The sequence below is a fragment of the Seohaeicola zhoushanensis genome, from assembly GCF_014656415.1.
GTDB lineage: Bacteria > Pseudomonadota > Alphaproteobacteria > Rhodobacterales > Rhodobacteraceae > Seohaeicola_A > Seohaeicola_A zhoushanensis.
Map to the genome: position 1 here is coordinate 56355 of NZ_BNCJ01000011.1, position 96985 is coordinate 153339.

General features: G+C 66.0%; 84 protein-coding genes and 1 pseudogene (1 of these 85 running past the window's edge). 41 read left to right on the top strand and 44 right to left on the bottom strand.

Features of this window, described 5'->3' with window-relative positions:
- Together alaS and recA are read right to left on the bottom strand one after the other, a co-directional pair.
- Positions 1–792, bottom strand: the 5' end (the start) of a protein-coding gene (gene alaS / locus IE266_RS17135) for an alanine--tRNA ligase (protein WP_189681337.1). 1881 nt of this gene lie to the left of the window's left edge; only the first 792 of its 2673 coding nucleotides appear in the window; the start codon lies at positions 790–792; its stop codon lies off the left edge, out of view.
- A gap of 142 nt (positions 793–934) precedes the next feature.
- Positions 935–1962, bottom strand: a pseudogene (gene recA / locus IE266_RS17140) (recombinase RecA).
- A gap of 190 nt (positions 1963–2152) precedes the next feature.
- Here recA and IE266_RS17145 point away from each other — a divergent pair.
- Positions 2153–2746: a sulfotransferase family 2 domain-containing protein gene (locus tag IE266_RS17145; RefSeq protein ID WP_189681338.1), complete on the top strand. Its 594-nt coding sequence runs from the start codon at positions 2153–2155 to the stop codon at positions 2744–2746.
- A gap of 3 nt (positions 2747–2749) precedes the next feature.
- Here IE266_RS17145 and IE266_RS17150 read toward each other — a convergent pair whose 3' ends face one another.
- The 3 genes from IE266_RS17150 to guaB form a co-directional block, all read right to left on the bottom strand.
- On the bottom strand, positions 2750–4972 hold the full coding sequence (locus IE266_RS17150) for a hybrid sensor histidine kinase/response regulator (protein WP_189681417.1): 2223 nt from the start codon (positions 4970–4972) through the stop codon (positions 2750–2752).
- A gap of 172 nt (positions 4973–5144) precedes the next feature.
- Positions 5145–6320: an RsmB/NOP family class I SAM-dependent RNA methyltransferase gene (locus tag IE266_RS17155; protein WP_189681339.1), complete on the bottom strand. Its 1176-nt coding sequence runs from the start codon at positions 6318–6320 to the stop codon at positions 5145–5147.
- Between the two features lie 4 nt (positions 6321–6324).
- Entirely contained in the window at positions 6325–7773 is a 1449-nt protein-coding gene (gene guaB / locus IE266_RS17160) for an IMP dehydrogenase (RefSeq protein ID WP_189681340.1), read from the bottom strand.
- A 140-nt stretch (positions 7774–7913) separates the two neighbouring features.
- Between guaB and IE266_RS17165 the strand changes: the two genes are divergently transcribed.
- Genes IE266_RS17165 through IE266_RS17180 form a run of 4 tightly spaced genes read left to right on the top strand, consistent with a single transcriptional unit; the run spans position 7914 to position 12012 of the window.
- Positions 7914–8609 (top strand): DNA alkylation repair protein, encoded by a 696-nt coding sequence (locus IE266_RS17165; RefSeq protein ID WP_189681341.1) that lies wholly within the window; start codon positions 7914–7916, stop codon positions 8607–8609.
- A 52-nt stretch (positions 8610–8661) separates the two neighbouring features.
- The gene (gene moaA, locus IE266_RS17170; RefSeq protein ID WP_189681342.1) at positions 8662–9669 is read left to right on the top strand and encodes a GTP 3',8-cyclase MoaA; all 1008 of its coding nucleotides are present in this window, start codon (positions 8662–8664) and stop codon (positions 9667–9669) included.
- Positions 9669–10979, top strand: coding sequence for a 3-deoxy-D-manno-octulosonic acid transferase (locus IE266_RS17175; RefSeq protein WP_189681343.1), 1311 nt, complete (start codon positions 9669–9671; stop codon positions 10977–10979). Before moaA ends, IE266_RS17175 begins: the two co-directional genes overlap by 1 nt.
- Positions 10972–12012: a glycosyltransferase family 4 protein gene (locus tag IE266_RS17180; protein ID WP_189681344.1), complete on the top strand. Its 1041-nt coding sequence runs from the start codon at positions 10972–10974 to the stop codon at positions 12010–12012. Before IE266_RS17175 ends, IE266_RS17180 begins: the two co-directional genes overlap by 8 nt.
- Before the next feature lie 55 nt (positions 12013–12067).
- On the opposite strand, the gene IE266_RS17185 is transcribed toward IE266_RS17180, so the two are convergent.
- The 5 genes from IE266_RS17185 to IE266_RS17205 all read right to left on the bottom strand — a co-directional run bounded on the left by IE266_RS17185 (position 12068) and on the right by IE266_RS17205 (position 18752).
- A complete protein-coding gene (locus IE266_RS17185; protein ID WP_189681345.1) occupies positions 12068–13231 on the bottom strand; it encodes a M20 aminoacylase family protein in 1164 nt (387 codons plus the stop codon).
- A 107-nt stretch (positions 13232–13338) separates the two neighbouring features.
- Positions 13339–14505, bottom strand: a complete 1167-nt coding sequence (locus tag IE266_RS17190; protein ID WP_189681346.1) for a M20 aminoacylase family protein — start codon at positions 14503–14505, stop codon at positions 13339–13341.
- 57 nt (positions 14506–14562) lie between these two features.
- A complete protein-coding gene (locus IE266_RS17195; protein ID WP_189681347.1) occupies positions 14563–15729 on the bottom strand; it encodes a M20 aminoacylase family protein in 1167 nt (388 codons plus the stop codon).
- A 4-nt stretch (positions 15730–15733) separates the two neighbouring features.
- Positions 15734–16900, bottom strand: a complete 1167-nt coding sequence (gene argE / locus IE266_RS17200; RefSeq protein ID WP_189681348.1) for an acetylornithine deacetylase — start codon at positions 16898–16900, stop codon at positions 15734–15736.
- A gap of 31 nt (positions 16901–16931) precedes the next feature.
- On the bottom strand, positions 16932–18752 hold the full coding sequence (locus tag IE266_RS17205) for an ABC transporter ATP-binding protein (protein ID WP_189681349.1): 1821 nt from the start codon (positions 18750–18752) through the stop codon (positions 16932–16934).
- A gap of 261 nt (positions 18753–19013) precedes the next feature.
- Here IE266_RS17205 and IE266_RS17210 point away from each other — a divergent pair, with 261 nt between their 5' ends.
- The 4 genes from IE266_RS17210 (at position 19014) to IE266_RS17225 (ending at position 24145) form a co-directional block, all read left to right on the top strand.
- Complete coding sequence (locus IE266_RS17210) at positions 19014–20720, top strand: peptide ABC transporter substrate-binding protein (RefSeq protein WP_189681350.1); 1707 nt, start codon at positions 19014–19016, stop codon at positions 20718–20720.
- A 91-nt stretch (positions 20721–20811) separates the two neighbouring features.
- The gene (locus IE266_RS17215) at positions 20812–21819 is read left to right on the top strand and encodes an ABC transporter permease (RefSeq protein ID WP_189681351.1); all 1008 of its coding nucleotides are present in this window, start codon (positions 20812–20814) and stop codon (positions 21817–21819) included.
- On the top strand, positions 21812–22810 hold the full coding sequence (locus IE266_RS17220; RefSeq protein ID WP_189681352.1) for an ABC transporter permease: 999 nt from the start codon (positions 21812–21814) through the stop codon (positions 22808–22810). The genes IE266_RS17215 and IE266_RS17220 overlap by 8 nt, the downstream gene beginning before the upstream one ends.
- Positions 22811–23071: 261 nt before the next feature.
- On the top strand, positions 23072–24145 hold the full coding sequence (locus IE266_RS17225; protein WP_189681353.1) for a YeeE/YedE family protein: 1074 nt from the start codon (positions 23072–23074) through the stop codon (positions 24143–24145).
- Here the strand turns inward: IE266_RS17225 and IE266_RS17230 are convergent.
- From IE266_RS17230 to IE266_RS17240, 3 genes are all read right to left on the bottom strand, one after another.
- Positions 24081–25361 carry a DUF3422 family protein gene (locus IE266_RS17230; protein ID WP_189681354.1) on the bottom strand — a complete coding sequence of 427 codons (1281 nt, stop codon included), beginning with the start codon at positions 25359–25361 and terminating at the stop codon, positions 24081–24083. The genes IE266_RS17225 and IE266_RS17230 overlap by 65 nt on opposite strands.
- A gap of 108 nt (positions 25362–25469) precedes the next feature.
- A complete protein-coding gene (locus IE266_RS17235; RefSeq protein WP_189681355.1) occupies positions 25470–27542 on the bottom strand; it encodes a response regulator in 2073 nt (690 codons plus the stop codon).
- 272 nt (positions 27543–27814) lie between these two features.
- Positions 27815–28408: a TetR/AcrR family transcriptional regulator gene (locus IE266_RS17240; protein WP_189681356.1), complete on the bottom strand. Its 594-nt coding sequence runs from the start codon at positions 28406–28408 to the stop codon at positions 27815–27817.
- 90 nt (positions 28409–28498) lie between these two features.
- Between IE266_RS17240 and IE266_RS17245 the strand changes: the two genes are divergently transcribed.
- Entirely contained in the window at positions 28499–28960 is a 462-nt protein-coding gene (locus IE266_RS17245; RefSeq protein WP_189681357.1) for a (2Fe-2S)-binding protein, read from the top strand.
- Between the two features lie 4 nt (positions 28961–28964).
- Positions 28965–31205, top strand: a complete 2241-nt coding sequence (locus IE266_RS17250; RefSeq protein WP_189681358.1) for a xanthine dehydrogenase family protein molybdopterin-binding subunit — start codon at positions 28965–28967, stop codon at positions 31203–31205.
- A 112-nt stretch (positions 31206–31317) separates the two neighbouring features.
- On the opposite strand, the gene IE266_RS17255 is transcribed toward IE266_RS17250, so the two are convergent.
- From IE266_RS17255 to IE266_RS17275, 5 genes are all read right to left on the bottom strand, one after another.
- Positions 31318–31848 carry a flavodoxin domain-containing protein gene (locus IE266_RS17255; protein WP_189681359.1) on the bottom strand — a complete coding sequence of 177 codons (531 nt, stop codon included), beginning with the start codon at positions 31846–31848 and terminating at the stop codon, positions 31318–31320.
- A gap of 62 nt (positions 31849–31910) precedes the next feature.
- Positions 31911–32690, bottom strand: coding sequence for a gamma-glutamyl-gamma-aminobutyrate hydrolase family protein (locus IE266_RS17260; protein ID WP_189681360.1), 780 nt, complete (start codon positions 32688–32690; stop codon positions 31911–31913).
- 115 nt (positions 32691–32805) lie between these two features.
- On the bottom strand, positions 32806–33231 hold the full coding sequence (locus IE266_RS17265; protein WP_189681361.1) for a GlcG/HbpS family heme-binding protein: 426 nt from the start codon (positions 33229–33231) through the stop codon (positions 32806–32808).
- Between the two features lie 29 nt (positions 33232–33260).
- Positions 33261–35396, bottom strand: coding sequence for a malate synthase G (locus tag IE266_RS17270; RefSeq protein ID WP_189681362.1), 2136 nt, complete (start codon positions 35394–35396; stop codon positions 33261–33263).
- A gap of 135 nt (positions 35397–35531) precedes the next feature.
- Positions 35532–35717 (bottom strand): hypothetical protein, encoded by a 186-nt coding sequence (locus tag IE266_RS17275; RefSeq protein WP_189681363.1) that lies wholly within the window; start codon positions 35715–35717, stop codon positions 35532–35534.
- Positions 35718–35825: 108 nt separating this feature from the next.
- Between IE266_RS17275 and pepN the strand changes: the two genes are divergently transcribed.
- The 5 genes from pepN (at position 35826) to IE266_RS17300 (ending at position 41885) form a co-directional block, all read left to right on the top strand.
- Positions 35826–38378, top strand: coding sequence for an aminopeptidase N (gene pepN, locus IE266_RS17280; RefSeq protein WP_189681364.1), 2553 nt, complete (start codon positions 35826–35828; stop codon positions 38376–38378).
- Between the two features lies 1 nt (position 38379).
- Positions 38380–39117, top strand: coding sequence for an SDR family oxidoreductase (locus IE266_RS17285; RefSeq protein WP_189681365.1), 738 nt, complete (start codon positions 38380–38382; stop codon positions 39115–39117).
- Positions 39114–39542 carry a hypothetical protein gene (locus IE266_RS17290; RefSeq protein WP_229864229.1) on the top strand — a complete coding sequence of 143 codons (429 nt, stop codon included), beginning with the start codon at positions 39114–39116 and terminating at the stop codon, positions 39540–39542. The genes IE266_RS17285 and IE266_RS17290 overlap by 4 nt, the downstream gene beginning before the upstream one ends.
- Positions 39543–39635: 93 nt before the next feature.
- Entirely contained in the window at positions 39636–40355 is a 720-nt protein-coding gene (locus IE266_RS17295; RefSeq protein ID WP_189681366.1) for a hydratase, read from the top strand.
- A 138-nt stretch (positions 40356–40493) separates the two neighbouring features.
- Positions 40494–41885: an amidase gene (locus IE266_RS17300; RefSeq protein WP_189681367.1), complete on the top strand. Its 1392-nt coding sequence runs from the start codon at positions 40494–40496 to the stop codon at positions 41883–41885.
- A 3-nt stretch (positions 41886–41888) separates the two neighbouring features.
- On the opposite strand, the gene IE266_RS17305 is transcribed toward IE266_RS17300, so the two are convergent.
- The 16 genes from IE266_RS17305 to IE266_RS17380 all read right to left on the bottom strand — a co-directional run bounded on the left by IE266_RS17305 (position 41889) and on the right by IE266_RS17380 (position 61126).
- Complete coding sequence (locus IE266_RS17305; RefSeq protein WP_189681368.1) at positions 41889–42356, bottom strand: RidA family protein; 468 nt, start codon at positions 42354–42356, stop codon at positions 41889–41891.
- Positions 42353–43537: an amidase gene (locus tag IE266_RS17310; protein ID WP_189681369.1), complete on the bottom strand. Its 1185-nt coding sequence runs from the start codon at positions 43535–43537 to the stop codon at positions 42353–42355. The genes IE266_RS17305 and IE266_RS17310 overlap by 4 nt, the downstream gene beginning before the upstream one ends.
- 4 nt (positions 43538–43541) lie before the next feature.
- Positions 43542–44522: an ABC transporter ATP-binding protein gene (locus IE266_RS17315; protein WP_189681370.1), complete on the bottom strand. Its 981-nt coding sequence runs from the start codon at positions 44520–44522 to the stop codon at positions 43542–43544.
- A gap of 30 nt (positions 44523–44552) precedes the next feature.
- Complete coding sequence (locus IE266_RS17320) at positions 44553–45608, bottom strand: ABC transporter ATP-binding protein (RefSeq protein ID WP_189681371.1); 1056 nt, start codon at positions 45606–45608, stop codon at positions 44553–44555.
- A complete protein-coding gene (locus IE266_RS17325) occupies positions 45595–46482 on the bottom strand; it encodes an ABC transporter permease (RefSeq protein ID WP_229864231.1) in 888 nt (295 codons plus the stop codon). Before IE266_RS17325 ends, IE266_RS17320 begins: the two co-directional genes overlap by 14 nt.
- A gap of 2 nt (positions 46483–46484) precedes the next feature.
- Positions 46485–47438 (bottom strand): ABC transporter permease, encoded by a 954-nt coding sequence (locus tag IE266_RS17330; RefSeq protein WP_189681373.1) that lies wholly within the window; start codon positions 47436–47438, stop codon positions 46485–46487.
- Positions 47439–47493: 55 nt separating this feature from the next.
- Entirely contained in the window at positions 47494–49095 is a 1602-nt protein-coding gene (locus IE266_RS17335) for an ABC transporter substrate-binding protein (RefSeq protein ID WP_189681374.1), read from the bottom strand.
- A gap of 240 nt (positions 49096–49335) precedes the next feature.
- Entirely contained in the window at positions 49336–49977 is a 642-nt protein-coding gene (locus IE266_RS17340) for an aspartate/glutamate racemase family protein (RefSeq protein WP_229864233.1), read from the bottom strand.
- A 99-nt stretch (positions 49978–50076) separates the two neighbouring features.
- The gene (locus IE266_RS17345) at positions 50077–51834 is read right to left on the bottom strand and encodes an AMP-binding protein (RefSeq protein WP_189681375.1); all 1758 of its coding nucleotides are present in this window, start codon (positions 51832–51834) and stop codon (positions 50077–50079) included.
- Between the two features lie 13 nt (positions 51835–51847).
- On the bottom strand, positions 51848–54283 hold the full coding sequence (locus tag IE266_RS17350; RefSeq protein WP_189681376.1) for an amidase: 2436 nt from the start codon (positions 54281–54283) through the stop codon (positions 51848–51850).
- A 1-nt stretch (position 54284) separates the two neighbouring features.
- A complete protein-coding gene (locus IE266_RS17355) occupies positions 54285–55001 on the bottom strand; it encodes an ABC transporter ATP-binding protein (protein WP_189681377.1) in 717 nt (238 codons plus the stop codon).
- The gene (locus IE266_RS17360) at positions 54994–56031 is read right to left on the bottom strand and encodes a branched-chain amino acid ABC transporter permease (RefSeq protein WP_189681378.1); all 1038 of its coding nucleotides are present in this window, start codon (positions 56029–56031) and stop codon (positions 54994–54996) included. Before IE266_RS17360 ends, IE266_RS17355 begins: the two co-directional genes overlap by 8 nt.
- Positions 56031–56897, bottom strand: coding sequence for an ABC transporter permease subunit (locus tag IE266_RS17365; RefSeq protein WP_189681379.1), 867 nt, complete (start codon positions 56895–56897; stop codon positions 56031–56033). Before IE266_RS17365 ends, IE266_RS17360 begins: the two co-directional genes overlap by 1 nt.
- Before the next feature lie 91 nt (positions 56898–56988).
- Positions 56989–58212 carry an urea ABC transporter substrate-binding protein gene (locus tag IE266_RS17370; protein WP_189681380.1) on the bottom strand — a complete coding sequence of 408 codons (1224 nt, stop codon included), beginning with the start codon at positions 58210–58212 and terminating at the stop codon, positions 56989–56991.
- A gap of 55 nt (positions 58213–58267) precedes the next feature.
- Positions 58268–59872 (bottom strand): flotillin family protein, encoded by a 1605-nt coding sequence (locus tag IE266_RS17375; RefSeq protein WP_189681381.1) that lies wholly within the window; start codon positions 59870–59872, stop codon positions 58268–58270.
- A gap of 111 nt (positions 59873–59983) precedes the next feature.
- Positions 59984–61126 (bottom strand): substrate-binding domain-containing protein, encoded by a 1143-nt coding sequence (locus IE266_RS17380; RefSeq protein ID WP_189681382.1) that lies wholly within the window; start codon positions 61124–61126, stop codon positions 59984–59986.
- Between the two features lie 101 nt (positions 61127–61227).
- On the opposite strand from IE266_RS17380, the gene IE266_RS17385 reads away from it, so the two are divergent.
- On the top strand, positions 61228–61650 hold the full coding sequence (locus IE266_RS17385) for a MarR family winged helix-turn-helix transcriptional regulator (protein WP_189681383.1): 423 nt from the start codon (positions 61228–61230) through the stop codon (positions 61648–61650).
- 17 nt (positions 61651–61667) lie between these two features.
- On the opposite strand, the gene IE266_RS17390 is transcribed toward IE266_RS17385, so the two are convergent.
- Together IE266_RS17390 and IE266_RS17395 are read right to left on the bottom strand one after the other, a co-directional pair.
- Complete coding sequence (locus IE266_RS17390; RefSeq protein WP_189681384.1) at positions 61668–63404, bottom strand: adenylate/guanylate cyclase domain-containing protein; 1737 nt, start codon at positions 63402–63404, stop codon at positions 61668–61670.
- A 124-nt stretch (positions 63405–63528) separates the two neighbouring features.
- A complete protein-coding gene (locus tag IE266_RS17395) occupies positions 63529–64137 on the bottom strand; it encodes a TetR/AcrR family transcriptional regulator (protein WP_189681385.1) in 609 nt (202 codons plus the stop codon).
- A gap of 282 nt (positions 64138–64419) precedes the next feature.
- Between IE266_RS17395 and IE266_RS17400 the strand changes: the two genes are divergently transcribed.
- The 14 genes from IE266_RS17400 to IE266_RS17465 are packed head-to-tail and all read left to right on the top strand — an operon-like array spanning position 64420 to position 79857.
- Positions 64420–65109 carry a TetR/AcrR family transcriptional regulator gene (locus IE266_RS17400; protein WP_189681386.1) on the top strand — a complete coding sequence of 230 codons (690 nt, stop codon included), beginning with the start codon at positions 64420–64422 and terminating at the stop codon, positions 65107–65109.
- Positions 65099–66262 (top strand): acyl-CoA dehydrogenase family protein, encoded by a 1164-nt coding sequence (locus IE266_RS17405; protein ID WP_189681387.1) that lies wholly within the window; start codon positions 65099–65101, stop codon positions 66260–66262. Before IE266_RS17400 ends, IE266_RS17405 begins: the two co-directional genes overlap by 11 nt.
- A 40-nt stretch (positions 66263–66302) precedes the next feature.
- Positions 66303–67100: an ABC transporter ATP-binding protein gene (locus tag IE266_RS17410; protein WP_189681388.1), complete on the top strand. Its 798-nt coding sequence runs from the start codon at positions 66303–66305 to the stop codon at positions 67098–67100.
- Positions 67097–69037 carry an AMP-dependent synthetase/ligase gene (locus IE266_RS17415; RefSeq protein ID WP_189681389.1) on the top strand — a complete coding sequence of 647 codons (1941 nt, stop codon included), beginning with the start codon at positions 67097–67099 and terminating at the stop codon, positions 69035–69037. The genes IE266_RS17410 and IE266_RS17415 overlap by 4 nt, the downstream gene beginning before the upstream one ends.
- Positions 69034–69933, top strand: a complete 900-nt coding sequence (locus IE266_RS17420) for a branched-chain amino acid ABC transporter permease (RefSeq protein ID WP_189681390.1) — start codon at positions 69034–69036, stop codon at positions 69931–69933. Before IE266_RS17415 ends, IE266_RS17420 begins: the two co-directional genes overlap by 4 nt.
- A 3-nt stretch (positions 69934–69936) precedes the next feature.
- Positions 69937–70989: a branched-chain amino acid ABC transporter permease gene (locus tag IE266_RS17425; protein WP_189681391.1), complete on the top strand. Its 1053-nt coding sequence runs from the start codon at positions 69937–69939 to the stop codon at positions 70987–70989.
- Positions 70990–71038: 49 nt separating this feature from the next.
- Entirely contained in the window at positions 71039–72232 is a 1194-nt protein-coding gene (locus tag IE266_RS17430) for an ABC transporter substrate-binding protein (RefSeq protein ID WP_189681392.1), read from the top strand.
- Between the two features lie 7 nt (positions 72233–72239).
- Complete coding sequence (locus IE266_RS17435) at positions 72240–73034, top strand: ABC transporter ATP-binding protein (protein WP_189681393.1); 795 nt, start codon at positions 72240–72242, stop codon at positions 73032–73034.
- Between the two features lie 46 nt (positions 73035–73080).
- Positions 73081–74679 carry an acyl-CoA carboxylase subunit beta gene (locus tag IE266_RS17440; RefSeq protein WP_189681394.1) on the top strand — a complete coding sequence of 533 codons (1599 nt, stop codon included), beginning with the start codon at positions 73081–73083 and terminating at the stop codon, positions 74677–74679.
- A 4-nt stretch (positions 74680–74683) separates the two neighbouring features.
- Positions 74684–76630, top strand: coding sequence for an ATP-binding protein (locus IE266_RS17445; RefSeq protein WP_189681395.1), 1947 nt, complete (start codon positions 74684–74686; stop codon positions 76628–76630).
- Complete coding sequence (locus IE266_RS17450) at positions 76630–77088, top strand: MaoC family dehydratase (RefSeq protein WP_189681396.1); 459 nt, start codon at positions 76630–76632, stop codon at positions 77086–77088. The genes IE266_RS17445 and IE266_RS17450 overlap by 1 nt, the downstream gene beginning before the upstream one ends.
- Entirely contained in the window at positions 77081–77830 is a 750-nt protein-coding gene (locus IE266_RS17455) for an SDR family NAD(P)-dependent oxidoreductase (RefSeq protein WP_189681397.1), read from the top strand. The genes IE266_RS17450 and IE266_RS17455 overlap by 8 nt, the downstream gene beginning before the upstream one ends.
- Positions 77831–77842: 12 nt before the next feature.
- The gene (locus IE266_RS17460; protein WP_229864235.1) at positions 77843–79018 is read left to right on the top strand and encodes an acyl-CoA dehydrogenase family protein; all 1176 of its coding nucleotides are present in this window, start codon (positions 77843–77845) and stop codon (positions 79016–79018) included.
- Between the two features lie 2 nt (positions 79019–79020).
- Positions 79021–79857, top strand: a complete 837-nt coding sequence (locus tag IE266_RS17465; RefSeq protein ID WP_189681398.1) for an HpcH/HpaI aldolase/citrate lyase family protein — start codon at positions 79021–79023, stop codon at positions 79855–79857.
- A 16-nt stretch (positions 79858–79873) separates the two neighbouring features.
- Here IE266_RS17465 and IE266_RS17470 read toward each other — a convergent pair whose 3' ends face one another.
- The 6 genes from IE266_RS17470 to IE266_RS17495 all read right to left on the bottom strand — a co-directional run bounded on the left by IE266_RS17470 (position 79874) and on the right by IE266_RS17495 (position 87907).
- Complete coding sequence (locus IE266_RS17470) at positions 79874–80923, bottom strand: ABC transporter ATP-binding protein (protein ID WP_189681399.1); 1050 nt, start codon at positions 80921–80923, stop codon at positions 79874–79876.
- A complete protein-coding gene (ugpE, locus tag IE266_RS17475) occupies positions 80924–81772 on the bottom strand; it encodes a sn-glycerol-3-phosphate ABC transporter permease UgpE (protein WP_189681400.1) in 849 nt (282 codons plus the stop codon).
- A gap of 9 nt (positions 81773–81781) precedes the next feature.
- Positions 81782–82666, bottom strand: coding sequence for a sn-glycerol-3-phosphate ABC transporter permease UgpA (ugpA, locus tag IE266_RS17480; RefSeq protein ID WP_189681401.1), 885 nt, complete (start codon positions 82664–82666; stop codon positions 81782–81784).
- Positions 82667–82730: 64 nt separating this feature from the next.
- A complete protein-coding gene (gene ugpB / locus IE266_RS17485; protein WP_189681402.1) occupies positions 82731–84050 on the bottom strand; it encodes a sn-glycerol-3-phosphate ABC transporter substrate-binding protein UgpB in 1320 nt (439 codons plus the stop codon).
- A 199-nt stretch (positions 84051–84249) separates the two neighbouring features.
- Entirely contained in the window at positions 84250–85851 is a 1602-nt protein-coding gene (locus IE266_RS17490; RefSeq protein ID WP_189681403.1) for an oleate hydratase, read from the bottom strand.
- Between the two features lie 172 nt (positions 85852–86023).
- Positions 86024–87907 carry a heavy metal translocating P-type ATPase gene (locus IE266_RS17495; RefSeq protein WP_189681404.1) on the bottom strand — a complete coding sequence of 628 codons (1884 nt, stop codon included), beginning with the start codon at positions 87905–87907 and terminating at the stop codon, positions 86024–86026.
- 520 nt (positions 87908–88427) lie between these two features.
- Here IE266_RS17495 and atpD point away from each other — a divergent pair.
- Genes atpD through IE266_RS17540 form a run of 9 tightly spaced genes read left to right on the top strand, consistent with a single transcriptional unit; the run spans position 88428 to position 94784 of the window.
- Entirely contained in the window at positions 88428–89831 is a 1404-nt protein-coding gene (gene atpD, locus IE266_RS17500) for a F0F1 ATP synthase subunit beta (protein WP_189681405.1), read from the top strand.
- A complete protein-coding gene (locus IE266_RS17505) occupies positions 89828–90274 on the top strand; it encodes a F0F1 ATP synthase subunit epsilon (protein WP_189681406.1) in 447 nt (148 codons plus the stop codon). The genes atpD and IE266_RS17505 overlap by 4 nt, the downstream gene beginning before the upstream one ends.
- Positions 90271–90540: an AtpZ/AtpI family protein gene (locus IE266_RS17510; RefSeq protein ID WP_189681407.1), complete on the top strand. Its 270-nt coding sequence runs from the start codon at positions 90271–90273 to the stop codon at positions 90538–90540. Before IE266_RS17505 ends, IE266_RS17510 begins: the two co-directional genes overlap by 4 nt.
- Positions 90537–90803, top strand: a complete 267-nt coding sequence (locus tag IE266_RS17515; RefSeq protein ID WP_229864236.1) for an N-ATPase subunit AtpR — start codon at positions 90537–90539, stop codon at positions 90801–90803. Before IE266_RS17510 ends, IE266_RS17515 begins: the two co-directional genes overlap by 4 nt.
- Positions 90800–91513, top strand: a complete 714-nt coding sequence (locus tag IE266_RS17520; RefSeq protein WP_189681408.1) for a F0F1 ATP synthase subunit A — start codon at positions 90800–90802, stop codon at positions 91511–91513. The genes IE266_RS17515 and IE266_RS17520 overlap by 4 nt, the downstream gene beginning before the upstream one ends.
- A complete protein-coding gene (locus IE266_RS17525) occupies positions 91510–91758 on the top strand; it encodes a F0F1 ATP synthase subunit C (RefSeq protein ID WP_189681409.1) in 249 nt (82 codons plus the stop codon). Before IE266_RS17520 ends, IE266_RS17525 begins: the two co-directional genes overlap by 4 nt.
- The gene (locus tag IE266_RS17530) at positions 91755–92483 is read left to right on the top strand and encodes a F0F1 ATP synthase subunit B family protein (protein ID WP_189681410.1); all 729 of its coding nucleotides are present in this window, start codon (positions 91755–91757) and stop codon (positions 92481–92483) included. The genes IE266_RS17525 and IE266_RS17530 overlap by 4 nt, the downstream gene beginning before the upstream one ends.
- Positions 92464–93966, top strand: a complete 1503-nt coding sequence (locus IE266_RS17535; protein WP_189681411.1) for a F0F1 ATP synthase subunit alpha — start codon at positions 92464–92466, stop codon at positions 93964–93966. Before IE266_RS17530 ends, IE266_RS17535 begins: the two co-directional genes overlap by 20 nt.
- Positions 93963–94784, top strand: coding sequence for a F0F1 ATP synthase subunit gamma (locus IE266_RS17540; protein WP_189681412.1), 822 nt, complete (start codon positions 93963–93965; stop codon positions 94782–94784). The genes IE266_RS17535 and IE266_RS17540 overlap by 4 nt, the downstream gene beginning before the upstream one ends.
- Positions 94785–95142: 358 nt before the next feature.
- Here the strand turns inward: IE266_RS17540 and IE266_RS17545 are convergent, their stop codons facing one another.
- Positions 95143–96003 carry an ImmA/IrrE family metallo-endopeptidase gene (locus IE266_RS17545; protein ID WP_189681413.1) on the bottom strand — a complete coding sequence of 287 codons (861 nt, stop codon included), beginning with the start codon at positions 96001–96003 and terminating at the stop codon, positions 95143–95145.
- Between the two features lie 4 nt (positions 96004–96007).
- On the bottom strand, positions 96008–96337 hold the full coding sequence (locus IE266_RS17550) for a helix-turn-helix domain-containing protein (protein WP_189681414.1): 330 nt from the start codon (positions 96335–96337) through the stop codon (positions 96008–96010).
- Between the two features lie 138 nt (positions 96338–96475).
- Here IE266_RS17550 and IE266_RS17555 point away from each other — a divergent pair, with 138 nt between their 5' ends.
- The gene (locus tag IE266_RS17555; RefSeq protein WP_229864238.1) at positions 96476–96931 is read left to right on the top strand and encodes a ParB/Srx family N-terminal domain-containing protein; all 456 of its coding nucleotides are present in this window, start codon (positions 96476–96478) and stop codon (positions 96929–96931) included.
- The last annotated feature ends 54 nt before the right edge of the window (positions 96932–96985 follow it).

A 96985-nucleotide genomic window follows, 5' to 3' on the forward strand; every position in this document is an offset into this window, starting at 1 on the left:
GGGGTCGCTGCTGGTGGCATGGGCGCTGGCCTCGATCAGGCTGCGGATGAGGTCGGTAGAATAGTTGTCATTGGTGCCCTGCAGCAGCGCCGCTACCCGCTCGATCCCCATGCCGGTGTCGATGCTCTGCGCAGCGAGCTCCCGGCGCGAGCCGTCCTCGAACTGTTCGTATTGCATGAACACGAGGTTCCAGATTTCGACAAAACGGTCGCCGTCTTCTTCCGGCGACCCCGGAGGGCCTCCCCAGTACTTGTCGCCGTGGTCGAAGAAGATCTCGGTGCATGGGCCGCAGGGGCCTGTGGGGCCCATCATCCAGAAGTTGTCATTGGTGGCGATGCGGATGATCCGGCTCTCGGGCACGCCGACTTTTTTCCAGATCTCGGCCGCCTCGTCATCGGTATGGTATACGGTGACATAGAGGCGGTTCTTGTCGATCCCGAAATCCTTGGTGATCAGTTCCCAGGCGAAGGGGATCGCGTCGGTCTTGAAATAGTCGCCGAACGAGAAGTTCCCGAGCATCTCGAAGAAGGTATGGTGGCGCGCGGTATAGCCGACGTTGTCGAGGTCGTTGTGCTTGCCGCCGGCGCGCACGCATTTCTGCGCGGTGGTCGCGCGCTTGTAGTCGCGCGTCTCCACACCGGTGAAGAGGTTCTTGAACTGCACCATCCCGGAGTTGGTGAACATCAGCGTCGGGTCGTTGCGCGGCACCAGCGGGCTGCTGGCCACGACCCGGTGGCCCTGACGTTCGAAATAGCCAAGGAAGGTGGACCGGATGTCGTTCAGGGAGATCATTGTGTTCGGGCTCTGGTTTGCGGGTTGGTGTGGTTTATCCCCCTGCCCCCGCCCTGTCCACAGGCTGACGCGCCGCGCGCCCCAAAACGCAACAAGGCAGGCGCGGTGCCTGCCTTGTCCTGTGGGATCAGTGGCGGGGCGATTAGCCCTCCATCACATCGTCGTCTTCACCGTCGGGGCCGCCGGTCATGTCGAAGTCGAGCCCGTGGCTGGCGCGGATCTTGTCCTCGATGGCCGAGGCGATGACCGGGTTGTCGCGCAGGAACTGCTTGGCGTTCTCGCGGCCCTGGCCGATGCGCTCGTCCCCGTATGAGAACCAGGCGCCCGACTTGTTCACCACGCCGGCCAGCACGCCCAGGTCTAGAAGTTCGCCGGTCTTCGAGATGCCTTCACCATACATGATGTCGAATTCCACCTGCTTGAACGGCGGGGCGACCTTGTTCTTGACCACCTTCACGCGGGTGGCGTTGCCGACGATTTCGTCGCGGTCCTTCACCGAACCGATACGACGGATGTCGAGGCGGACCGAGGAATAGAACTTGAGCGCGTTGCCGCCGGTCGTCGTCTCGGGCGAGCCATGCATTGCGACTTGCTGATCGAGCCGGTCAGCTTGCGCATGGCCTTGCTCATCAGGCGGGCCTGCACGCCGACGCTCGAATCGGCCATGTCGCCCTCGAGTTCGGACTTCGGCGTCAGCGCCGCGACCGAATCGACGATGACCATGTTGACCGCGCCGGAGCGCACCAGCGTATCGGTGATCTCGAGCGCCTGTTCCCCGGTATCGGGCTGGCTGATCAGCAGCTCGTCGATATCGACGCCCAGCTTGCGGGCGTACTGCGGGTCGAGCGCGTGCTCGGCGTCGACGAAGGCGCAGACGCCGCCCTTCTTCTGCTGTTCGGCGATGCAGTGAAGCGTCAGCGTGGTCTTGCCCGAGCTTTCCGGGCCATAGATCTCGATGATGCGACCCATCGGCAGGCCGCCGATGCCGAGCGCGATGTCGAGGCCCAGCGAACCGGTCGAGCTGGCCTCGATCTCGGTGATCGCGCCGGCTGACCCGAGCTTCATGATCGAGCCCTTGCCGAACTGGCGTTCGATCTGCGCCAGCGCGCTATCAAGGGCCTTTTGCTTGTCGGAGTTCTTCCGGTTGTCCATCGAGAGTAGATCCGCCATGTCCTGTTCCCTATCTTATTGTCACACCCTGCGCGGGGCGGCAATCGCTGCTTTGTTCGCCTCTTGTTCCAGTTAGGACCAAAAGGAGAACATTTCAATCTAAATCTTCCCACCGCCAGTTTTTCCGGTCAGGGTTAAGGAGTGGTTTACGTAGACCACTCTGGTCCGAATTATTCGCCTGGGAGCGCAGATGCTGGTTTTCCATGCCGAAAGGCTGGTGTTTCTCTCGGTGCCCAAGACCGGTACGACAGCCTATGAATCCGCGCTACGTGACCGCGCCGACATGGTTGTTTCCAACCCGCCGGACCTCAAGCACGCCTCCAACTATCGCTATCACCGCTTCTTTCGTCCGATCTTCGACAAGGTCTGCGGTGTCGACATGGAAACCATGGCGGTGGTGCGCGAACCCATAAGCTGGCTTGGCAGCTGGTATCGCTACCGGCGCCGGCCCGCCATGTCCGGGCATCCCAATGGCACCCATGACCTGAGTTTCGACGACTTCGTCGAAGCCTGGATGAGCGGCGACAGGCCGGGCTTCGCCGATGTCGGCAGCCAGACCAAGTTCCTCGAACCGCATCCCAAGGGCGCGCGGGTCACGCATCTGTTCCGCTACGAGGCGCCCGCGCGGCTCGACGCGTTTCTAGAAGCGCGGCTTGGCCGGCGTCCGGTGACCGCGCGCGAGAATGTCTCGCCTGCAATGGATCTCGTACTGTCGCCGAAGGTGGAAGACCGCCTGCGGCGGAAATGCGCGGCGGAATTCGAACTCTACGAGTCGATTCCCTGAGGCTCAGTGCAGCTGCTGGTGCACGGTCTCGGTCAGCTGGTTCAGCGAGAATGGCTTGGACAGGAAAACCGAGTTGGGCACTGACACCAAGCCGCCGTCGAAGGCGCCCTCGGCATAGCCCGAGACGAAGACGACCCGGACATTCGGCCGCGCTTTCAAAGCCTCACGCACCCAGCTCGGGCCATCCATACCCGGCATCACCACGTCGGTGACGAAGATGTCGACCGCCAGTTCCGGGTCTTCGAGGGTGCGCAACGCTTCCTCTGCCGATTCTGCCTCGAGCACGGTATAGCCGCGCAGGCGCAGCGCCCGGCTGGCAAAGGCCCTCACGGGTGCCTCGTCCTCGACAAGCAGCACCACGCCGACGCCGTGTTTCGGTTGGGCTGGGCGTTTTGGCGGCGCGGCGGTCGGCACCGGCTGCACCTCGCACCGATGAGCTGGGAAATACATGGTGAACGACGCCCCCTCGCCCAGCACGCTGTCGACGAAGATATACCCGCCGGTCTGCTTGACGATGCCATAGGCCGTGGAAAGCCCCAGCCCGGTACCCTCTCCCGTGCGCTTGGTGGTGTAGAAGGGTTCGAAGACCTTGGACAGCTTGTCCGGAGCGATCCCGGTGCCCCCGTCGATCACCCGCACACAGACATATTCACCGGGTGGAACCGTGGCCCTGTCTCGCTGCAGGGGGTGCGCCAGGGTGGCAATCTCGGTCTCGATCCGGATCTCGCCGCCCTCCGGCATCGCGTCACGGGCATTGACGACGAGGTTCATCAGCACCTGTTCCAGTTGTCGTTTGTCCGCGCGGATCGGGCTGAGCACCGGGTCATGGCGCAGCGTCAGCGTGACCCTTTCACCCACCAGCCGGTTCAGCAGGTGGGTCAGGTCAGCCAGCGTGTCGCGCAAGTCGATGACCTCGGGGCGCAGTGTCTGCTTGCGCGAGAAGGCCAGCAACTGGCTGACCAGCGCGGCAGCGCGATTGGCATTCTGGTTGACCTGCACCAAGTCGCCATAGTCCGGGTCGCCCTGGTCGTGCCGCAGCAACAACAGGTCGCAATGCCCTGAAATCGCGGTGAGAAGGTTATTGAAGTCATGCGCCACGCCGCCGGCGAGTTGGCCGATGGCCTGCATCTTCTGGCTTTGAACGAACTGCGCCTCGAGCGTCTTGAGTTCGGTTGCATCGCTCAGCACAGCAATCAGCCTCGTCTCGCCGCGTTCCGTAACCCGGCTAAGCGTGACCTGAACGAAGATTTCCTTGTCGGTCCGGCTGAGCCGCAGGAACTCGGAATTGTTCGCTTGGCCGCCCGCAATCGTCGCTTCGAGCCAATCGGCAATCGGACGGCCAAGCCCCTCCATCACCGCTTCCATCTTCGTTTCCGGCCCGATCTCAGCTCCGATCAACGCCATAGCGAGAGTGTTGGCAGCAAGGATGCGACCCGATGGCGCGATCTTGAGCATCGGCACCGGGATCGTTTCGAACACGCTCGCATGGTCGGGGGCCGCTTCGCGCAGGATCGGCAGCAAGCATAGCACGCGACGTCCCGGTCCTGTCTCGCCCTCGCTGACGATCACCTCCTTCAAGCCATCAGCCGTGCGGATGCGGTTGATCGCACCGGGCATCACCGGCAACGAGTCGAATAGTGCTTCGAGCGAATTGATCGGACCGCCGGCCAGCCTGCGCGCGGCCTCGTTCGTCAAATGCACGCGACCCGAGCGATCCAGGGTCAGCATCGGCACCGGCAGGGTCTCGGCGTTGCGGTTGGCGTTGTCTGGATCGGCGAAATCCTCGATCCGCCAGAGGAAACCGCCTGCCAGCGCCTGAACCGAAATACGCAAATGCCCTATCCGATGGATGACTTCTTCACGCAGCGCGCCTTCGCGCCGGGCACGAGCCTGCAACCGGTAGATCATCGAAGCGGGATTGGCAAAAAGGCCGCGCAGCGTGCCGGTGAGGCTGTCGCAGCCGCTGTCGGAAAAGCGCCGCTCCGCGGCGGCGTTGCGCCACAGGATGGCCCCCTCGCCATCGGCTACAAGGCTTGGCCTCGCATCCCGCCCGATGATGTTGTCCAACAGATCAGCCGTCTTGCGGCGTCCGTATCGCATGGCAGCTTGTCGCAATGCGACGGCGGCGGCGACTAGCGCGAACGTCAGTCCAAGGACCATACCGGCGTTGGGGAGCGGATCGGGCGGCCGCAGCAGCAAGGTGACGCCAAGGATGCTTCCCGCCATCAGGACCAGCACTAGCACCCGTGCCGATGGCGGAACGGGCTGGCTGATATCCAATGGCCGGTCCGGACGCAGGGACACTCGGGCAAGGCTCCGTGATGGATTCGCTCTCCTGAAGGTTCACGCCAAATTCGTTAATCTTTCGTTAACCCCCGCGAATGCGCGTAAAGGGATTTCACGCCGTGGTGGCCCAGGCCAGATGCGCCGCGAAGAAGCCGTCGGTTCCGCCGGTCAGCGACCAACGCTTCTGGAACACCGGCGAAAGAGTTGAATTGCGCGCCGCAAATCTTTGGATTTGCTCTTCATTCTCATCCTGCAGCACCGAACACGTCGCATAGGCGAGCAAGCCTCCGGGCGCCAACAGGGCAACCGCCTCATCGAGAATCGCGGCCTGCGTGACAAGCAAGCCGGTCAGTTGCGCCTCGGTCAGGCGCCATTTTCCATCCGGTGCGCGCCGCCACGAGCCGCTGCCCGAACAGGGGACGTCGCAGAGGATCAGGTCGAACTGTCCCGCCCGTTTCAGCGCCTTGGTGTCCAGCAACTTGATCCGAGCGCCAGCCCGCTCTGCCCGTGCCGGCAGATCGTTCAGCCGTTGTGGCGCGGCGTCATGGGCGAAAAGGTCGAACCGCCCGCGCGCGGCGATGGCAAGCGTCTTGCCCCCGCCGCCGGCGCAATAGTCGAGCACGCGCATCCCGTCCTTCAGCGGCAAAGTCTCGACCACTGCCTGCGAGGCGGCATCCTGCAGTTCGACAAGTCCGTCGCGATAGGCGGCGGCATTGCGCAGCTTGCGCGCCCCCTCGGTCACTTCCAGCGCGGTCGCCGCGGCGGGATGCGGTTGCGCGGCGATACCCTCCCTGGCCAGCGCGGCAATCGCGCCCGATGGATCGGTTCGGGCGATGTTCACGCGCAAATGCACCGGGGCGCGGTGTTTCAGGGCCTCGGCCGCCGCCAGGGCCTCGTCGCCAAGGCTGGCCTCGAAACGCGGCCAGAGCCAGTCCGGAATGTCGGCAGCCTCGGCCCCCAGCACGGGCTCCCGCCCGCCCGAGCGCTCTTCGGCCGACATCACCTCCGGCGCGTAACCGCCTCCGGTAAAAAGGTTTTCCGGGTTCTCCCCGTTGCGGCGCAGAAGGCCGAGCATGATGCCGCGCCCGGTCTCGCCGCCGCCAATCGCCGCCAGAGAACGTCGCGCCCGAAGGCCGTCGAAGACATGATCGCGCACCACCGCCCGGTCGCCCGAACCGGCAAAGCGGCTGGCCCGCCCCCAAGCGGTCAGCACCTGTTCGGCGGGTGCGCCGGCAAGGATCCGGTCAAGGCATTCGATGGCCGCCTGCACCCGCGCTGCGGGGGTCATGCGCTTACATCGCCCGGTAGTTCGGGCTTTCGCGGGTGATCGTCACGTCGTGGACGTGGCTTTCGCTGAGTCCGGCGCCGGTGATCTTCACGAACTGGCAGTTCTTGCGCATCTCGTCGATGGTGGCGCAGCCGGTATAGCCCATCGCCGCCCGCAGGCCGCCGACGAGCTGGTGGATCACCGCCGATGCCGCGCCCTTGTAGGGCACCTGGCCTTCGATCCCCTCGGGCACCAGCTTGTCGGAAGCCGCGTCCTTCTGGAAGTAGCGATCGGCCGAACCCCGCGCCATCGCGCCGAGGCTCCCCATGCCGCGGTAGCTCTTGAAGCTGCGGCCCTGATAGAGAATGACCTCGCCCGGCGACTCGTCGGTCCCGGCGATCATCGAGCCAACCATGGCGCAGGAGGCCCCTGCCGCAATCGCCTTGGCGAAGTCGCCCGAGAACTTGATGCCGCCGTCGGCGATCACCGGCACATCGCCAGCTGCGGCAGCGCAATCCATGATCGCGGTCAGCTGTGGCACACCGACGCCTGCGACGATACGGGTGGTGCAGATCGAACCGGGGCCGATCCCGACCTTGATCGCATCCGCGCCCGCGTCGATCAGCGCTCGCGTCGCCGCGCCCGTAGCGACGTTGCCGGCCACCACCTGCACCTCGTTCGAAAGTTTCTTGGCCCGCTCCACTGCCTTGGCAACGCCTTCGGAGTGGCCATGCGCGGTGTCGATGACGATCATGTCGACGCCCGCATCCACCAGCGCCTCGGCCCGCTCGAAGCCCGCGTCACCCACGGTCGAGGCCGCGGCGACCCGCAGGCGGCCCAGCGCGTCCTTGCAGGCGGTCGGGTTCAGCACCGCCTGTTCGGTGTCCTTCAGAGTGAGCAGGCCGGTCAGCTTGCCGTTCTTGTCGGTGACCAGCAGCTTCTCGATCCGGCGCGCCTTCATCAGGCTGATCGCCTCGTCACGGTCCGCCGGCTCGACCAGCACGGCGAGTTTGTCGCTGGTCATCATCACCCGGACCGGGGTGCGGTCGTCACTGGCGAAGCGCATGTCGCGGTTGGTCACGATGCCAACAACGCGGCCAGTCTCGTCCACCACCGGGAAGCCGGTGACGTTGTAGCGTTCCTGCAGGGCCTTGGCATCGGCCAGCGTCTGGTCGGCCCGCAGGGTGATCGGGTTGTAGACGATGCCGGATTCGAAGCGCTTCACCCGGCGGATCTCTTCCGCCTGCTTCAGGATGTCGAGGTTGCGGTGCACCACGCCGATCCCGCCGGCCTGGGCCATTGCGATGGCCATGCGCGCCTCGGTCACGGTATCCATCGCACTGGAAAGCAAGGGAATGTTCATCGCGATCGACCGCGTCACGCGGGTGCGCGTGTCAGCCGTCGAGGGCAGCACCGAACTTGCCGCCGGCACCAGTAGAACGTCATCAAAGGTGAGCGCCTCACGAATCTGCATCGCCGAATCCTCAAGCAGTGTCCCGTTGGCGGCCACCCTATCGCACGGTTTGTCGACGGGGGAAAGGGGGGCACAATATCTGGCTGCGTTCCGCAAGATCCGCTCTTCACCCCGGCTGCAAGAACGGGCAGATTGGGGCAATGTCCGAACTTTCAGATGACCCCGTCGGCGCCTGCCTGTCGCGCCTGAATGCCCTCGCCGATCCCGAGCGGGCGGCGCAGGCGCTAGTTTATCACAAGGTGCCACGCGCCTATCTCGGCATCGCCGTGCCGGTCTTGACCGAGTTGGCCAAGGACCTGCGCGCACAGACCGACCTTGAAGGCCGGATCGCCCTGGCCGATGGCCTGTGGCAAAGCGACATCCACGAGGCACGCATCCTTGCGGCCAAGCTGCTGACCCAGGCCCGCATCCGGCCCGACGAGGCAGTGTGGCGGCTGATCGTTTCCTGGGTGCCCACCTTCGACGCCTGGGCCATCGCCGATCACGCCTGCGACGCGGGCGAGCGGCGACTGCTGGCCGACCCCTCACGCCTCGATGAGGTCGAGGAATGGACTCGCTCCGAGCATATGTGGACCCGCCGCGCCGCGCTGGTCATCACCCTGCCCTGGACCAAGCAGAACCATCCGTCGGAGGCCGATTTGGCCGTCCGCGACCGCGTGCTGGGCTGGGCCGCCAGATATGTCGACGACCGTGACTGGTTCATCCAGAAGGCCATCGCCTGGTGGCTGCGCGACCTGGGCAAGCACGCCCCGGCCCGCGCCCGGGCCTTCCTCGACGAATACGGTGCGCGCCTGAAGCCCTTCGCCCGCAAGGAGGCCGGACGGCTGCTCGGCTGATCCGGTGCATGGCCCCTTGCCGCCTTCCCCCGCGAGGCTTAGGTTCTGCACCATGAACGCACCGCTCATCGACCCCTTTGCCCGCGCGATCACCTACCTGCGCGTCTCGGTCACCGACCGCTGCGACTTCCGCTGCGTCTATTGCATGTCCGAAAACATGACCTTCCTGCCCAAGAAGGAACTGCTGACGCTGGAAGAGCTCGACCGCATGTGCTCGACCTTTGTGCGGCTGGGCGTCGAGAAATTGCGCATCACCGGGGGCGAGCCGCTGGTGCGCAAGGGCATCATGACCTTCTTCCGCTCGATGACGCGGCACCTTGAGTCCGGCGCACTCAGAGAGCTGACGGTCACCACCAACGGGTCGCAGCTCGAGAAATACGCGGCCGAGTTGCGCGATGCGGGGGTGCGGCGGATCAACGTCTCGCTAGATACGCTGGACGAGAAGAAATTTGCCGACATCACCCGCTGGGGCCGCCTGCCCCAGGTGCTGCGCGGGATCGACGCGGCACAGGCGGCGGGGCTGAGGATCAAGATCAACGCTGTCGCGCTCAAGGGGTTCAACGAAGAGGAACTGCCGCGCATCACCGCGTGGTGCGCTGAGCGCGACATGGACCTGACCTGGATCGAGGTCATGCCGATGGGCGACATCGGCAACGAGAACCGGCTCGGGCAGTTCTGGTCCTTGAGTGACGTTCGCGCGGCCTATGCGCAGAATTACACCGTCACCGATCTGGCCGAGCGCACCGGCGGGCCGGCGCGCTATGTGCGGCTGGAAGAGACCGGTCAGAAGATCGGCTTCATCACGCCGCTCTCGCACAACTTCTGCGAAAGCTGCAACCGGGTGCGGCTGACCTGCACCGGCGAGCTTTACATGTGCCTCGGGCAGGAAGACATGGCCGACCTGCGCGCCCCGCTGCGCGCGCATCCCGACAGCGATGCGCCGCTCGAGGACGCCATCCGCGCCGCCATTTCGCACAAGCCGAAGGGCCACGACTTCGACTATTCGCGCCAGCGGCTCGACGGGCAGATGTCGCGTCACATGAGCCACACGGGCGGTTGATGTCGCCCCCACGCGCCGCGGAGCCGCTGTCGCTGACGGCCTATCGCTGGCTGACCTCCGCCCTGCTGCCCTTCTTCCTGCGCTCGGTCACGCGAAAGCTGCGCGAAGCGCAGGTGCCCGAGGCCCGGCTTGGCGAGAAGGACGGCCGCCCAAGCCTGCCACGCCCCAGCGCGCCGCTGGTCTGGCTCCATGCCGCCAGCGTCGGAGAAAGCCTGTTGGTGCTGACGTTGATAGGCAAGCTGGCCGAGCGTCTGCCCGGCCACGAATTCCTCATCACATCCGGCACCGCCACCTCGGCCGCGATGCTGGCAAAACGGATGCCGCCGCGCTGCCGCCACCAGTTCGCGCCGCTCGACGCACCCGGCCCGGTGCGGCGCTTTCTCGACCATTGGAGGCCGGTTGCCGGGATCTTCGTCGAAAGCGAACTCTGGCCGCTACTGCTGACCGAGGCCGACAAGCGCGGCATCCCCATGGCCCTCATGAACGCAAGGCTTTCGGAACGGTCGGTCAAGGGCTGGTCCCGCTTCCCCGCCGCCTCGGCCCGCGTGCTGGCCCCGTTCCGGATGATGGTGGCGCAGAACGCACAGGCGGCAGAGAACCTTCTAACGATGGGCGGCGATCCCGAGCGGGTCTCGACCGGAGGCAACCTGAAGTCGACCTCCGCTCCCCTGCCCGTCGACCAGGCGGTGCTGGCGCGTCTGAACCAGAGCCTGGGCGGGCGTCCGGTCTGGGCGGCCAGTTCCACCCATCCCGGCGAAGAGGAGATCGTGCTGGAAGCGCATCGCGCGCTTCTGGCCAAGCGCCCCGACCTCTGCATGATCCTGGTGCCCCGCCACCCGGAGCGTGGCGATGAGGTCGAGAACCTCGTCAAGAGTGCCGGAATGGCACAGGCCAGACGCAGCAAGGACGAATGGCCGGACGCCGCGCAAGTCTATCTCGCCGACACGCTGGGCGAGACCGGCACCTGGTATGCCGCCGCCCCCATCGTCTTTCTCGGCGGCTCGCTCAAGCCCATGATCGGCGGGCACAACCCCTTCGAGCCGGCGCAGGCTGGCGCGGCGGTGCTGACCGGGCCACATGTGGCGAACTTCTCGGAAACCTTCGCCCCGCTGCGCGCCGCGGGCGGGGCGCTGGAAGTCAGCGACGCACAGGCGCTCGCACAGGCCATCTCGCGTTGGCTGGGCGATCCCGACCGGCTGGCGCAGGCGCGCAGCGCCGCCCGCCATTTCGCAGCCGAACGCGGTGCCTCGCTCGACGGGCTGGCCGACCAGCTTTGCAGGGCGCTGGATCTTGGGGAAACGGATGCCTGACCTCTTCGTCACCAACCTCAACCCGAATTTCACCGGCGTCTCGGCCACCGCGGCAAACGTCATCCGCCAGCAAGTGGCCCGCCATGACCTCAAGCTGGTCGGCTACCCCCTGCCCGGCTGCCCCGCGCCGATCTCGCTCGCCGAGGCGCGCCGCCTGTCGGGCACCACCCCGCCGGGCCGGCCCTTCGCCATCTGGCATGTGCGCCGCAACCCCGAGATGCGCGCCGGCATCTGGGCGCGCGACGTGTTGAAGCTGCCGATCCGGCTGGTCTTCACCTCGGCCGCCCAGCGCCGGCACTCGGCCTTTCCGCGCTGGCTGATCTCGCGGATGGACGCGGTGATCGCCACCACCGAGGCGGCGGCAAGCTTTGTGCCGCATGTGCGCGCCGTGGTGCCGCACGGGGTCGATACCGACCTGTTCCGCCCCGCCCCCGACCGCGCCGCCGCCTGGGCCGCGCTGGGATACGGCGGCACCATGGGCATCGCCACCGTCGGCCGGGTGCGCCCCGAGAAGGGCACCGACCTTTTCGTCGAGGCGATGCTGCGGCTGCTGCCCGAGATGCCGCGGGTGACCGCCCTAGTCGTCGGGCGCGCGGGCCGCGAGCATCAGAAGTTCGACCTCACGCTCAAGGACCGGGTGCAGCGGGCCGGGATGGCCGACCGCATCCGCTTCATCGGAGAGATCCCGCCCGAGCGGCTGGCCGCGCTGATGCCGGCCCTGTCGCTGGTGATGCAGCTGCCCCGTTACGAGGGCTACGGCATGGCCCCGCTCGAAGGCATGGCCTGCGCCACGCCCTTCGTGGCCTCTGACGCCGGTTATTACACCGCCTTCTCGGCGCAGGGACGCACCGGCACGGTAGTTCCGCAGGAAGCCGCGACCGCCGCTGCCGAAGCGGCCCGAGCACTGCTGTCCGACCCCGCCCGATATGCGGCCGCCGCAGATGCCGCGCGCGAAGTGGCCGAGGCACAGTTCAGCGCCCGCGCCGAGGCCGAGGGGATCGGCGCGGTCTACGACATGCTCTGGTCCCGCTAGGGGACGGCGGGCGCGGCGACCTGCGCGCAGGCGCGCGCAGGAGCGCCGGACGGCGTCAGGCCGCCGGCATCCGCCGTTCGACGATCTCGGCCCACCAGGAGCAACCGGCCGGAATCGCCTCGTCGTTGAAGTTGTACATCGGGTGGTGCACCATCGCAGTATCGCCATTGCCGACCAGGATATAGGCGCCGGGGCGTTCTTCGAGCATGAAGGCGAAATCCTCGCCGCCCATCACCAGCGGGGCCTCCTCGCAGCCGCCCGAAACCGCGCGCGCCACTTCGGCGGCGAACTCGGTCTGCTCTTCGTGGTTCACCATGACGGGGTAGCCGCGGTTGTATTTCACCTCGACCGAGCCGCCGAAGGTCGCCGCGATACCGGTGCAGATCTCCTTGATCCGCCGCTCGGACAGGTCGCGCATCTCCTTGCTCATGGTGCGGACCGTGCCCTTGATCTGCACCTTCTGCGGAATCACGTTGAAGGCCTTTGAAGAGGTCTCGAACGAGGTCACCGAAACCACGACCTTGTCGATCGGGTCGGCGTTGCGGCTGGCGATGGTCTGCAGCGCCAGCACGGCTTGCGCCGCCATTACCGTGGTGTCGATCGTCTCATGCGGCTTGGCCGCATGGCCGCCCTTGCCCTCGAAGCTGATGTCGAACTGGTCGGTCGCCGCAAAGAAGGCGCCCGGCCGGATCGAGAAGCTGCCCACCGGCTTGCCTGGCCAGTTGTGCATCCCATAGACCTCCTGGATGCCCCAACGGTCCATCATGCCGTCGTCGCACATCTCCTTGCCGCCGCCGCCGCCTTCCTCGGCGGGCTGGAAGATCACCACCACCGTGCCGTCGAAATTGCGCGTCTCGGCCAGGTATTTCGCTGCGCCGAGCAGCATTGCCGTGTGTCCGTCGTGGCCGCAGGCGTGCATGGCGTTTGCGGTCTTGCTGGCATAGGCCACGCCGGTCTGTTCATGGATCGGCAGCGCGTCCATGTCGGCGCGCAGGCCGATGACCTTGCCCGAGGCGTTGCTCTTGCCCCGGATCACGCCGACGACGCCGGTCCGTCCGATGCCGGTCACAACCTCGTCGCAGCCGAAGTCCTTCAGCTTCTCCGCCACCAGCGCCGAGGTGCGGTGGGTCTCGAACAGGATTTCGGGATGGGCGTGGATGTCCTGGCGCCACTCGGCGATTTCGCTCTGCATTTCAGCGATACGGTTCTTGACGGGCATGATCGGTCCTTTCGGTTAAGTCTTGCCGCGCATACTCTGCCCGAATCCGGCGTTGTCAACGGCGCCGCGCGTGCGGAACGCAAGGGAAGCCCGAAGCTGCCGACGGATCAGGCGAAGGGCAGGCGCTGTTCGGCCAGCGTCGCGAACCAGCTGCTGCCCGCCGGGATCGCCTCGTCGTTGAACTCGTAGGCGGGGTTGTGGAGGTCGGCGCTGGGGCCGTTGCCGATCAGCATGTAGCAGCCGGGGCGCACGGCCAGCATGTCGGCGAAGTCCTCCGCGGCCATGTCGGGGCGGATCGTCGTATTTACCTCGCCGGCCACTAGCTCGGCCGCCCGGATCGCATGGGCGGTGTTCTCCGGCGCGTTCAGCACCGGGCCGACGCTGCGGGTATAGGTCACCTCGGCACTGGCGCCATAGGCGGCGGCGGTGGAAGCGGCGAGCGTCTCGATCCTCTCCACCAGGAGCGACTGCAGCGCGGGGTCGAAGAACCGCGTCGTGCCGCGCAGCACGATCCGGTCAGGGATCACGTTATAGGCGGTCGACTCCGACTCGAGCCCGCAAATCGACAGCACCGCCGTCTTCAGCGGATCTACATTGCGCGCCACCACCGATTGAAGCGCCATAACCACGGCGCAGGCGGCCAGCGTCGTGTCCACCGCCAGCGCTGGGCGGGCGCCATGACCGCCGACACCGCGCACGGTGATCTCGAATCCGTCGGCCGCGGCCAGCAGCGGACCGTCCTTCACGGCGAAGGACCCGACTGGCAGCCCTGGCCAGTTGTGCATCCCGTAAACCTCCTGGATGCCCCAACGCTCCATCACCCCGTCGGCGATCATCGCCTTCGCACCGCCACCTCCCTCTTCGGCGGGCTGGAACAGAAGCACCACGGTGCCGTCGAAGTTGCGCGTCTCGGCCAGGTATTGTGCCGCGCCCAGCAGCATTGTCGTATGACCGTCATGGCCGCAGGCATGCATCCGTCCGGGAATGGTCGAGACATGGTCCACCCCGCTGCGCTCGATCAGCGGCAGGGCGTCCATGTCGGCGCGAAAGCCGATAGCGCGGTTGCTTGTCGTAGTCCTGCCCCGGATCACGCCGACAACGCCGGTCCCTGCGATGCCTTCGACCACCTCGTCACATCCCCATTCTCGCAGCCGTTCTGCAACCAGCGCGGCGGTGCGATGCTCGGCGAAACGCAGCTCGGGGTGGGCGTGGATATCCCGACGGATGGCGGTCAGCGCAGGCAGTCGGTCGGCGATGCTGTTCTTGACGGGCATGGTGTGGCGCCTTGGCTATGACCTCTATGGAGTCCCCACTGGCTGCACAGCCGAGGGCTATGCGGCCGGCATCTTCCGTTCCACCACTTCGGCAAACCACGAACAGCCCACCGGGATGATCTCGTCGTTGAAGTTGTATTTCGGGTGATGGACCATAGCCCCCTCGCCATTGCCGAGGAAGATATAGGCGCCGGGGCGCTCTTCCAGCATGAAGGAGAAGTCCTCGCCCGCCATGATCGGCGGCGTGTTGCGTTCGACCTTGCCGGTGACGACCTCGGCCACTTCGGCGGCGAAATCGGTATTGGCCTCGGCATTCACAGTGATCGGATAGCCGCGCTGATAGTTGATCTGCGCGGTGGCGCCATAGGCCTGGACGGTGGCGGTGACGATGGCCTTGAGACGCTCCTCGGCCAGGTCGCGGACCTTGGCATCCAGCGCCCGCACCGTTCCGCGCAGCAGCACCGTCTGCGGGATCACGTTGTGGGATTCATTGTCCGAGCGGAAGGTGCAGACCGAGACCACCACCTGCTCGAGCGGATCGACATTGCGCGAGGCGATCGACTGCAGCGCGATCAGGCAGTGCGCGGCCACGAGGTTGGTGTCGATGGCCTGGTGCGGCGCGGCGGCGTGGCCGCCCTTGCCGGTGATGACGATGTCGAACTGGTCGGCCGAGGCCATCATGGCTCCGGGGCGGATGTGGAATTCGCCCGCTGCCTGCTCGGGCATGTTGTGCATCCCGTAGACCTCCTGGATGCCCCAACGCTCCATCATGCCCTCCTCGCACATCACCCGGCCGCCGCCGCCGCCCTCTTCGGCGGGCTGGAAGATCAGCACGACCTTGCCGTCGAAGTTGCGCGTCTCGGCCAGGTATTTCGCCGCCCCCAACAGCATGGCCGTGTGCCCATCATGGCCGCAGGCATGCATCTTGCCGGGATGGGTCGAGGCATAGGGCAGCCCCGTCTGCTCCTCGATCGGCAGCGCGTCCATGTCGGCGCGCAGGCCGATGACCCGGCCCGAGGTATTGGTCCTGCCCTCGATCACCGCGACGATGCCGGTCTGCGCGATACCGGTGGTGATGGCGGTAATGCCGATCTCGCGCAGGCGCTCCTCGACATAGGCCGAGGTCTTGGTCAGGTCGAACTGCAGTTCGGGGATGGTATGAAGGTGCCGGCGCCAGCCAGTGATTTCCTCGTGCATCTCGGCAAGGCGGTTCTTGATCGGCATCGGGTCATCCTTCCTGCAATCGTGTCACCAGCCGGTCGGCAAAGGCGCAGCCGGCGTTGAACTGGGCGACGGTTATGAATTCGTTGGGTTGATGCGCCTGGGCAATGTCGCCGGGGCCGCAGACCACGGCGGAATACCCAGCCGCCTGGAACTGCCCGGCCTCGGTGCCGTAGCTGACCACATGGGTCGCATTGTCGCCGGTGATCGAGCGGACCAGTTCCTCGGCCACACCTTCCTTCTCGGGGCGCAGGCCGGGCACGGCAAACCGGGCATCGACGTCGATCCGCGCCTCGGGGCGGATCTTCTGCATCTCGGCCTCGACCTCGGCGATCCTGCGGCGCACCCGCATGCCCCATTCGCCGATATCGGCATCCGGCACGGCGCGGAAGCCGATGTCGAACCGGCAGTGCTTGGCGGTGATGTTGGCGGCGGTGCCGCCTTCGATCAGCCCACAATGCAGCGTGGTCCAGGGCGGCACGAAGGCCGAGGCGATCAGCGACGGCTCGCGCGCCTGCTCCTCGGCATTCACCTCGTTGGCCCACTGGATGATCTTCGCAGCCTCCATGATGGCGTTGACCCCGGTGTGCATGATCGAGGAATGGACCTCGAAGCCCCAGACATCGACCCAGAACCCCTGCCCGCCCTTGTGACCGGTCACGGCCTGCATCATCGAGGGCTCGCCCACGATCACCGCGGCGCCCTTGGGCAGCACCGGCTGCATAGCCTCGATCATAGGCGGCGCGCCGGTGCAACCGACCTCCTCGTCGAAGGAGAGCGCCAGCTGCATCGGTCGCTTGACCCCGCGCTTGTGCGCCTCGACCAGCGCCCAGATGGCAATGGCGTCAAAGCCCTTCATGTCGCAGGTGCCGCGCCCGAAATACTTGCCGTCGCGTTCGACCACACTGAACGGATCGCTTTCCCAGGGCTGGCCGTCGACCGGCACCACGTCGGTATGGCCCGAGAGCACGATCGCCCCCTCCTCCCACGGGCCGACATGCGCAAAGAGCGCGGCCTTGGGCTCGTCCGGCTTGTAGTAACGATGCGCCGGAATGCCGTGCGAGTTGAGGTAGTCCTCGACCCAGTCGACCAGCGGCAGATTTGTCTCCCGGCTGACCGTCGGGAAAGAGACCAGCTTTTCCATAATCTCGCGCGCCGAGAGTGTTACCGTCATCTTGTGTTCTTTCTCTTCGCGCTCTCGGGCCTCAGTAGCCGCTGTCTGTCGTCAGCACCAAATGCCCCGGTTCGATCTCGCGGTAGACCGAAGGCGCCGGTTCATAGCCGACCGGATGGATCGGCGAGGGGATCGGCTTGAAGTTCAGGTCCTTCTCGGACTTGCGCCTGGCCGGGTCGGCGATCGGGACTGCCTTCATCAGCGCCTTGGTATAGGGGTGCTGCGGGTTCTCGAAGACACCGGCGCGCGGGCCGATCTCGACGATGCGGCCCAGGTACATCACGCCGACATAATGGCTGACGCGTTCCACCACCGCCATGTCGTGGCTGATGAAGAGGTAGGACAGGCCCATCTCGGCCTGCAACTCCATCATCAGGTTCAACACCTGCGCCTGCACCGAGACGTCCAGCGCCGAGACCGCCTCGTCCGAGACGATGAGCTTCGGTTCGAGCGCCAATGCGCGGGCGATGGCGACGCGCTGGCGCTGACCGCCCGAGAGCTCGTGCGGATAACGGCGCAGGAAGCTGCGCGGAAGTTCCACCCGGTCGAAGAGGTTGGCCACACGGTCGGAAATCTCGGAACCCGAGGCAATATCGTAGTTCCGCAGCGGCTCGGCCACCTGGTCCATCAGCTGCATCTGCGGATTGAGCGAGGCAAAAGGATCCTGGAAGATCATCTGCATGTCGCGCCGCGCCTCGCGCAGCTGGTTGGTATCGAGCGCCATGACGTCGACGCCGTCGAGGTCGATCTTGCCGCCCATCGGTTCGACCAGCCGCAGGATCGAGCGGCCCGCGCTGGACTTGCCACAGCCGGACTCGCCCACGAGGCTCAGGGTCTGCCCCTTGTTGATGGTGAAGGAGACATCTTCGACCGCGTGGACGTTGGCGACGGTACGGCGGAAGAAGCCGCCGCGCACAGGAAAGCGGGTGGTGAGGTTGGAGACGGTCAGCAGGCGCTGATCGGTTCCGGGGATCGGCGCGATGCGCTGGTTCTCGGCCCCCAGCAGGCGCATCGGCTCGGGCGCCGCCTTGCCGCGCATCTCGCCCAGCTTCGGCACCGCCGCCAGAAGCGCCTTGGTGTAATCGTGCTGCGGGTTGTTGAAGATCTGCTCGACCGGGCCTTCCTCGACCTTGTTGCCGCGGAACATGACGACGACCCGGTCGGCCATCTGCGCCACCACGGCCATGTCATGGGTGATGAACATCACCGCCGTGCCGGTCTCGCGCTTGAGCCGGTCCATCAGGGCGAGGATCTCGGCCTGGATGGTCACGTCGAGCGCCGTGGTCGGCTCGTCCGCGATCAGCAGGCGCGGCCGGCAGGCCATCGCCATGGCGATCACCACGCGCTGGCGCATTCCGCCTGACAGTTCGTGCGGGTACTGTTTCAGCCGGCGCTCGGGTTCTGGAATCCGCACCTCGCGCAGCAGTTCCAGCGCCTGCTTCTCGGCGGCCGCGGCCGTCATGCCCCGATGAACCCGCAGCCCTTCGGTCAGCTGTCGGCCCACCGTGAACACCGGGTTCAGCGCGGTCATCGGCTCCTGGAAGATCATCCCGATCTCGTTGCCGCGCACCTTGCGCATCTGGTCCTGCGTCGCCTTGGCCAGGTCGATTTCGCCGCCCTTCTCGCGGTTGAACAGCAGCTGGCCTTTGGCGATCTCGCCGCCGCCGAACTCGATCAGGCGCATCAGCGAGAGCGAGGAGACCGATTTCCCAGATCCCGATTCTCCGACGATGCAGACTGTTTCGCCCGGTTTCACGGTGAAAGAGACGTTCTCCACGCCTGCAACGGTTCCTCCACGGGTCTGGAATTCGACCCGGAGTTCGCGAATATCGACAATTGGCTGATCGAGCACCGTCACCCCCTGCGCTGACAGATCAACGCTAAGGCGGCGGCCGCGCGACTGTCAAACCCCATCCCGGTTTCCCCAAGGCAAGGCTTGCAATTTTCTCAAACTCTGCTTCGATAAGCCCGTATCCGTCACACGGGGGACGTAGTGGGCGGGATCTCGGTGCGCCTTCACTTGCGGCGCAACACCTTCCCCGTGGCGTCAGGACACCAAGCCGCTGCAATGCGGATGAAACGTGGCATGTATGTGTCCAACAAGGAGTGTACCATGAAAATCAAGACCTTACTGCTAGGAGCAGTTGCCTGCGCGGCACTGGCCCCGGCAGCTTTCGCCGAGCGCGGAAAGGATGGCAACGTCAGCATCATCTACTGGCAGGCCCCCTCGATCCTGAACCCGTTCCTCTCGGGCGGCACCAAGGACATCGAAGCGTCGAGCCTGGTTCTGGAACCGCTGGCACGTTATGACGACAAGGGCGAGATGGTGCCCTTCCTGGCCGAAGAAGTTCCGACCATCGCCAATGGCGGTGTGAGCGAAGACCTCACTACCATCACCTGGAAGATCAAGCCGGGTCTGCTCTGGTCGGATGGTACGCCTGTCACCTCGGCCGACGTCAAGTTTACCGCCGAATACTGTATGCACCCCGAAGGCGGCTGCGCGCAGCTCTCCTTCTTCGATGGCGTTCAAACGATCGACACGCCGGATGACCTGACCGTCAAGGTCACCTTCAACCAGCCCAAGCCGAACCCCTATGGCCCCTTCGTCGGTGGCCAGTCGCCGATCATCCAGAAGGCGCAGTTCGAGAACTGCCTCGGCTCGAAGGCTCCGGAATGCACCCAGCAGAACTTCAACCCGGTCGGCACCGGCCCCTTCAAGGTGGTCGAGTTCAAGCCGAACGACGTGATCACGCTGGAAGCCAACACCAACTATCGTGACCCTGACAAGCCGGCCTTCGCGACCGTGACCTTCAAGGGCGGCGGGGATGCCACCGGTGCCGCGCGCGCCGTCTTCGAGACCGGCGAATTCGACTACGCCTGGAACCTCCAGCTGGCGCCCGACGTGATCGCCAAGATGGAAGCTGGCGGCAAGGGCAAGGCCATCACGGGCTTTGGCCCGCTGGTCGAGCGTATCGAGGTCAACCTGACCGACCCGTCGCCGTCGCTGGACGCCGACACCCGGTCGACCCGCAAGGCACCGCACCCCTTCCTGAGCGACATCCGCGTGCGGCAGGCGCTGTCCATGGCCATCGACCGCGAACTGCTGGTCGAAGTGGGCTATGGCCAGGCCGGCAAGCCGACCTGCGACCTGGTTCCGGTTCCGGACAACTACGCGGCCAAGAACGATTTCTGCTTCAAGCAGGACATCGAGGGCGCCAACAAGCTGCTTGACGAGGCCGGCTGGGTGAAAGGCGCCGACGGCGTCCGCGCCAAGGACGGCGTGCGCCTGTCGATCCTCTACCAGACCTCGACCAACGCCGTCCGCCAGGACTTCCAGGCACTGATCAAGGACTGGTGGACCGAGATCGGCGTCGAAACCGAGCTGCGCAACGTCTCGGCTTCGGTCTTCTTCGGGGGCGACCCGGGCTCGCCGGACACCTTCCAGAAGTTCTATGCCGACGTGGAGATGTATGCGAACACCTTCAACGGCACGGATCCGCAGCAATACCTGGCGGCCTACCGCTGCGGCCAGGAGCCGAAGCCGGAAAGCCAATGGCAGGGCGAGAACATCAACCGCTTCTGCGATCCGGCATATGACGCCCTGATCGACGAACTGGCCCGCACCGGCGACATCGCCAAGCGCGGCGAGATCGCGATCAAGATGAACAACATGCTGACCAAGGACAGCCACACGATCATCGGCCTCGTGCACCGCGGCCGCGTGTCCGGCCAGTCCAACACGCTGGGCGGCCACGTCCTGAACGTTTGGGACAGCGAGCTGTGGGACGCCGCGAACTGGTTCCGCAAGCAGGGCTCGTGACCGTCTGACATCTGCCCGCCCCGGTCGATTGCCGGGGCGGGCATTCCTGTCAGGCCAATAACAAGAAGCCCCAGCTGCAAAGGCGCCGCCCATGCTGACCTTCACGATAAGGCGTCTGGTGCTATCCGTACCGACGCTCCTGTTCATCAGTCTCGTGATCTTCCTGCTCCTGGAGCTCGCCCCTGGCGACCCGATGGCGCAGGTCCCGCTCACAGTTCCCCCCGACGTCAAGGAAAAGATGCGCCAAGCCCTGGGCCTAGGCGAACCGATCCATATCCGTTACGTCAAATGGCTCATCCAGTTTTTCTGGATCGAACCGCAGGTTCTCTTCGACCATATCTTCGGCACCAGCTTTGCCGACGGCAAGCTCCGGGTGATCTCGTGGCAGACCCGCTCGCCGGTGATGGACCTCGTCGTCCAGCGCTTGCCGCAGACGCTGTGGGTCGTCGGGGTCGCCTATGTGCTGGCGGTGATCATCGCAATCCCGGTCGGCATCTACTCTGCCTACAAGCAGTACTCGATCTTCGACCAGTTCGGCACCTTCATCACCATGATCGGCTTCTCGGTGCCCCCCTTCTTCACCGGTCCGCTGATGGTGGTAATCTTCGCGGTGAACCTGCATTGGTTCCCCTCGATCTACGATACCACTCTGGTGGTCGACGACCTGGAAAGCCTCGGCAAGCAGATCCGCCAGATGTTCCTGCCGGTAATGGTGCTCGCGCTCCAGATCACCGCGCAGATCAGCCGGTTCATGCGGGCCTCGATGCTCGACAACTTCAACCAAGACTATGTCCGCACCGCCCGCGCCAAGGGTATGTCGGAATATACCGTGGTCATGGTGCACGTGCTGCGCAACTCGCTGATCCCGGTCGTGACCGTGATCGCGCTCGGCATCCCGTCGATCTTCGGCGGGGCGATCATCACCGAGCAGGTCTTCGCCGTGAACGGGATCGGCCAGGCACTGATCTCGGCGATCCAGGCCAACGACCTGCCGATGGTGCAGACGCTCACCTTCATCTTCGCCGTGCTGATCGTGGTCTTCAACCTGATCGCCGACGTTCTTTACGGTGTCCTTGATCCGAGGGTCCGCTATGACTGACTCTGCCCCGCAGCCCACCCCGAAGCGGATCGCCGCGCTGAGCGATCCGATACCCACCCAGCCACCGCGCAGCCAATGGTTGGACGTCTGGGACCAGTTCAAGCAGCACCGTGGCGCGCTGATCGGCGGGATCACCTTCCTCGTCATCATCCTGGCGGTGCTTGTCGGCCCAGCCGTCTGGTGGGTCGACGCGCAATACCTGCCGAAGGGACGCGAGTTCATCAACCTGCGCGACACCCGGCCGATCTACGTCGCGCTCTGGGACAATGCCGCGAAGGTCGACTGGGCACACCCGCTCGGCACCGACAACCTGGGCCGCGACACGCTAGCCCGGATGATGTCCGGCGGGCGCGTCTCGATTGCGGTCGGGCTGACCGCCATGCTGCTCTCGATCCTGCTCGGAACGCTGATCGGCGTCGTCGCCGGCTATTTCCGACGGATGGACGGCGTGCTGATGCGCCTTACCGACCTGTTCCTGGCCCTGCCCCTGCTGCCGCTGATCCTTGTCGCTTCGCTGCTGTTCCGCGAGACGCTCTCGGCGATCTTCGGGGTCGAGGGCGGCGTCTTCGTGCTGGTGGTCTCCCTGATCGGAATCACGAGCTGGATGCACACCGCGCGGATCGTGCGCGGCGACGTCCTGGCGCTGAAGGAGCGCGAGTTCATCCTCGCCGCGCAGTCCATCGGCACCAAGCCCAAGTATCTGGTCATTCGTCACCTGCTGCCCAACGTGATGTCGCCGATCATGGTCTCGGCCACGCTCGGTATCGCGGTGGCGATCATCACCGAGAGCGCGCTCTCCTTCCTCGGCTTCGGCTTCCCGCCGGATTTCCCGACCTGGGGGCGCCTGCTGAACGACAGCGTCGACCGGATGGACCTCTACCCCGAACGGGTGCTCTGGCCGGGCCTGGCGATCTCGCTCACCGTGCTCAGCGTCAACTATCTGGGCGACGGGCTGCGCGACGCGCTCGATCCGCGTATCCGCGGCCGCTGAGGGTTTTTTCCGCGCGGCAGGCCGATTTGAGGCCGCCGCGCGGGCATCACGCGAAATAAGAACGCTTTGCCGGTACCCCGCAGGGTACGGCGCGATAATTTGCGCGCGTAGCCCGCCGTCAGGACAAGACATCTGCGGAACCACGCCACTCAGGGAAATCATTCCAATTCAATAGCCAAGCCTCGCGCGCGCGAGGCTTGATTGCTGGAACAACTTCCTCCATCTGGGAAATCGTTCCGAATCCCCTGAGAGATTCCCGCTATGTTCGAAACGCTTGGCTTCGAAGACACGACCGCACGTGAAGTATCCGTCCTCCTCGGCCTCGGCCTTGGAGTGGCGTTCGGCCTGCTGGCCGAGCGCACCCAGTTCTGCTTCCGCCGCGCGCTGGTGGGCGAGGACCGCAAGCAGGCGCTTGGCGTCTGGCTGATGGCGCTGGCCGTCGCGGTTTTGGGCACTCAGGGCGCGGTCGCTGCGGGCTGGATCAGCTTCGACGAGCACCGCTTCATGACCCCCGCCCTGCCGGCGCTGGCCATCGTTCTGGGCGGTCTGCTCTTCGGTGCCGGGATGGTTCTGACCCGCGGTTGCATCTCGCGGCTGACCGTGCTGACCGGCGGCGGCAACCTGCGCGCGGCCTTCGTTATCGTGGTCTTCGCCATCACCGCCCATGCCACGTTGAAAGGCGTGCTCGCACCGCTGCGCACCACGCTAGGCGGCTTGACCGTCAACCTTGGTGACAGCGTCTCGCTGGCCGCCCTGCCTGGCGGCGCGCTGGTCTGGGCCGGCGTGATCGCCATCGCCGCGCTGGTGGTGGCACTGCGTTCAGGCAACAGCGTCCTTGCGCTGGCCGGCGCCGCGCTGATCGGTGCACTGGTGCCGCTCGGCTGGATCGGCACGGGCTACGTCCTGTTCGACGAGTTCGAACCCATCGCGATGGAGAGCCTCTCCTTCACCTCGCCCGCCGCCGAAAGCCTGTTCTACACGATCGCTTCCAGCGCCATCGAACCGGGCTTCGGCCCTGCCCTCGTCGGCGGCGTGCTGCTGGGCGCGCTGGTCGCCTCGCTGACCTTCGGCGCCTTCCGCTGGCAGAGCTTCGAGGCCCCGCGCCAGACCGGCCGTTACCTGGCCGGAGCGGTGATGATGGGGGTCGGCGGCGTCCTGGCCGGCGGCTGTACCCTGGGCGCGGGCCTCTCGGGCGTGCCAACGCTGAGCATCGCGGCAATCCTCGCCATCCTGTCGATCGCCAGCGGGGCGCTGGCGATGAACGCGGCTCTCACCCGATCCGCTTCTTCATCCGGTGCACCATCCACCAGACAAGCGCTACGACCGGCAGAGTGACCATAGCCACAAGTGTGTTCTTGCCGAGGCCGGTGGCCTCGGCAACCGGGTACAGCAGGTAGCCCGCCAGCGAGACGGCGTAATAGCTGATCGCCACCACCGAAAGCCCTTCGACCGTTTCCTGCAGGCGCAGGGCAAGATCTGCCCGCCGATCCATGCTCGCCAACAGCGCTTGGTTCTGCGCGCTGCGCTCCACGTCCACTCTCGTGCGCAACAGGTCGCCCGTGCGCATCGCGCGTTCGGCCAGCGCGCCCAGTCGCCTCTCGGTCGCCTTTACCGTCCGCATCGCCGGCTCGTAGCGGCGCATCATGAATTCCGAGAAGGTCTGCCGCCCCAGGAAACGCGCCTCGCGCAGGGCCGCGATACGTTGATTGACGATAGCCTCGTAAGCGCCCGTTGCTCCGAAGCGGAAGGCCGCCTGGGTCGCCGTCGTCTCGATCTCGGCTGCGACCGTCAGCAGGTGGTTCAGCGTCTCCTCGGCCCCGGTGACGTTATCGGTCATCTCGACCATCAGCGCGTTGAGCTTCGTCTCCATCCCACCGATCTTGCCGGACAGCCCCCGCGCCCGCGAGAAACCCAGCATCGACATGGCCTTGTAGGTCTCGATCTCGCACAGCCGCTGGACCACCCGACCGATCCGTCGCGCGCCGGTCTCGGCCTCCGCGAAGAGCGCGAAACGCATGTGCCCGCCGGTGTCGATCCGGAAGTCGCCGGCGACGATGGCGGCGTCGTCGAGCACCCGCGCCACGGCAAGGCTCTCGGGCACGAACCAGTCGCCAAGCAGACGCTCAACCGTCTCGTCGGCCCCCCGCCGTTCAAGACGGATCACCACCGAGGTGATCCGTTGCCCCGGCGCGTCGTCGAGCCAGTCCGCCGGGAACACCTCGAAATCGGCGGGATCGAAGGGGCGCGTCGAAAGCCCTTCGCTGAAGGCCGTGTAGGTCACGAATTCGGCGTGCTGTTCCCACTTCAGGACATGCCGGCCGATCTGCCCGGAATAATGCGTGGCGCCCGGCTGCGGATGTGCCGCACCATGCCGGTCAAGCAGTTGCACCAGATGCGCCACGTCGGCCGCGCGGTCGCGGGCGGCCGCATCAACCGGTTGCTTGACCGCCAGAAAGACAACCGTGGCGGGCACGGAGATCGACGGAAAGGGGCGCGCGTGAAGCTCGTTGGTCAGCTCGTAGCGCAAGGGGTGATCTATGATGGGCGACATGCCAGCCTCGCTGCGATGTCAGGCACGCTAGACCAGCTTCGGGGAAATTGAAAGTTTTTATTTCTTTTCAGCAAGTTAGCGGAATACCATCGTATACCGCCAGCGGCATCACCGCCCCGACAGCGCCTTGGCCACCGCAACGCGCAGGGTCGCGCGATCGATCGGTTTCTGCAGGAATGCGATCGGCTGGGTACGGGCGAATTCGGTCCGGTTCCGCTCGGACTCATAGCCGGACATCAGAAGCACCCGCGTATTGGGGTATTTTTGATGTATGATTTCTGCCAGCCGATAGCCCTGGATGTGCCCCGGCATCATCAGATCGGTGATGATGAGCTCCGGCAAAGGCTCGACCTCGAGGATGGTCAGGGCCTGGTCCGCGCTTTGTGCGACCCGCACGACATGGCCATCGAGTTGCAACTGCCGGGCCATGACCCGCGTGACGCTCGGCTCGTCGTCGACGACCAGTATCCGCGCGGCAGTCACTTCGCCGGAGGCATCCGGCGCCTTCCGCTCGGCGAAATCCGACATATCGCTCGATTGCGGGAATGCCATAGTGACGGTGGTTCCGACGCCGTATTCGCTCTCGATCTTCAGCCCGCCTCCAGATTGCCGGCAGAACCCAGAGACCGCCGAAAGGCCAAGCCCCGACCCCTCGCCCACCGGCTTGGTGGTGAAGAAGGGCTCTTCCGCGCGCGCCAGAGTCCTTGCGTCCATCCCGGTGCCGGTATCGCGAACGGCCAACTTGACATAGTTCCCCGAGGTCAAGTTGTGCTCTTCGTCGTATCCGTCGAGCGACGGCGCCGCGAGGTAGTTGGTCCGCGTCGAGAGATAGATATCGCCGCCACCCGGCATCGCATCACGGGCATTGATCAGGATGTTGAGCAGCGCCTGCTGGAAGTTCGCGCCATCGAGGAGAACGATCGCCTTCGGCGCGTTCAGGTCGGTGTGCAGCGCGATATTCGCCGGACAGATCCTCCGGAACATCCCGAGCGTCGCGCCAGCCATGTCGTCGATGTTGTTGGGCAGCGCCTCGAGCCGCGATTTCCGTCCATAGGCCAGCAGCTGGCGCGTAAGATGCGCCGCCTGGTTCGAGGCATTGATGGCCTCCTGCACATAGGCGGCCCGCGCCGCCCGGTCGTCGTCGGCACTAATGAGTTCGAGGTTCCCCAGGATCACCGTAAGTGAATTATTGAAGTCATGTGCCACTCCGCCGACCAGTTTCCCCAGCGCCTCGACCTTCTGGCTGCGGCTCAGCGCCAGCTCGGCTGCCTGCCGGGCCCGCTCGCTGTCGAGCAGGATCGCACGGGCGTTCAACGCCCGACGTTCGGACAAGTTTGTATGATGCGTGAAGAAGATAGCGCACATCACCACCGAAACGATCACGAAGAAGGTCAGCAGTGAAAGCCGCAGCACCGCGTCGTCGTTCATCGCGACCGTGTGTACCGAGATCGCGCAGAGGATGACGGGCACCAAGACGACAAAGGGCAGGATGCGCCGCAGCAGCGCACTACCCGGTTCCCGCGCCAGCAGGACCTGCACCCAGCCGAAAGAGGTGTCGCTCACCAGCAGGCCAGTGAAGAGCATCAGGAAACCGGCCGTCGTGGTAATCGCCATCTTGGTGAACACGGGATTGTCGAACAGGGCCTGCGCGCTCATGACATAGCCGATCAGCGATACCATGACGACAATAAGCCCGAGGGTCTCGGCCGCGATACGGGCTGATCGCCACATCGAGACCCTCTGCGTGTCCCAGACGATCAGACTGATCGCCGCCAATATCCCACAGATCGCTGTTGCCAGCGACATGCCATCGTCATGGCCGAACCTGTCGGTGCTGCTTGGCGCGAATACACCACTGGCCGTCACGACGATCATCAGCAGGCCCACCGTGCGCGAGGACTTCCGTGCATTCGGCGACCATATCAGTGCCAGCCCAATGCCCCCCAGAACAAGCGTCAACGCCGTTTCGGGCACCATCGCGGGATATAGATCCCGTATTCTCACCACCGGTTCGTACCCGGCAAGCCAGCCGACGCAGAGAACGAAGACGCCCCCTGCAACCAGGATGGCCGCAAACGTCAGGCAGAGCAGGCGCAAATGACGCGACTCGCCAAATCCATTTCGGGGCCTTGGCGCGCCTCGCCAATGGACATCTACAAAATCGCCATCTTCCCAATTCATGACTTGCATCCTTCACCGGAGGCAAATCGCTGGGAAGGCGCCCCAATTACAAACCGGATTTGACACAAAGCCATTGAATTGATCCAAGAATGGTCAACGGCCAATTACGAGAACCGAGGCAATGCCAGTTGCGCGGCCTAGTACCGGCCTTGACAGCGAAACGTATTGAGCCGACCCACAGACCTCGCGTGCACAGCTTGAATTCGACGCGAGATTTGTATGTGACGATATCACACGTGACGCTAATACGAGTCAACGTTCACGCAGGCCTGTCACCTTGACGAAGCGGCAGCCTCCAGCCCGGCCCCGATCAAATGTGCAAAACGCCGCAAACTGGCTTGATAGCCGGAAAAGCTCTTGGCGGCCGATTTCAAGCCCTTGAGCGCCGCAGCTATTGTGGCGGCCACCTGTTCAGGTGAACCTTCAAAATCGATCCGGCCCACAGACTGCCCTGCAGCCAGCCAATCCCGGTAGATTTCGCTGAGCCGGGCCTCGCCCGCTTCGGCGATATCCCCGGAGGTGGCGCGCGACGTATCGATCAGTTCCATCCCATGCGGTGATCGCACCATCGCCTCGATTAGCCGGCCGCCCTGCGCCGTGAAAGCCTCTGCAAGTACCGTTCCCGCCGAACCAGGCTTTGCCAGAGCCGCCCGCACGGCTATCGCAACCTCGTCGAAATGGTTCTGGGCAAGACTTCGGAAGATGTCTTCCTTGTTGCGGTAATGTTGGTAAAGCGCCGGACGGGACATACCGGCAGCGCGCGCTATGTCGTCCATCGCCGTCTTGCGAAACCCGTAGGAGGCGAAGCACTGCCACGCAGCGTCCAGAATCGCGGCCTGTCGCGTATCGTCTTTCGGTTCACTCATGCCTAACACCCTGACACCAATGCATCAAATTGTCAATTGACACACTGACAAAATATATAAATACTGTCATAAATGACGAAGGAGCGCACGATGACGATTTCGCTGACTGTCAACGGCACCGAACACGCGGTCGACCTGCCCGGCGAGGTGCCGCTGCTCTGGGCCCTCCGGGACGAGCTGAACCTCACCGGCACGAAATACGGCTGCGGCGTCGCCGCCTGCGGTGCCTGCACTGTCCAGATCGACGGCCAGCCCGTGCGTAGCTGCCAGGTCGCGCTGGCCGATGTCTGGGGGCCCGTGACAACCATCGAGGGCCTCGGCACCCCCGATGCGATGGCGGTGATCCAGCAGGCCTGGGTCGACCACCAGGTCGCGCAATGCGGTTATTGCCAGTCCGGGCAGATAATGCAGGCCGCAGCCCTTCTCGCCGAAACGCCCGAACCGACCGACGACGAAATTGACGCCGCGATGCAGGGCAACCTCTGCCGCTGCGGCACCTACCCCCGCATCCGCGCCGCGATCCACGACGCCGCGCGCGCCATGAAGGTCTGAGCCCATGTCCCGTATCGGCAAGATCGCCCGCCGCACTTTCCTCGTCGGCTCCGCCGCCATCGCCGGCGGTGTCGCCTTCGGCGTCTACTATGCCAACAAGGGCATGACCAACCCGTTGCAGCACGCCAAGGGCGAAACCACGCTGAACCCCTATGTCCTGATCGACGCTCAAGGGGTCACCCTGATCGCGCCGCGCGCCGAGATGGGCCAGGGCACCCGCACCACCCTCGCCGCGCTGGTGGCCGAGGAGCTGGACGTCGCCTGGGAGGATATCCGCGTCATCCACGGCCCGCCGGGCCAAGCCTACTACAACCACGCCATGTTCGGTGGAATCCTGCCGGTCGCCGAATACAAGAAGGGCCCCGTCGCAGAACATCTGGGCCAGATGGCCGGCTATCTCGGCAAGGCGCTGCAGACCCAGATCACCGGCGGCAGCTCCAGCATGGCCGACGCCTTCGAGAAGATGCGCCACGCCGGCGCCACCGCCCGCGAGACGCTGAAGCTCGCTGCCGCCAAGCGGTTCGATCTGAACGCAAGCGACCTCCGGACCGAGAACGGCACTGTCATCGCCCCGGACGGCCGCAGCCTGACCTATGTCGAACTCGCCCCCGCCGCCGCCGAAATCGCCCCGCCCGATGTCGACCTGCGCCCGGCGACCGAGTGGAAATACCTCGGCAAGTCCATGCCCCGCGTCGATATGGTCGAGAAGTCGACCGGCACCGCCACATTCGGCATCGACGTGCGGCCCGAGGGGCTGGTCTATGCCGCGCTGCGCATAAACCCGCATTTCGGCGGCGGCATGACGGGCTTTGACGACACCGAAGCCCGCAAGATGCCGGGCGTGCAGAAAATCATCCACTTCGGCACCGGCATCGCCGTTGTCGCCAGCAACACATGGCTCGCCATGAAGGCCGCGGAAGCGGTCGAAATTGACTGGGAGACCAGCCCGCACCCAGCCACGCAGGAAGCGATCTTCGCCAGCATCCGCACCGCCCTCGACGGCGCGCCCAACTCGACCCTGCGGGATGACGGCGACGCCGGCACGGTTCCCGAAGGTGCCAGCCTGGTCGAGGCCGAATACAGCCTGCCCTACCTCGCCCATGCGGCGATGGAGCCGATGAACGCCACCGCGCTCTATACCGGTGACGAGCTGATCCTGTGGAGCGGCAACCAGGCGCCGATCCTGCACCGCAAGCACTGCGCCGAGGCGGTCGGGCTCGCCCCCGAGGCGGTGACCGTTCATACCACCTACATGGGCGGCGGTTTCGGACGGCGGGGCGAGTATGACTACTCCGTCTATGCCGCCCGCGTCGCGAAGGAGATGAAGGGCACCCCCGTCCAGCTCACCTGGAGCCGCGAAGAGGACATGACCCATGACTTCTACCGCCCCGGCGGCCTTGGCCGCTTCCGTGGCGCCGTGAAGGACGGCAAGGCGGTGCTGCTCGACGGCCGGATCGCGGCGCAGTCCTGCCTGCGCCAGGCCGGTGCGCGCATGATGGGCTTCGAATCCGGCGGCCCCGACAAGGCCCTGGTCGAGGGCGCCTTCGACCAGCCCTACCGCATCCCCAACCACCGCATTACCGGCCACATCGCCGAACTGACCCTGCCGGTCGGCTTCTGGCGCTCGGTCGGCGCCTCGCTCACCGCCTTCATGTATGACAGCTTCATCGACGAGATGGCCCATGCCGCCGGCGCCGATCCGCTGGATTTCCGCTACCAGATGATGAAGGACGAACACGCCCCCTCGGCCGCCTGCCTTGCCGCCGTGCGCGAGATGTCGGGCTGGACTGGCAAGACGCCCGAGGGTATCGGCCGCGGCGTCGGCTTCTGCCACAGTTTCGGCACACCGGTGGCCCAGGTGATCGAGGTGGAGCAGACCGCCGGCGGCATCCGCATCTCCAAGGCCTGGATCGCTTGCGACCCCGGCATCGTGCTCGACCCCTCGATTGTCGAGGCGCAGATGATCGGCGGCATGATCTACGGCCTCTCGGCCGCCGCCTTCGGCGAGATCACCTTCACCAATGGCGCCGCAGACCAGCAGAACTTCCCCGACTACGACGCGATCCGGATGCACACCGCGCCGAAGACAGAAGTGCGCGTCCTCACCGCGAACCCGCGCCTCAGCGGCGTCGGCGAACCAGGCACCCCGCCGGCAATGCCGGCGCTGGGCAATGCGCTGTTCGACCTCACCGGACAGCGCGCGCGTGCCCTGCCGCTCAACAAGAGCTTCGACCTGATCGTCTGACTCCAGGTACTTTGCCCCACAGAAGCCAGAGGCGCAGCGCCCCTGGCTTCTCTTCTTCATAAATATCTCCGGGGGGCCGCCGGAGGCGGCGGGGGCAGCGCCCCCTCCCGCTTCAGGCCTGCCCCGCCCAGTCCCTCAGAAGCGCCGAAAGCGCCGCCCAGTCGGTATATTCCCGATCCTCGTGCGGATCGACCGCCTGCCCCTTCTGCATCGCGATATAGCGCATCGCGAGACTGCGGAAGAAATCGTAGCCGGTGAAGGTGAAGGCCCCGGCGATGTGATGGACCGCGCTGGGAGTCCAGCCGGTTTCTTGCGCGAAGGCCTTGGCAATTCGGTCCAGGTCGGCCCTTTCCTCGGCATCCTCGCCCGCCGCCGAAAGCGAGACCTGCAGCATCAGGGTCGGCATGTGGTTCATCGGCCCGGCATGGGCCCTGGCAAGTTCGACCAGGCTTTTCTGCAGATGACCCAGATGCACCGAGCCAGCCAGGATCGCCCGGTCGAACCGAGCCAGGTCCAGCGGTTCGGCCTCCTCCGCCGAAGCCAGTTCGACCGTGTGGCCAAGCGCAAAGAGCCCGTCGGCACAAAACCGGGCGATCTTGCGCGTCTGCCCGTCGGTGGTGGCATAGAGAACGAGAATCTTCATGGCGGATACCCCCTTCAGGAACAGTCCTGCCACAGGTCAGCCCTGCTCCGCCTTGCGCCGGATCAACCCGCCATCTGCAACGGATAGGCCTTTCGGCCGCCCGCCCAGGCCCGGCAGGCCTCGCCAAAGGCAGTGAACAGCGGGCGCGAGACCGGATCGTCGGCCGCATTCCACTCGGGGTGCCACTGAACCGAAAGAGTGAAGCCCGGCGCATCACGGACATAGATCGCCTCGGGCGTCCCATCGGGCGCATAGCCGTCGATCACCACCCGGCTGCCCGGTGCCTTGATCCCCTGCCCGTGCAGCGTGTTGGTCATCACCCGCGCCGACCCGAAGAGCCGCGCGAAGGGCCCGCCCTCGGTCAGCGTCACCTCGTGGCGCAGCGCGAATTTCTCTTCCATCGTGCCGTCGGGAGGCATCCGATGGTTGTTGCGCCCCGGCAGGTCGCGGATCTCGGGGTAAAGCGTGCCGCCCATGGCGACGTTCACTTCCTGGAAGCCTCGGCAGATGCCGAGAAAGGGTTGGCCACGTTCGACACAGGCCCGCACCAGCGGCAGCACGATAGCATCGCGCGCGCGGTCGAAGGCACCGTGCGCTGCCGTCGCCTCCTCGCCATATTCCTCGGGGTGGACGTTCGGCCGCCCGCCGGTCAGCACGAATCCGTCACAGGAATCGAGCAACTCGTCGACCGAGAGCAGGCCAGGGTCAGCCGGGATCAGCAGCGGCACGCAATCCGAGACCTTGGACACCGCCCGCGAGTTCATCTGACCCCCGGCATGGACCGGGTACTGATCGTTGATCAGGTGAACGTTACCGATGATACCGACGACCGGGCGCGTCATTCAGAGGCCTTCCGCAATCATGTTACCGCGAAAGTATAACGCTGCGACCGGGACCGCAACAAGGCGCAGGGCGCATATATGCAGAGGCGCCCCGTCCCGGCCGCACAATAATTGGTCAGGCTTCTCCGACAAAACCGGCCGCATCGATACCTGCCAGCGCCGCCACGGCATCGTTCTCGGAGCTGTCGCCGGTCACGCCCACCGCCCCGATCACTGCGCCATCCTTGCCGCGGACCAGCACGCCACCCGGCACCGGCACGAACCGGCCACCGAAAAGCCCGTTCATCGCACCGACGAAATAGGCCTGAGCCTCGGCGCGGTCACGCTGCGCCGAGCCGGTCATGCCCAGCATGACGCAGCCATAGGCTTTGCCGAGGGCGACATCGAACCGTCCGGGCGATGCCCCGTCCGAGCGTTCGAAGGCGATGACATGTCCGCCTGCATCCACGACCACCACCGAGAGCGGTTTCATCTCGGCCGCAGCGCCCGCTTCCAGCGCCTTGCGGATGATGATCCGCGCCTTTTTCAGGGAAATATTCATACGTCTAACCTGTCCTGATGGGGGAAGCTTCAGCTCGCCTTGAGTTCCAGCCGCCGGGCGTGAAGCACCGGCTCGGTATAGCCCGAAGGCTGGACCCGGCCCTTGAACACCAGGTCGCAGGCTGCCTTGAAGGCGATGCTATCATAGCCCGGCGCCATCGGCCGATACAGCGGATCGCCGGCGTTCTGGCGGTCCACCACCTCGGCCATCTTCTGCATCGCGGCCATCACCTGGGCCTCGCTTACCACGCCGTGGTGTAACCAGTTGGCCAGCGCCTGCGAGGAGATGCGGCAGGTCGCGCGGTCTTCCATCAGGCCGACATCGTGGATGTCGGGCACCTTGGAACAGCCGACTCCTTGGTCGATCCAGCGGACGACGTAGCCGAGGATGCCCTGCGCGTTGTTCTCGATCTCCTGCGCGATCTCGCTGTCCGACAGGTTGCGGCCGGTCATCACCGGGATGGTCAGCAGCGCATCCAGCGTCCCGCGCGGTCCGCCGGCGCGGATCTCGTCCTGGCGCGCGAAGACATTGACCTGGTGGTAATGCGTCGCGTGCAGCGTCGCGGCCGTCGGCGACGGCACCCAGGCGCAATTGGCCCCGGCCTTCGGGTGGCCGATCTTGGCCGCCAGCATCTCGGCCATGCGGTCGGGCATCGCCCACATCCCCTTGCCGATCTGCGCGCGCCCCTGCAGCCCGCAGGCCAGGCCGATGTCGACGTTGCGGTCCTCGTAGGACAGGATCCAGGGCGTGGTCTTCATCTCGCCCTTGGGCAGCATCGCGCCCGCTTCCATCGAGGTGTGGATCTCGTCGCCGGTCCGGTCGAGAAAGCCGGTGTTGATGAAAGCCACCCGCGATTTGGCCGCGCGGATGCATTCCTTGAGGTTGGCCGACGTGCGGCGCTCCTCGTCCATGATCCCGAGCTTCACGGTATTGCGCGGCAGGCCGAGAATATCCTCAACCATGTCAAAGATCTCGACGGCGAACTTCACCTCGTCCGGGCCGTGCATCTTCGGCTTGACCACATAGACCGAGCCATGCACCGAGTTGCGCCGGGCCTTGAGGTCGTGCATCGCGATCATGGCGGTCACGAGCGCATCCATAAGGCCCTCGCCGATCTCGCGCCCCTCGGCGTCGAGCACGGCCGGGTTGGTCATAAGGTGGCCGACATTGCGCACCAGCATCAGCGAACGGCCCTTGACCGTCAGTTCACTGCCATCCGGCGCGGTATAGGTCCGGTCGGGGTTCATCTTGCGGGTAACAGTCTTGCCGCCCTTGTCGAAGCTCTCGACCAGATCGCCCTTCATCAGTCCCAGCCAGTTGGCATAGGCGCCGACCTTGTCGTCGGCGTCGACACAGGCCACGGAATCCTCGCAGTCCATGATCGTGGACATGGCCGATTCCAGCCAGATATCCGAGATCGCGGCCTTGTCGCCCGACCCGATCTGCGAGGTCGGATCGACCTGAACTTCGATCTTCAAGCCATTGTTCTGGAGCAGGAGATTGAACTTGCCCTCGGCCACTTCGCGCGACCCGACAAATTGCATCGGATCCCGCAGCGCGCCGCCGTCCACGAACAGGACACCGTCGCGCACTTCAAGCGAAGCAATATCCGCCCACCCCCCCCGTGCCAGCGGCACCGTCTTGTCGAGGAAGTCACGCCCCCAGGCGATCACCCGCGCTCCGCGCGCCGGATCATAGCCCCCACCCTTGGGCAGATCGCCCAGGGCGTCGGTCCCGTAGAGCGCATCATAAAGCGAGCCCCACCGCGCATTCGCCGCGTTCAGGGCAAAGCGGGCGTTGGTGATCGGAACCACCAGTTGCGGCCCCGCAATCGCGGCGATCTCGGGGTCGACGCCTGCAGTCTCGATCGAGAAATCCGGGCCCTCCGGCAGCAGGTAGCCGATTTCCCGAAGGAACGCCGTGTAAGCCGCCGCGTCATGCGGCTGGCCGCGATGCGCCTTGTGCCAATCGTCGATCTGGGTCTGGATCTTTTCGCGCACCGCCAACAACGCGCGGTTCTTCGGCCCAAGCTCGTTCACCATCCGCGCCATGCCGGCCCAGAAGCGGTCCGGTTCCACGCCGGTTCCCGGCAGGGCCTTGCCTTCGATGAAATCGACCAGTTCCTGCGCGACCTGAAGGCCATGCTTGTTTTGCCGAGCGCCCATCCCTACTCCCTCGATGCAATGCGTCTTTGGTTCCTGAGTAGAGCGAAAGTTTCCTATAGGCAACAAGAGCGGTCGATGCCCCCCGGCACCTCGGGCCGGGAACGCTCAGTTCGAGGGCGCGGTTTGCCCCGTGTTTTAAGGCATTGTCTGTTCGCCCTGCATCAGCGGGCCGCCGGTTTCTTCGGAGTCCGGCGAAACAGCATAAAACAGCAACCACCCAATGAAGAGGACGGCCACAACGGCAAGGGACCCCCAGATTCCGATCAGCGGCGCACGGTGGCGTTTCTTCTGGCGTTCGATATTGGTGTCAGGCGCAGACATGCGTATCTCCTCTTTCTGCGAGCGGGTGGTTGCGGCACCACCCTCGGAGACTTAACAAAGCGATAGCCGCCCGGGTTTCCCCGCTGGCGCAAACGTGAGGAAGTTCGCATGAAAGACGCCGCGCCCACGACGGTCTATCTCAAGGATTACACGCCCTTCGGTTTCACGCTCGAGTCGGTCCACCTGACCTTTGACCTTGCGCCCGAGACCACGCGCGTCAAAAGCCGGGTCCTGTTCCGCCCCGACCTCTCGGCGCCCGGGCGCAAGTTCTTCCTGCACGGTGAACAGCTCAAGCTCCTCTCGGCCGCCATCGACGGCAAGCCGGTGACGCCCGTGATCACCCCCGAGGGGCTGACCTGCCAGGTGCCCGACAAACCCTTTGAATGGACCTGCGAAGTCGAGATCGCGCCGGCGAAAAACACAGCTCTGGAAGGGCTTTACATGTCGAACGGCATGTATTGCACCCAATGCGAGGCCGAGGGCTTCCGCAAGATCACCTATTACCCCGACCGCCCCGACGTGATGAGCACCTTTACCGTGCGCATCAACGGCGACCTGCCGGTCCTGCTGTCCAACGGCAATGCCGAGGGCAAGGGTGACGACTGGGCCGAATGGCACGATCCCTGGCCGAAACCCTCCTATCTCTTCGCGCTGGTCGCGGGCGACCTCGTGGCGCACCCAGGCAGCTTCACCACCTGTTCGGGGCGCGAGGTCGAGCTGAACCTCTGGGTGCGCCCCGGCGACGAAGGCAAATGCGCCTTCGGCATGGAGGCCCTCAAGAAGTCGATGAAATGGGACGAAGAGGTATATGGCCGTGAATACGACCTCGACATCTTCAACATCGTCGCGGTGGACGATTTCAACATGGGCGCGATGGAGAACAAGGGGCTGAACATCTTCAACTCCTCCGCCGTGCTCGCCTCGCCTGAAACCTCGACCGACATGAACTTCGAGCGCATCGAGGCGATCATCGCGCATGAGTATTTCCACAACTGGACCGGCAACCGCATCACCTGCCGCGACTGGTTCCAGCTCTGCCTGAAAGAGGGTCTGACCGTCTTCCGCGACAGCCAGTTCACCTCCGACATGCGCTCGGCCGCTGTCAAGCGGATCGGCGACGTGATCGACCTGCGCGCCCGCCAGTTCCCCGAGGACAACGGCCCCCTCGCCCACCCGGTGCGCCCCGAAAGCTTCCAGGAGATCAACAACTTCTACACCGCGACCGTCTACGAAAAGGGCGCCGAGGTGATCGGGATGCTGAAACGGCTGGTGGGCGACGAAGCCTACGCCGAGGCGCTGGATCTCTACTTCGCGCGCCATGACGGGCAGGCCTGCACCATCGAGGACTGGCTGAAGGTCTTCGAGGATGTCACCGGTCGCGATCTGGGCCAGTTCAAGCGGTGGTATCAACAGGCCGGCACCCCGCGCCTCAAGGTCGAGGAAAGCTGGGAGGACGGCACCCTGCGCCTGACCTTCACCCAATCGACCCCACCCAGCGCAGCCACGCCCGCGCCGCTGCCGCAGGTGATCCCGGTGGCAGTCGGCCTCATCGGCCCGAATGGCGACGAACTGCGCGAGACCGAAGTTCTGGAAATGACGAAGGCCACGCAGACCTTTGAATTCAGCGGCTTTCCGACCAGACCTCATGCCTCGATCCTGCGCGGCTTCTCGGCCCCGGTGATCCTAGAACGCGATCTGTCGACCGAAGAACGCGCCTTTTTCCTCGCCCATGACACCGACCCCTTCTGCCGCTGGGAAGCGGGTCGCGCGCTGGCGCTCGACACGCTGAACGCGATGGCGCTGCGCGGGGCTGCACCGGATGCGCATTACCTCGACGGAATGATCGCCGTCCTGCGCGACGACGCCCTTGACCCGGCCTATCGCGCGCTGATGCTGGGCCTGCCCGGCCAGTCGGAACTGGCCGCCGCCCAGGCCGAGGCGGGCCACACACCCGACCCGGACGCCATCTGGACCGCGTCCGAGACGTTGCGCCAGACACTTGCCACCCGTGCGGGGGACCTGCTGCCGAAGATCTATGCCGCCGCGCAGGTCGACGACCCCTACCAGCCCGACGCCGAACAATCCGGCAAACGCGCGCTCGCTGGTGCGGTGCTCAGCCTGATGTCGCGGCTCGACGGCGGCACCACGGCGTCCGTGCAATACGCCCGCGCCGACAACATGACGCTGAAGCTCTCGGCGCTTGCCTGCCTGCTGCGCGCAGGCAAGGGTGCGAATGATGTCGCGGCCTTCTACGAAGAATGGCGCGATGACCGGCTGGTGATCGACAAGTGGTTCATGCTGCAGGTGGCCGAAGCGCCGCCCGCCAAAGCAGTTGAAACCGTGAAGACCCTCGTGCAGCACCCGGATTTCAATTGGAAAAACCCCAACCGCTTCCGCGCAGTCCTGGGCGCCTTCACCGGCCATCACGCCGGCTTCCACCGCAAGGATGGCGCGGGCTACGAGCTGCTCGCCGACTGGCTCATCAAGCTCGACCCGGTGAACCCGCAGACCACCGCGCGAATGTGTTCGGCCTTCCAGACCTGGCGGCGCTACGATACCGACCGGCAGGCGCTGATCCGCGCCCAGCTCGACCGGATCGCCGCCACGCCGGGCCTCTCGCGCGATACCACCGAGATGATCACCCGCATACAGGGAGCATGACATGGGCATAGTCCTCGTAACCGGCGGCAGCACCGGCATCGGCGCGGCGGTGGCCCGCATGGCCGCAACGCGCGGCTGGGACGTTGCGATCAACTACCACTCCAGCATCGAGGCGGCCGAGGCCGTCGCCGCCGAAGTCCGGGCGGCAGGCCAACGGGCGTTCATGTGCCCCGGCGACATCGCCACCGCCGAAGGCGTCGCCCGCATCTTCGAAGCGCTCGACCGCGAAGCCGGCCGGATTGACGCGCTGGTGAACAACGCCGGCGTGGTGGACGTCGCCACGAAGGTCACCGAGATGACCCATGCCCGCCTGCGGCGCATGTTCGACATCAACGTGATCGGCGCCTTCCTGGCCGCCAAGGAAGCTGTGCTGCGGATGCAGGCGCAGGGGAGCGGCGGCAGCATCGTCAACATCTCCTCGGCTGCGGCGCGGCTCGGCTCTGCCAATCTCTACGTCGATTATGCCGCCTCCAAGGCCGCCATCGACATTCTGACCAAGGGGCTGAGCGACGAGGTCGCCGCGCAGGGCATCCGCGTCAACGGCATCCGGCCCGGCCTGATCGAGACCGAGATCCACGCCAAGGGCGGCGAACCCGACCGCGCGCAACGGCTGGCCCATGTCGTGCCGATGCAGCGCACCGGCACCGCCGACGAAGTTGCCGAGGCGGTGCTCTGGCTCATGTCAGACGCGGCCTCCTACGTCACCGGGGCGACACTCGACGTTTCGGGCGGGCGGTGAACGACTACCGCTTCGAACGTCAGGGGCGTTCATTGGGCGCCGTCGCGCTGCTCGGCACGATCTACGCCGCCTTGATCCTAGCGGTTCTCTACCTCGACGCCGCGCCCTGGCTGATGGGCCTTCTCGCGCTGCCGACCCTGCCCGCCTTGCGGGACGTGATCGCCAACCCGTCTGCCGGGCTGCACCTTGGCGAGGATGCCATCGAATGGTACAGCGGACGGCGCGCAGGTTCGGTCAGCCGCGACGAGATCGCGCTCCTGCGTCTTGACCGGCGGTGGGATACGACCGTGCGCGCCGTGTTAGTCCTGACCAGCGGCAAGGCTATCCACCTGCCGCAGGAATGCCTCCCCCATCACAGCTTGCTCGAAGCCGAAGCCGCCGCGCGCGGCCTGAGGGTCGAACGCCACCCGTTCTCTCCACTCTGACTTTCCCTTCCCTTGCTGCCTCAAGCCCCCTAACGATTGACCAGCCACATGTCCCGCCGTCCGCCGCGGGAACTCATTGAAAGGACACATCCGATGACGCCTGCCCAGACCTTCGCCAACGCTCTGATCGAGGCGCATCGAACCGGCCAGCGGGCCGACGTGTCATCGCTCCCCCTGCCCGGTTTCGCCGAGGCGCTGGAGATCCAGCAAAAGGTACAGGCCGATCTTGGGACGGTGGCCGGCTTCAAGGTTGCCCGCTCGCCCGAAGGCCCGCCGATCATGGCGCCGATCGCGGCCAGGCGGGTCGTTCAATCAGGCGCAGAGGTCAGCGTGCAGGACGTGCTGGGCATCGAACTCGAAGTCGGGTTCGAAGTGCTGTCCGTCCCGACCGGCGATCCGCTGGACCACCCCGAGCGCCATTTCCGGCCTCGCGTGGTGATCGAACTGGTCGACACCCGAATGGCTGGCAGCGACCACGCGCCGCTGGCCAAACTGGCCGACATGCAGATCAATGCGGGCCTCGTGGTCGGGCCGGCACTCGACGGCTGGGACGGCCGCGACTTCGGTGTGGTCGACGCGGCCCTACGCTGCGGTGAAACCCAGGTGATCGACGGCCACGCAACGGTTCCGGGCGGCTCGGCGCTGACCAACCTGGCGCTGCTCTGCGCCCATATCGGCAACCATTGCGGCGGGTTGCGGGCCGGGCAGATCGTCATCACCGGCTCGCTCTCGGGGCTGAAGTATTTCCCGGCGGGAACCAACGTGATCGGGCGCATCGACGGTTTTGGCGAGATACGCTGCTTCCTGCGCTAAGGCCGCCCTCTGACGCCGCCGACCACAACGGCGAGATTTTGGGCACCTGCCAGTTTCAATGCCTGAAACTCCGGTTTTGCCGTAGGGGTCCGCACCTGCATTGCCTAAGTTGTTCGAGACGGCGGCAAGGCAGGGATCATGAGCGACGGCATTCTACGGGCCATTGGGTCGGAGCCACAGGCCACACCTGGTGAGAACCTGACCGCGACATTGCAACCCGACTCGGCCTCGACCGACGCCACGGACCTGTTGACCGCTTTTCGTGCGGGCCAGTCCGATCCCGTAGCCGTGACCGAGGCACACCTGACCCGCATTGCCCGGATGAACCCGGTGCTGAATGCATATTCCACCCTCGCGGCAGATGCCGTGTCCCAGGCCGAGGCCTCGCGGAAGCGTTGGTCCGAGGGCGCACCCAAGGGGCCGCTCGACGGCATTCCGATCATTCTCAAGGACAACCTCGTCTCCGCCGGCCTCCCGGCCGCCTGGGGCAACGCCGAACTCGCCCGGCGCATGGCTTCGGCGGACGAACTCCCCGTGGCCGCCCTGCGCAGGGCCGGCGCGATCTTCCTCGGCAAGGGGAACACGCCGGAATTCGCCGTCGAAGGCTATACCGGCAACCTGACCTTCGGCGTCACCGGCAATCCGTTCAACTCCGAGCTCACGCCCGGCGGTTCCTCGGGCGGCGTGGTGGCGGCGGTCGCGAGCGGCATGGCCGTGGCGGGTCTGGCGACGGACGGCGGCGGCTCGATCCGGCGGCCGGCGGGCTATACCGGGCTTTGGGGCCTGAAGCCCGGCATCGGAACGGTCGCCCGCGGCGGCGGCCTGCCGCAGATCCTGCTGGATTTCGAAACCGTCGGGCCAGTCACTCGGTCAGCGCGCGACCTGATCCTGTTTCACGAGGTGCTGACGGGCCGCCCCCATCAAGCCACCCCAACGGCCCTGCGCATTCTCGCCGTCGGGCAGATCGAGGATGCCCCCTGCGATCCCGCCATCCGCGCCGCCTTCGCGGCAACGATCGACCGGCTGCGCTCCCTCGGCTGCGAGGTTTCCGAAGGCCCCCTGCCGCTGGATCTCGGCCCCTTGAACGCGGTCTGGGGCCGGATCGTCGAGATCGGGCTGGCCCATCTGGCGGCAACGGATCCGCCGGTGATGGCCGCAGCGGCCCGGAAGTATCGCGACATGGCCGCCAAAGGCGCCCCCGCCCCGGCCACAGAACTGTTCGAAGCGCTGACCCGCGTCGCCGCCCTCCGGGACGCCGCACGCCATCTCTGGGGCTTCGACGCCGTTCTGCTGCCGACCGCCGCCGCCATGCCCTGGCCTGCCGGGGCCACACACCCCGACAAGATCGACGGCCATGACGTCGGACCACGCGGGCACGCGGTCTACACCGGCTGGGTCAACGCGGCGGGCCTTCCGGGTCTCGCCTTCCCCGGCGGGCAGTCCGACGGCCTGCCAATCGGAATGCAGCTGATCGGCCCGAAAGGCGCCGAAGACCGGCTCCTCTCGCTTGCCCTTCTGCTCGACGGCTGAGTCTCAGCGCAGCTCGACCACCGCCTCGACCTCGACCAGAGCATTGGCCGGCAGCGAGGCGACGTTGACGGCGGTGCGGGCGTGCCGCCCCGCCTCGCCGTAGAGATCGATGAACATTTGCGAGGCGCCGTTCACGATGAATGGCCCCTCGCCATAGCCCGGCGGCGCGGCGACGAATCCGCCCAGCCGGATCACCTCGGCCACGCTGTCGAGCGAGCCGGTCAGCGCCTTGATCGAGAACAGCAGGTTCAGCGCGCACATCCGCGCGGCAGCCTGGCCTTCGGCCAGGTCGAACCCCTCGCCGACCGGGCCGCAATACTGCGGCACACCTTCCCACTCGCAGATCTGCCCCGACAGGAAGAGGAGCTTGCCCGAGATCTTGCCCGGCAGGAACAAGGCCCGCGACGGCGCCGAGGGCGGCAGGGCCAGCCCCATCGCGCTCAGCCGGGACTCGATTGCACAGATGCTCATGCAGCGACCTTTCTCGCGGCGTACAGCGATACCGCGAGCCGGATCAGCGACAGGTCAGATCCCCTCGGGCCGATCAGCGACACCCCATAGGGCGCTCCATCGACCGTACCGGCAGGCATCACCACCTGCGGCAGGCCCGTCATTCCGGCGAGGCAAAGCAGCTTCTGCGCGTGGTGGCGGAAGTTGTCGAAGATCTCGAACGGGGCATCCAGCCGGAACGGCGCGTCATGCGCGACCGGAGCCAACACGACCCCATCCGCTCCCAGCAGCGTCTCGACATGGGCGCGGATAGCCTGACGCGTCTCCGAGGCCGCGGCGATCTCGGCCTCGGTCAGCGCCTCTGCGGCGGCGGCGCGGCCATCGATCCCGCGCACCAGCGGCATTTTCGAGCTGCGGATGAAGGGCACGATGCTCGCCTTTGCATCGCCGCCCATCGTCGTCAGGTAGGCGGCAAAGGCGTGCTCGATCCCATTCGGGTAGAGATCGTCCACGGGCGTCGCGTCCAGACCGCTGAACGCGGCCTCGCAGACAGCCCGCTGCGACGGGCCGAGCGCCTCCATCATCTGCACCGGCCAGAGGTACCGCGGGTTCGCCGGCAAGGGCGCGTCATCGGCGAGCAGGACCGACATTGTCCGCAGCAGCGTCTCGCCGTCGCGCGAGAAGATCCCGGCGGTGTCATAGCTCGGAGACAGCGCCATCACGTCTTCCAGCGAAATGCGTCCATGCGTCGGGCGCAGCCCCCAGATGCGACAGAAGCCGGCCGGCGCGCGCACCGATCCGCCGGTGTCCGAGCCCAGCGCAATATCGGCCAGCCCACCCGCCACGGCCACGGCGGAGCCGGAGGAAGAGCCGCCGGGGATCCGGTCCGGCGCGGCTGGGTTCACCGGCGTGCCGAAATGGGCGTTCATGCCATACATCGACCAGGCCAGCTCGTCGGTATGCACCTTGCCGACAAAGCGCGCGCCGGCATCGAGCAGCGCCTGAACGGCCGGCGCATTGCGCGTCTTGACCCCGCTCATCGCCAGCGCGGTGGGGCAGCCCCAGCCGCTGCGATAGCCGGCGACATCGTAGATATCCTTCACCGCAAGGGTCAGCCCGGCAAGCGGTCCCTCGGCGGCACTTGCCACCGGCATGGGTTCGTAGGGCATGAAACAGTTGTAGGGGTCGTGGTCGATCAGCAAGGCATCACTCGGCAGCTATTGGAGTTTCGGCCCGCACGCAGGCGACGCGGCGACGCGGCGCGGGCGTCCGCATGGGTGGCAACCCGGCGCGGCACGCCGGCTCTACCAGCGGACAACGCGGAGCGAAAGAGCAGTTCTCCGGCCTCGTCTCCAGCGCCGGCGGCGCGCCGGGAATGGCGTTCAGCCGTTCGCCGCGGGCCACGTCATGCAGGTTCGCCGCCAGCAAGCCCCGCGTATAGGGGTGGCGACCGTCGCGGATGATCTCGCGCGTGGTGCCCTCCTCGACGATCTGGCCGGCATACATCACCGCCACCCGCTCCGAGATCTCCACCGCGACGCCGATGTCATGGGTCACGAAGATGACCCCCATCCCGAAGTCCTTCTGCAACTCGCGCAGCAGCAGCAGGATCTGGATCTGCACCGTCGCGTCCAGCGCCGTCGTCGGCTCGTCCGCCAGCAGCAGCTTGGGCCGGCAGGCGAGTGCAAGTGCGATCATCACCCGCTGACGCATCCCCCCCGAGAGCTCGTGCGGGTAGTTGCTCAGCCGCCGCCGGGCCGACGGGATCCGCACCCGTTCCAGCATGTCATGCGCGACCGACATGGCGTCGGACTTGCTCACGCCCTTGTGGCGCATCACCGCCTCGGCGATCTGGTGGCCGACGGTATAGACCGGGTCCAGCGCCAACGCCGGTTCCTGAAACACCATCGACACCTCGCCGCCGCGATAGCGCTGCAACGCCTTGCCCGAGAGGCTGAGCACGTCTGTCCCGTTGACATGCATCGACCCCTCGATATCCGTGCGCTTGGGCGGCAGCAGCCCCAGGAGGGCCTTCAGCGTCACCGACTTGCCCGAACCGGATTCGCCGAGCAGAGCCAGCGTTTCGCCCTGCTCCATCGACAGCGAGACGTCGTTGATCGCATGGACCGTGCGCTTGCCCCTGAAGCGGATCGTGAGATTGCGAATATCGAGCAGCTTGTCAGACATAGAGAGCCTCCGCGATTTGGTCAGGCGCGCTCATGCCGCCACCTCCTGCCCGGCCTTCGGATGCCCCGAGGCCGCGTCGTGCAGGTGGCAGGCGACCAGGTGCTGCGCATTGCGTGCAAGGCCCGCAAGGCGCGGCGGCGTGGTCTTGCACACCTCCGAGGCAAAGCGACAGCGGGTATGGAAGCGGCACCCCGAGGGCGGGTTGATCGGGTTCGGCGGATCGCCCGACAAAGGCGGCTCTTTGGTGCGGTGGTCCGGGTCCATCGCCGGCATCGCCGAGAACAGCGAGCGCGTATAGGGATGCGCCTGCTCGGCCCAGATCGAATCCACCGGCGCGACCTCGACCACCTCACCGAGATACATCACCAGGATCCGGTCCGAGATGTAGCGCACCACGTTCAGGTCGTGGCTGATGAAGATATAGGTCAACCCGAACTCGCGCCGCAGGTCGCTCAGCAGGTTCAGCACCTGCGCCTCGACCGACTTGTCCAGCGCCGAGACCGCCTCGTCCAGCACCACCAACCGGGGCGACATCGCCAGCGCGCGGGCGATGTTCACCCGCTGCCGCTGCCCGCCCGACAGTTCGTGCGGATAGCGGTGGGCAAAGCGGTTCGGGTCCAGCCCGACCCGCTCCATCAGCCGCCGCGCCCGCCCCTCGGGATCGTCGAGCCCCTGGACCCTTGCCCCGAAGGCGACCGAGGCCTCGATCGTCATGCGCGGATTCAACGTGGCATAGCTGTCCTGAAAGACCATCTGCACACCCTTGCGCAGCTGCTTCAGCGACAGCCCCTCGCCGAGGTCGATACCATCGAAGATGATCTCACCCTCGTCCTTGGGCGTCAGCCCGATCAGCAGCTTGGCCGTGGTCGACTTGCCGCAGCCGCTCTCGCCGACGATGCCCAGCGTCTCGCCCTTCTTCACCTCGAAGGACACACCGTCTACCGCCTGCACCATGGCCTGCGTGCGCCCGAGGATGCCGCCGCGCACGGGGAAATACTTGCGCAGGTTGCGCACCATCAGCAACGGTTGCGCCGGGCCGCCGGTATCGGGCAACGGCTCGTAGGTTTCGACGTCAGTCGCGGACATTCATCGCACTCCTCAGACCGTCGCTCAGCAGGTTCAGGCAGAGCGAGGTGACGAAGATCATCATCCCCGGCAGCGCCGAGAGCCACGGGTTGATGTAGATGGCCGAGCGCAGCGTATTCAGCATCAGCCCCCATTCCGGCTCGGGCGGTCGCACGCCGATGCCGAGGAACGAGAGACCCGCCGCCAGGATCATGCAGACGCTGGTAAGCGAGGTCGCATAGACGAAGATCGGCGACAGCACGTTGCCGATCACATGCACCCGGATCACCGTCAGCGCGCTCGCCCCCGTGGCCCGCGCCGCGTCGATATAGTCGAGCGCGCGCACGCCCGAGGTCACCGCCTCGGCCACACGGGTGATCGGCGGGATGAAGACGATGGTGAGCGACACCAGCGAGTTCACGATCCCCGCCCCAAGCGCGCCGGAAATGGCGATGGCCAGCAGCACCGAGGGGAAGGCAAAGAAGACGTCGACCGTGCGCATGATGATCGTGTTGGTGAGCCCGCCGACGAACCCCGCGACGATGCCCAGCGCCGAGCCGATGAAGAAGGCAAGGACCACCGGCATCAGCCCGATGAACAGCGTCAGGCGGCCGCCATAGATCAGCCGGGCGAACATGTCGCGGCCCTGCTCGTCGGTGCCCAGCAGGTGCCCGGTGGTCCCGATCGGCTTGAGCCGCGCGATCATCGACCCTTTGTAGGGATCGGCCAACCCGAGCCAGGGCGCGAAGACCGCAGCCAGGATCAGGGCAAGCACCACACCGGCGCAGATCATCGTCAGCGGATCGCGCACCAGGCGCGCGCCGACGCCTGCCCAGTAACCCTGCGGCTTCTGCGCCGGTGCAGGCTCGACGGCAGTGGTTTCCACAAGCGTCATTGTCATGTCCTCTGGATGCGCGGGTCGATCGCGGCCTGCGCCACGTCGACGATCAGGTTCATCGCCACGAAGAACATGGCCAGCACCAGGATCGTGCCCTGCAGCAGCGGCAGGTCGCGCTGGAAGATCGCGTTCGACAGCAGGAAGCCCGAGCCGGGCCAGTTGAACACTGTCTCGATCAGGATCGAACCGCCCAGCAGATAGCCAAGCTGCAGCCCCATCACCGACAGCGCCGTCGCCGCCGCGTTGCGGGCGACGTGGCGCAGCACGTCAGCGCGGCTCATGCCCTTGGCGTAAAGCGCCTGCACGAAATCCATGGTCAGGATATCACCGGCCAGCGCCCGAACCGTGCGCGCGACGATGCCGATGGGCACCACCGCCAGCGTGACCGCCGGCAGGATCAGGTGGCGCAGGTGCAGCCAGTCCCAGGCCCAGCTCTGCGACCCGCCGGGCCCCGCCCCCATCGATGGCAGCCACCCCAGGTTGACCGAAAAGATGATAACCAGCACGATCCCCAGCCAGTAGTTCGGCACCGAGACGCCGGTGATCGACAGCGCGGTCACCGCCCGGTCGATCCAGCTGTCGCGGGAATATCCGGCCAGGAACCCCAGGAAGGTGCCGATGGGAAAGGCAATGATCGCGGCGCTGACGGCCAGCAGCAGCGAGTTCTGCACCGCCCCGAAAACCTCACCCGCGACGGGCCGCCCGGTGGCGATGGACTTGCCCATGTTGCCCTGGGCGAGGTTGCCGATCCAGATCGCGTATTGGACCGGCAAAGGCTTGTCGAGGCCATAGGCCGCGCGCATGGCCGCCTGTTCCTCGGCGGTTGCGTCCACCGGCATGATCGCCGTCAGGGGATCCCCCGGCGCGATCTGGACCAGCAGGAAGCAGATCACCGAAACGCCGAAGGCGACCGGAAGGACTAGGATGAGACGGCGGATGAGATAACTGAGCACGGTTTGAACCCCGGTCTGGTTGCCCCCGCCGCAGATCGCGGCGGGGGCGGTTGGCTTACTCTTCGATCGTGATCGACGAGAAGTTCTGGTACCAGTTCTGCGCCTGGACGAAGCCCTTGACCTTGGGCGCCATCGCACGCGGCGCCACGTCGTGGGTCACGAAGAGGAACAGCGCCTCGTTCACGAATTTCTCGTGGGTCTGCTTCAGAACGGCATCCTGTTCGACCGGATCGAAGGTCGTCTTGATCTTCTTGAACAGGGCCTGCATCTCGTCGTCGCAATAATGGCCCCAGTTGGTGCCGTTAGGCGCGACCAGGTTGCAGTCGAGGTGGCGGATCAGGCCGGTGAACGGATCCTGGATGAAGTAGGTGAAGTTGATCGACTGCGACCCTTCGACCGCCGGATCGGCAGCCCCGGCGCGCCACAGGTTGATCATCTGATTCCACTCGACGACCATGAACTCGACGTCGATCCAGATCTCGGCCAGGCTCTGCTGGACGAATTCGTTCATCGGCAGCGGCAGCATCTGACCCGAGCCCGAGGGCGACATCAGCGCCTTGACCTTCAGGTGGTTCTCCGGGCCGAAGCCGGCTTCCTTCATCAGCGCCTGGGCCGCTTCGAGGTCGTATTTGACGTCGAAGGTCGGGTTGCCGAACCACTGCGAGGACGGCGGCAGGAAGCCCTTGGCCGGCACCATCAACCCGCCGAGCAGCGGCATCATTCCCTCGCGGTCGATGGCGAGGTTGGCGGCCTTGCGCACGCGGATGTCATTCCAGGGTGAGCCTTCCAGCCGTGACAGGTGCCAGGTCCAGTTGTGCGGATAGGCGTTCGAGGAGATCACAAAACCGTTGCCCTGCATCGCCGGGATGGTGTCCGGCGCCGGCGCTTCGATCCAGTCCACCTGCCCCGAGAGCAGCGCGGCTGAACGGGCGTTCGGCTCGGGTAGCGGGATCAACACCATCTTGTCGAGCTTCGGAACACGGGTTTCGTCCCAATAGGCGGTGTTCGGCACCAGTTCGGCGCGCTCGCGCGGCACGAAGGCCTCGAGCTTCCACGGGCCGGTGCCCGAGGGCTTGGCCGCAACCGCCTCCCAGTTCTTGCCCTGGGCTTCCCAGTTCGCCTTGGACGACATCAGGATCCAGGCCAGCTGGTAGGGCAGCGTGGCGTCCGGGGCCTTGGTGGTGATTTCCAGCGTCAAATCGTCGATGGCCTTGTAGGACGCCACCGCCGGAATCCGCGACTTGCCCTGCGCGGCCTGGCGCGAGTCGTATTGCTCGGAACTGTCGACCAACAGCTTGTCGAAGTTCCAGACCGCCACCTCGGCGGTGAAGGGCGAGCCGTCGTGGAAGGTCACGCCGGGGCGCAGTTTGAAGGTCCAGGTCAGCTGGTCCTCGCCAACCGACCATTCCGTTGCAAGGCCGGGGATCAGCACCGAGGGCTTGTCGGCGCTGGTCAGGTCCCATTCGATCAGCGAGTCATAGACAGTATAGCCCATGAACCGCATACCCTCGCCGCCCTGGTCGGTCTGACCGGTGGTCAGGGGAATGTCGGCAGCGGTCATACCGATGCGCAGCGTGCCCTCCGCCTGGGCGATCGAGCCGCAGAACAGGGCGACGGCGGCGGTCATCGCAGCGAAGCCCTTTCCAAATCTAGACATGAATACCTCTCTGTCAGGAACCGACCATCGTGGGCCGGCATTATTGTCGGCGCGGCCATCACGGGCGCGTCCATGTCACAGAGTTTGGCAAGCGCGTTTTCGTCATTGCCAGCCAAGAGGTGTGTCAGTTGCGGTGTCCACCCGACGCTTCGCTGCGCATGCACAAGAAACGGGCGGGATTATGCTGCGCCGCCGCATAATCGGGCAGTGAATATCGGTCAGCGCAGGTCGAACGGCCGATCAACGGCCGTCCGGCCCGGCCTCTAGGCGATGAAGCAACGCGCGCGCCGCCGCCCGAATTGGCGCCACCAGCGGTACCGGCGAAATCGAGGCCAGACGTTCCGCGGCTTCCCCCAAGGGCCCGCCGCCGATGATCGCAGCCTCCGCACCCGCCCTTGCGGCCTCTTCGATGGCCGCCAGTAGCGCCGCATCGAGGCGCTCCGGTTCCGCCATGAGGCCCAGCGCATCGCCTTGGGCGAAGTGGCACCCGAGATACGCGCCATCTCCCCGCCCACGCATGAGCGCATCGATCCGAGCTTCGAGCTGCGGGGTGGTCGTGACCACTGCAAAGCGGCGCCCGCCAATGCCAGCCTCGATGGCAGCCGCCGCGCCGATGCCGACAACCGGGCACGTCAGCCGTTGCGCCAGGGTCTCGCGGCCGGGATCGCCAAAGGCCGCGACGATCACCCCATCCAGCGCCGGCAAGGGCGTCTGCCCCACCAGCACAGCCGCCTGGTCAAGCGCCTCCGGCGTCACGATCATCCCCGGGCCGCCCGGCGCGGTCCAACCCTCTATCTGCGGAAGAATGGTCCCCGCAATCGCGACCATAGCGGCAGTCGTCGCCGCGTTCGAATTCGGATTCATCAGAAGCAGCGACCGCATCCAGGCCCTCTCGCGCGTTGATGCGGTCAAGGTGCCGCGACACCGCGACCGAGACAAGACCGGACAGCCATGAGCCTGCCTTCGCCGGGGAAGAGCCCGCTAGCCCGGACGGCCAAGTTCCTCCAACATCCTGTCGCGCATGACGAATTTCTGCGCTTTCCCGGTCGCCGTCACCGGCATCTCGGCTACGATGCGCACATGGCGTGGCACCTTGAAATGGGCGATCTGGCCACGGCAGAAGCTCTTCAACTCCTCCTCTTCCAGCGCGACGCCCGGCCGGGCCACCGCCCAGGCGCAGACCTCCTCGCCCAGCTTTTCGTCGGGGATGCCGAAGACCTGGACTTCGCTCACCTTTGGATGGCGCATCAGGAATTCCTCGATCTCGCGCGGATAGATGTTCTCACCGCCCCGCAGGATCATGTCCTTGGCGCGCCCGACGATGCTGCAGAACCCTTCGGCATCCAGAACCGCCAGATCCCCGGTCTGCATCCAGCCGTCGGTGATGCTCTTAGCCGTCATCTCCGGATCGCCCCAATAGCCCTTCATCACCGAATAGCCGCGCGTGCACAGCTCGCCTTCCACCCCGAGCGGCACTGTGCGCCCATCCTTGCCCATCAGCTTGACCTCCAGGTGCGGATGCACACGGCCCACGGTCTGGCAGCGCTTGTCGACAGGATCGTGCACAAAACTCTGGAACGAAACCGGAGAGGTTTCGGTCATGCCATAGCAGATCGTCACCTCGGGCATGTTCATGCGGGTATTTACCCGCTCCATCACCTCGACCGGGCAAGGCGCGCCCGCCATTATCCCGGTGCGCATCGCCGATAGATCGCGCGGCCGTGCCTCGAGTGCCTCGAGCATGTTCACGAACATCGTCGGCACGCCGTAGACTGCCGTGCAGCGTTCGCGTTCCAGCGCGTCGAGCGTGGCCTCGGCTTCGAACCCCTCGCCCGGAAACACCATCGTCGCGCCCTTACTGATGACTCCCAGCACTCCCATCACCATCCCGAAGCAATGGTAGAGCGGCACCGGGATCGCCAGCCGGTCGGTCTCCGACAGGGCAATCCGGTCGGTCACGAAACGCGCGTTGTTGACGATGTTGTAATGCGACAGAGTCGCCCCCTTGGGCTGGCCGGTGGTGCCCGAGGTGAACTGGATGTTGATGGCGTCATCGGGGTCCAGCGTGGCGTCGATCGACGACAGGCGCAGCAGCTGCGCCGGCCCTCCCAGCCGCTTGAGTTGCGCGAAGGAATAGACGCCCGGGCCCGGCGTGTCAGTCATCTCGATGACGCTGCGCAGATGCGGCAGCCGCTCGGCGCGCAGGCGGCCGGGCGCGCATGTCTCCAGCTCCGGCGCCAGTTGCCGGACCATTCCGATATAGTCGGAGGTCTTGAAGCGCGTCGCGCAGATCAGCGCGCGGCAGGCGACCTTGTTCAGCGCATATTCCAGCTCGGCCAATCGGTAGGCCGGGTTGATGTTGACGAGGATCAGGCCCACCCGCGCCGTCGCGAATTGCGTCAGCACCCATTCGACGCGGTTGGGCGACCAGATCCCGACGCGGTCACCCTTCTCCAGCCCCAGCGCCAGGAGCCCCGAGGCCAGTTCGTCCACCGCCCGGTCGAGATCGTAGTAACTGAGCCGAACGCCCTGCTGGCAGAACACCGCCGCCTCGCGCGGGCCGAAGCGCGACACCGCCTCGCGCAAGAGCTGCGGCACCGTGATATAGGCCAGCGGCGGCACCGAGGCCCCGCGCACGTAAGACACGTTTCCCGTCGGTGCCAGCGAGCTTTCCCGCGCCTCCGTCGTCGCGTCCCAGCCGGATATCCGGCTCATCAGGCTCTCGCTCAGGATCGACATTCCTCCGCCTCCCTTACATGGTGCGCCAGTCACCGCTCTGCTCGAAGGCATGACCTGCCTGGTAAAGCTTGAGCTCGCCATAGTTGCTTCCGACCAGCATCATCCCGATGGGCAGCCCCTCGCTCAGCCCGCAGGGAACGCTGAAGGCCGGCAGGCCGGTCCCGTTGAAGGGCGCGGTATTGCCGATCATCTCGAAGGCCCGCTGGATGTAGAGGCTGATAGAACAATCCGGAGGCGGAATCTCCTGCGCCTTCATCGGCACCGTCGGCATCAGCAGCATGTCGTATTGTCGGAGCACTTCGGAGTAACGGGCAGTGACCTTGCGCATGATGTTCTGCGCCTTGCCGTAGAAACGGCCCCGATATTGGGTCTGGAAATACTCGCCCACGAACATCGACACCTTGAGCGATGGGCTCAGCTCGTCCGCGCGTCCGCGCCATTGCGCCATGTGGTCCATCATAGAAGGCAGGAAGAGCCCGCGATAATTGGTCCCCGCCGAATTGCCCCACATCATGTGATCCTGCAGGCCTTCCAGCGTGATCGCGGTCCAGCAGTCGATGGCAAGCAGGTGCTCTGGCAACGACACTTCCTCGACCCGCGCGCCCAGGTCACGGAACCGCTCGGCGGCGGCCAGGACCTTGGCATCCACGTCGGCCTCGCTCTCGGGGCGGTGGAAACCTTCCTTGAGGATCCCGATCCGCAACCCCTGCGCGCCACGTCCCAGCGCCTCGGTATAGCGGTAGGTCTGCGGCTTGTACTGCCGCGGGTCGAGCCCGTCCTCGCCGGCCAGCACCTCGAGCAGCAGCGCATTGTCGGCCACGCAATTGGTCACCGGCCCGACGTGATCGATGGTCTGCTCGACCGGCATCACCCCGGAATAGGGCACCAGCCCATGGGTTGGCTTCATCCCGTAAACCCCGCAATTCGCGGCAGGAATCCGGATCGAACCGCCCTGGTCACCAGCAATGGCCATGTCGACCTCGCCGGTCGCCACCAGCACCGCCGAACCGCTCGAAGACCCGCCGGCCATATAGCCATGCTTCCACGGGTTATGGACCGGCCCCTTGGCATTGGTATGCGAGCCGCCCGAGAGGCAGAAGTTCTCGCAATGCGACTTGCCCACGATGGTGGCGCCCGCATCGAGCATCCGGGTGACGATGGTGGCGTCGATCTCGGGCGTGAAGCCCTCCATGATCGACGAGCCGTTCATCATCGGAACCCCGGCCAGGCAGACGGTGTCCTTGAGCACTATCTGCTTGCCCCGCAACGGCCCGTCGGGCGCGCCGCGCACCTCGGTCTTGACGTACCAGGCGTTCTGCGGGTTCTCGGAATAGTCCGGGAAATGGCCCGGCGAACGCGGATAGCGCACCGCCGGCAGGTGGTCGGGCATCGCGTCGAGGCGGTCGTAGGACTGGAAGTTGCCCTCCATCAGTTGCAGGTATTCCGCCAGTTCGGCATCGGTCATGCTCATCCCGAGCCGGCTGGCCATGTCACGCATCTGCGACAGGTTGGGGCGTTTCACGGTCATGTTCGTCACCGGAGGTTGCACCGCCGCGACAGGCGCGGGCGCGGTGGTCTGGTTGAAATCGGTCCGGCCCTGGATGGCCGGTGGCATCGCTCGCCCGGCCACGGCGCGGGGGGCCAGAACGCCGGAATGCGGCGCGGTCATGCCGCCCCGCGGCTGCGCCGCCACGCGCGGCGACGAGCCCCGCGTGGCGCGTGCGGCACCAAAGCCAAGGAACTGGTCGACCTTGCCCTGGTCGGCCAGCTCGGCGCGGCTCAACTCGCCGGTGATCCGCCCCCGCTCCAGAACCAGAACACGGTCCGACAGGTCGGCGATGAAGTCGAAGTTCTGCTCGACCAGCAGCACCGAGAAATTCCGCGTCTTGCGCAGGCGCAGCAGCGTTTCGGCCATCTCCTCGATGATCGAGGGCTGGATGCCCTCCGTCGGCTCGTCCAGCAGCAGGAAATCCGGATCGCCCATCAGGCAGCGCGCCAGCGCGAGCAACTGCTGCTCGCCCCCCGACAGCGCGCCCCCGTCCCGGTCGAGCAGCGGCCGCAGGCGCGGAAAATCCTGCAGGACCGCCTCCATCACCTCGGTCTCGGTGCCGCCGGAATAGTCGTGCCAGGCAAAGCGCAGGTTGTCGCGCACCGTCAGCTGCGGGAAGATCCCCCTGCCCTGTGGCACATAGCCAAGCCCCAGCCCGGCCCGTTCATAGGGCGTGATCCGAGTGACGTCGGTGGCGTGAAAGCGCACGCTCCCGGCGGTGGCCGGCAGAAAGCCCATGATCGTCTTGAGCAGGGTGCTCTTGCCCATGCCGTTGTGACCCAGCACGCCGACGACCTCGCCCTCGGCGACAGCGCAGTCGATACCGTGCAGCACCGGCACCCTGCCGTAGCCACCCGAGAGGCCCTTCACCTCCAGCGCCATGACCGTCTCTTCCGCCATCTCAGGCCTTCTTTCCAAGATAGACATTGCGCACCGTTGCATCCGACATCACGCGGTCCACGTGGTCCTCCATTAGCACCGCCCCCTGGTGGAACACCGTCACCGTCTTGGCGATCGAGCGGATGAACTGCATGTCATGCTCGACGATCACGATGGCCGCCGTCCGGTTCAGCTCGTGTATGATCCCGGTCATCCGTTCGACATCCTCGGCGCTCATTCCCGCCGCCGGCTCGTCCAGCAGCACCAGCCAGGGGTCACCGACAGCGACCAGCCCCAGTTCGACCCGCTGCCGCTCGCCATGGGCCAGCCGGCCCAGCGTGCTGCGCGCGATCGGGCCCAGCGCCAGCCGCTCGACCATCTCCTGCGCCTTGCGGTTGGCCTCGGCGACCGGGTGGAACCGGCGCGCGGCCAGCCAGATGTTCTCGAAGACCGACAGCTCGTCCATCACGTTGGGCGTCTGCGTCTTGATCCCCACCCCCATCGAAGCGATCTGATGCGGCATCCAGCCAGTGGTCTCCGTGCCGCGCATGAAGACCTGCCCCTCGGTCGGGGTCTGCAGCCCCGCGACGCATTTGAAGAAGGTCGACTTGCCGGCCCCGTTCGGTCCGATCAGGCAGCGCAGCTCGCGGGCGCGCAGCTTGAAGTTGACGTTGTCTGCCGCGACCACTCCGCCAAAGCGCATGGTCAGAGCGACGGTTTCCAGCACCACCTCAACCATTCGCCCGCTCCCCTCCGCGCATCCGGCGCGCCTGGTGGATGCGTCCGAGCGGACGCCGGCCAAAGCTTGCCTTCCACAGCCCGACCAGCGCCGGGACAATTCCCTTGGGCAGGAACAGGACGAAGAGCACCAGGATGAGGCCAGTGATCAGCGTGTTGTCGACCACCGCCTGCTGGCCGAGCAGGAACTTCAGATAAGCCAGCCCCGCCGCCCCGACGATCGGCCCCAGCCGCGTGCCCAGCCCGCCGACGATGCACCAGATGATGATCTCGGCCGACTGGCCCAGCGAGAACAGGCTCGGCGTCACGATCTCGGCCCAGTTGGCGAAAAGCGCCCCGGCCAGCCCGGCAATCGCCGCGCCGATGGCGAAGAGCACCGTCTTGCGCGCCCGCACGTCGTAACCCATGAGCGAGGCCCGCGTCTCGTTCTCGCGGATCCCGACCGCGACGCGTCCGAAACTCGACCGCAGCAGCGCCGAAACCAGCAGGAACACCAGTGCCAGCAGCACCGCGCAGACATAGAAGTAGGGATCGCCCCAGATGTAGGTGTCGGGGTCGCCCGGCACGTTCAGCGTCGGAAAGCCCGGAATGCCGTTGAACCCCCCCATTCGCGCCTTGCCGATCACGTATTGCGGCCCGGCGGTCGAGTTCATGAACTTGAACAGGATCAGCGTGACGACAAGGGTGATGACCCCGAGGTAGACATCCGTAAGCCGCCCGTAGAACATCATCGCGCCCAGCAGCGCGGCGAAGACAGCCGGCACCAGGATCGCAAGGATCATCGGCAGCGTGCTTTCGCCGATGTTGATGGCGGCGATGGCATATGTATAGGCGCCCAGCCCGAAGAAGGCTGTCTGACCAAAGCAGAGAATGCCCCCGAACCCCCAGATCAGGCCAAGGCTCAGCCCCAGCATCCCGTAGATGACGAGCACCGTCAGCGTATAGGTCCCAATCAGCAGCGGCATGATCCAGATCAGCACCGCGGTGACCAGGACGGTGACCCAGACGTCTTTCACGAAACGGCCGGGCATCACAGCCTGCCCTTGAAGAAGCGCCCGGTGATGCCCTGCGGCATGATCCGCAGCAGGATCACCGCCGCCACCAGCAGGGCCACCTCCCCGATCACCGGAGAGATCGCGAAGGTGAAGATCTGGCTCACGATGCCGAAGACCCCCGCGCTCGACAGCAGGCCCGCGACCAGCGAGGGGCCACCGGCGATCACTGTGATGAAGGCCTTGGCGATGTAGGCCCCGCCCGAGGTTGGCACCAACCCGACCAGCGGCGCGAAGACGGCACCGGCCAACCCCGACAGGGCTGAGCCACAGAAGAAGGTCGCCATGTAAATCCGGTCGGGGCTGTAGCCCAGTGCCGCCGCCATGTCGGACCGCTGCATTGCGCCCCTTGCGACCAGCCCGGCCCGCGTCGTCCTGAGCACCAGCAGGACGCCGATCAGCAGGGCGATGGCCGCCAGGATGACGAAGAAATTATAGCCGTTGATCTGGTAGTCACCGACCGCAAAGCCGGGGATCGGCGTCGAGATACCGGTGGTGGTATTGCCGAAGATCATGGTGACAAGCCCGATGAAGAACAGGCTCAAGCCCCAGGTCGCCAGCATCGTGTCGACCAGGCGGCCATAAAGATGGCGGATCACCAGCCGCTCCACCACCAGCCCGATCAGCCCGACCACCAGCGGCGCAACCACCAACATGGCGACGAAAATGTTCACGCCCAGGTTCACTGCGGTAATGGTCGCATAGCCGCCCATCATCATGAATTCGCCATGAGCGAGGTTGATAACCTTCATCATGCCGAAGACCACCGCCAGCCCGGCACCGATCAGGATCAGCGAGGCGACGGCATAGAGCATTTCCACGAGTATGACGAATGCGAGGTCCATCTTTGCTTTCGGTATCTCTTGGGTGCAGACGACCGGCCCCCTGGCGGGGTTGGCGCGGCGGTCCGCCGCGCCTGCCGGCCTGTTTTCCGGGTCAGATCTGGATTTCGTACTGCGTGTTGTCGTCCGGATTGGCGTTCAGATCGCAGACCGCCTGGGTGTCGATCGGCGGCCGCTGCGACAGGGTCTCGATCACCTTCATCTTGTGATCCTGCACCTTCATCAGATGCACATCCACGGTCGCATGGTGCGTCTTCGGATCGACCGTGTATTTGCCCGCCGGTCCATCGACCGAAATCCCGGTCTCCAGCGCCGCCGTCACCGCATCCCGCTCGATCGAGCCGGCCTGCGCCACGGCCTTGGCCCAGGTGTGCACGCCGTAGTAGGTCGAGACCGCAAGCTCGTGCAGCGCGGTCGGATCGCCGTAGGCCGCCGTCCAGCGGTCCTTGAAGCTCGCGTTCTCGGCGGTTTCGAGATCCTGGCTGTAGGAATAGGCGACCATGATGCCATTGCCCTCTTCCGGCGTCAGCACCTTGTGCTCGTTGCCCACGCCCATTGTGGTCGAGGCCAGCGGGATCTTGTCCTTCATGCCCGAAGCCGCCCACTGGCGGAAGAACGACAGATGCGCCCCGCCGACAAGCGGCGCGATCACCAGGTCGGGCGCTGCGGTCTGCACCTTGGCGATGGTCGCGCCGAAGTCGGCAACGTCGAGCGGGAAGAAGTCGGTCCCGACCACCTCGCCACCGGCCTCCTCCACGAACTTCTGGATCCAGCGCGCGGTGATCTGGCCATAGTTGTAATCCGCCGCCAGCGTATAGACCTTCTTGCCGCCCGCCTCCTTCAGCGCCCAGGGCACCAACGCCGCCGCCTGCTGCGCCGGGGTCAAACCGTTGCAGAAGATGTTGCGGTCGCAGACGCCGCCCTCATACTGGACGTTGTAGAAATACAGCGTCTTGTTCTTGCGCATGGTCTGGCGGATCGCCTCGCGCGAGGCCGAGAGAATGCCGCCATGCACCACGTCGACCTTGTCCTGGCGGGTCAGCTGCTGTGCATATTGCGAATAGAGCGCCATGTCGGACTGGGTGTCATACGAGACCACCTCAATCTGCCGGCCCAGCAGACCGCCCGCACCGTTGAGCTCGTTCACCGCAAGCCGCAAGGCCATGTCCATCGGCTTGCCGTAGGCATCGAAGATGCCGGAGGTGTCGAGGATCGAGCCGAGCTTGATCGCATCCGCGGCGAGCACCGCTTTCGGCAGCATCGCCGCTCCGGTCATCGCCGCCGTTCCGGCAAGGAAATTCCGTCTGTTGAGTGTCATCCCGTTTACCTCCGAGGTGTCTGTTGGTCTTGGCTGCGCAGGTGTATATCCTGCGTCATTCCCTGGGCGTGTCTTTCGCCTTGATGCGGTTGGCGTAATCCGCCGTCCGCCCGGCGAGGTTGGCATCGAAGTCGAGCCCGATTTCTTCGCCCATCTGCTTCATCGCCGGCAGGCGCACCGCCATGCCGAGGATCTGGTCCATGGCCGCGCCGAAGGCATTGTCGACGCTGGTCCCTTGCCCGGCCCCGCCCTGCCCCTGTCCCACGCCCGAGATCTGGTTGATACGGATCGAGTCGATCTTCTCCACCGGCTTCATCATCTGGGTCATGATCTCGGGCAGCCGGTCGAGCTTGCGCTCTTCCAGGCGCATCCGGATCACCGCGTCGCTCAGCGTGTTCTCGGCCGAATTCAGCGCCGTGCGCCCCGCGGCCTCCGCCTCCATCCGCACCCGCTCGGCATCCGCTGCCTTGGCCTTGGCGGTGGCATCGGCCTGCGCCCGGGCCAGCAGGGTATCGACGTCGCTCTTCACCCGCGCCTCTTCCAGCGCCAGGTCCTTTTCCTGCTTCAGCCGCGCGATCTCGCGCTCGCGCTCGGCGATGGCGCGCTCCTTCTGGGCCTGCACATGTTCGGCGGCCAGGATCACCGTGGCCCGCGCCTTCTCCTCGGCGGCCTTGGCCTCGGACTCCTCCGCCCGCTTGCGCGCCAGCTGGATGTCGTTGGCGATCTTGGTTTCTTCCAGCGAGAGGATTGCCGCCATCTCGGCACGCCGCAGCGCCTCGTCATTCTCGACCTTGCTGGCCTTTACGCGGCCATCGTTGGTGATCCGCGAGGTCTCGGTGGCCAGCCGCGCTTGGTCGCGCGCCTGCTCTTCCCGCGACTTCGCCTCGGTTTCGAGCCGGGCCAGGTATTCCTGCTGGGCGATCTCCGCCTCGCGCTCCTCTCGCTTCAGCTCTAGCTGACGGCGGTGCTGGGCCAGCTGGCTCTCGCGGACCGAGATGTCGGCCTCGGTCTCGATCCTCACCCGCGCCTTGCGCTGGTCCGCCACCAGTTCCGCCAGCCGACGCATCCCCTGCGCGTTGAAGGCGTTGCTCTCGTTCCACTGCGCCAGGTCGCTCTGATCGACATGCAGCAACGAGACCGAGACGATCATCAGCCCCAGCCGCGCCGCCTGCTGCTCGACCGTGCGCGAAACCTCGTCGGCAAAGCCCGCGCGGTCGAGATGGATTTCCTCCAGCGTGCGCGCGGCGGCGGCGTTCTGGATCGCGTTGACCAGGGTGCCCGAAAGCACCTCTTCCACGCTTTCGACACTGCGCGAGATCCGCGAACCAAGCGCCTGCGCCGCCGTGGCGATCCCCTCGTCGGTCGGCGCGACGCGCAGCTCGAACTCGAAGCTCACGTCCGCCCGCATCTGGTCGCGCGTCAGCACCGCCTCGCGCCCTGCGCGCAGCGTGGTAAAGGTCAGAGCCCCCATCGAAACGCGCTGCACCTGGTGCAGGATCGGCAGCGCCAGGCAGCCGCCATCGGTCACCACGCGCCGCCCGCCGAAACCGGTCCGCACCAGCGCGCTATCCAGCGTCGATTTCGCGTAGTAGCGCTGAAGGAACCAGATCCCGACAAGCACAATGATTGCGGCGCACGCCAGCAGGGCGATCCAGAGCAAATGTCATCTCCCGGTTGCAGTGTCCCGGCCTGAATCGGCACGGGTTATCGTTGAGCGAACCCTAGGGGAATTTTATTTTCCGTTTCAAGTAAAAAATTTGAACTGGAAAATTTATGTGTTCAAGTAACTGCTTTTTAACGACTTTATGACCTCAAAATTGAGACCGTCCGCGCGCGCCAGATAGATCGGTGCACGGCCGCAGTGCTCGCCAACCCCCAGTTTGCGGCTGCTGCGGTGAATCACCGGACGCCCGGTACCAAGGCTGAACGACCGCCATGCCGAACCGTGATCGCGCATCAGCCCGGCCAGGAAATGCAGCCCCTCGTAGGTCGACTGACCCAGCGCATTCAGAACCGGCGCCTGGTCGCCGTGCAGGCGATAATACTGCTCCTTGAACGCCGCGTTGGCCTCGCTCGGCAGCGAGGCGAAATACGAGGACGCCACGAACATCCGCTTGCTGTTGCGCGACCCGCTGGCCAGCAGCGAGTTCTCGTCGATGGCACAGGACAGCCGCACCATCTTCTTGTGCAGCCCCGCCGCTCCGAAGGCCCGGTTGAACGCGACGGCATCCTGGCCGACCAACGAGATCAGCACCGCCTCGGCCTCGGAGCGCTCGATCTCCTCGACGAAGCGGCTCATGCTGCTCAGCCCGAACGGCAGGTATTTCTCATAGGCCAACCGGCTCGACATCTGCTTCAGCTTGGCCTTGGCGAACAGATGCGAGATCCGCGGCCAGACATAGTCGTTTCCGATCAGCGCCCAACTGGCTGGGCGATAATCCTTCTGGATCAGCTCCATCGAGGGGCCAAGCTGCTCGTCCGGAGTCTCGCCTATGGCATAGATGCCGGCGGTGGTCTCACCGCCCTCGTAGAGCGGCGTGTAGACATAGGGAATGCGCTGGCGCACCACCTTGCTCAGCCGCTGCCGGACAGCGCTGATGTGCATCCCCACGATGGCATCGATCGAACGGCTTTCGATCAGGTCGTTCACCGTCTGCTCGATCGGGATCGCCGCCTCCAGCGCCGAGTCGATCATGACCAGTTGCACATTGCGGCCGTTGATGCCGCTGGCGCGGTTCAGTTCCTCGACGGCCACCTGTGCACTGGAAATGCAGGAAGGCGCCCAGATCCCGGCCGAGCCGCACAAAGGAATGAGAAGCGCAACCCTAAACGTCCCCCGCGCTTGGGCCAGAGGGCCGTCACGCAACTCGTCCAGCTCGGTGGGGACGAAGGGTTGGGGTAGTGCGTAGCTCATCCAGGTGACGCCTTCGCCGTCCGGGAAGGGAATTCGCACATAGCATTTGAGTTTAATTTCCAAGTCAACTAAAATCTCGAAAAGGTTCGAGTGGTAGGCCGATGGACAGCAGCGATAGCCCAATAAACAACTTCGTTTCCTACGCCCTGGCCGCCGCGCACAGAAGAATCAGCAATTCTCTGAGCGCCCGCCTGCGCAAGCACGGCATCCAGATCGAAGCCTGGCGCCTCCTCGAAACGCTCGGGTCCGGCCGCCACCTCACGATGGGCGAACTGGCCGAGATCGTGCTGATGAACCCGCCGACCCTTACCAAACTGGTCGACCGCATGGTGTCCGATGGCCTGGTCCACCGCCAAGTCTCGCAAAGCGATCACCGCAAGGTCAACGTCCTGCCCACCGCGCTCGGCCGCAAGCGCATGATGCAGATCCGCCGTGAGATCGAGGACGAAGACGCCGCCATCCTCAGCCAGCTCGGCCAGGACGACTCGGCGGAGCTGATCCGTATTCTGCGCGGGATCGCCTGAACCGGCAGCGGCCCCAGCTATTCGGGAATGCCGGCCTTCGCCATCATGCTGTAATAGGCGTCGTAGATGCCCGGCTTGGTGATACTGATCCGCGACCGCATCCTGCGGAACAGCGAGACGCTGAAATCCGGCTCCCGGCTCATGTGCTGCTGCGCCAGTTCCCGCGCGCGCTCGGCATTGCCCATCGCCATCTCGGCGACGATCTCGTTCAGGCGGAAGATCGAGACCGAGTTATGGAAAGCCCTGACCCGGTCGACGCAATCGCGCAGCGCCGGCCAGTTGTGCTCGGCAATATGGGCAAGACTGATGCCCAGGTGCACGCGATACCCCAACGGATCAGCCGGGTTTAGCCGCAACGCTTCCTCGGCATGGGCCAGCGCGGTTGGCGCATCCCCCATCAGGCCATGCACGATGCAACTCGATCCCCAGGCCGAAACGCAGTTCGGGCAGGCCTCGATTGCCTGTGCGATCAGCGACCGGCCGTATTCATGGTCGCGCGACAGGAAGGCGAGGATATAGCCGGCGTAGGCCTGTGCCTCGATATCGGGATCGGCCGCAGCCAGCGTCTCGCGTGCCATCCGGACAGCAAAGTCGAAGCGTTCCTCGGTCGGCCGCGTGTCGGGATCCCAGAGCAGGGTTCGGATCCAGCCCCGCAGCGCTTTCGCCAGAGGATAGTCCGACGCCATTTCCAGCGCCCGCGTCAGATGGTCGTCCGCCGATCTGAAGTCGAACTTGTAGATTGCCGACTGCGCACGCATGAAATGCTCGTAGGCGTCAAGGCTGTCGGGCCGGCCGAGCGCCGCCCGCCCAATCTCCGACTGACGGATCGCCGGCGCGATTGCCCCGACAACCGCTTCGGTGATCCTGTCCTGTAGGTCGAACACATCTTCGATCACACCGTCATAGCGGTTCGCCCAGACGTGCGCGCCGGTCTCTGCGTCGATCAATTGGCCGGTGACGCGCAGACGGTTACCCGCCTTGCGGATCGATCCTTCCAGCACGTAGCGTACCCCAAGCTCGCGCCCGACGCGGCGAATGTCGACCGACAACCCCTTGTAGGCGAACGAGGAGTTCCGGGCGATCACGAAGATCCACGGCACCCGCGACAACCCCGTGATGATATCCTCGGTGATCCCGTCCGCTAAGAAATCCTGCTCGGCATCTGAGGACAGGTTGTCGAAAGCAAGTACCGCAACCGAGGGTTTCCGGGGATGCACCGGCGCACTCACACTCACCGACATGGTCGCGATACGCAGCGCAAAAGCCCGCACTGGCCGCGTGATGTTCTTCAGCTCTTGCGGGCCGAGATCACGAAAGGCAAGATCGACCTTCCCGGCGATATCCTCGTGCACCCGGCCCGAGATGACCACGCCACCCGGCTCCGCGATGCTCTCCAGCCGGGCGGCGATATTGACGCCATCGCCGAGGATGTCGTCGCCATCCACCACGACGTCGCCGACATGAACGCCCATCCTGAACCGCAGCTCGGGGCTATCTCCGCGAGCGGCATTCCTCTCGGCAAGGTGCTTCTGCATCGTCTCGGCGCAGGCTACCGCGTCGACCACAGAGCGGAACTCGGCAAGGAAGCCGTCCCCCATTGTCTTGACGATCCGGCCGCCGTTCAGGTTGATGATCGGCTCGAGCGCGCTCATGTGCCCCTTGAGCGCGCGCAGCGTACCCTGCTCGTCCGCGCCGGCAAGGGCGCTGTAGCCTGCAACGTCGGCGGCAAGAATGGCGGCAAGGCGTCGGTCCATTCGGGATGACCTCGAAAGGGTTCGGCTTCACTCCATCTGAAAACCAAGAATGCCGTAGTGCAAGATTTTTGCGAGCATCGAGATCCGCGCCCGTATGCACGACACAAACAACGCCCAGCCAAAATCAGGCGTTGCACGCCCCCTGGAACGCGATGCGATAGAAACGGTCGGCCATTTCCTCGGGCCCTGCCCCCGAAGGCAACCGCCATTCCAGCGTCCAGTTCAGCATTCCGATGATGGCAAAGCGCAGTGTCAGCAGGTCCACGTCCGCCGCGATATCGCCGGCCGCCTGCGCCGCTTCCAGCAACCCCGCCCAGACCGCGTCATAACTGCGCCGGGTCCGTCGCAGGCGTCGCCGCATGTCGTCTGGCACATGCGAGAAGCAGCGGATATGGGCCGAGGCATAGTCGCTGCGGTCATGCAGCGTGCGCAGGTGCACCTCCATCGCCACCCGAACCCGGTCAAGCGGCGCCGCATCGAACATCGCGTCGAGCGCCTTCTGCACCGCGCTTTCGACCCGGTTCACCCCTTCGGTGAGGATCTCCTCGACCAGCGCGTCCTTGCTCTCGAAATGGTAATAGAGTGATCCCGCCTTCATATCGCAGGCCTGGGCAATGTCGCGCAGCGAGGTCGTGCCATAGCCCTGCCTGACCAGCAGGCTCGCCGTCCGATCCAGGATCATGCGGCGTGAGACGTCCCTCAGCTTCTCGTCCGCGCGACGGATGGCAGGCATCTCCGGTCCTCCTTTGACCTGTCCCGTGCATAGGACGAACCGACCGCCCGGAGCAAGAGTACCCACCGGATGCGACCGTGATTCGAGCGCTCTCCGCTCGTCTGCACGAAAAGTAAAATTGCGACTGTTAGATTTTTCTGCACCGCGGAGACGCGCAATAACCAACGATTTCCAAAAGTTACCGAAGAGCCTCGCTGCGTGACCGCATGGTCACATTTGTGATTGACTGGAAATGAGGCGAAAAATTATAACAGTCGTTAGATAGAAAATGAGGCACGCCACGTGTGGAACGACGCCATCCCCGACCGGACCGCGCAGCAGGCGATGAAGCGCAAGGCGATCCTGCGCGCCGCGGCGATGGTCTTCACCCGTCAGGGCAGCCACGGCGCCACGCTCGAAGATGTCGCCATCAGCCTCGGCGTCTCCAAGGCGGCGCTCTACCGTTACGTGTTGAACAAGAACGAGTTGGTGCTCGCCTGCCAGGAAGAGGCCCTCGACATTGCCGACAAGGCGCTGACCCAGGGCGAAAAGGAAGGCCTCAACGCCCTCGACAAGATCCGCATAGGGCTGACCAACTACCTCATCGAGATGATTGCCGAACTCGGCGTCCCGGCGCTGATCCTCGAGGACAACGCCCTGCACGGCGCCGAGGCCGAACAGACCTATGAAAAGCGCGACGCCTACGAGATGCGAATGCGCCGGCTGGTGCGCGATGGGATCGCCGACGGCTCCATCGTCGCCACCGAGCCGAAGATCGCCGTCTTCATGCTGCTGGGATCGATCCACTGGGTCTCCAAGTGGTACCGCCCCGAAGGCAACTGGACTCCCGAGATGGTGGCACACGCCATCGTCGAAATCGCCACCCGCGCGCTAGATGCGCGTCCGGCCCCCACCCTCACCACCCGACTGGAAGACATCGCCCGGCCCGCGCAGGCGCCGCTTTCATACCTGAAGGAAGACCATGCACTTTGATCTGACCCCCGAGCAGAAAGAGCTCCAGCAGACCATTCACGCCTTCGCCCAGGCCGAAATCGCACCGCGGGCCGAGGAACTCGATCGCAAGGGCCAGTTCCCGGTCGAGCTGTTCCAGCGCGTTGGCGAGATGGGGGTCATGTCGATCCCCTTCCCCGAGGAACTCGGCGGCATGGGCCTCGGCGTTTTCGAGGCCGTGCTGGCTATCGAGGAACTCGCCCGCGCCGACCAATCCATCGCCGTCTCCACGATGGTCTCGATGGCGACCGGCCTCACCGTCGCCCGCTTTGGCACCGAGGAACAGAAGCAGAAGTGGCTGCCCGAGATCATTTCGGGGCAGAAGATCTGTTCCATCGCGGGCACCGAACCCGATGCCGGCTCGGACACCGGCGGCTTTACCACCCGCGCGACGCAACTGGGCAACGGGCAATGGTCGCTGAGCGGCGAAAAGGCCTTCATCACCAATGCCGGCACGCCGATCTCGCTGTTCACGCTGATCCTGGCGATTTCCTCGCCGAAGGAGGAGGAACGCAAGAAGTTCACCCTCTTCCTCACGCCGAACGACGCGCCCGGTTACACCCGCGGCTCCGGCTACAACAAGATGGGCTGGAAAAGCACCGACACCCGCCAGCTCTACCTCGACGACTGCCAGCTGGGCGAAGACGCGGTGGTCGGCACGCTGCACGGCGGACGGCACCTGCTGCACAAGGGCTACCAGGCCGCGCGGCTCTGGCTCTCGGCCTGTTCGCTGGGCCTGGCGCAGGCCAGCCTCGACCATGCCATCGCCTATGCCAAGGAACGCCAAGCCTTCGGCGCGCCGCTGGGCAACCGGCAGCTGATCCAGCAGTTGATCGCCCAGATGGCGCTGAAGGTCGATACCGCGCGCCTTCTCACCTATCGCGCCGCCTGGCAGGTCGACCAGGGAATCGACGACCTGGGCGCGCTGTCGATGGCCAAGCTGGGCGCCACCGAGATCGGCACCGAGGTCGCCAACATGGCGGTCCAGGTCCACGGCGGCTGGGGCTTCATGGATGACTGCCCGCCCTCGCGTTACCTGCGCGACAACCGCATTTGCACCATTGGCGACGGGTCGAGTCAGATCCAGACCATGCTGATCGCACGGGCCTGCGGGCTCGATGTCGACTTCACCTGACGCGCCACCAAAAGCGCAAGGGACAAGACGGGAGGAATGAATGGCCGCACCTGGCGGAGCCATAATGGAGGCACGCGCCCTCGGGCTGCGGTTTGGCGCCGTCGAGGCGCTGAAGGATGTCTCGATCCGCATCGAGGCCGGCAGCGTTCACGCCCTGATCGGGCCGAACGGCGCAGGCAAGTCGAGCCTGCTGAACTGCCTGTCGGGCTTCTACCATCCCTGGACCGGGGCGGTTCTTTTCGAGGGGCGCGACATCTCGGCCACCCGCCCGCCGGAACGTGCCCGCCTCGGCATCGCGCGCACCTTCCAGGGCATTCAGACCTACCCCTCAATGACCGCGCGCGAGAACATCCTGACCGGTTTCCACGCTCAGATGAAAGGCGGCGTCTTCTCGGGCCTGTTCCGCCCCCGCTCCGCGATCCGGCAGGAGGAGGAATTCGCCACCCGCGCCGAGGAGATCATCGACTTTCTCGAACTCGAACAGGACCGGCACCGCACCGTGGGCGACATGTCCTACGGCCTGCGCAAGCGGGTCGACCTGGGCCGCGCGCTGGCGCTCGCCCCCAAGATCCTGGTGATGGACGAACCCATGGCCGGCATGAGCCCCGAGGAAAAGGGCGATCTTGCGCGCTTCATCCTGGATATCCGTGATCACTTCGGCATCCCCGTGGTGCTGGTCGAACATGACATGGACGTGGTGATGGACATCTCCGACCGGGTGAGCGTGCTGGAATTCGGCCATGTCATCGCAGAGGGCACCCCGACCGAAGTGCGCAGCGACGCTCGGGTCATCGCAGCCTATCTCGGCGGCGCGCCCGAGGCGGAGGCAGCCGCATGAGCCGCCGCCTGACCGCCCGCCCCGTCGCCCTGGCCCGCACCGCCAAGGGCCGCACCCTGCCGCAGATGCTGCGCGACAACGCGCGCGACATGGCCGATACCGTCGCTATCCGCTCCAAGCGGGCGGGCCTCTGGCGCGCCATCACCTGGGCCGCGCTCGACACCCGCGTCCGCCGCACCGCCGCAGGCCTCGCCGCGCTCGGGCTGGGACCGGGCCAGACACTCTGCCTGATCTCCGAGAACCGCGAAGAGGCCTGGATCACAGAGATGGCGGCCATCAGCCTCGGCGCGGTCGCGGTCAGCGTCTATCCCGACGCCTCGGCCGGCGAACTGGCCTATGTGCTGGACCATTCCCGCGCGGTCATGGTGCTGACTGAGGACCAGGAGCAGGTCGACAAGTTGCTCGCCGCACCCGCGGCCGCGCCCGGCGTCCGCAAGATCCTTTTCGTCGAACCGCAGGGCCTCTGGCACTATGCCGATCCGCGCCTTGTCGACCTCGCCAGGGTTCCCAGTGACGACGGCCTGGACGAGATCGCCGCCCGGATCGAGGCCGGCAGGCAGTCTGACATCGCGGTCTATTGCTATACCTCCGGCACCACCGGAAAGCCGAAGGCGGCGATGCTGGACCATGCCTTCATCCTCGATAACGCCTATCGCCTGATGGGTGCGCTCGGGATCGAGCCGTGCGGGCGCTATCTGTCGTATATCTCACCCGCCTGGGCGGCCGAGCAGTTCTTCGGCTTCGGCCTGCCGCTGCTTGCGCCCCTGGTCGTGCATTTCGCGGAAAAGCCCGAAACGGTGCAGGCCGACCTGCGCGAAATCGGGCCGGATTTCCTGATGTTCACGCCCCGCCAGTGGGAGATGCAGGCCTCTGACGTCGAGGCCCGCATGATGGACGCCGCCCCCTGGCGGCAACGGCTCTACCACTGGGGCCTCGCGCGCGGGCATGACCGCGCGGCGGGGCGCGGCGGCATCTGGCAAAGAGCCGTGACCTGGCCGCTGGCCGACCAGCTTGTCCTCAAGGGCGTGCGCGACCTGCTCGGCCTGACCCGCGCCAAGGCGGTACTCTCCGGCGGTTCGGGCCTCTCGGCCGAGCTCTTCGCCCGCTACCGCGCCTTCGGCGTGCCTCTGGGCAACCTCTACGGCAGTTCGGAACTCGGCCTTGTCGCCACCCACCGCAAGGGCGACATGGACCCGGAAACCATGGGCGAGCTGATGCCCTCGGACCCAACCCTCGCGCCCCCGATCGAAGCCTGGGTGGACGAAACCGGGCAGCTGCGCCTCAAGGGCCTGGCCTTCTCGGGCTACCTCGACAACCCGCAGGCCTCGGCCGAGATGGGCGACGGCACCCAGGGCTACGAGACCGGCGATGCCGTCCGCCTCGACGACAGCGGCGCGCTGATCTTCCTCGACCGGGCCAAGGATCTCCGCCGCCTCTCGACCGGCGCGGTCTACCCGCCGCAATTCCTCGAAAACCACCTGCGGGCGCACGCGATGGTGCGCGATGCCATCGTGATCGGCGATGCGGCACGCGACCGGGTCGTCGCGCTGGTCAATATCGACATGGAGATCGCCGGCCGCTTTGCCGAACGTCACGGCCTTGCCTTCGGCACCTTCTCGGAACTCAGCCAGCTGCCCCCGGTCCGCGCCGAGATCGCCCGCGCGGTCGCGGCGGTGAATGCCCGCGTCGACCCCGGCGCCAGAATCGCGGGCTTTGCCAACCTGCCCAAGGAACTGGACGCCGACGAGGAAGAGCTGACCCGATCACGCAAGCTGCGGCGCGGCGCGATCGAGGCAAAATACGCGGCCCTGATCGACGGGCTCTACTGCGGCGCCGACAGCGTGCCGCTCGACATCGACGTGACCTACCAGGACGGCCGCAAGAGCCGCCTCTCGGCAAGGGTCGCCATGAACCGCACCGGGGAGGCCGCGGCATGATAAACCTGATCCAGATCCTGATCGAAGGCGCGCTGGTGGGCCTGGTCTACGGCCTCGTCGCTATTTCCTTCGTGGTGATCTACCGTGCCTCGAAAATCATCAACCTTGCCCAGGGCGAGGTGGTGGTGGTCGGCGCCTTCCTGCTCTGGACCTTTACCGCAGGGGCCGCCGCCGCCGGTTATCCGATCCCACTGGCGCTCGGGCTGCTGCTGACCTTCGCGGGCTGCGTCGCCTTCGGCTGGACGGTCGAGCGCACCATCTTCCGCCCGCTGATCGGCCAGTCGGCCTTCACCATCTTCATGGCCGGGGTCGCGCTGCTGATTCTGCTGCGCGGTCTGACCCAGCTGATCTGGGGCGCGCAGTCGCGCTCGATGCCGGTGATCCTGCCCGAGGGGGCGCTCCAGCTCGGCCCCTTCCTGCTGAACACCCGCCTGCTGATCGGCGCGGTCTTCACCGTGGTTCTGACGATTGCCCTGCACGCCTTCTTCACCCGTTCCCGCCTGGGGCTGCGGCTTGCGGCGGTGGCCGAGGACCATACCACCGCGCATTCGCTGGGCGTCTCGGTCCGTCAGGCCATCGCGGTGGCCTGGATCCTGGGCACCATGGTCGCCACGGCGGCGGCGGTGGTGCTGCTCTCGGGCTCGATCCTCTCGCTCGAAGTCGCCGTCATCGGCTTCAAGGCCCTGCCCGTGGCCTTGCTCGGCGGGTTGGAGAGCATCCGCGGCGCGCCGCTTGCCGGCCTCATCATCGGCATCTTCGAGGCGCTGGCCTCGGCCTATCTCGACCCGCTCACCAACGGCGCCGCCTCGGGCCTGCTGCCCTATGCCGCCATGATCGCCGTCCTCCTCATCCGCCCCTACGGCCTGTTCGGCTGGCGCAGAATCGAAAGGCTCTGATCGATGCGACCCACCGGAATATGGCATGCCTCCTACGCCACCGAGGCGCGTGTGCTGGAAACTGTCCGCTCGCGGCTCTGGCTCTCGCTGTTCGGCGCCGTCCTGCTCGGCCTGCCGCTTATGGCCAGCCCCTGGATGCTCGGAGAGCTGACCAACCTCTTCATCACGCTGATCGCGGTCTGCGGCCTCTATGTCACCGTGGGCATGGCCGGGCAGATCAACATCGCGCAATCGGCCTTTGTCGGCGTCGGCGCCTTCACCGCGGCGAAGCTGTCGAACATGGGCGCGCCGGTCTGGGCGGTGATCCCCGCGGCGGCGCTTATCACCGGGGCCGTCTCGGTGCTCTTTGCCCTGCCGGCGGCGCGGGTGAAGGGCTTTTACCTCGCCCTCACGACACTGGCCGCCCAGGTGATGTTCCCCATCGTCATCCTGGCCCTGCCAATGTCCTGGCTCGGCGGGCTGGTGGGTATGCCAGTCATGCCGCCGGTCCTGTTCGGGCTGAACCTCGGCACGCCCTCGGGCCTCTATTTCCTTGGCCTCGCCTTCGCGGCGCTGGCAGTCTGGACCACCTACAACCTGCCCCGCTCGCGCATCGGCCGCGCCTTCCGCACCGTGCATGACAACGACAGCGCGGCCGGCGTCATGGGCATCCCCGTCACCCGCATCAAGATCGAGGCCTTCTTCGCCGGTGCCCTCTATGCCGGCGTGGCCGGCGCGATCCTGGCCTACATGCTCCAGTTCGTCACGGTGTCGAGCTTCACGCTCTTCGCCTCGGTCTGGTACCTCGGAATGCTGATCGTCGGCGGGCTGCATTCGCCGCTGGGCCCGATCCTCGGCGTAGTCTTCGTGACGCTGGTGCAGGAGGGGCTGCACACCGCCGGCAACGCCATCCTGCAATCGGGCTCGGGCCTCGGCGGCGGCGCGGTCTTCGCGGCCAGCTCGTTGGTGCTCGGCCTCTGCATCCTCGCCGCGCTGATCTTCGAGCCGCGCGGCCTCGCCCATATCTGGCACCAGTTGATGACAGCTTTCCGGCTCTGGCCGTTCCCGCGGAACTGACCCGGATCAACCGGCGGTCGGGGAGGCCGCCACACAGGGAGGAAGACAAATGAAACTCAAGACCCTACTCGCAGCCGGCGTGGCGGCGCTCGCCCTTGCCGCTCCGTCGCTCGCCAAGGACTACACGATCACCGCCAGCGCCGACTACTCCGGCCCCTTCGCCGACGTCATGCCCGACGCCATGGCCGGCCTGAACGCCATCGTCGACTACTGGAACAAGGAAGTCGGCGAAGGGCTCGGCACCCATGTGAACCTCAAGATCTACGACATGCGCTATGACAGCGCGGTGATCGCGCGGACCTGGCCGTCAATCCTCACCTCGGACCAGCCGATCATGCACCTCGGTTTCGGCTCGCCCGACCTCGTCACGCTGATGGGCCGCCTGCCGCAGGACAAGGTGCCGATGCTCCTCGGCACCGCCATGGTCGGCCTGGTTTGGAAGCCCGATGGCTGGCACTTCTCGATCCGCCCCACCTACAGCCATGAATTCGCTGGCCTCTTCAGCCACCTCGAAGCCGGCAAGGACGGCCCGCTGAAAATCGCCGCGATCTCGACCCAGAACCAGGCGGGGTTCGTCGATCAGGTGAACGGCGTCAAGGCGCTCGCCACCCAGGATCCGGACCATTACACCGTGACCTCCACGCAATGGGCCGAAACCGCCCCCGTCTCGCTGACCGCGCAGGTGCGCGCCGCGCTGGCAGACCAGCCCGACGTCCTGCTGATCGGTGGCACCACGGCGCAGGTAATCGCTGCAGCCAAGGCGATGGACGAACTGGGCCAGCGCGTGCCAATCGTGATGTCGACGCACAACGGCCTCGCCGAGGTCTCCAAGGGCATCCCGCTGGCCGATCTCGAAGGCTCCTACTCCGCCTTCAGCTTTGCCGCGCCCGAGAAGGCCGAGCTGCCGATCCGCGACATCTTCGAGGCCAACAAGACCGAGGGCAAATGGGGCACCATCACCGCCCAGGCCAGCGCCCAGGCGATCCTGGCCTTGCGGGTGCTGGAAAAGGCTATCGCCGATATCGGGGCTGACAACGTGAACGGCCAGGCGATGTATGACGCGCTGCTGGCCCACGAATACACCGAGGCAGAGCTGCTGGGCGCGCTGCCGACCCTCGACTACGACAACTCCGCCCCCTTCCCCATCGGCAACCTCAAGGCAACGGCAGAGGTGGTGAAGGACGGCAAGATCACCACTGTGCAGTCGGAATGGTTCGACGTGCCCCAGATCAACAAGTGGTGACCTGCACATGCTGACCCTCGCCAATATCGATGTCGTCTATGGCGGCGTGATCCAGGTTCTGCGATCCGCGAACCTGGAGGTCCGCGAGGGGCAGATGGTGGTACTTCTCGGCGCCAATGGCGCCGGGAAGACGACGACGCTCAAGGCGATCTCGGGCCTGCTGCACTCCGACCACGGCGCGGTGACGGCGGGGCGGATCACCCTGGCCGGGCAGGACATCACCCATGCCGATCCCGCCGATATCGTGAAGGCCGGGATGGTACAGGTGCTCGAAGGGCGCCGGGTGCTCGAACACTTGACCGTGCATCAGAACCTGATGGTCGGCGCCCACCTGCGCAGCGACCGGGCGGCGGTGAAGGCAGATCTTGAGAAGGTCTACAACTACTTCCCCGCCCTGCCGAAGCTGCTCGACCGCACCGCCGGCTACCTCTCGGGCGGCGAGATGCAGATGGTCCTGATCGGCCGCGCGCTGATGGCCCGGCCCCGCCTGCTGATCCTGGACGAGCCCTCGATGGGCCTCGCTCCGATCCTGACCCAGCAGCTGTTCCAGACCATCAGCCGGATCAAGCGCGAGGAAGGACTGACCGTGCTGCTGGTCGAACAGAACGCCCGCTCCGCCATCGCGCAATGCGACTACGGCTATATCATGGAGGGCGGCCGCATCGTCCTGCATGGCAGCCGCGAAAGCCTGGAAGGCAACCAGGACGTGCAGGAATTCTACCTCGGCATGGGCGCCGCGAACGACCGCACCAGCTATCGCGAGGTGAAACACTACCGCCGACGCAAGCGGTGGCTGGGATGAGCCGACCGGAGACCCCGATGACAATTTCACCACCACGGAGGCCCGAATGGCCCTGATCGGAACGCCGGTGGAAACCACCGCCGAAACCCGCGCACGCGCCGAGGCCTATGACGCCCTGATCGGCGAGCTGCGCAGCCGCCTCGACTGGTCCCGCGCAGGCGGCGGCGAGCGGATGATGGCGCGCCACCGCGACCGCAAGAAGATCCCGGTGCGCGACCGTATCGACCTGCTGATCGATCCTGGCACAGCCTTCCTCGAACTGACGCCGCTTGCCGGCTGGGGTCTCTACGACGGCAGCCTCGCCGCCGCCGGCATCGTCACCGGCATCGGCACCGTCCGCGGCACCGCCTGCATGATCATCGCCAACGACGCCACGGTGAAGGGCGGCTCGTTCCACCGCGAGACCGTCAAGAAGCATATCCGCGCGCAGGAGATCGCGGCCCAGAACCGCCTGCCCTGCCTCTACCTCGTCGACTGCGGCGGCGCGAACCTCAACCAGATGGAAGAGGTCTTCTACGACGAGAACCACTTCGGCGGCACCTTCCACCGCCAGTGCCAGATGTCGGCGAAGGGGATCCCGCAACTGGCCGCGGTCTTCGGCGAATGCACCGCCGGCGGGGCCTATATCCCGGCGCTCTGCGACGAGTTCATCATGGTCGAGGGCCAGGCCTCGATCCACCTCGGCGGGCCGCAGATCGTGCGCGCCGCGATCTCCGAGGTGGTCGACCGCCACGAACTTGGCGGCGCGGTGCTGCACACGCGGCAGTCGGGTGTCTCGGACCACATCGTGCCCGACGAATACGCCGCCCTCGGCCGGCTGCGCGACATGGTGGCCAGCCTCAACTATGCCCAGCCCCTCGCCGCTGGCCGCGCCCTGACCGAAGCCCCCCGCTTCGACGCCGCCGAGATCCCCGCCATCGTCGGAACCGACCTCTCGCGCCCCTTCGACCAGCGCGAGGTTATCGCCCGTATCGTCGATGGCAGCGCCTTTCACGAATTCAAGCCCGAATGGGGCGAAACCATCGTCTGCGGCACCGCCCGGATCGAGGGCTTTGCCGTCGGCATCATAGCCAACAACGGCGTCCTCTTCGCCGAAGCCTGCCTGAAGGCCGCCCACTTCATCGAACTCTGCGACCAGCGCGGCACCCCGATCCTGTTCCTGCAGAACACCACCGGCTTCATGGTCGGGCGCGATGCCGAACTGGGCGGCATCTCCAAGCACTCGGCCAAGCTGGTCTATGCCATGGCCAATACCCGCGTGCCGCGCCTGACCGTGGTGACCGGCAGCTCCTACGGCGCGGGCAACTACGGCATGTCGGGCCGCGGTTTCCGGCCGCACTTCATGTTCATGTGGCCCAACGCGCGGCTTGGCGGCATGAACCCCGACGTCGGCTCCTCGGTGCTGATGGACCTGCGCCGCGCCTCGATCTCGCGCGACGAGGCGAGCGAGGCGGAACTGGCCGCGCACGAGGCCCGCCTGCGCCGGATGTTCGAGGAAAAGTCGGATCCCTACTTCTGCACCGCGCGGCTCTTCGACGACGGCATCATCGACCCGCGCGACACCCGCCGCGTGCTGGGCCTGTGCCTGAACGTCGTGAACCTGCGCCCCGAGGTCCGCGGCCAGCGCCCCGTCTACCGGATGTGATGACATGAGTGATTTCCTGACCGCCCCCCGCCCGATCCGCCGGGTGCTGATCGCCAACCGGGGCGAGATTGCCTGCCGGATCATCGCCACCTGCCACCGCCTCGGCCTGACCGCCATCGCGGTCCATTCCGAGGCCGATGCCAGCGCCCGACACGTGCGGCTGGCCGACGAGGCCGTCGCCATCGGGCCCGCACCCGCCGCCGAGAGCTATCTCTCGATCGAACGCATACTCGCCGCCGCCCGCGCCAGTGGGGCCGATGCGATCCACCCAGGCTACGGCTTCCTTTCCGAGAACCCCCGTTTTGTCAGCGCGATTGAAGCGGCGGGCCTGATCTACGTAGGCCCCGACGCCGAGGCGGTTTCGGCGATGGGCTCCAAGATCGCCGCCCGCCACATCGCCGAGACCGCGGGCGTGCCCGTCGTGCCCGGCTTCGACGGCGAAGGGGCGGATGACGCCACCCTCGACCGCGCGGCCGAAACGATCGGCTACCCTGTCCTGGTCAAGGCCAGCGCCGGCGGCGGCGGGCGTGGGATGCGCCGCGTGATGCGCCCCGAGGATCTCTCCGCCGCGCTCGCCTCGGCGCGGGCCGAGGCCGCCTCGGCCTTTGGGGATGCCACCGTCTTCCTTGAAAAACTGATCCAGAACCCCCGCCACATCGAGGTGCAGGTCTTCGGCGACGGCAAGGGCGGCGCGCTTCATTTCCACGAACGCGACTGCTCGGTCCAGCGCAACCACCAGAAGGTGATCGAGGAGGCCCCCGCCCCGAACCTGCCCGACGCCGTGCGGCAGGCACTCTTCTCCCACGCCCTCAGCCTCACCTCGGCGATCCGCTACGCCGGGGCGGGCACCGTCGAATTCGTCATGGCGGCGGGCGACACCCATCCCTACTTCCTCGAAATGAACACCCGCCTGCAGGTCGAGCACCCGGTGACCGAGATGATCTGCGGCGTCGACCTCGTCGAATGGCAGCTCCGCCAGGCCGCCGGCCTGCCGCTGCCGCTGACCCAGGACCAGATCCGCCCGCGCGGCCATGCCATCGAGCTGCGCCTGAACGCCGAGCGCCCCGAAACCGGCTTCCTGCCCGACACCGGCACGATCACCCGGCTCGCCTCCGGCCCCGGCCTGCGATTCGACACCGGGGTTGAAACCGGCGACGCGGTCTCCAGCCACTACGACTCGATGATCGCCAAGCTGATCGCCCATGGTGCCGACCGCGAAGCCGCGCTCGACCGCCTCTGCAAGGGCATCGACGGCACCCAGGTTGCGGGCGTCGGCACCAACCTCGGCCTGCTGCGCGACTGCCTGACCACCCCCGCCTTTGCCGAGGGCAAGGCAACCACCGGCTTCCTTGAGGCCACCTTCCCCGAGGGTTGGCGCCCCGACCCCGACACGCTCCTGCGCCTGCGCGGCAGCATCGCCCGCGCGGCCATCACCGGGGCCGACGACCCGCTCACCCGCACCGACAGCTTCCGCATCGGCGCCGCCACCGCGCCGGGCCGCGCCCTGCTCCAGGTCGTTGACGACTACGGCGCCGCTGAGATCGCCCTGACCTTCGGCCCCGCGCCCGAAGTCTCGGACGGCGGGCGCCGCCTGGAAATCGACCCGGCCCTGACCGTGTTCAAGGACGGCAACCGCCACACCGCCACCCTGCGCGGCCTCTCGGTCAGCGCCGAGGTCCGCCCGCTGGCCGAGGCCCGCCTCGACGACCGCCGCGACACCCAGGCCGAGGGCATCATCGCCGCGCCGCTGACCGGGCTGGTCACCGAGATCCGCGTCGCCACCGGCGACCGCGTCACCAAGGGCGACACCCTCGCGGTGATGGAGGCAATGAAACTGGTCCACGCCCTGCCCGCCCCCTTCGCCGCGCGGGTTGCGCGCATCGCCGTGACCGCCGGACAGACGGTCGCCCAGAAAACAATCCTGATCGAACTGGAAGAGGAGAGCGCCTGATGGCCGGACTTTGGTACGAGGATTTCGAGGAGGGCATGGTCTTTGACCATGAATGGACGCGTACCATCACCGAAACCGACAACCGCTGGTTCTCGCTGCTGACGATGAACACCCAGCCGGTGCATATCGACGCCCATGCCGCCGCCCGTTCGGTCTGGAAACGCCCGCTGGTCAACTCGCTCTTCACGCTCGGCTGCATGGTCGGCATGACGGTGAACGACACGACCTTCGGCACGACCATCGCCAACCTTGGCATGGAGGCGGTAAAGTTCCCCCATCCGCTGTTCGAGGGGGACACGATCAAGATGAAGACCACCGTCCTGGCAAAGCGCGAAAGCCGGTCACGCCCCGGCGAAGGCATCGTGACCCTGCGCCATGACTGCTACAATCAGGACGGCGTGCTATGCGGCACCTGCGAACGTGCCGCGCTGATGATGAAGCGGCCCGCCGATGCCTGATCTCTCGGGACAACGCATCCTCGTCATCGGCGGCACCGCCGGCATCGGCTATGCCTGCGCCGCCCGGATGCAAGATGCCGGCGCAACGGTCACCCTCGCCGGCCGCAACCGGGCACGGGGCGAAGCCGCGGCAGCGAAGCTCGGCGCCGGGCTGGTCATCGGCGACGCATCGGAACCCGCCCAGGCCGCACGGATGGTGGCCGAGGCCGCCGAGGCGATGGGCGGCCTCGATGTGCTGCTCTCCGGCGCGGGGGGCGATCCCATGCCGCGCCTGCTCAAGAATATCCCCATCGAAGAGCTGATGGGCGACATCACCCGGTCGCTCGCGCCCGTCATCCTGCCCGCGCGCGCGGCCTATGACCTGATGGCCGCCAAGGGCGCGGGCTGCATCCTGATGATCGCCTCCGACGCCGGCAAGCTTGCCACCCCCGGCGAAGCCGCCATCGGCGCGGCCATGGCCGGCATCGCCATGTTCGCCCGCGGCATGGCCACAGAGGGCAAACGCAATGGCATCCGGGTGAATTGCCTCACCCCCTCGATCGTCCGCGGCACACCGCTCTACGACAAGCTGATGACCGACCCCTTTGCGGGCAAGCTCTTCGGCAAGGCCGAGGCGATGGCGCAACTCGGTGTCGCCGAACCCGACGACCTGGCCCATCTCGCCACCTTCCTCGCAAGCCCCGCCGCCCGCCGGATCACCGGCCAGACCATCTCGGTCACCGGCGGCATTTCGGCAATCTGACCGGAGTATAACGTGTCCACCCATTCCCCCTTCGACAGCGCCACCCAAAGCCCGGTCTTCTTCGACGAAAGCCTGCGGATGCTGCGCGACCAGATCCGCCGATTTGTCGAGACCGAGATCAAACCCCACGCCGACGCCTGGGAGGCCGAAGGCGCCACGCCGCGCGCCCTCCTGCGCAAGATTGGCGACCTAGGCTTCTTTGGCATCCGCTACCCCGAGGCGCTTGGCGGCTCGGACCTCGACCAGCGCGCCACGGTGATCTGGGCCGAGGAACTGGGCCGGTCGACCTATTCCGGCGTTGCCATCACCGCGCTGGTACATACCGACATGGCCTCGGTTCATATCTACAACGCCGGCAACGACGCCCAGCGCGCCGAATGGATCCCCCGCTGCATCAGCGGCGAGGCGATCTCGGCCGTGGCCGTCACCGAACCCGGCGCCGGATCGGACGTGAAGGGCATTGCCACCCGCGCCCGCCGCGACGGCGACCATTACATCCTGAACGGCGCCAAGATGTTCATCACCAACGGCGTGCTTGCCGATGTCTACTGCGTCGCCGCCAAGACCGACCCCGAGGCGCGCCCCTCGCAATCCGTCACCATGTTCCTGGTCGAAAAAGGCACGCCCGGCTTCACCGTCTCGCGCGCGCTCGACAAGCATGGCTGGCGCTCGTCCGACACCGCCGAGCTGCGCTTCGACAATGCCCGCATCCCCGCCGCGAACATACTGGGGCGCGAAGGCGGCGGCTTTTACGAGATCATGAAGAACTTCCAGAACGAGCGCCTCGTCCTCGGCGCCATGTGCATGGGCGAATGCCAGGCCGCGCTGGAGCTGACGGTCGCCTACCTGCGCGACCGCAAGGCTTTCGGCGCGCCCCTCTGGGACAAACAGGCCATCCGCCAGCGCCTCGCCATGCTCTCGGCGCGGGTCGAAAGCTGCCGCCAGTTCATCTACGCCACCGCCGCCCGCGCGGCGGCGGGCGAAGAGGTGGTGCGCGAGGTCTCGATGATCAAGGCGCTTGCGGGCGAACTGGTGAACGAGGTCATGTATGACTGCGTGCAGTTCCATGGCGGCATGGGCTTCATGCGCGAAAGCACCATCGAACGCATGGCCCGCGACGCCCGCGTGCAAAGCATCGGTGGCGGCGCGACCGAGGTGATGCTCGAAGAAGTCGCCAAGAGGATGTGACCATGATCCCGCGTTCCTGGCTTTTCGTGCCCGGCAGCTCCGCCCGGATGATGCAGAAGGCGCTCGGCTCGGGGGCCGACGCGCTGATCCTCGACCTAGAGGATGCCGTCGCCCCCGTCGACAAGGCGGCCGCGCGCGAGACCGTCGCCGCCTTCCTCGACACTGCGCCAGCGATCCCCTGCTACATTCGGGTCAACGCCCTCTCGACCGGCATGACCGAAACCGACGTCGCGGCGGTGCGTGGCAAGGTGACAGGTTTCGTCCTGCCGAAATGCGAAGGCGCCCGCGACCTCGACGCCCTCGCCGCCCTGACCGGCGGCGCCCCGGTGCTGGCCATCGCCACCGAAACCGTCCGCGCCGTGCGCGCGCTCCAGTCCGAGGACTGGTCGCACCCCACCCTGCTGGGCCTCGCCTGGGGGGCCGAAGACCTGGCCGCCGACCTCGGCGCCACGGCCAATCGCGGGGCGGACGGCACGTATCTCTCGCCCTTCCTCTTCGCCCGGGATGCCATGCTCTACGCCGCCAAGGCTGCCGGGGTGACGGCCATCGACGCGGTCCGCACCGACATTCACGATGCCGAGGGGCTGCTGGCCGAGGCCCGCGCCGCCGAACAGGTCGGCTTCGAGGGCAAGATGGCAATCCACCCGGCCCAGATCGCGCCGATCCACTCCGCCTTCACCCCGACGCCCGACCGGATCGACTGGGCGCGCCGGGTGCTGGCCGCGCTCCAGACCGCCGGTGGCGGCGCGGCGCAGCTCGACGGCCAGATGCTCGACAACCCGCACCGGATCCAGGCCGAAAAGATCCTCTCGCGCGGGGGAGCAACCGCAGGACAGTAGTGCGCCCTTTGCGGCCTCAGCCCTGATCGATGCGCCGCCCGGCACCGTCGAAAAGGTGCAGATCGCCGCCGGCGAAACCCAGCGCCGCCTCCGTCTCGAGCGGTCTGCCTGCCGGCACGTTCACTACCACTGGCTGCCCCTGCACGTCGAAATACCCGAGCCGGTGCGAACCGAGTTCCTCGACATTCACCAGCCGCGCCGGGATGCCCGAGGTATCCCCCGCTGCGGCAATGGCGAGATCCTCGGCGCGAATGCCGACCGTTTCCACCTGCCACTCAAGGCCCTTTGGAATACTGCCCCCCGCCAGGCGCAGCACCTCTCCCGCCGTCGGACCCGACAGCAGGTTCATCGCCGGCGATCCAATGAACTGCGCCACGAAGGTCGACGCCGGACGGCCATAAACCTCCAGCGGCGTCCCCAGTTGCTCGATCCGCCCGTCGCGCAGGACGATCAGGCGGTCGGCCATGGTCATCGCCTCCAGCTGGTCATGGGTGACATAGATCGACGTCGTTCCCAGTCGCCGTTGCAGCGCCCGGATCTCGCCGCGCATGGTCACCCGCAGCTTGGCGTCGAGGTTGGACAGCGGCTCGTCGAACAGGAAGGCCGCCGGATCGCGGACAATCGCCCGCCCCATCGCAACCCGCTGACGCTGGCCGCCGGACAGCGCCTTGGGCTTGCGTTCGAGATATGGCCCGATCTCGAGGATGCGCGCCGCCTCGTCGACACGGCGGGCAATCTCGTCACGCGGCATCCGGCGGTTCTTCAACCCGTAGGACAGGTTCTGTCGCACGGTCATATGCGGGTAGAGCGCATAGTTCTGGAACACCATGGCGATGTCGCGCTCGGCCGGCTCGAGATGGTTGACCACCCGCTCGCCGATGCGAACGGTGCCCTCGGTGATCTCCTCAAGCCCCGCAACCATGCGCAGCAGGGTGGACTTGCCGCAGCCCGAGGGCCCCACCAGCACCACGAACTCGCCGTCCTTTATGTCCACGCTCACGCCGGTGACGGCGGACACGCCACCTGCATAGGTCTTGCCCAAGTTCTCGATCGTTATCGCGGCCATTTACTTCTCCGTCTCCACGAGACCCTTCACGAAGAGCCTCTGCATGGCGATCACGACCACCACGGGCGGCAGCAGCGCCAGCACCGATGTCGCCATGATGAAATTCCAAAGCGGTTCGCTGTCGACCACGTCCGCCATCCGCTTGATGCCGGCGACGATGGTGTAATACCCGGAATCCGTCGTCACCAGGATCGGCCAGATGTACTGGTTCCAGCCATAGATGAAGAGGATCACGAAGAGCGCCGCCACATTGGTCCGCGACATCGGCAAGAGCACGTCCCAGAAGAACTTGAGCGGCCCCGCCCCGTCGATCCGGGCGGCTTCCATCAGCTCCTCGGGGATGGTCAGGAAGACCTGCCGGAACAGGAATGTCGCCGTGGCAGATGCGATCAGCGGCACCGTCAGCCCGACATAGCTGTTCAGCATTCCAAGCTCCGAGACCACCTTGAAGGTCGGCACGATCCGCACCTCGACCGGCAGCATCAGGGTCAGGAAGATGACCCAGAACGCGGCCTGGCGGAACGGAAAGCGAAAATAGACGATGGCGAAAGCCGACAGGATCGAGATCACGATCTTCCCCACTGCGATCGACAGCGCCATGATCAGGCTGTTGCCCAGCATCGTCGAGATCGGCACCGACATCTGCGCCGAGGTCCCGCCCTTCAGCACGTCCGTATAGCTCGGCACCAGATTGTCGCCCGGCAGCAGCGGGATCAGCCCGGATACGAAGGCCGAGGGCTCATGGGTCGAGGCGACAAAGGCGATGTAGACCGGAAAGGCGACGATCAGCACGCCCAGGATCAGCGTCAGATGTGCCAGCACGTCGAGCCAGCGATGATTTTCGACCATGACGCCCTCTCAGTAGGTCACGCGCCGCTCGACAAAGCGGAACTGCACGATAGTAAGGGCAATCACGATCCCCATCAGCACGACGGATTGCGCCGCGGAGGAGCCCAGGTTCAGGCCGATGAAGCCGTCGCGATAAACCTTGTAGACCAGGATCATGGTCGCCTGCGCCGGGCCACCCTCGGTGGTGGCATCGATCACCGCGAAGGTGTCGAACATCGTGTAGACGACGTTGACCACCAGCAGGAAAAAGGTCGTAGGCGACAGCAGCGGCAGGGTGATCGTGAAGAACCGCTTCACCGGCCCCGCCCCGTCGATCGCCGCCGCCTCGCGCATCGAGGCCGGGATCGATTGCAGACCCGCGACGAAGAAAAGGAAGTTGTAGCTGATCTGCTTCCATGCAGCAGCCACGACCACCAGCACCATCGCATCCGACTTGTCCAGCGCGTGGTTCCAGTCATAGCCCAGCGCCGCCAGCACGTAGGGCAGCACACCTATGGTCGGGTTGAAGATGAACCACCACAGCACCCCGGCAATCGCCGGCGCAACGGCATAGGGCCAGACCAGCAGCGCGGTATAGATGCGCGCCGACCGGATCATCCGGTCGAGCGACAGGGCCAGCAGCAGCGAGGTCACCAGCGCCAGGGCCGCGGTCGAAACCGAGAATACCAGCGTGACATGCAGCGAATTCAGATACTCGGGTGTGTTGAACAACTGCCTGTAGTTGGCGAGGCCGACAAAGCTGGTCTTCAACCCGAAGGCGTCCTCCCGCAGGAACGATTGCCGCACGGCTTGCGCCGCCGGCCAGATGAAGAAAACCAGCGTCACGGCCAGCTGCGGAAACAGCAGCAGGTAGGGCAGCCCGCGGTTCTTGAAGATGGTGCGTTTCGTCTGCATTCTCTGGCGTCGCAAAAAACGTAGGGTGGGCAAGGCTGCCCACCCTATTGGGACTGTTCCGGGCTCAGCCGTTCGCGGCTTCGAACTCGCGGATCAGTTCGTTGCCGCGCTTGACCAGGCTGTCCAGCGCGCCCTGCGCGTCGACTTCACCCGACAGCAGCCGCTGGAACTCCTCGTCGATGATCGCGCGGATCTGGACGTAGTTGCCAAAACGCAGGCCTTTCGAATTCGGCGTCGGCGCATTCAGCGTGACCTGTTTGATGGCGATGTCCGAACCGGGGTTCTGCTCGTAGTAGCCCTGCGACTTGCCCAGTTCATAGGCGGCCGCGGTGATCGGCAGGTAGCCCGAGAACTGGTGCCAGTCGGCCTGCACTTCCGGCGAGGAGAGGTAGCTGAAGAAATCGGCCACGCCCTTGTAGTCCTCGGCCGGCTTGCCCTGCAGCACCCAGAGAGTCGCGCCACCGATGATCGAGTTCTGCGGCGCGCCCTGCACGTCCTCGTAATAGGGCAGCATGCCGAAGCCGACGCTGAAGTCCTTGGCATTGGCCATGACACCCGCGCGGCTCGCCGAGGAGTTCATGTACATCGCGCATTCCTGGGCGTAGAACTTCGGCGCGCTGTCGGCACCGCCGCCAGGTCCGCCATACTGGAACACGCCGTTCTTCTGCCACTTGGCCAGGTTCTCCCAGTGCTTCGCCTGCACGGGACCGTTGACGGTCAGCTCGGTCTCGAGACCGCCGAAACCGTTCTCCAGCGTGCCGATCGGCTGGTTGTGCCAGGCCGAGAGGTTTTCGAGCTGCACCCAGCTGATCCAGCCGGTGGTGAAACCGCACTTGGCCGCGCCCGTCTCCATGATCTTGGCCGAGAAGGCCTCGACGTCGCCCCAGGTCTTCGGTGCGGTTTCCGGGTCGAGCCCGGCTTTGGCGAAGACATCCTTGTTGTAGTAGAGGATCGGCGTCGACGAGTTGAAGGGCATCGACAGCATGTTGCCGTCGGTATCGGTGTAATAGCCCACCACGGCCGGCAGGAAGCCCTTCGGATCGAAGGGTTCCTTCATGTCCGCCATCAGCTGGTAGACCGGGTAGATCGCCCCTTCGGCAGCCATCATCGTGCCTGTGCCGACTTCGAAAACCTGAACGATATCAGGCTGCTCGCCCGCGCGGAACGCGGCGATGGCGGCGGTCATGGTCTCGGCGTAGTTGCCCTTGTAGGTCGGGACAACCTTGTAGTCCGACTGGCTGGCGTTGTAGCCGGCCACGATCTCCTCGAGCTTGGCGCCAAGCTCGCCGCCCATGGCGTGCCACCACTGAATTTCGGTCTGAGCCTGCGCGGCGCCGAAGGAAGCGGCGAAGGCGAGCATGGAAAACGAAAGCGTTCTGAACATCAGATCCCCCTGGATTTCGATGTCACGCTCATGGAGGGCGCGTGTAACGCCTGTGTGGCAGTTCCCTTTCAGTTTCATGAAGACAAGACAAAGGTCCGGTTGCCGTTGCGGAAGCATTGCCACGCCCCTGTTACCGGCGTTTCACCCATTTAGGCGCCTGGGCTGCAAATGGCCCCCGAAAACCGCTTGCAAGCCAGCTCTAACCGGCATCCGCACCCGTCAGCAGTACCTTCGCCGCTGTCAGCAACGCACGCGGATCACGGTCGCTCCGCACCAGGGGCGGCGGTTCGGGCACCTGGCCGGTCAACCGGTTCACGGCCGTCCAGGCAGATCGCACCGAATATTCGACCGTGAACACACAGTCGCGCGGCATCTCGCAGAATTGCCCGAAGATGGCGAAGTTGCGCGCCCCCTTCGGAACGACCGGCGGGCGGTCGCCATCGCGGCGCGGCATGAACTGGCTGGTGATATAGGGCATCCGGCAGGGAATGACCCGCGCACCCTCGAAAAAGGCCCTCCTCTGCGCCGGGTCCAGCCGAAGCTGATGCGCCAACTCGTCCAGGATCTCGTCCCCCGTCGCCTGCGCCATCGGCTTCGGCACGGCATCGCCAGGCCGGTCGCCGCGCAGCCCGTATCCCCAGAAAACCGGGGTCCCGGACGGCTGCCCCCGGAAATGGGGCTGGTGAAACATGACAATCGACAGCAGCCAGCCTGAATCCGCGAATGTGACAAGCCCGCCCGTCCCGGTCCGGTTGCCGCTGAAATCCTCCATGAAGGTCACGAACTCCGGCGAGCCGAGCGTGACCGTGAACGAGGTCCACGACGTCGCCGCGGTCTCGCCCGCGAAGACATCGGGCCGGCCCAGCCCCTCATGGCGCGCGGCAAGCTTGCGCCACAAATCGAAGCCCGGCGCCGGACCATCCGTTTCCGGCGGCGCCGCCACATTGCTGCCCTTCACGGTGGCGTCGGTCATCGAACCGAGCGTCAGGTAGACCCGATCATCCGGGTAGACCTGCAGCCTCTGCCCATCGGCAAACGCCAGCGCCGTCACGCGCCGCTCGTTCATGTCGCCTTCGATGTCAACGTCGACCACCCCGTTGCCGGTTCGCAATTCCACGCCGCGTTGCGCGAGCCAACCCAGGATTGGCGCGATCAGCGAGTCATACTGGTTGTAGCGCGTCCGCAAGATACCCGCGATCCGGGCCAGCCCGGGGAACAGGTGCAGGAAACGGCGCATGTAGCGCTGCATTTCGGCGACCGAGTGCCAGGGCTGGAACGAGAACATGGTGGACCACATCAGCCAGAAGTTGGTCTCGAAGAAATCCGGCTTGAACCAGTCCTCGATGCGCCGCCCCTGCAGCCGCCCCTCCGGCGTCACCAGCAGCTGGTTCAGCGAAACGATCTCCTGCGGCCCGAGGCCCAGGCTCAACCGGTCCTCGGCCTTTTTGCCGTCCCGGACGATCCGGCAGTCGCCCCAGGGCGTCACCATGCGGTTGAAGGAAAGAATATCCTCCGTTACCGAGATCGCCGGATTGTCCGGTGCGGGAATGGATGCGAGCAGGTCGAGCGTGCAGACGAAATTCGGCTCGAACATGCGGCCGCCGCGCGTGAGGTAGCCGGTTTCCAGGAACCCAGCGCCATCGAGGCTGCCCCCGGCGTGCTCTCCGGCTTCCAGGATGGTGATCCGCTCCCCCGCGACACCCCCGTCGCGGATCAGCAACGCGGCAGCGGCCAGCGAGGCGATGCCGCCCCCGACGAGGTAGTGCTGTCCAGTGGCCGCATCTCCAGCTGTCATCACCATTCCCTCCCCCTGCGCATCGCGCGGCCGTCGGGCCGTGCGGCTGCCTTTCGCCATTAGACACAATTGATCGAATAGCCCCCGCAGGTTCAAAAGGCGTTGATCTCAATCAACGAGGCCCGAGGTCCGGCCATAGGCCATTGGTCCCATCCGGGCGCACACCATGCCCCTGGCATCACGCCGGATGCAGATCACCCTGTGCTGCCGGAGCCGAAAGGCCTGCTTTCGGGCGCACGGCAAGCGCGCGCAGCGCGTTCAGGATCACCGCGACGTCGATCACCTCCTGGATCACCGCGCCCTGCACCGGGGTCAGGTAGCCATAGGCCGCCATCACCATGCCAAGCACCGACAGGCCGATGCCTGCCACGACGCTCTCCATCGCGATCCGGCGCGAGGCTCGGGCAATCTCGATCCCTGCCCCCAGCCGGTCGATCTGGTCCACCAGCAGCACTACGTCCGCCGCCTCGGCCGAGGCCGCCGCCCCGCGCGCGCCCATGGCCACGCCGACGTCGGCAGCAGCCAGCGCCGGCGCATCGTTGACCCCGTCCCCGACCATCATCACCGGCCCGTGCTTGCGCTCGGTCAGGACCAGCAGGACCTTCCCGTCTGGCGTCAGGTTCGCCCGCGTCCCGTCCAGCCCAAGGCCCTGCGTGACCCGTTTCGCCACATCGGCCCGGTCGCCGGTCGCCAGCAGGATCCGCGCAATCCCTTCGTGACGAAGCCCGTCCAGCATCTGGCCGACTCCCTCGCGGAGGGGGTCCGACATCACCAGGTGCCCGGCCATATGCCCGTCGACCGAGACCGCGACCAGAACCGCTCCCGCGTCCAGTTCGTCATGCTCACCCGCAGGCCGCCCGACGCGCTTGGCGACAAATGCATCGCCCCCCACGAAAATCCGGCGCCCCTCGACGCTTCCGACGACCCCTTCGCCGGGAACCTCGGCCACTTCCGAAGGCACCGGCAAAGCAAGCTTGCGCGAGGCCGCCGCCGCGACGATGGCCTGTGCCACAGGATGCTTGGACGCCTGGTCGAGTGCCGCGGCATAGCGCAGGATATCGTCCGTCCCCATGCCATCATGGCTCTCGATCGAAACGATCTGCGGCCGCCCATCGGTCAGCGTGCCGGTCTTGTCGAGGATCAGCGTGCGAATCCGCGCCATCGTCTCCAACGGCCCCGCGCCCTTGATGAGAACCCCGAAATGCGCCGCCCGCGACAGGCCGGCCACCAGCGCGACGGGCACCGCCAGGATCAGCGGACAGGGCGTCGCGACCACCAGCACCGCAACCGCGCGAATGGGGTCTCCGGTGAACCACCAGGCCGCGAAGGCAATACTCACCGTCACCACCAGGAACCCGAGCGACCAGCGATCCGCCAGCCGCGACATCGGGGCCTTGGACTTCTGCGCCTCTTCGACCAGGCGAACGATGCCGGCATAGGTGCTTTCCGCCGCGCGATGCGTCGCCGTCAGCTCGAAGGCATCTCCGACGTTGGTCGACCCACTCATCGCCTCGGCGTCCCGAGACAGCCGCATCGGCAACGGCTCCCCAGTCAGCGCGGCCGTGTCGACAAAGGCCGTCTCCGAGGCGATCGTGCCATCCACCGGCACTGCATCCCCCTGCCGGATCAGAAGAACGTCTCCCGGCACGATGTCCTCCAGCGGCACGTCCTCGAGGCCGCCATTCCTGTGCCGGGTCGCCTGCCTGGGGACTCGCGAGAGAAGGTCGTGCATCTCGCGCCGTGCCCGCCCCTCGGCGTATCGCTCCAGGAAGGTGCCCCCGCTGTACATCACGGCAACAACTGCAGCGGCGAGGGTTTCCCCGAAGGTCAGCGCTGCCGACATCGACAGGGCAGCCACGATGTCGAGCCCCACTTCCCCCCGGCCGATGCTGCGGACGATCTCGACAAGCAATGCGCCCAGCGCGGGAACGACGCCCAGGAACCAGGCAATATGCGCGATCTCCGGATGGCCCAGGAATTTCAGCACCAGGCCGGAAACGAGGCCCGTAACCGAGAGAAAGAGAATGGCCGCGTTGATGCGCCCGTAATCGACGATGTTCAAATGCCCCGGCTCCCGCGCGTACTACTCATCTATCTGGCGGCCTCGGCAAAAAGCACACCGATTCCAGCGCTCTTGCACCCTATACATATCGCCCCCATCGCGCACACACCGTGATGCCGCACAGGCGTCCCGCCGATCCCCGCTGATGTTCTGGCCAGCCTGGGCTCGAGCTGGTCAAATGACGGCTCGGCGCGCCACGCGACCACGCACAGCAGCGTCACGACCACCAAATATCGCGACGACGCGCCGCGCCGGATGGGCCAATAATCTCTGGCATTTGCACGCCATATCGGGCTTCCTGTCGATACCAGGACGCTGAATACCGCGTGGCCAGAAACCGGCGATTGCATAGCCCGTTTCTGCCAGGAAAAGGACAAGCGGGCATGATGAACGTCACGGAGACATATCCTGATGACATGCCCGGCTCCACGGCAAACGGGCCTGTTGCTCTCGGCATGGTACCGCGTCCCGCCCGCGCCACCAATGCGCGACCTCGGGCGCTCGACAGACAAGGCGCCCCATGACCGGCACGGTGCATGTCTCGGCCGTCCGCGGCCCGGTGATCGACTTCACCTGCGACGGGCCCCTGCCCGCCATCGAGACCGCCGTGATCGTCGACCCCGGCGGCGCCAACGTGACCTGCGAGGTGCAGGCCCATCTCGACCCGAAACGCTTCCGCGCCATCGCGCTGGAACCGACGCAGGGCCTGTCGCGGCTGATGCCGGCGCAGGCGACCGGAGCGCCGATTTCCGTGCCCGTCGGCAACGCCACCCTGGGCCGGTTGCTGGACGTGCTCGGCCGGACCGGCGATAACGGTCCCGCCCTGCCCCCCGACACCGCGCGCCGCGCGATACACCAACCGGTGCTGGACCTGGCGCAAAGCCGCACCGGGACCGAGATCTTTTCGACCGGCATCAAGATCCTCGACCTGCTCGCGCCGCTCGCACAGGGTGGCAAGGCCGCGCTCTTCGGGGGCGCGGGAGTGGGCAAGACAGTGCTGGTGACCGAGCTCATCCACGCCATGGTCACCGACTATGACGGCGTCTCGGTCTTCGCCGGCGTCGGCGAGCGCTCGCGCGAAGGGCACGAGATGCTGCACGACATGAAGACCTATGGCGTGCTCGACCAGACCGTCCTGGTCTACGGCCAGATGAACGAACCGCCGGGCGCGCGCTGGCGGGTGCCGCTGACCGCGCTGACCATCGCCGAACACATCCGCGACGTCGACCACCTCAACGTGCTGCTGCTGATGGACAACGTTTTCCGCTTCGTCCAGGCGGGGGCCGAGGTTTCGGGCCTTCTCGGGCGGATGCCCTCGCGGGTCGGCTACCAGCCGACGCTCGAAACCGAGGTCGCGGGGCTGCAAGAGCGCATCGCCTCGGGCGCACATGCGGCGATCACCGCCATCGAGGCCGTCTACGTGCCCGCCGACGACTTCACCGATCCGGCGGTCTCGGCGATCAGCACCCATATGGACAGCACCGTGGTCCTCTCGCGCGACCTGGCCGCGCAGGGCATCTACCCGGCCATCGACCCGCTGCGCACAACCTCCGTCCTGCTCGATCCCGTCATCGTCGGCGCGGATCACGCCAGGACGGCTGCGGACGTGCGCCAATTGATGGAACACTACGAAGAACTCCGCGACGTCATCGCGCTTCTGGGTGTCGAAGAGCTTGGGCGCGAGGAGAAGCTGCTGGTCGGGCGCGCCCGGCGGCTGCAACGCTTCCTCACCCAGCCCTTCTTCGTCGCCGCCCCCTTCACCGGCATCGAGGGCCGCAGCGTTCCGGTGGCCGAGACCATCGCCGGCTGCCGCCGGATCGTCGACGGCGACTGCGACGACTGGGCCGAGGCATCCTTCTACATGGTCGGCCCCCTGGACGAGGCCGAAAAGCGCGAAGCCGCGCGCAAGGCGGAGGCCGCATGACCGACGGGCTCTCCCTCTCCATCGCCACGCCGCTTCGCATCGTGCTCGACGAGACGGGCATCCTCTCCTTGCGCGGCGAAGATGCCAGCGGCGGCTTCGGCATCCTGCCCGGACATGCCGACTATGTCACCGTGATCGATGCGGGCGTGCTGCGATGGCGCGGTGAGAGTGGACCCTGGCGGTATTGCGTCGTCCGGGGGGCTGTCTTCACCGTTTCCGGCGGCGAGACGGTCCATGTCGCCTGCCGCGACGCCGTGACCGGCGATGATCTGGCGACGCTGCAGGCCGAGGTGGCCGAAAGCCGCCGCGCCCACGACGACGCCTCGCGCCGGACCCGCGCCCAGTCGGCGCGGTTGCACGCCCGCGCGATCCGACGCCTTATGCACGGGCTGGCGCTTGGCGGCGATACCGTGGCGCTCGACGGAGAAGGGGACGAGCCATGAACGACGACCGCACCGAGGAAGCGGCAGGCCGTGCCGAGGCGCGCGACCGCGCCGGCAAGGCCGACCCCGAACCCTCGCTCGCCCGGCGCTTCGGGCAGATCGGCGTGCTGGGCTGGATGATCGTTATCCCGATCCTGCTGGGCATCTACGCCGGCAGCCGGCTGGACCGCTGGCTCGGCACAGGCATCATGATGTCGGCCGCCCTGCTGATCGCCGGGGCGGTGCTGGGGCTGTGGCTGGCCCTGCGATGGATGCACGACCAATGACGGCAGACCCGACTTTCCTTGCTGTCATGCTCGCCGCCGCCCTGGCCGGCATTGCGATGGGCATGTTCCATTTCGCCTCGCTGCAGCGCGTGACCCGCCTTCTGGTGGCCGGTCGTCCTGCCGCGGTCGGGCTCCAAGTCGCGCGCTTTGCCCTTCTCGGCGTCTTCCTCTGGCTCTGCGCCAAGAGCGGCTGGCCCGTCCTCCTGGCCGGTGCGCTTGGGGTGCTCGCGGGCCGCGCCTATGTCCTACGGAGGCTCGGATGATCGAGAGCCCGCTGACGATGACTACCGCCTTCACCTTCGGCCCGCTGGCGGTGACCTGGCCGGTTGTCGTCACCTGGGGCGTGATGGCGCTTCTGACGGTGGGATCGATCCTCGCAACCCGTCGCCTGTCCACCCGCCCCGGCCCGGTCCAGGCGGTGATCGAGCTGGTGGTCGAAACCCTCGACGGCGAGATCCAGGCGACGATCCCCGGCGACCCCGCCCGCTTCCGCGCGCTGATCGGCACGCTGCTTCTCTTCGTGCTCTGCGCTAACTGGTCCTCGCTGGTACCGGGCGTCGAGCCGCCAACCGCCCATCTCGAAACAGACGCCGCCCTGGCCGCAATCGTCTTCGCCGCCGGCGTCGGCTGGGGCATCCGCGCCCAGGGGCTCGGCGGCTGGCTGGCAAGCTTTGCCCGGCCCTCCTGGGTCATGATCCCCCTCAACCTCGTCGAGCAGGTCACGCGGCATTTCTCGCTCATGGTCCGGCTCTTCGGCAACGTGATGAGCGGCGTCTTCGTCGTCGGCATCGTGCTGTCGCTGGCCGGGCTGCTGGTGCCGATCCCGCTGATGGCGCTCGACCTGCTCACCGGAGCCGTTCAGGCCTATATCTTCGCGACTCTCGCGCTCGTCTTCATCGGTTCCGCCGTGACCGGCGAAGGCCCCCCGCGCGAAACCGCCGCTCCCGCATCAAGACAGAAGGACACGCCATGACCGATACCATCCAGATCGTCAGCATCATTTCCGCCGCCTTCGCGGTAGGCCTCGGCGCGATCGGACCGGCGCTGGCCGAGGGCCGCGCCGTATCCTCGGCGCTCGACGCCATCGCCCGCCAGCCCGAGGCCGCCGGCACCATATCGCGCACGCTCTTCGTCGGCCTCGCGATGATCGAGACGATGGCGATCTACTGCCTGGTGATCGCTCTGCTGCTGCTCTTCGCCAACCCGTTCGTGCAATGACCTTCGACTGGACGACCTTCGCGCTGCAGCTGGTCAACGTCCTTGTCCTGCTGGCGATCCTGCGCCACTTCCTGTTCCGCCCCGTCGCCGCAATCATCGCCAAGCGGCGGGCCGAGACGCAGGCGGCACTCGACGCGGCCAATACCGCCAGGGCCGAGGCCGAAGCCGCGACCGCGAGGGCGCATACCGAGGCGGAAGCCTCCGCCGCCGCGCGCGCCGGCGTCCTGGAAAAGGCCGAGGCGGACGCCGAGGAACAGCGCCGAAAACTCCTCTCAAGCGCCCATGCCGAAGCTGAACGGATCATCGCGGAAGGCCGCGCGGCGCTGACCCGCGATGAAGCGGCCGCCACCGCGCGTAGGATGGCGCAGCTCCGCGATCTCGCCGCCGCTGTGGCAACCCGCGCCCTCGCCGCCCAGCCGGCCGGGCCACAGGGCTATGCAGACCGTCTGGCCGCGACCCTGCGGGCGATGACCGACAGTGAACGCGCCGCGCTGCTGAAAGGCGGCAACCTGCAACTGGTGTCACCGGACGATCTGCCCGCAGCCACGCTCAAGGCGGCGCAGGACGCGCTGTCAAACTATGGCGCCACCGCCCAGCTCACCCAGGATCCCGACCTGATCGCCGGGCTGGAGCTGCGCTCGGACAGCGGGGTGCTGCGCAATTCGCTTGCCCATGACCTCGACCAGATAAGCAGTGCGATGCAAGATGACCGCGCCTCCGCCTGACGCGGCGCTCGACGCGCTGAAATCCCGGATCGCCGCGGCGCAACTGGGCGCCGCCGCCGAGGAACTCGGCACCGTGATCGCCATCGCCGACGGCCTCGCCCGCCTGTCCGGCCTGCCCGGAGCCGAGCTGAACGAGGTCCTGACCTTCGAGGGTGGCGCGCGTGGTTTCGTCCTCGCGCTGGAAGAGGACCAGGTGCAGGCCGCCCTGCTCGACACTGCCGAGGGAATCGCCGCCGGCTGCACCGTGAAACGAACCGGCGAGGTACTCTCGGTGCCCGTGGGCAAGGCATTGCTCGGTCGCGTGCTCGACCCGCTCGGTCGCCCGCTCGACGAACTGCCCCCGCCCGAGACTGGCGAACGCCTGCCCGCCGAACGCCCCGCGCCGACGATCATCGAACGCGATTTCGTCTCCGAGCCCCTGGAAACAGGCCTCCTCGTCATCGACGCCCTCTTCGCCATCGGACGTGGCCAGCGCGAGCTCATCATTGGCGAACGCCAGACCGGCAAGACCTCGATCGCGGTCGACGCGATCCTGAACCAGGCTGGCGGAGAGGTCATCTGCATCTATGTGGCGATAGGTCAGCGCACCTCCTCGGTCGCGCGGGCGATCGAAACCCTGCGCTGCCGGGATGCGATGTCGCGCAGCATCGTTGTTGTCGCCGACCCGGCCGGCGAACCCGGCCTGCGCTGGCTCGCCCCCTTCGCCGCGACCAGCATGGCGGAATGGTTCCGCGACCGCGGCAACCACGTCCTGATCGTCTACGACGACCTGACCAAACACGCCGCCACGCATCGTGAACTGGCCCTGCTCAGCCGCCAGCCGCCGGGGCGCGAGGCCTACCCAGGCGATATCTTCTACCTCCACGCCCGGCTTCTGGAGCGATCCGGCAAGCTCGGCGCGGCCCGCGGCAGCGGATCGATCACCGCCCTGCCCATTGCCGAGATCGACGCCGGCAATCTGTCGGCCTACATCCCGACCAATCTCATCTCGATATCGGACGGGCAGATCGTCACCTCGGCGGCACTGTTCGCCGCCAACCAGCGCCCTGCCGTGGACGTGGGCCTGTCGGTCAGCCGCGTGGGCGGCAAGGCGCAGGCAGGGGCGATGAAGGCCGTCGCCGGCCGGCTGCGCCTCGACTATGCCCAATATCTCGAGATGAAGATGTTCTCGCGCTTCGGCGGCTTCGGCGATGCCGCCACCGCGGCCCGGCTCGTGCGCGGCGAACGCATCGCGGCGCTGCTGGCGCAAGACAGGTTCCAGCCCCTCTCGCTCCTCACTCAGATCGCCCTGCTGGCCGCCCTGGACGCCGGGCTGCTCGACAAGGTCGAACCCGACCGGATTCCCGTCCTGAAACAGGCCCTCACCGCTCCGCTGGCCGCCGATCCGCGCCTCGACGCCCTGCGCAGCGACACAGCGCGCTTGCCGGATGAGCTTCGCTCCGCCCTCGCCGACATCGTCCGCGCGACGCTGGGGCTGACATGACCGAAAGGCTGGAAGACGTCCGCCGCCGCCGCGAGGTGATCGACGAAATCGGCGAGGTCGTCGGTGCGCTCCGCGCCATAGCTGCGGCCCACTCGACCGATGCCCAGACCGCGCTCGACGCGATCTCGCTCTTCGAAGGCCATGTGTCCTCGGCGCTGACCCGGCTCGCCATGCCAGTGCCGCTCCCAAGGACCGAAGGGCCGGGCCTGACCCTCGTCGTGGGGGCCGCGCAGGGGTTCTGCGGCGGCTATCCCGCACGGGTCGCCGAGGCCGCGAAGGACATGGCCCCCAGGGGCAGCGGCCTGCTGGTGGTCGGTCAGCGCACCGGGGCCATGCTGTCGGACGCCGGCATCACGCCGGTCTGGAGCGCCGATCTGCCTGCCGCCGCCCGCTTCGTACCGGCCCTGGCCAGCGCCGTCACCGACGTCCTGCTGGTACTGGGCGAACGTTTCCCCGGACCAATCACGGCCCTCTCCGGAACCGACGCCCCCGGCCTCCCCGTGAAAACGTGGGCGATCTGGCCCCTCGAACCGCGTGCCCCCGTGAAGCCAGACAAGACCGCCGCTCCACCGCTGACCACCCTGCCGGCCGCTGACCTGCTGCGTGGCCTCCTGGCCGAAACCCTCTTCGCCGAAGTCGCCCGAACGATCATGCAGGGCCTCAGAATCGAGAACAAGGCCCGCGTCGCGGCAATGGCGCGCGCCCAGACCAACCTCAAGACCCGCCGCGCCGAGGTCGACCAGCATTATCGCCAGGCGCGCCAGGAACAGATGACAACCGAGGTCATCGAATTGTCGATGGGAAAGCAGACGCCCTGACGCCCCGCACGAGGGCTTGGACACAATGCGCAATCGGGTATTGGTTTGGTCCGCTTTGAAGTGGCTGTGCTGCCAGTCTCGAGCTATCTGGTCTCAGTTTCCCGCCCATTAAAGAATACGTCATCTCCGCCCAAAATTCTCTGACAACAGGGAAGATACAGGGAATTCGGGTGATTCCAGGCTCCCAAACGGCCCGTTGGGCCAATCTCGTCGCGATTATCAACGCGTAATCAGTGACTTGATGGAATTTCCCTGTTTTTTAGGAACAGGGAATTTATTCTGGCTGAACAGGGAAGGAACTGAAGGGTATCAGGGAAGCGATCAGGAGGATCAGGGATTAACGTCCGTCCGGTTCTTTTCAGCGGAAGCCCGGGGTTCCCAATTCCGGCAGCTCGCCGTCATAGTCATCATCCTCGTCGGGAAGGTCAGCCCAGAGCAGAGTGATGGCGTGACCGTCCTTGCCGACGCGGGTCTGTTCGCGCAGGGCAATGTCGGGGCGGCCAGTCCATGCCAGAGGGTGGGTTTCATCCATCCTGGTCGCTCCGCGCTTGCCGGCGGTGATAACGCGGAACGCGGTTGTCGTCTGTGGAACTGCGGTTCCCTTGTTGCAGGTGATGTAAGGAAAGGCCTTGGACTTGATTGAGTACCGGATGCGCCCCTTGACCGACCAGACGGCAGCAAGGGCGTGCGGGGAGAGGTCAATGATCCGGCGCAGAGTTGCTTCGAGACTGATGTCGAGCTGGTCCCGCAATTCCTGCGCGATCCTGATATCCGGGTCTTCGGAACAGAAGGGTTTGACCCTAGCTACGGGGGCAAGTACCTCGCCAGCGAAGGTATTGGCTTCAGCCTCTTGCCGCTGATGCTGTTTGGCCAGGCCGTACTCGCGCAGGTCGACCGGCAGGCAGCGGAAGCCGCCGTCGTCGGAAAGCATATGACGCTCGAGCAGGAAGTGCCCAAGCTCATGCGCCACTGTGAACCTGGCACGACGGTTGCCGTGTCGCGTATTCGCCAGAATGGCGCCGGTGCTGCGACGGGTGTCAGTCAACAGCATTCCCTCGAAGCCGTCGAAGAGATCCAGTTGCACCTCGGCTATGTCGAGCGCCCGCGCAATCTCCACGATCGGAACAGCACCATCTATTGCGCCCAGCTTCTGGTGCAGCATTTGTCCCAGCCGGCGCGGCGCAGAGATCTCGGCAAGGTCGAAGCGGGAGAGTTCCAAGCGGTCAGCCGTTCGAAGCCTTGTTGCGCTTCATCGTCTCGATCAGTTCGGCGATGATATCTCGGTCGCGCTGGGACAGATCTTCCAAATCGCGGTGGATACGCTCGATCTTGATGTCCGACGCGGCGGGCTCGCCGGTCTTGCCCGTCAGGACGTCGATCCCGACGCCATAGTGTTCCGCAAGCTTGCGCACGAGCTCGAAGGAGGGATTGCGGCTGCGTCCCTTCTCCAGATCCCAGACATGCGCCTTCGAGACCCCCACCTTGTCTGCCACCTGCTGCAGCGACTCGCCCGTCTTCTGGCGCAGGCTGTAGAGCCGTTCCCCGATATCCATGCGTCTCTCCCGTCTGACGTATCTTACATGTTCATACGCTCAAGGTTGACGCAAGGCCAGCCGTTAGATACATCTGACGATAGGGGCCGATCATCAGAATCGGATCGGCATGAGCAGTGATAATCAGAGGAGGCCAAGATGGCCCATCAGAACATCGAGCGGATCGCGATCAGCGATCTTGCTCCCTGGGCCCGCAACGCGCGGACCCATTCAAGGAAGCAGGTTCGGCAGATCGCCGACAGCATCACCCGTTTCGGATTTACCAACCCGGTGCTCATCGACGAGCGCCGGACCATCCTGGCCGGCCATGGTCGGGTGGAGGCGGCGAAGCTGCTCGGGTTTGTGGAAGTGCCTTGTCTCAGGATCGAGCACATGAGCGAGGACGAGAAGCGGGCCTATGTCCTGGCCGACAACAAGCTGGCGCTGAACGCCGGCTGGGACGAGGATCTGCTTGCTGCCGAACTTGGGGCGCTGATGTCGAGCGATCTTGACTTCGACATCGGCCTGACCGGCTTCTCGATCCCCGAGATCGACGGCATCATGGCGGCGGTGTCGCCCGAGGAACCGGGCGATCCAGAGGATGACGTGGTTTGAATAGCCCCGCGTTTCTTAGACGCCTTCGTGTCTCAGTTTCTGCTGCCGCTCGAA

Excerpts from the sequence above, each read along its gene's own strand:
- guaB (WP_189681340.1), bottom strand. The coding sequence starts at position 7,773 with ATGCAGATTCGTGAGGCGCTCACCTTTGATGACGTTCTACTGGTGCCG.
- IE266_RS17415 (WP_189681389.1), top strand. The coding sequence starts at position 67,097 with ATGAGCCGCCGCCTGACCGCCCGCCCCGTCGCCCTGGCCCGCACCGCC.
- IE266_RS17470 (WP_189681399.1), bottom strand. The coding sequence starts at position 80,923 with ATGGCCGCGATAACGATCGAGAACTTGGGCAAGACCTATGCAGGTGGC.
- IE266_RS17240 (WP_189681356.1), bottom strand. The coding sequence starts at position 28,408 with ATGAGTGAACCGAAAGACGATACGCGACAGGCCGCGATTCTGGACGCT.
- IE266_RS17325 (WP_229864231.1), bottom strand. The coding sequence starts at position 46,482 with ATGACGCTTGTGGAAACCACTGCCGTCGAGCCTGCACCGGCGCAGAAG.
- IE266_RS17425 (WP_189681391.1), top strand. The coding sequence starts at position 69,937 with ATGCGACCCACCGGAATATGGCATGCCTCCTACGCCACCGAGGCGCGT.
- IE266_RS17525 (WP_189681409.1), top strand. The coding sequence starts at position 91,510 with ATGACCGATACCATCCAGATCGTCAGCATCATTTCCGCCGCCTTCGCG.
- IE266_RS17350 (WP_189681376.1), bottom strand. The coding sequence starts at position 54,283 with ATGGCGGAAGAGACGGTCATGGCGCTGGAGGTGAAGGGCCTCTCGGGT.
- IE266_RS17395 (WP_189681385.1), bottom strand. The coding sequence starts at position 64,137 with ATGCCTGCCATCCGTCGCGCGGACGAGAAGCTGAGGGACGTCTCACGC.
- IE266_RS17445 (WP_189681395.1), top strand. The coding sequence starts at position 74,684 with ATGAGTGATTTCCTGACCGCCCCCCGCCCGATCCGCCGGGTGCTGATC.
- IE266_RS17335 (WP_189681374.1), bottom strand. The coding sequence starts at position 49,095 with ATGTCTAGATTTGGAAAGGGCTTCGCTGCGATGACCGCCGCCGTCGCC.
- IE266_RS17315 (WP_189681370.1), bottom strand. The coding sequence starts at position 44,522 with ATGTCTGACAAGCTGCTCGATATTCGCAATCTCACGATCCGCTTCAGG.
- IE266_RS17355 (WP_189681377.1), bottom strand. The coding sequence starts at position 55,001 with ATGGTTGAGGTGGTGCTGGAAACCGTCGCTCTGACCATGCGCTTTGGC.
- IE266_RS17405 (WP_189681387.1), top strand. The coding sequence starts at position 65,099 with ATGCACTTTGATCTGACCCCCGAGCAGAAAGAGCTCCAGCAGACCATT.
- IE266_RS17465 (WP_189681398.1), top strand. The coding sequence starts at position 79,021 with ATGATCCCGCGTTCCTGGCTTTTCGTGCCCGGCAGCTCCGCCCGGATG.
- IE266_RS17530 (WP_189681410.1), top strand. The coding sequence starts at position 91,755 with ATGACCTTCGACTGGACGACCTTCGCGCTGCAGCTGGTCAACGTCCTT.
- pepN (WP_189681364.1), top strand. The coding sequence starts at position 35,826 with ATGAAAGACGCCGCGCCCACGACGGTCTATCTCAAGGATTACACGCCC.
- IE266_RS17380 (WP_189681382.1), bottom strand. The coding sequence starts at position 61,126 with ATGAGCTACGCACTACCCCAACCCTTCGTCCCCACCGAGCTGGACGAG.
- IE266_RS17245 (WP_189681357.1), top strand. The coding sequence starts at position 28,499 with ATGACGATTTCGCTGACTGTCAACGGCACCGAACACGCGGTCGACCTG.
- IE266_RS17520 (WP_189681408.1), top strand. The coding sequence starts at position 90,800 with ATGATCGAGAGCCCGCTGACGATGACTACCGCCTTCACCTTCGGCCCG.
- IE266_RS17270 (WP_189681362.1), bottom strand. The coding sequence starts at position 35,396 with ATGGGCGCTCGGCAAAACAAGCATGGCCTTCAGGTCGCGCAGGAACTG.
- IE266_RS17180 (WP_189681344.1), top strand. The coding sequence starts at position 10,972 with ATGCCTGACCTCTTCGTCACCAACCTCAACCCGAATTTCACCGGCGTC.
- IE266_RS17385 (WP_189681383.1), top strand. The coding sequence starts at position 61,228 with ATGGACAGCAGCGATAGCCCAATAAACAACTTCGTTTCCTACGCCCTG.
- IE266_RS17265 (WP_189681361.1), bottom strand. The coding sequence starts at position 33,231 with ATGAATATTTCCCTGAAAAAGGCGCGGATCATCATCCGCAAGGCGCTG.
- atpD (WP_189681405.1), top strand. The coding sequence starts at position 88,428 with ATGACCGGCACGGTGCATGTCTCGGCCGTCCGCGGCCCGGTGATCGAC.
- ugpE (WP_189681400.1), bottom strand. The coding sequence starts at position 81,772 with ATGGTCGAAAATCATCGCTGGCTCGACGTGCTGGCACATCTGACGCTG.
- ugpB (WP_189681402.1), bottom strand. The coding sequence starts at position 84,050 with ATGTTCAGAACGCTTTCGTTTTCCATGCTCGCCTTCGCCGCTTCCTTC.
- IE266_RS17455 (WP_189681397.1), top strand. The coding sequence starts at position 77,081 with ATGCCTGATCTCTCGGGACAACGCATCCTCGTCATCGGCGGCACCGCC.
- IE266_RS17195 (WP_189681347.1), bottom strand. The coding sequence starts at position 15,729 with ATGCCGATCAAGAACCGCCTTGCCGAGATGCACGAGGAAATCACTGGC.
- IE266_RS17275 (WP_189681363.1), bottom strand. The coding sequence starts at position 35,717 with ATGTCTGCGCCTGACACCAATATCGAACGCCAGAAGAAACGCCACCGT.
- IE266_RS17295 (WP_189681366.1), top strand. The coding sequence starts at position 39,636 with ATGACGCCTGCCCAGACCTTCGCCAACGCTCTGATCGAGGCGCATCGA.
- IE266_RS17555 (WP_229864238.1), top strand. The coding sequence starts at position 96,476 with ATGGCCCATCAGAACATCGAGCGGATCGCGATCAGCGATCTTGCTCCC.
- argE (WP_189681348.1), bottom strand. The coding sequence starts at position 16,900 with ATGACGGTAACACTCTCGGCGCGCGAGATTATGGAAAAGCTGGTCTCT.
- IE266_RS17410 (WP_189681388.1), top strand. The coding sequence starts at position 66,303 with ATGGCCGCACCTGGCGGAGCCATAATGGAGGCACGCGCCCTCGGGCTG.
- IE266_RS17320 (WP_189681371.1), bottom strand. The coding sequence starts at position 45,608 with ATGTCCGCGACTGACGTCGAAACCTACGAGCCGTTGCCCGATACCGGC.
- IE266_RS17150 (WP_189681417.1), bottom strand. The coding sequence starts at position 4,972 with ATGGCGGGAAGCATCCTTGGCGTCACCTTGCTGCTGCGGCCGCCCGAT.
- IE266_RS17305 (WP_189681368.1), bottom strand. The coding sequence starts at position 42,356 with ATGAGCATCTGTGCAATCGAGTCCCGGCTGAGCGCGATGGGGCTGGCC.
- IE266_RS17185 (WP_189681345.1), bottom strand. The coding sequence starts at position 13,231 with ATGCCCGTCAAGAACCGTATCGCTGAAATGCAGAGCGAAATCGCCGAG.
- IE266_RS17535 (WP_189681411.1), top strand. The coding sequence starts at position 92,464 with ATGACCGCGCCTCCGCCTGACGCGGCGCTCGACGCGCTGAAATCCCGG.
- IE266_RS17155 (WP_189681339.1), bottom strand. The coding sequence starts at position 6,320 with ATGACCCCCGCAGCGCGGGTGCAGGCGGCCATCGAATGCCTTGACCGG.
- IE266_RS17440 (WP_189681394.1), top strand. The coding sequence starts at position 73,081 with ATGGCCCTGATCGGAACGCCGGTGGAAACCACCGCCGAAACCCGCGCA.
- IE266_RS17190 (WP_189681346.1), bottom strand. The coding sequence starts at position 14,505 with ATGCCCGTCAAGAACAGCATCGCCGACCGACTGCCTGCGCTGACCGCC.
- IE266_RS17420 (WP_189681390.1), top strand. The coding sequence starts at position 69,034 with ATGATAAACCTGATCCAGATCCTGATCGAAGGCGCGCTGGTGGGCCTG.
- IE266_RS17550 (WP_189681414.1), bottom strand. The coding sequence starts at position 96,337 with ATGGATATCGGGGAACGGCTCTACAGCCTGCGCCAGAAGACGGGCGAG.
- IE266_RS17250 (WP_189681358.1), top strand. The coding sequence starts at position 28,965 with ATGTCCCGTATCGGCAAGATCGCCCGCCGCACTTTCCTCGTCGGCTCC.
- IE266_RS17540 (WP_189681412.1), top strand. The coding sequence starts at position 93,963 with ATGACCGAAAGGCTGGAAGACGTCCGCCGCCGCCGCGAGGTGATCGAC.
- IE266_RS17220 (WP_189681352.1), top strand. The coding sequence starts at position 21,812 with ATGACTGACTCTGCCCCGCAGCCCACCCCGAAGCGGATCGCCGCGCTG.
- IE266_RS17145 (WP_189681338.1), top strand. The coding sequence starts at position 2,153 with ATGCTGGTTTTCCATGCCGAAAGGCTGGTGTTTCTCTCGGTGCCCAAG.
- IE266_RS17340 (WP_229864233.1), bottom strand. The coding sequence starts at position 49,977 with ATGCGGTCGCTGCTTCTGATGAATCCGAATTCGAACGCGGCGACGACT.
- ugpA (WP_189681401.1), bottom strand. The coding sequence starts at position 82,666 with ATGCAGACGAAACGCACCATCTTCAAGAACCGCGGGCTGCCCTACCTG.
- IE266_RS17175 (WP_189681343.1), top strand. The coding sequence starts at position 9,669 with ATGTCGCCCCCACGCGCCGCGGAGCCGCTGTCGCTGACGGCCTATCGC.
- IE266_RS17505 (WP_189681406.1), top strand. The coding sequence starts at position 89,828 with ATGACCGACGGGCTCTCCCTCTCCATCGCCACGCCGCTTCGCATCGTG.
- IE266_RS17370 (WP_189681380.1), bottom strand. The coding sequence starts at position 58,212 with ATGACACTCAACAGACGGAATTTCCTTGCCGGAACGGCGGCGATGACC.
- IE266_RS17390 (WP_189681384.1), bottom strand. The coding sequence starts at position 63,404 with ATGGACCGACGCCTTGCCGCCATTCTTGCCGCCGACGTTGCAGGCTAC.
- IE266_RS17345 (WP_189681375.1), bottom strand. The coding sequence starts at position 51,834 with ATGTCGATCCTGAGCGAGAGCCTGATGAGCCGGATATCCGGCTGGGAC.
- IE266_RS17165 (WP_189681341.1), top strand. The coding sequence starts at position 7,914 with ATGTCCGAACTTTCAGATGACCCCGTCGGCGCCTGCCTGTCGCGCCTG.
- IE266_RS17255 (WP_189681359.1), bottom strand. The coding sequence starts at position 31,848 with ATGAAGATTCTCGTTCTCTATGCCACCACCGACGGGCAGACGCGCAAG.
- IE266_RS17300 (WP_189681367.1), top strand. The coding sequence starts at position 40,494 with ATGAGCGACGGCATTCTACGGGCCATTGGGTCGGAGCCACAGGCCACA.
- IE266_RS17235 (WP_189681355.1), bottom strand. The coding sequence starts at position 27,542 with ATGAATTGGGAAGATGGCGATTTTGTAGATGTCCATTGGCGAGGCGCG.
- IE266_RS17435 (WP_189681393.1), top strand. The coding sequence starts at position 72,240 with ATGCTGACCCTCGCCAATATCGATGTCGTCTATGGCGGCGTGATCCAG.
- IE266_RS17515 (WP_229864236.1), top strand. The coding sequence starts at position 90,537 with ATGACGGCAGACCCGACTTTCCTTGCTGTCATGCTCGCCGCCGCCCTG.
- IE266_RS17230 (WP_189681354.1), bottom strand. The coding sequence starts at position 25,361 with ATGTCGCCCATCATAGATCACCCCTTGCGCTACGAGCTGACCAACGAG.
- IE266_RS17365 (WP_189681379.1), bottom strand. The coding sequence starts at position 56,897 with ATGGACCTCGCATTCGTCATACTCGTGGAAATGCTCTATGCCGTCGCC.
- IE266_RS17430 (WP_189681392.1), top strand. The coding sequence starts at position 71,039 with ATGAAACTCAAGACCCTACTCGCAGCCGGCGTGGCGGCGCTCGCCCTT.
- IE266_RS17210 (WP_189681350.1), top strand. The coding sequence starts at position 19,014 with ATGAAAATCAAGACCTTACTGCTAGGAGCAGTTGCCTGCGCGGCACTG.
- IE266_RS17285 (WP_189681365.1), top strand. The coding sequence starts at position 38,380 with ATGGGCATAGTCCTCGTAACCGGCGGCAGCACCGGCATCGGCGCGGCG.
- IE266_RS17450 (WP_189681396.1), top strand. The coding sequence starts at position 76,630 with ATGGCCGGACTTTGGTACGAGGATTTCGAGGAGGGCATGGTCTTTGAC.
- IE266_RS17225 (WP_189681353.1), top strand. The coding sequence starts at position 23,072 with ATGTTCGAAACGCTTGGCTTCGAAGACACGACCGCACGTGAAGTATCC.
- IE266_RS17490 (WP_189681403.1), bottom strand. The coding sequence starts at position 85,851 with ATGGTGATGACAGCTGGAGATGCGGCCACTGGACAGCACTACCTCGTC.
- moaA (WP_189681342.1), top strand. The coding sequence starts at position 8,662 with ATGAACGCACCGCTCATCGACCCCTTTGCCCGCGCGATCACCTACCTG.
- IE266_RS17510 (WP_189681407.1), top strand. The coding sequence starts at position 90,271 with ATGAACGACGACCGCACCGAGGAAGCGGCAGGCCGTGCCGAGGCGCGC.
- IE266_RS17260 (WP_189681360.1), bottom strand. The coding sequence starts at position 32,690 with ATGACGCGCCCGGTCGTCGGTATCATCGGTAACGTTCACCTGATCAAC.
- IE266_RS17215 (WP_189681351.1), top strand. The coding sequence starts at position 20,812 with ATGCTGACCTTCACGATAAGGCGTCTGGTGCTATCCGTACCGACGCTC.
- IE266_RS17360 (WP_189681378.1), bottom strand. The coding sequence starts at position 56,031 with ATGCCCGGCCGTTTCGTGAAAGACGTCTGGGTCACCGTCCTGGTCACC.